The sequence below is a fragment of the Kordiimonas aestuarii genome, from assembly GCF_025574465.1.
In the GTDB taxonomy this organism is placed as follows: Bacteria; Pseudomonadota; Alphaproteobacteria; order Sphingomonadales; family Kordiimonadaceae; genus Kordiimonas; species Kordiimonas aestuarii.
The window spans coordinates 172,033-287,375 of record NZ_JAOBPP010000019.1 but is presented as its reverse complement, the minus strand read 5'-3'; the positions used below and the strand labels follow the sequence as shown (position 1 = coordinate 287,375).

The window sequence follows — 115,343 nt, the reverse complement described above, 5'->3', positions numbered from 1 at the left end:
TCGGCGCACAATTCTGGATCAACGTGCTGTTGACCATCCTCGGGTATTTCCCCGGCATCATCCATGCGATTTATATAATTGCAAAACGTTGACCCCGCACCACGAGTGATACGACAAAAGAAAACCTCCCGGAAATTGCTTCCCGGGAGGTTCTTTTTTTAAAGCATGAGCGTGTGGCTTAGAAGCCCATGCCGCCCATGCCGCCCATGTCAGGCATGCCGCCACCCGCAGGCATGGCTGGCTTGTCGTCCGGGATCTCTGCGACCATCGCTTCGGTCGTGATCATCAGACCAGCGATGGAAGCCGCGTCCTGAAGAGCGGTACGTACCACTTTCGTCGGGTCGATGATGCCTTTGGCAACGAGGTCTGTGTATTCCTCGTTCTGAGCGTCAAAGCCGAAGTCTGCGTTGTCTTGCTCCAGAAGCTTGCCGGCAACAACAGCGCCGTCAACACCCGCGTTTTCAGCGATCTGGCGTACAGGTGCCTGCAGCGCCTTACGGATGATGTTGATGCCTTTGGTCTGGTCGCTGTTCGCACCTTCAACACCTTCGAGGGCTTTGGTAGCGTACAGCAGGGCAGAACCACCACCGGCAACGATGCCTTCTTCAACGGCTGCGCGGGTTGCATGCAGCGCATCGTCAACGCGGTCCTTGCGCTCTTTCACTTCAGTCTCGGTAGCACCGCCAACCTTGATCACGGCAACACCGCCGCTGAGCTTGGCAAGACGCTCCTGAAGCTTCTCTTTGTCGTAATCGGACGTCGTGGCTTCAACCTGCGCCTTGATCTGGTCGCAACGGGCCTTGATGTCTTCCTCGGAACCAACACCGTCAACGATGGTGGTGTCTTCCTTGGTGATAGCAACGCGCTTGGCGGTACCGAGCATGTCGATGCCAACGTTTTCAAGCTTGATGCCAAGGTCTTCGGAGATAACCTGACCACCGGTGAGGATGGCAATATCTTCGAGCATGGCTTTGCGGCGATCACCGAAACCAGGGGCTTTCACGGCAGCGATTTTGAGGCCACCACGCAGTTTGTTCACAACGAGGGTTGCCAGCGCTTCGCCTTCGATGTCTTCCGCAACGATAAGAAGCGGACGACCCGACTGTACAACAGCTTCAAGAAGCGGCAGCATCGGCTGAAGGTTGGAGAGTTTTTTCTCGTGCAGGAGGATGAGCGGGTTGTCGAGTTCAACCGTCATTTTCTCTGCATTGGTGATGAAGTAAGGCGACAGGTAACCGCGGTCGAACTGCATACCCTCAACAACGTCGAGTTCGCTTTCGAGACCTTTGGCTTCCTCAACGGTGATAACACCCTCTTTGCCAACTTTTTCCATCGCTTCAGCGATCATCTTGCCAACAGCTTCTTCGCCGTTTGCGGAGATGGTGCCAACCTGAGCGATCTCACCATTGGTGGTGATGTCTTTGGTGCGGGCCTTGAGGCTTTCAACAACTTTTGCTGTTGCAATGTCGATACCGCGCTTCAGGTCCATCGGGTTCATGCCAGCCGCAACCGACTTCATGCCTTCGCGTACAATGGCTTGAGCCAGAACAGTCGCTGTCGTCGTGCCGTCACCGGCGACGTCGTTGGTGCGCGAAGCTACTTCTTTCACCATTTGCGCGCCCATGTTCTCGAACTTGTCCTTGAGTTCGATCTCTTTGGCAACCGATACACCGTCTTTGGTGATGCGCGGCGCGCCAAAGGATTTTTCGAGAACAACGTTACGGCCTTTTGGACCAAGCGTGGTTTTAACCGCGTTAGCCAGCGTATCCACACCCTTGAGGATTTTGGCACGGGCCTGTTCGTTAAATTTTACTTCTTTAGCAGCCATGGTATGGGGCTCCTGAAATTATGTGTTTGACTAAGGTCTGGACAAAAGGCGTCGAGTGATTACTCGATGATGCCCATGATGTCTTTTTCTTGCATGATCAGCAGGTCTTGACCGTCGATCTTGACTTCGGTGCCGGACCATTTGCCGAACAGCACTTTGTCGCCAACCTTGACGTCCAGCGGCGTTACCTTGCCGTCGTCACCGCGTACGCCGGTGCCAACTGCGAGAATCTCGCCTTCGGATGGTTTTTCTTTAACCGTATCAGGCAGAATGATGCCGCCTGCGGTTTTAGCTTCGCTTTCAATGCGCTTGACCAATACACGGTCGTGAAGCGGACGAAGAGCCATGGTTTGTCTCCTAAATGATAAACCGGAAATATGAACTGTTAGCACTCGCTTCCCGTGAGTGCTAACACAAGACCCTATTTATGCCCTTCGTGTGACAGCTTCAAGGGGAGTTTGAAAAAAATTGTGAATCTTTTTCACACAGGCCTGACACCTGTGATCACTGGTTGGAAAAACACGCCGTCCGTGCGCATGACCTGTGTAAAACCAGCCTGTTCAAACAGCCCCATCATGCGCCTTGGCGACAGCGCATAAAAAGCCGCGCGCATCACATGGGTTTTGAGCTCGTCCGCGCCGTCATCGGCGGTGAAATACATGGCAAAATCATAGATGTCGGAGCCGTCATCGCGCCAGTCCCACACCTGATAAACCGCCCAATTAACGCCCTTATGAGAGCGCACACCGAAGGGGTGGAGCTGGCTGCCACCCTTCTCCACCGCGTCATAGTCACGCATGGTGACAAGACACAGCCCGCCTGGCTTAGTGGCATGATAGAAGGCTTTGAGCGCCGAGAGGATCGACGTGTCCGACAGCAGGTGCGTCACCGCATTATCGGCAGAATAAACCACATCAAAGGCCGCATCATAGCTCTCATGCACCTTGCACATGTCTGCAACATGGAAGTCTATATCCAGCCTGCGCTCCCGCGCCTCCGCTTCCGCCCGCTCAACCGAGGCCGGCGACAAGTCGGATGCTGTCACCCTGTACCCGAGAGCCGAGAGCCCCAGCGCCTGTGTGCCGATGCCACAGGTTACGTCGAGGAGCGACCTGCCCTCGCCTTCGCCCAGCCGGTCGCGGATGATGCCGTCAAGCGCCGCCCCCTGCCGCATAATGCTCGCCTCCCAGTCACCATGCACAAGGTGATAAAAGGGCGCCATCGGATCATAAAACTGGTTGGTCATGGTCTAGTCATCCAAAATCGCCACGGCGCGGGTCCAGCCAGCGCTGGCGCCTTTAATCTTCACTGGGAAACAGGAAACTGTAAAACCGTGATCAGGCAACGCCTCGAGGTTATGCAGTTTCTCAAGGTGGCAATAGCCGATATCCTTGCCCGCCTTATGGCCTTCCCAGATAAGGCTGGCGTCGTTGGTCTCACTATATTTCTGCGCGGTATAGACAAAAGGCGCATCCCATGACCATGCGTCTGTGCCGGTGAGGCGCACGCCGCGTTCCAGCAAATATATGGTGGCCTCATAGCCCATGCCACAGCCGGTGTTGACATAGTCGTCGCTGCCGTAAGCTGCGCCCGCCGCCGTGTTGACCACCACAATATCAAAGGGCTTGAGCGTGTGGCCTATACGTTTCAGCTCGGCCTCAACATCCGCCGCCGTGACCACATAGCCGCTTTCAAAATGGCGAAAGTCCAGCTTCACACCGGGGCGAAAGCACCAGTCCAGCGGCACCTCATCAATGGTGATCGCACGCTCCCCCTTGTTCATGGTGGAATGGAAATGATAGGGCGCATCAAGGTGTGTGCCATTGTGCGTGATCAATTCCACCTTCTCGATGGCCCATGTCTCACCGTCCGGCAGGTCCTCCTTTTTAAGTCCTGGGAAAAAGGGGGCAATCTGCGCGAAGGTAACATCATGGTCCATATAGGTAATTTTGGGACCGAAGGGCACAGGGTCCGAGATCACGTCGTTTTCAAGCGGCATGGAAATATCGATAATTTTGGTCATGACTTGCCCTAGTTATACAAGAATAAAACCGCCGCCCGGCCAGTTTGTGGGTTAACCGGAAGATGCTCTTCAGGTTATTTTACAGATGTTACCCCCTGGCGGACACCAAAAATGACGACCCCAGCCTAATCATAGGTTTACCCCGCGCGCACGCGGTGCCTAATCATAGGTTTACCCCGCGCGCACGCGGTAATAAGCTGCCGCCCGCATATATATTCATATCATTATTTTCTTTTTTTGGGGGCTTTGAATGAACAAACTATTAGTTGGTGGTATCTTGGTGGGCGCCATTGCAGCAGGCGGATATTTTTACGCCGCGCATAGCCTTGAAACCAGCGTTGAGCGCATGGTCGTAGCCTATAACGAGAATGAGGCAAATGGCTTCACAATCAGCTACACCGACCTCGACACCAGCCTGCTGTCCCGCACCGCGACCATAACCGGCATCCATGCCCAAAATCGTGCGACGCCGGAAAACACCGTCAGCGTCGGGACAGCAAGGCTTGATGTCGGTTTTGGCTTCAGCGCGGGAACCCCCAGGCTAAAGTCGGTGCGACTGAACAATACCAAGGCGACAAACACGACCGCGACTGTAAGGGTCGGTTATCTGCATGTGGCGGGGGAAAGCCTTGAGGACCTGAGCATGGCGACCAGCTTCCCGGCATGGAGCGGCAGCCTGCACAAGGTTGAAATCCTCGATGCTGAAGTCCTGTCAATAACGCCGGAAAGCGCGTTTTCCCTCGGGGCCTTTCAATTGGATATTTCAGACGGCGGCAACTGGCTGGACGAATTCCTGATCAAGGATGTCAACATCACCTCCACCTTGCCGGACGGCGCACCGGCACAAGGTAAACTGGACACATTTCAGATCAGAGGCGGTAATGTCGGCGCGCTTCTGCGATTTGTTGAAACGACGCAGGCACAGGCATTGTTCGGTGTGGCCGACCCTGCCCTGTCGCAGCAGATGGCCCATGAGATGGCCAAGGAATCGCTGAATTATTTCGGCTTTGAAGGCTTTGAACTCTCCGGCCTCGCCGCCGAGCTTCCCAACGGCATCACCATAAACCTCGATAACGCATCGGTTACAAATATCAGCCGCCACGCGGGCATTGTCACCGGCGCCAACAGCAAGATTGAAGAGTTTGTCGTCAGCAACCTTGGCAAGGCATCGCCGCAGGCCGCGCAACTGCTCGCCATCGCGGGCCTTGACACCTTCCGGCTAAATGGCACCAGCCGCATCCGCTACGATGACACCAGCAAAAGCCTGCAGGGCCGAAGCAAGATGGTGGTCAGTGATATGTTCGGCATCGACAGCAAGATGGAGCTTTCAGGGGTGGATGTTGAGAAAATGGCCGAGAAGCTTCTGGCTGTTCAGCAGGCTCAGTTCGACTTCATGAGCCAGATGCAGGCGAACCCTGATGAGCAACTGACGCCCGAGGAAATCAACGACCAGATGGTTGAGAGAATGATCGACGCCTACACGGGCTATTATTCCGGCTTTGACCTTGATCTCGCGCTGGCAGACATGGGCGGCACCGCCCGTGTGCTCGACGTATATTCGGCCATGACCGGCGTACCGCCTGAGACCCTGCAAGCGGCCTTTATCGCCGGTGTCAAGAACACGGCCAAGGAGGAACTGGGTGACACAACGCCCGAGAGCCTCATGCCTGCCGTAAACGGCTTTCTTGCCACGCCGTCACAGCCGCTTTACCTCAAGGTTAAAACAAAAAAAACGCCCGATGAGGAAATCCTGCGGGGCCTGACCGCAGAGAACTGGCCTGAACTTCTGGAAGTGTCCTTCCGGGTAGAATGACAACACCGAACAATCAAAAAAAGGGCCTCGCATGAGGCCCTTTTCCTTTCAGTGTTTACCTCCGCCTAAAGCTTTATAAACGGAACGTCCTTGCCGATCCGGCTAGCGCGTTCAAGCAGCGTCTCGGTCATCGCGGCCTCGCCCGAGCGTCCCAGCTTCTGCTGGCTTTCCATCAGGCCGTATAACGACCAGGCGCTGTTGGGGTGCCGTACAAGGCTGGCCTTGAAGGCATCTTCCGCCTCTTCATACCGTCCGGCCGCATAAAGCGCCGCGCCCAAGCTCTGTTCAGTGGCATAATACCAGAAGGGCGGCTCCATATAGGGCATGCTGTCCTGGGCGTCGACGGCGGTCTGAAAAGCATCGATGGCCGCATCATAGTTGCCAAGCGCCTGCTGGTACTTGCCTTCAATGGTGTGTGACGCCAGCTTCAGGATCGTCGCAGCCGGAATGCCGGACGCTTTGATGGCCTCAAGGTCAGCCATGCCATCTATCGCGGTTTTTTCCTCCAGCGCGCGGGCGTCGCCCAGTTCCGCAAAGGCCATCCCCCGGGCATAGCGCCACATGGCTTTCAGATAAGGGACGTCATCGCCCGGGTCAGCCACATCGAGCACTTTGTCCAACGCACCAAACTGGGCATAGACAAAATAGGGTGCCGCCTTGATGGGGGCAATCCATTCAGCCTCTTTCACCACCTGTACGGGGATAAGGGCATCCAGCTTATCAGCATATTCAAGCGCCACGTCTGCGTCACCGGCCATCTGGGCGGAAACCAGCACAAAGTGCACATTGTGCGGATAATAGCCAAAGCGGTAGAGGTTCGAGCCAGAAACTTCTTTCAGATAAGCTTCATCCACCTCAACGGCCTTTACGTTTGTCTCAAGGCTGTCCAGGTAGCGACCAATGCGGAAATAGATATGCCCGGGCATATGCACCAGATGCCCGGCTCCCGGCGCAAGCCCCGCGAGCTTGTCAGCATAAGGCTCCGCCTTTGTCGCCAAACTGCTTGCCTCATAAAGGTGGATATACAGGTGGATAGAGCCGTAGTGATCGGGGTTTTCCGCCAGCACGGCTTCCATCGTGTCGATCGCCCTCCTGATATGGGGTTTTGGCGTGGTGAAGTCCCGCTCCCAATAGTCCCAGGGGCTGGTGTCCATCAGCGCTTCCGCATACATCGTCGCGATATCCTGATCCTTTGGATATTTGGCGTGCAGCGCAGCCATGGCATCGGCAAATTTCCGGTCGAGGTCGCCCCGGTCAGCGCCTGCATCCGCCTTGTAGCGCGTAGCCAGTGCGGCGATCAGGTCCTGTTCGCGCGCGTTGCCGTTTGCGGCCAGCGCCTTGGCTTTCTCAAGTGCGGCAACCGCACTTTTATTTGCGGCTGCGTCCATGGGGGCATTGATATTGGGCCCATAGGCCAAAGCTTCGCCCCAATGGCAGATGGCGCAATCAGGGTCCGCTTCCTGCGCCTTTTTAAAGGCACGGATCGCCTCCCAATGGTTAAACCCATACAGAAGGGCAAAACCCTGCCGGAAATAGGCACGGGCCAGCGCAACCTCGCTCGAAATCGGGAAATCGCGCGCGTCAAGGCCACTGAGAAGCGGTACATCATCTGCAGGCATCGTCTCATCCGCATGGGCGGCGCGGGATATCAGGTGGGCGATATCCGGGCGGAACAACGAGCCACGGTTGGTGCCGACCGGGCCACAGAGATTGCGGCGAATTTCACCGGGATTAAAGGCATATGAGACTTGATCAAGGGCTTTTTCCGGCGCAGGCACAAGGGTATGCACACCAACCACAGCGGCCAGAAACACCACAGGTGTAACAATAGATTTCATCATGACAGATCCTGTCGTTAAGCACGCATATCGCGCAACGTATGCTGTACTCGAAAGTGGCGGCGGGGCGCTTAGTTTAGCAGATACCCGTGAAAGAGCCATAGTTTTTACGCACGCGATCATACACTTGGCCCGGCGTCACTTCCGTGGCATGCTTGGCCCTCAGCAACATGGGAGGGACGCATGGCATCCAACGGCGCGGGCTTACTCAATGTAGCGATCATCGGCGCAGGGCCTGCGGGCTACTATGCCGCCGAAGCGCTCACAACTGGCGAGCACGCGGTACATGTTGATATTATCGACCGTCTGCCAACACCCTTTGGGCTCATCCGCGCGGGCGTGGCCCCTGACCACCAGTCGATCAAAAATGTCTCCCGTCGCTATGAAGCAACCAATACGCGCGAAAACGTGCGCTTTGTTGGCAACCTCGCGCTGGGCCGCGATATCACGCTGGCGGAACTGAAGGACCTCTATGACGCGGTCGTGCTGGCCACGGGCGCGGGCAAGGACCGGCCGCTTGGCATTGAGGGCGAAGACCTTGCGGGTGTTATCGGCTCCGCCGCCTTTGTTGGCTGGTATAACGCCCATCCCGACTTCAAGGACCTGAACCCTGATTTGCGCGTCGCCTCCGTCGCTGTCATCGGCAACGGCAATGTGGCGATTGATGTTGCCCGCGTACTGGCCAAAACCGCGTCAGAAATGGCGAGCTCCGACCTCGCCGACCACGCGGCAAACAACATCCATGGCTCGCCGATCCGCGATATTCACATTCTGGGTCGCCGCGGCCCGCTGGAGGCCAGCTTCACCCCCAAGGAGTTGGGGGAGTTGAACCAGCTTGAAAATTGTGTGGCACTGGTGGACCCGGCGCAGCTACCGGACGCGAGCACTGATGAAAAGCTTTCAGGCGCGCCCAAGAAAAACATGGCCGCCTTGCGGATCATGGCAGCCAACAAGCCGGATTCGAAGCCCGTTCGCCTGCATGTGCAATTCTACCGCCGCCCCATGGCGATCATGGGCGAAAAATGTGTCTGTGGTATCCGGCTTGAAGAAACCCGCGTCGAGGACGGTACATGCATTGGCACGGGGGTGACTGAAGTCTTGCCCGCCGGCCTTGTGGTGCCCTGCATCGGCTACCGCACCAGCCCGATCAGGGATGTGCCTTATAGCGAACGCTATGGCCACTTCGAGAATGAGGACGGCCTAATCTCGGACGGCCTGTACTGTGTCGGCTGGGCAAGGCGCGGCCCCACCGGCACCATAGGCACCAACAAGCCCGACGGGGTCGAAGTCGCCAATAAAATCCTCTCGGAAGTCAGCCCATCCGGCAAGGAGGGCCGTGACGGCCTTGACCGCATCGTACGTGAACGCGACTTGCATATTGTCACCTTCCAGAGCTGGAAGAAGATCGAGGCAATGGAGACATCCAGCGCGCGGGACGGCGCCCCGCGTAAAAAGCTCGTCGATGTCGGCGAAATGGTCCGCATCGCAGAAAGCTGACAGCGAATTGAAGTGTAGGCATACAGGCCGCCCCGGACATACCCCGGCATGCCCACCCCCGCGCCCTCCGACTAAGTGGTTTGCCACAGCATCAAGGCTTCTTCCGCGATTATTTCGGGATATTCCTCCGGGAAAAACAGTTTCGCCCCCGGCACGTCGCGTACACCTTTTGAGTTGCGCAGGATGTCATGCAGATACCCCGGGCTATCGCTGGAGAAAATGGTATCGGCGGAGCCCCAAACGATGCGGACCGGCATATCCAGCCGGCGCAAATGCTGCTCGATACCGGCGAGCGGATTTGGCGTAAGACCCAATGTATAGGCGTTTGTCAGCGCCTTGCGGCGGGCTGAGCTGACAAGTGGCCCCAGATATAACTCCAGCGCGTCATTGCTGGGGTGGCCCGGTTTGCTGTAACAAAGCCCGGCAAGCCCTTCTGGAGAGCGCGCAAGTTCCAGGTTTTCATACCAGGGCACCAACCATTCATCCGGGAAAGTGCCCTTGCGCGCCAGTTCTATCACCGGCTCCAGCGCAGGCGGCGGGCTGTCGGGTTCCACATCGCAATTCGTCAGTAATACTGTCCGCACGCGGGTCGGATATTTCACCATGAAAAGCTGTGCAACAGCACCCCCGCTATCGTTCGCGACAAGGTCAACGCTCTCCACCCCCAGCCGGTCCAGAAAGGCAGCCAGCATTTGCACCTGATCGGCCGGGGCTACACCCTGCCCTTCTGCAACTTCCGTGAAGCCAAGACCAAGGGAATCCGGTGCCAGACAGCGGCGACGCCCGCTGAGCCTTGCGATGGCACCGCGCCATTGATAGCTGCTAAGTGGGAACCCGTGCAGAAACAAGGCGACCGGCCCACCACCCTCGTCGATATAGGCAACCTGCCCCACGTCAAGTGGCAAATATTTGCGCTTGCGCGCCCACGCTGCCGCTGTGGTTTCGCCGGCCTGTGTGGCAACGCCGGGGGTAAACATCCCCGCCACCGCCATCACCCCCAGCGTGCTGCCACTTAATGCTATAAATTGCCTGCGCTTCATGTCGTGATCTCCTTGTGCATTTGGCCAGCCATCCAGCCTTGAGCGGAAAATGCGCCACCCGTGTCAGCCAATCAATGACCTCGGAGGTCATGGTCTTTTGCTGTTTTGCCCGTAGTATCATTGCCAATGTTCGCGGTTTGAAAACCGAACCAGAAAAGGACGACCCGTCATGACCCCCTACACCGAAGCCGGAAAGCTGTTGAAAGACTGGCGCATGGCACGACGACTGAGCCAGATGGAACTGGCCTTCGATGCCAATGTTTCGACCCGCCATTTGAGCTGTGTGGAAACCGGGAAAGCCCAACCGGGTCGCACCCTGCTCTCCCGGCTGTCGGATGCGCTGGATATCCCACTGAGGGAAAGGAACACCCTCTTGGTGGCCGCGGGCTATGCACCCGGCTACAGCCGGATTGATCTCAGCGACGCCGAAATTGCCCCGGTACGAACGGCGATTGAATGTATTTTGAAACAGCAGGAGCCCTATCCCGCCTTTGTCATCAACCGCTACTGGGATGCGCTGATGGTTAATGAAGCGGCCGGACGCTTGTTTGCAGCGCTGCGTGGAGGCGGCGCGAAGCACGGCAATATCCTGCGGCAGGTCTTCGACCCTGAGGACATGAGACCCCACATCGCGAACTGGGAAGACGTGGCAGGTGACCTTATCCGCCACCTGCACAGCGATATCGCCGCAAGCCCCGCAGACGGTCAGGCACAGGCGCTTCTGGCGGAAATACTGGCGTACCCTGATGTGCCTGATGCGTGGCACAAGCGTCAGCCAGATTTGGCGCCCCTACCTCTCCTGACCACGCATTTTCATCATCCGCGCGGCATGCTTGCTTTCTTCTCGACAATCACCACGTTCGGCACTCCGCGTGATATCACGCTTGCCGAAATCAGGATCGAATGCCTTTATCCCGCTGATAATCATACGGCTGAATTTTGCGCCGGGCTTGCGCCCTAGGGCTATTTCCCTTTGATACGCTTTAAGATACCGCTGAAGGTCAGGATTGTGGTGTCGCCGGTGAATATGGTCCCGCGCACGAACAGCAGCGAGCGGGTGGCGCGCACGACCTCGCCTGTTGCTTCAATCAACGCGTCTTTTGGGCCGGCTGAGATAAATTCCGCGTTGAAGCCTGCGGTGACCGCCATGCCGTCCTCAAGTTTGCGCCGGGCAATGGCAAACATGGCAAAATCGGCAAAGGTCATCAGAAGGCCACCATGCAGCATGCCGTGGCCGTTGCAGTGTTTGCGCTCGGAAATGAAGGCGCACTTGATGTCCTCGCCTTCTTCATTGAAATAAAACGGCGCGATCATATCCTCAAACGGGTCTTCGCCGCCCCATGTCCGGTACCCACGGGCTGTCAGGTCTTCGGTCGTAAGCGCCACGCGCTATCCCCCTTAAAATCAATCAATCTCAATAATGGTGCCTTCAATGCCACGAAGGCCACGCTCATCTGCAATATAGTAGGCAATCAGGATTTGACCACTCGGCAGTATCGTCGCCGACGGATACCCGGTGTCGCGACTTAGGCTGTCGTCCCGGATGACAAACTCTTCCGTGTCCGCAATGTCCTGCCCCTCAGCCACCACACGCGCCCGCACACCCATCGGGTCATGGCGGTAACCATACACCAGCAACAGCCTGCCGTCCGGCAAGTTGAGCGGATCATATGGATGGCCCTTCACGTTCACGGTTTCAGCCGGACCAAAATTGCGGCCTTCGTCGGAAGACGCGGCAATCACCAGCCGGTCGTCGTTATGCCCGGTGCGGTGAAACGCCGTGACCTTGCCCGCAGGCCACGCGGCAAGCGCGGGTTCCACCAATGTAACGTCAGCCATAGCGATCATGGTGTCGGGCACCGACCAACTGACACCATCGTCCCGGCTTTCAAAAAAGCGGATAACCGGCAGGTCCTGCCCCTTCACATTTCCGGCATACCCTGCAATCAGCAGGGAGCCGTCACTGCGTTCGATCATCCGCCCCCGGACAGGCGCGCTTTGCGGACGGTATTTCATTGTACGGGGGCCGCTCGTGGGTTCGTCAGGCAACAGGATATGATCCGACCAGCTCTGCCCTTCATCCTCGCTGTAGCGCACATAACTGGCCCAATAGATATATCCCGCGCCCAGATGCTCCTTGGTGACAGGGGCAAAGCCCTGGTCCTTGAGCTTGTCTGCGATTTCGTTTGTTACCGGGTACCACAGGAAACCATATTGCAGCAGTCGGCCCGTGGAGGTGAGGAACAGGTTGGCGTCCTGATCCCCCGCTTCGGCGTAGGTTGGCAGGCCGCGCGCGCCCACGCGTTCCTGCAACCCGCCGTCAAAACGCAGCATCGCGATGTGGGAGCGAAAGTGCCAATGGTCGACACTGTCGCGCTCCACCTCCGCCGCCTCGCCCAGCATCCAGCGGTGGTCGGGCGCCCGGCGAAAGGCCAGCAACACGTCACCCGACGGCAGTGCAAGCACATTGGGGAACGCTGAATAAAATCGTTCATCCCGGTAAAGGGTCTGGTGGCGGATAATACGAAGTCCCATAAGTGCCCCTAGAAGCTGCTGTCGCCGTCCAGCATACGCCCAATGCCGCCAAGGACGGAACCCTCGCCTTTATCCTTGCCGCCATATTGCGGTGCCGCCGCCAGCACCCGCCCGGCAAGACGGCTGAACGGCAGGCTTTGCAGCCACACCTTGCCCGGCCCCTGAAGGCGCGCGAAAAACACGCCTTCGCCGCCAAATATCATGGATTTAATACCACCCACGCGTTCTATATCCATGTCCACGTCGGCGGTCATCGCCGCCACACAGCCCGTGTCCACATGCAGCACTTCACCGGGCTTCAGCTCTTTTTCAACCAGGGTACCGCCCACATGCACAAAGGCCCAGCCGTCGCCGTCAAGACGCTGCATGATAAAACCTTCACCGCCGAACAGCCCGGTCATGATTTTTTTCTGCAAATGGACGCCAATCTGCACACCCCGCGCCGCCGCCAGAAAACTGTCTTTCTGGCAGATAATGCGCCCGCCATAGTCCGACAGTTTGAAAGCAAGGATATTGCCGGGATAGGGTGCGGCGAAGGCCACACGCGCCTTGCCCGCGCCTTCGTGGGTGAAAACCGTGGTAAACAGGCTTTCTCCGGTAATCAGGCGCTTGCCCGCACCGAGAAGCTTGTCCATAAAACCGGCCTGTTGGCCCGCCCCGTCGCCAAAAACAGCGTTCATCGTAATATCGGAAGACTTGAACATCATGGTGCCCGCTTCAGCGACGGCGGATTCGCCTGGGTCCAGTTCAACCTCGACAAATTGCATCTCCGCGCCCTTGATCTCAAAATCGACATCATCTGCAATAGAATTGCTGCGGGTGTGGCGTGAAATTGGAACATGTGGAACGTGGCTGGGCATTGGCTTCCCCTTGTTTGATTTGTTTCTCTCGCTGCACGCAGGTGTTTAAGAATATCGGCATCTCCTCTTGACGGAGAAGCCTGTGCATCGCACCTTCTCTTAATGAAGGCATGTTGCCAACTCTTTTCAAGGTTTGGAGAAAATCGCCATGAAAGGCGTTTGGGTTATTATCAAATCCATTTTTAAGTTCATTCAGGGGCTGGGCACCACCGCGCTCGGGCTTCTTGTTATCCTCTTTTTGTTCGGCGTCTATATGGCCAGCAACCGCGACACGCGCCCAGTAGTGCCGAACGGCGCCGTGATGGTGCTGTGGCCCAACGGCATGATTGTCGAGCAAGCGGAATACCCGGACCCACTGGCGGAGGTGTTCACCGAGTTCAACAGCGTACCGCCGCAGACCAGTGTGCATGATATCCTGCGCTCGCTTGAACGGGCAAAACACGACAACCGCATCAAGGCTGTCGCGGTCCTTACAGACAATATGTTCGGTGCGGCGCCAAGCCATTTGCATGCTATTGCCGATGCCATTCGCGATTTCAGGGAAAGCGGCAAGAAGGTATACGCAATTTCAAGCGCTTACAGCCAGGGCACCTATATGATCGCGGCACAAGCCGACAAGGTCTATATGAACCCGCTCGGCAGCGTGATGCTGACCGGTTTTGGTTCCTACCCGACCTATTTCAAGGACATGCTCGACAAGATCGAAGCCAATGTGAATGTGTTCCGGGTCGGCACCTACAAGGCCGCCGTTGAGCCATTCATTCGCAACGACATGTCACCGGCGGCGAAGGAAGCCAACATGGCCTTCCTCACCAGCCTGTGGGACCAGTACGAGACATCTGTCGTTGAGGCACGGGGGCTTGAGCCAGGGGCGCTGACAGCCGCCATGAACACGGTGAACGCGGACCTGCGTGCGGTGAACGGCGATTTCGCCCAGCTTGCGGTCAACAATGGCCTCATCGACGAACTGGCGCCGCGCGCAGACTGGCGCCACGCCCTGATGGAAGAATATGGCGCCACGCCGGACGGCACCAGCTTCAACCAGATTCATTTCCAGGCTTACCTGGCGGCCACCGATGGCCCCAACCGCAGCCAAAACCAGATTGCGGTCATCACTGCGCAGGGTGAGATTGTGATGGGTGAAGGCCCGATCACCGTAACCGCTGCCGAAACAGTGGTGGGCTACATCCGCGACGCGCGCAACAACCCCAATACCTCGGCAATTGTGCTCCGGGTGGACAGCCCCGGCGGCTCCGCCTTCGCGTCCGAGCTGATCCGTCAGGAACTGGTCGCCGCGCAAAACGACGGCCTCAAAGTCATTGCCTCCTTTGGCCCCGTGGCGGCTTCGGGCGGGTACTGGATATCGGCCACCGCAGATGAAATCTGGGCTGCGCCAAGCACCATCACCGGCTCCATCGGTATCTTTGGAATTGTGCCTACGTTTGAACGCACGCTCGACAAGGTTGGTATTCATACCGACGGGGTCGGTACGTCGCCGCTGGCGGGCGCGTTTAACATCACCCGGCCGATGAGCGACACCGCCAAGGACATCATCCAGCAATCGATCGAGGCAGGCTACCGCCAGTTCCTCACCCTTGTGGCACAGGGCCGCAACATGTCGGTCGAGGATGTGGACAAGGTGGCGCAGGGCCGTGTGTGGGTCGGCTCCAAGGCACATGAACTTGGGCTTGTGGACAACCTGGGTGATTTTGGCGACGCGGTCAAAGCGGCAGCGGCAGCGGCAGGCGTTGACGATTACAACCTTGTCTTCTACCGCGATCAGCCGGACCGGTTTGACCAGATGCTGGCAAGCCTGTTGAATTCCTCGCTGGGGGACAATTTCAAGGGTTTGTCTGGCAACCATATGTCACCGCTGATGAAAACCGCGATGGAAATGAAGACCGAGGCTGAAAAGCTGTTCCGTTTCAATGACCCGGATGCGCGGTATATTGTGTGCTTTGTCTGTAAGGTCAGGGATTGATGTCTGACGACCCAATCAGCAAAAGCGACGAAGAATGGCGCAGTGAACTGACGCCGGAACAATATCAGGTGTGCCGCTGCGGCGGCACCGAAGCGCCTTTTTCCGGCAAATACTGGAACACCAAGACACGCGGCACCTATCTGTGCGCCGCGTGCAAGGCACCGCTTTTTTCCAGCGAGACCAAGTACGACAGCGGCTCAGGCTGGCCCAGCTTCTATGCCGCTGTTGACGACGACGCGGTATCGGAAAAAACAGATACCACACATGGCATGGTGCGCACGGAAATCCTGTGCGCACGGTGTGAAAGCCACCTTGGGCATGTGTTCCCCGATGGCCCGCCGCCGACCGGCCTCAGGTACTGCACCAACTCCGCCTCACTTGAGCTGGAGCCAGACGACTGATCTGTGCGGCCCTGGCGTATTCTGGCCGGCTCCAGATCAATGTTTCATAAAACGCAACGCGGCCTTCGGAAATGCCCACCTACTGTTTCACGATATAGCCCATACATTTTCTTCAACAGCAGCGCACAGCGCCAAGGCTTAAGAGAAGGAATGTATGATGACCATGAACAACAAATCCCACCTGACCGTCCTGCGCGTTGATGCAAGCGCGCGCAAAAGCGGCTCTATCACCCGTGACTTTACCAACCGGTTCATTGAGACACTCAGCGCTGACCGTGATGTGGCCGTATTGAACCACGATGTGGCCGAGGGCTTGCCCTTCATTACAGAGGATTGGGTTGGTGCCAATTTCACCCCCGCGGATGCCCGTACTGAAGAACAAAGGCAGCACTTGGCCATATCTGACAAGCTGATCGAGGATATCAAGGCCTCAGACGTGCTGGCCATTGGTGTGCCGGTCTATAATTTCAGCGTGCCGGCCACTCTCAAGGCCTGGATCGATATGATCGCCCGGGCTGGTGTTACCTTCAAATATACCGAGAACGGACCCGTGGGTTTGCTGACGGGTAAGAAAGCCGTGCTTTTTGTCGCCTCCGGCGGCACGCCTGTGGGAGCCGCATATGACTATGCTACCACCTACATGCGCCATGTTCTGGGGTTTGTAGGCATCACCGATGTCACAATTGTCGCGGCGGATAAAACAGCCGTGGACGCGGAAGCCAGCCTGAAGGCGGCGGAAGAACAGCTCGAAGGCGCTGTCACTGAATTCAGGCAGGCGGCATGAGTAGCAACTAACCACCGCTTGTAACGGGAAACGCACCGCATCCTCGCGCGGTGCGTTTTCTTTATGACGTTTTTCTCTATGACGTTGGCTAGAGGTCACGCAGGCCCATGAGCACGGCACCAAAGATCGCCATCGACATGATGGCGAAATAACTGACCCAGATAAACCCCGCCTTGATAAAGGCGCGAATAAAACCCTGCTCCTGCCCCACCTTCAGCGCGATAATCAGGTAAATCGACGTACCCCACCAGAAAACGCCCAGCCCCATATCGCCCCCGAAGCGCGGCACGACGATAATCAACGCTGTCATCAGCAAAAACAGGAAGCTGTGAAAGTGCAGGGAGAAAACCAGTTGATGCAATAACAGTCGATCTTTCTTCCAATGAAACAGCCTCAGAATAAGGGCAAACACGGGCACCAGTACAAAAAGCGCACGCGGCAGCCATTCGTTGAACAATTTGTTCATCTGCTCAGGCTGCCTCAGCGCGCGCGCCGCCCCCTTGACCACATCTTTCAGAAATTCATCCGTATCCGGGTCGTTCAGGACTTTATCAATATCTTCCTGCCTCAGCCCTTCATGTTCCCCCCCGTCATTGTCGACAAACATATCGACATCGACATCATAAGGAAAATCAGTGTCAGCATCATCAAGGGTTTTCACCTTCAGCGCTTCAGGGTCATCGACCATTTTTTCAAGCGCCTTGCGTGCCTCCTCAGGCATCTCGTCGCCGCGTTTCCCAAGCGCCTTTTCCAGGCTTTCGCGCACCTTGTCGGCTTGAGCCTCGGCCTTTTCCTCCTCTTCATCGTCCCTGAGGTCATCCCTGATCGCTTGCTGGATTTCCGGGATCAACCCGGCGGCGGTTGTGTCGTTGTCACCGGCGGGCACCGGCACGGTGTCAGGCTCGGGCGGCAGCACAAGAGGCTCAAGCCCCTCGGCCTCAAGCCGGCGGTTCACGGCTTCCAGATTCTTCGTGGCTTCCTCTGTCGCAGCCTTGCGTTTTGCCTCAAGCTCCGCCGCCGTCACCTTTGGTCTGACGTCAATGTCGAGGATCAGTACATCGGCGATGGCCACGATGACAAAAAACATGATCGAGACGGTGATATAAAGCCTGAGCGGCGGCACAAATTGTGCCCGCCTGCCCATGGCAAAAGCGCGTGTCAGCCCGCCCGGCACCAGCACGAGCAGGAACAGCGTCTTGAACAGGCGGCTGTCGCTTGAGAACACATTGTCGAGAATTTCGCGCAACAGCGACCAGAAAGGCCGCTTGAAGTCATCATCACGCTGGCCGCATATATGGCAAAACGGGCCGGTGAGCGTGGCGCCGCAATTGTTGCAGTCCAGCCCGGCTTCCCTGACTTCCTGTGCCTTCAGTTCATGCTCGCCGCGCTTGCGGGTTTCGCGCCGAAGCCGCCGACGTTTAAGCTGAACGATCCATTTCCTTGCAAGTCTGCGCATCGCCTGCCCCCCTTAAAAGCCTTATAGCAAAGGGGGTTGGCATGCACCAGTGCGGATTAGCCGTTTGCACTTGCCAGTGCGCGGTCCCCCACGAAGGGGTTTGACTGGCGTTCCGCCCCGAAAGTGGACAAGGGGCCATGCCCCGGCACAAATGTCACGTCATCGCCAAGCGGCCACAGCTTGCTGGTGATGGCATTGATAAGGTCCGCATGATTACCCTTGGGAAAGTCCGTGCGCCCGATCGAGCCCTTGAACAGCACATCGCCCACAAAGGCCACCTTGTGCGTGGGTTCAAAAAACACCACATGGCCGGGGGTATGCCCCGGTGTGTGATACACCTGCATGGTGATGTTACCGATGGTGACCTCGTCACCGTCATTGAGCCATTCGTCCGGCTCCACGCACCTCAGGCCCGGCAGACCATATTGTGCTGCCTGTGCCTCGATGCCTTCAAGCCAGAAATTGTCATCCTTGTGCGGGCCGATCACCGGCAGGCCAAGTTTCTCGCGGATATCCTGCGCGCCGCCCGCATGGTCAAGGTGCCCGTGGGTCAGGAATATTTTCTTCAGCGTCACGCCCAGCTTTTTGGCCACGTCCAGAAGTTTGTCGGCCTCCCCGCCGGGGTCAACAAAAGCACCTTCCATAGTCTCATCGCACCAGATGATGCTGCAATTCTGGGAAAAGCCGGTAACCGGCACGATCTGGGCCTTAAGCATAAACACTCCTCAAACGCTGGGGCGACCATAACGGCAGACGACAATGCCTTCAAGCGCCCTCGCTATAGATAGGACGGAACGGGCGCAAATAAAGGCTTGTGCCCGGGACTCGGCTGATGCATAGGATTCTCAAGCAATAGTGGAGAGTATGATGCGTAAAATTCTAGCCCTGACCGCAATACTGAGCCTGCTTTCGGGCTGCGCGGTGGTTACCATACCCATCAAGGTCGCCGCCAAGACGGTTGAAACGGCCGTGGACGTGATCGACTGATCCCTGTTAGCATCCCCCGCAGCGTTAACACCTGAAAGCGCATTGAAACTTGCGCAAATTCGCGTTAGCATCAATATAGTTTAGACCTAAAATAAATATGCCAACGCCATCCGGCACAAGGGAAGCAGCATCATGGCAAAGGATAAAAGCAACACAGCCCCCGCCGCCCCGGCTACATCCGTTGATGTCGCGGGCGAGGACATCCACTGGAATCAGGACATCTCCTACGGGTCTTACCTGAAGCTGGATGATTTGCTGGCCTGCCAGGCACCCCTGTCGGACAAACACGACGAAATGCTGTTTGTCGTCATCCATCAGGCGTCCGAGTTGTGGATGAAATGCTGCATTCATGAGATCGGTGCGGCGATGGAACATGTGAAGGCCGACAACCTTGGCCCCGTGTTCAAGATGCTGTCCCGCGTGGCACGCATCCAGACCAACCTGAAGCAGTCGTGGGAAATCCTGTCCACCATGACACCGTCTGACTATGCCGCCTTTCGCGATGATCTGGGCCAAAGCTCCGGCTTCCAGAGCTTCCAGTACCGCGAGATTGAATATCGCCTTGGCAATAAGGCCGAACGCATGGCGGAGGCCCACAAGGCCAGCCCCGCGCGCTATGACCGGCTGCAAAAAGTACTGGATGAACCCAGCTTTTATGACCTTTGCCTGCAACTTCTGGCGCGGCGCGGCTTTGATATCCCCGCTGACGTGCTGGAGCGCGACTGGCGCAAACCCTATGTGGCAAACGACAAGGTCGAAGCCGCGTGGCTTGCCATCTATCGCGACACACAGAAATACTGGGATCTTTACGAGTTGGCCGAAAAGCTGGTTGACCTTGAACACCACTTCCACGCCTGGCGCTTTGCCCATATGAAAACGGTGGAACGCATCATCGGCTACAAGCGCGGCACCGGCGGCACCGGTGGGGTATCCTATCTTGTGAAAGCGCTGGACCTCCGCTTCTTCCCGGAACTCTGGACACTGCGCACAAGCCTATAGGGGACACGGCCATGACCCGTATTTACGACATTTCACAAACCATCCGCCCCGGCATCCCGGTATGGCCCGGGGACAGCAAGTTTACGCTTGACCGCACATGGCATATCGAGCCCGGCTGCCCGGTGAATGTTTCCCAAATGACCATGTCGACCCACACCGGCAGCCACGCCGATAGCCGCCTGCACTTTGACGAAAAAGGTGTCGATTGCGCGGAAACCAATCTGGATGCCTATATCGGCTCCGCAACACTGATTGACCTGTCTGACGAGGTGCCAGCAGGCACACTGGTGGGGCCACACCATCTGGAAAACGCCTTGCCCGCCACGGTGGAGCGTGTCTTGATCAAGCTGTTCAAGACTTTCCCGCATGACGGCTGGGACAGTAACTTCCCGGCCATCAGCGCCGATGCCATCCGCCTGCTCGCCACCCGCGGCTGCAAGCTGATCGGCCTTGATGTACCGTCGCTCGACCGGGAGGACAGCAAAACACTCGACGCGCACTTTGCCGTGGACAAGGCAGGCATGGCCATCCTTGAAGGTCTTGTTTTTGATGACGTACCTGTGGGCGACTATGAACTGATCGCCCTCCCGCTTAAAATAAAGGGGGCCGACGGCAGCCCTGTTCGCGCAGTTTTGAGGAGCCTTTCATGATCCCGACATCGCTTGAGTGGTGCCAAAATCAGGACAAAAACGACCCGCTGGGCGACAAACGTGCGGCGTTCGACCTGCCGGACGGTGTGATCTATATGGACGGCAACAGCCTTGGTCCCCTGCCAAAATCCGTAGCCCCGCGCCTTGAAAGCGTGGTCAAGCAGGAATGGCGCACCGATCTGATCAAAAGCTGGAACACGGCAGACTGGATTAACCTGCCCACGCGTGTTGGTGCCCGCATCGCGCCACTTATCGGCGCGAAGGCCGCTGAGGTGGTGATGGCTGACAGCACCAGCGTGAACCTGTTCAAGGTCGCCGCCGCCGCCTGCCGCTTCGCGCGCGAGGCATCCACAAAACGCACCAGGATCATTTCCGAACCCGGTAATTTCCCGACAGACCTCTATATGATGCAGGGCCTTGCCGATTTTCTGGGCGAGGACTATGAGTTGGTAACAGTGGAGCGCAGCGAGATCATCGACGCCGTTGATGATAAAACCGCCGTCGTCTTGCTCACGCATGTGCATTATGTCACCGCCGACATGTTCGACATGAAAGACATCACCGCCGCCGTTCAGGCCAAGGGCGCGATGATGGTGTGGGACCTCAGCCACTCAGCCGGTGCCGTGCCGGTTGACCTGAACGGCGCGAACGCGGATTTCGCCGTAGGCTGCGGTTACAAATACCTGAACGGTGGCCCCGGCGCGCCCGCCTTCCTTTATGTGGCGGAACGACACCTCGCCAGCGCGCGCCAGCCGCTTTCCGGCTGGTTTGGCCACAAAAGCCCGTTTGATTTCAAGGACGACTTTGAACCGGCGGCCGACATCCGCCGCATGCTGGTAGGCACCACCGGTGTGCTGGCCGCCAGCGCGCTTGAAGAAGCGCTCAAAGTATTCGAAGACGTTGACATGCGCGTCATCCGCCAGAAATCGCTGGCGCAGGCGGATCTTTTCATGGCGCTGGTGCGCGAGAAGCTGGTGGGCCATAACCTTGGCATCGTCACACCGGAGAAACACACAGGGCGCGGCAGCCACGTATCGCTATCGTTCGCGGAAGGCTATGCGGTGATGCAGGCGCTCATCGACCACGGCGTCATCGGTGATTTCCGCGCGCCAAATTATATGCGTTTTGGCTTCACACCGCTTTACCTCTCGTTCGAAGACGTTTACCGCGCCGTGGATATTCTCGCCGACATCCTCGACAAGGAAATCTGGCGCGACAGCAAATACCGCACCCGGTCGGATGTGACGTAGACCGGTTCTCAGCTTTTCAGGACCACCCTGCCCTTGGTGTCGCGGCGCCAGTGTGGCTGGCCGGAGGTTATCTCCATGCCGCCGACAAACCGCGCGCCCGGCATATGATCAAGCCAGTCTTCCTCGGTCATCAGGATACGTTCACCAAGGTCTGTGAGGCTCAGGGTCTTGTCGCGCCAGTTGTCGGCGTCTTTTTCCACACGCGCGGCACCGCCTTCAACCAGTCGTTCCAGTTCAAACCAATACATCAGGTCACCCAGATAGGGCAGCGGCTCATAGCGTAACATAAGCTGCCCGAACATCGCCCCGGCGGTGATCCGGTTCTTCTCGGCCAATATGCGTAGGCTCAGGGTTTCTGTCAGGCTCAGGCCGTGGCGGGTGGAGGGCAGTTCATCAAGGTGGCGGTCCAGCGCTTCGCGCATGGTAGGCACCGCTGGCGTGCCTGCCTTCACCAGGTCCGCCAGTGCCTTGGGGCTGTCGGCAGTCAGTGCCTGCCATACCTCGGTGCCGAGGGCCATTTGCTCGGTGCCGACCTCCGTGCGGGTTTCCCATACGCTTGCAAGGTCCTTGGGTCCAAGCTGGCCAAGGCCGGTGAAACGCGGCAGCACCGGGTAATCATGCACGCAGACAAGCTCCACCGGCGGCATGTCGCGGTAGTCGTGCAAATGCTTCAGGAGGTAGGCGAGAATAAGCTGGTCGAAATGGTCATGCTCGAACCACAGGATGATATCATCATACGCCGCCGCCTGCCGCAGCGCGTCATAGCGCGCCTGTTCCCTGGCCTTCACTTCGCCGACGGGCAGGTGGTAGGCGCCCGAGATGAAATTTGCGCGCTCGTCAATAAACTCGCCAAGCGGCAGGTCATGCACCGGACCCTGGCAAAAGGGGTCTGAAAAGTCCAGAAAGTCGCCTTCAAACCCCGCGTCCCTGAGCGCGACCTCAATATCACTGCCGCATCTGATATGAAGGGTATTTTTGCTATCAAGCGCCAAGATGGTCTGCTCCCGAGCGTTGTGTGAACTCAGCTCCAAGGTGCCTGAAAGACGTGGCGGCCTCAAGGCATATCGGCTTGATTTCCAAAAGAAAAAATAAGGGACGGTGGGAGGACCGCCCCTTTCGAGTGTGGGAAGAGGAAAGATAGAGAAACGCTTTAGCGATTCGCTGCAATCTTGTAGACAACCGGCAGGACAAGCTCACCCGCCGTCTGGCCTTCCGGCAGGTTTGGCAGCTTGCCAAGGCGGCCTGCCAGCAAAAGAGCTTCAGCATCCAGCGCTTCATGGCCGGAAGATTGTGCAATTTCCTGACGGGCAACGGTGCCGTCAGCATCAACTGTCAGGCGGACCTTCACGCGGCCCTCAACACCCCCTTCAACGAGGTCAGCCGGGTAGGAAACCGTGTTGGCGACGCGGCGGCGTACGCTGTCACGCCATTTCGCGACCGGGTCCTGTTTCGCGGCTTTTACGCCTTCGTCAGCAAGTCGGAAGCTCAGCGGTACTACAAAACTGTGGGTGTCGCCGGCGATATCAAGCGCTGGCAGACGGTCGAGGTCACGTGCCATACCAAGCGCGGCCTTGTCGAGCAGGTTGGAACCGGACGACTGAACAAGCGCGATGCCTGTTACTTCGCCGGTTTTGTTAACATCAACACGCAGTTTCGCGGTACCTTCGATACCAAGGTCCGCTGCGCGGGCCGGATAGCGGCTGACTTCGGCAAGCTTGGCACGGACCTGTTTGCCCCATACCGCTTCACCGGCAGTTTGCTCGTGAGCGGCTGCCGGGAAAGCGACAGCGGCAAGTGCGAGGGAAAGCGCTGCGGGTTTCAACACTGCGGATTTCAACACTGGGAAAGACATTTCGATAGCTCCTGAAACATAAATTCTGGCGCCTTCCGTGGCGCAGGCCCTTTATGCGCTCGCTCTGTTTCAGGATTATCGCAGCCATGTGAATTAAACACTATTCGGGCCGAGCTGATATGCGAAAAACGCATAGCTCAGACCCAAAATGCCGCCGCACGGAATTCGCACAAAACCCGCACAGGTTTCGCACAGAAATCCGCGTTTTCCGCACAGATATGTCTCGGATTCTTGAAAATGATATTGAGGGGGGAGAGTGGCTGGGGCGGGAGGATTCGAACCTCCGCATGTCGATACCAAAAACCGATGCCTTACCGCTTGGCGACGCCCCAACTGGGTTGTGGCGCGGTTTTAATCAAACTGCCCTTCCCTGTAAAGACCTTTTTTAAAGCTTTTTCGCAATTTTGCCGATGCAGGGCACGCGCCCCCCTGATACGGCCGGTCAGCTAGTCATCTCATCTGCCATAAACCACCATTCCGGCTTGGTTTTTTCCCCCCGCGTCTTTGCAGCTTCCGCCTCGGCCTTATTGTCAAAAAGGGCAAGACATGTGGCACCGCTGCCTGACATCCGCGCCAGTTTCACACCCGGAATGGCGATCAGGTAATCAAGCACGCCCTGAATGTCCGGGCACGCGCTGATCGCTGGCTGCTGCAGCGAATTTTGCGTGTCGTTTTGCAGGCCTTCCACCGTTTGCCAAGGCTTGCTGCCCCCCGCCATCGGGGCATCAAATGGTGTCGCCGCGTCCCGGAATGCATTAAAAACCGCCGGGGTCGACAGCTCCCTGTTCGGGTTCACGAGCAGCATGCCGGCGGTAAATCCAAGATCCACCGGCGTCAATTTTTCGCCAACCCCCTGAACATAAAGTGGTTTATTATAAAGGCATGCGGGGACATCGGCCCCAAGGGACAGCGCTATCGGCGCAAGCTTTTCAAGAGGCCAGTCCAGCCGCCAGAACCGGTTCAATGCCAACAGGGTTGCCGCCGCATCGGCCGAGCCACCGCCAATACCCGCTGCAACCGGCAGGTTTTTCTCAAGCGTTATGGTGGCCTTGGCCTTGATCCCGGCGGCATGGGCCAGCGCCGCCGCGGCCTTCATGACAAGATTGTCACCGCCAGCATCCAGCGCGCCGGAAAACGGCCCTACAAGTGAAAAACTCAAGCTTTCACCATGAGTTACCGTAATGGTGTCGCCATTGTTGGTGAAGACAAAAAGGCTCTCCAGCAAGTGAAGGCCGTCGTCCCGACGACCGGTAATATGCAGAAACAGATTAACCTTGGCCGGTGCGGTCACCCGTACGCTCTGCCCCTCCTGCCGCCTTTTCACGACAGGTCCGGCAGGCCCAGATCCAGCTTTTGCAGAAGCTCGGGCCGCTCCTTCTCACTCGGGTCGTTGTCGAGTGCGTGCCGCCACTGGAAGCGTGCCTCGATCTTACGCCCCACGCGCCAGTAGGCATCTCCCAGATGGTGGTTGATCGTTGGGTCGTTGGGCTCAAGCTTGACCGCTTTTTCAAGCTCAACCACGGCTTCTGAATAGTTGCCTGTCAGGTAATGCACCCAGCCAAGGCTATCGATGACAAAACCGTCGTCTGGCCGCTGCTCCACCGCCTGGCGGATCATATCTTTGGCGCGGTCGACGTTTTTACCACGGTCGATCCAGCTATAACCCAGATAGTTCAACACGCTGGCTTCGCCGGGATTTAGCCTGAGCGCAGTGATAAGGTCTGCCTCTGCCTTATCCCACTTGTCCAAGCGCTCATAACAGACACCCCGTGCAAAGAAAACAAACCAGTCCTGGGTGTTGGGTTGCCGTATCTGGTCAATCGCCTGCCCGTAGCGCACCGCGGCCTCGTCAAACAACTCTTTTTCCCGCAGCATGTCCGCGAGGGTCACAAGGAGGGTGTAATCAGCCGGGTTGTCACGCAGGCCAGCTCGCACCATGGTTTCCGCGGCGGCCATATCGCCGGCGGCGCGCAAGGCACCAATACGCTTGAGGTCCGCAAGTTCGCGCAAGGGGCTGAGCTGCGGCACAGCCGCATAAGCGCTGGCGGCAGCACCCGGCACGTTGAGTTTCTCAAGAAGCCCGCCAAGCATGATATAAGTCTCAGCCACCTCCGGCATCATGTAGGACGCCACACGCAGGTAAACCACCCCGGCCTGCGGGGACTGACCCTGAGCGAACTCGGTACCCAGGCCATAAAACACAGCTCCCGCCGCCCCGCGCGGGGTTGAGGTGTCCTGCGTCGGTTCATAGCCCGATGTAATGCGCATGCCCTCCCGCATCAGGAAGCCGTTTTTATTGAAGCGCTGGGTCTGTTCGCCGAGAAACGCGCGGGCGTCCGCCTTGTACCCGTTTCGGTAAAGCATATATGCGTACGCCACCAAAGGCTGGAATGAGGTGGGACGTTCCGCATTCGCCAGCTTCAGGAACGCGGCCTTGGCATCGTCAAATGCCCCAAGGTGATCAAGGATATAGGCGCGGTGTTCGTCACCGATACCGCTGAGACGCGGGTCGGACAAAAGCGGCTCAAGTGCCGCCATCGCATCCGCGCGGTTACCTTCGGCGGCGTAACTCCATGCCTCAAGAATTGGCGAGACCAGGAAACCAAAACCGGTATTTTTACTAGCCGCCAGCCGCGTGCGAACCCCGGACCAGTCCTGCCGTTTATAGGCCTCCAGCACATACATCATTTGAATGAGATCATCGTCCGGCGCATCTGGCTTTTGCAAAATGTCGACCGCGACACGAGCCGCGTCATCGGTACGGCCTGCATATAAAAGCTGGAAAAAGGCCCGATCAGCCACGAACTGGCTATCCGGGTCGGAATTCAGGGCGTCGAGATAATACCCGGCTGCCTTGGCATAATTGTCATCGTGGTGCGCGAGTGTGGCAGCGACAAAAGGCCCGTAGAAGCTGGAACTTTCGTCGTGCTCTTCAAATTCGCTGTATAAAGGGCTGTTGACAGGTGCAGCCACCTGACGCTCTGGCGCCTCAGCCACGCAGGCCGAGAGCGCCAAAGCCAGAAAAATAGGTGTGATAGGCTTCATTTTTGCCCTTTGGTTAACTCGCTACATATTCGGGTAGTTGGGGCCTCCACCGCCCTCTGGCACCACCCAATTGATATTCTGTGTAATATCCTTGATATCACAGGTTTTACAGTGAACACAGTTCTGCGCGTTGATCTGCAGCTTTTTGTCGCCGCTGTCGCCCTCGATGAACTCGTAAACACCGGCCGGGCAATAACGTTGCTCAGGCCCTGCATAATCCTTGAGGTTGACCTCAACCGGCACCGTCGCATTCTTGAGCGTCAGGTGGATCGGTTGATCTTCCTCATGGTTGGTATTAGAGAGAAAAACCGACGAAAGTTTGTCAAACGTGATCTTTCCGTCCGGTTTTGGATAATTGATCGGTTTGGCGTTCGCGGCTTTTTCCGTCGCTTCGTTATCCTTGTGGCCGTGCTTGAAGGTCCACGGCACAAGAAAGCCAAGGCCGATATTATTGAGCCACATATCAAGCCCGGAATATAGCGTGCCAAGGGTTACACCAAATTTGGACAATGCCGGACGTACGTTACGCACCTTGTGCAGGTCCTTGTAGATCCAGCTGTTTTTGAATGCTTCCGGATAGGATGTCAGCTCGACTTCACCCGCTGAGCCGCCGACAATCGCGTCAAACGCGGCTCCGGCCGCCAGCATGCCGGACTTCATGGCATTGTGGCTGCCTTTGATGCGCGGCACATTCACAAAGCCAGCGGCACAGCCTATCAGCGCACCACCCGGGAAACTGAGCTTCGGCACGGACTGCAAACCACCTTCATTGATCGCCCGCGCGCCATATGAGACACGACGGCCGCCCTCAAGAATTTCCTTGACCGCCGGGTGGTTCTTGAAACGCTGCATTTCATCAAATGGCGAGAGATACGGGTTCTTGTAATCAAGCGTGACCACAAAGCCGATAGCAATCTGATTGTTTTCCTGGTGATAGATAAAACCGCCACCGGCATCCTCCGTGAGCGGCCAGCCCTGGCTGTGGATCACGCGGCCCGGCTTGTGCTTGGCGGGGTCGATGTCCCAAAGCTCCTTGATTCCAATGCCGTAGGTCTGGTGCTGGCTGTCGGCGCGCAGGTCAAACTTCTTCTCTAGCCCTTTGGTCAGGGAACCGCGGCAACCTTCAGCAAACAGGGTGTATTTTGCATGCAGCTCCATACCCGGCTCGTAGCCCGCTTTATGGCTGCCGTCGCGCGCGACGCCCATGTCGCCTGTCGCTACCCCCCTTACACGGCCGTCTTCATGGTATAGCACCTCAGCCCCTGCGAAGCCCGGGTAAATCTCAACCCCCATGGCCTCAGCCTGTTCGGCCAACCAGCGCGTGAGGTTGCCAAGCGACAGGGTATACATACCCTTGTTCGACAACAAGGGTGGCAGCAGGAAGTGCGGGAATTCGGTTTTACTGGTCTCCGACAGGATCCAGTGGTGGTTTTCCGTCACCGGCGTGCTCATCGGCGCGCCTTTTTCCTGCCAGTCAGGGATCAGTTCATTGAGCGCAATCGGGTCAACCACCGCGCCCGAGAGGATATGGGCACCGACCTCAGAGCCCTTCTCGATTACGCAGACCATGAGCTCCTGCTCTTTTTCCTGCGCCAATTGCATCAGCCGGATCGCGGCCGAAAGGCCAGCTGGGCCGCCGCCCACGATCACAACATCAAATTCCATGGATTCGCGTTCCATGCGCCGCTCCTTCAAACTTCCCAATTCCGATTTACCCCATCTGGCTTACCCAGTAAGGCGGGGTCTGTCGGAAACTGGACCGCAGACACCAGATTTCAAGTGTTTATGCCTGTGCGCGGGTAAAACGTCAAACAGTTGCGGGGCTTTATTTTTAGCGGTTCAGCTCAGATGCTTACTCGGAGGCCCGCGTGCCGCGACGTCACCCCCGCACTCAAAACACATCAAAAATTCAATGCAATTTTAAGGTCTGGCCTTGTATAGTGGCGCCATCAACTTGATTCATATGGCGACAATGCAAGACACACCTTTGGACCATAACGACCCCACCGCCCTGCTAGCCTGGCACATTGCCATGGGAGCGGACGAAGCCGTCTGGGACGAATGTGTCGATAAGTTCAGCGCCCCGGCCGCCGCATTGCAGCCAACGACCGGCCCCGCCCAGCCACAAAATACCCGCGTCGCGCAGCCGCCACAGCAACAACCAACGGGACCGCGCCGGGTTGAAGCCAAACCAGTGCAGGCCATCAGTGGCGCAGGACAAGCCGCAGCTGAAAGCATCGCCGCAGGCTGTAACAGCCTTGCGGAGCTGGAGGCCGCGCTGAAAGATTTTGATGGCGGCTTGCTGAAACGGTCCGCGAAAAACACGGTGTTCGCAGATGGCACCCGGGGCGCGCCGCTGATGATTGTTGGCGAAGCGCCCGGCGCGGACGAGGACCGCATGGGCAAACCTTTTGTTGGCGTCTCCGGCCAACTGCTTGACCGCATGCTTGCTGCGGCTGGCATGAGCCGAGAGAAAAACGTCTATATTTCCAATGTGGTGCCATGGCGGCCCTTGGGCAACCGCACGCCCGATCACGCCATCATTGCCATGTGCCTGCCGTTCATCAGGCGCCACATTGAACTGGCGGAACCCAAGGTTGTTTTGATGCTTGGCGGAGTCTCCGCCAAGGCGCTTCTTGGCACGGAAGACGGGATCACCCGGTTGCGTGGCCGGTGGAAGGAACTGGGTATCGGCAGTCAGAAAATTGCCGCATTGCCTGCGTATCACCCTGCCTATCTGCTGCGCCAGCCACACCTCAAGGGGCTTGCGTGGCGTGACCTGCTTGCAGTCAAAAGGAAGCTTCAGTCGTTATGAGTGTCAGAATCCTTCTGGTCAGTATCTGTTTCCTGTTTCTTGCCGTCAGCCCGGCCGCCCACGCCGCTCCGGCAGAGATCCCCACGGTTCTGAACAGCGAAGACATCAACCGCTACAGGCGCATCTTTGAGCTGCAGGAACAGGCAAAGTGGAATCAGGCTGACAAGATGATCATGCAGCTTGAGAACCCGGTCCTGATGGGCCATGTCTGGTTCCAGCGCTATATGCACCCGACCGGCTATCGCAGCAAATATACCGAACTTGCCGGGTGGTTGAAGGCCTATGCCGACCATCCAAACGCCTGGCGTGTCTATAGCCTGGCACGGCGCAGACAGGGCAAGGCCCATGCGCCAAGGCGCCCCAGCGACACCCGGTATCCTGGCGTTACCGGGCAAGCCGCTGATCCCAAGCCGCCGCTGCCCAGCCGCACCCGCGAGGAACGCAGTTCCGTGACAACCTTCATGGCCAATGTGCGGCGCTATGTGCGCGAAGGCGAACCCGAACGCGCCGAAAAACGCTATTGGGCAATGGTTGAGAGAGACTTGCTGGTGCCCTATGAAGAGGCCGAGGCTCTCGAACGCATTGCCTCCAGCTATTATTATAAATCGAACGATTTTAAAGCACTGGTGCTCTCGACCCACGCAGCGGAAATGGCGCGGGAGATTGTGCCGGAAGTCGACTGGATTGCCGGTCTCTCCAACTGGCGTACCGGCGACTATGCCAAGGCCTATGAGCATTTTAGCCATCTGGCCAACTCGGAACGGGCGGGCAGCTGGCTTTTGTCTGCAGGTCAGTTCTGGGCCGGACGTGCTGCCTACAGGCTCGGCGATGTCAGCCGGGGCGCAGAACACCTGAGGGCCGCCAGCAATTATGTCGAGACATTCTACGGTTTAATCGCGAGCCGCCAGCTTGGCATAAAACCCGATATTGACTGGTCGGTACCGGAACTCCGGCCCGACGCGCTTGAAAGGTTGCTGGACCATCCGGCCACCCACCGTGCCATTGCGCTGACCGAAATCGGACGCGATGACATTGCCGACGAAGAGCTTCGCCTTCTGTGGGGACGTGAAGGCACCACGGTGCAGGAAGACCTGCTCGCGCTGGGCGCACGCCTGAACCTGCCCAATATCCAGATACGTCTTGGCCGCGCGGGCGGTATCGGCAAACCAGCGTCAACCGCGGTGCGCTACCCCTTGCCTGACTGGGCACCAGCAGGTGGTTTTTCGGTGGACCGCGCGCTGATTTTTGCCATGGTCCGCAAGGAAAGTGACTTCCGCATCCGCGCCAAAAGCCGCGTGGGTGCTGGCGGCCTGATGCAGGTGATGCCCGCAACAGCAAGCTATATCAGCAAGAACCGCAAGCTGCTCAAGCGTAACCGCAACAGGCTGTTTGAACCTGAATTCAATATGGCACTGGGCCAGCAGTATATTGAATACCTGCTTGATATGGACTATGTGGAAGGCAACCTCTTTATGGCGCTCGCGGCCTACAATGGCGGCCCCGGCAGCCTGATGGGCTGGCACCAGGAGGTTATATACGGTGAAGACCCGCTGTTGTTCATCGAATCCATCGGCTTTTATGAAACCCGCAGCTACATCGAGCGCGTGATGGCCAACTTGTGGCTTTACCGGATGCGGCTGGGCCAGGAGACTCCCAGCCTCGACGCTATTGCCTCCGGCGCTTGGCCGACGCTTGAGCTCCTGGACACCGAGGACACGGCGCTTGCCCATCAGCGCGCGCTTACCCGCATCTATACAGGAACCGCCACCCGTGCCGATGATTGATGAAAGCCGCCCGTTTATCGCCGTGCGAATTGCGGTAATGACCGTTTCAGACACCCGTACAACTGACGATGACCGCTCGGGCGATACACTCGCGACCCGCATTGAAGACGCGGGCCACACGCTGGCAGACCGCGTGATTGTCCGCGACGAAAGCGACGCCATTACATCGCAGCTCTATACGTGGATAGATGACAAGACCATCGACATTATTATCTCCACAGGCGGTACAGGCATCACCGGCCGTGACATCACCCCGGAATGTTTTGAGGCGCTCTACACAAAGCATATCCCCGGGTTTGGCGAACTCTTTCGCATGCTCTCCTATGAGACCATCGGCACCAGCACGATCCAGAGCCGCGCCACCGCCGGCATTGCGGGCACCACGCTCATGTTTGCCCTGCCCGGCTCCACGGGCGCGGTGAAAGACGGCTGGGACAAAATCCTCAAAACCCAGCTCGACAATCGCTATCGCCCCTGCAATTTCATTGAATTGATGCCGCGTTTTGGCGAGCGATAGTGTTTCCCCGTAGAAATCAGCGCCATTGACGCCTTGGCGTTTTCTGCATTAGATACTGTTTCATTAACAATATATTGCGCCGGGGGGAGACGATTATATGCGTACTATTTCTCGCATTATCACAACAGCAATCGTAGTAGGCGTGACCAGCGCAACATGGGCAGACGATACAAATCCCGGCACAGTGTTGCCTGCGTTCGAAGAAGCCTTCAGGCAAAGCCAATGCCAAGCATACAGGTCGGTAGAAAATGTGCTGAAAGTTCGGTTCACAGACCTTGGCTCACGGTTAGGCGCCAAACGCATCCGGCGCAAGATGAAGGCGCTCACACCAACAGAGCTGGATGCACATATCTGGCCGCTACTGCAAATCGGCCAGTTTTATGTCTGCACTGATGCGGAGAAACTTGCACTGCAGCACTATGACACACTCCTGGATACCCTTGATACCCTCCCCGAACAACAAAATGACCTGATTAGGGGGCCGCTCCATCTTTGGGCGGGGCAAGCTGCATATTTGCGTAGCAAAGAAAAACAGGCCACCATGTTTTTGGGTAAGGCTCTCGAGAGCTGCCGTCTGGTCAAAGTACCCGACAGTGCAGTCATCTGTGAAGCCAGCGCGGCGGTGCAACTGGCGCAATTGTAGATCGCAAATGAAAAGTATACCGCGGCCCATACCTCACTGGCGCATGCTGCAGCCTTGAAGCCGGAACAGGGGCCACTTCAAAGTGCCCTCACTAAAATGGCCCATGCTTTGTCCGTTCAGGCATACGAAATGCAGGGAAACACCGAAGCTTCGACGACACGGCTCAAGGCCTTGGCTTCCCACGTGCCCCCACTGGAAAAGGCAGAATATCTACCGGTTTACAAAGCTATGCCAATATGCCAGCGAGCGCTATGGCCTGCCTTAGGCGAAAACAGGGACATGTTCACTTTTGAGTTCACAATTGACGCAAACGGATATGTGAAAAATATTCAAACCGTGTTTTCGGATGGCCACAAAAAGCTAGAACAGCAGGCAATCGAGGCGCTGGGTCAATTCCGGTATACACCCCAAATGAAGGACGGCGTTTTTACTGAAACCAAAGGCACCACTTATACCTTCACATTCAACGACTTCTACAAGCAGAAGGAGGAGGACCGTTGGGGCCATGTGGTTCAAAATCGGTTGCGATATAACTACAACTGACCTAACGGGCTCCAATGGGGAAGCGCGACCACCTACCGCCCCACCAATTTATCCTTTTCTCAGATGGCTGCCTCGCCTAGGTTGTTGAGAAAGTTTCAAAACAACATGAACGATGATTTTATTGGCCTTCTGATGGATAGCAGCAACGTCTTAAGGCATCGTTTAAATGGTGATCGGCCCGTCTGGCGCTGGCTTTAAAGGCCTTTACTATATGGGGGAAACTTTATGAATATATTTGGTATTTCAGCGCTATCGGCTGTCTTGCTCATGACACCGGCAGCACACGGGTTCTCAGCCCCAGATAACCGCGCCAAATTCAGGGAAACATATCAGGCATATGAGGCGGCTATCGCGGATGGAGAACGCTCCGACGCCCGTAAGCACGCAAAGCTAGCCTACGAGCTTGGTAAAACCATTTTCGGTGTCCAAAACAAAAACACTGCAGCACTGGCCTTGAACTATGGTCGTTTGCTGGGCGGGGACGAAGCGGAGAGAGTGCTTCTTGAGGCGCTAAAGCTTCATGAGGACTTATACGGCAATGATGCCTTTGAACTCTTGGACCCCCTGATGGATATCGCTGCAGCGCACACCGGATATGGGCGGTTGGGCAAGGCCCGCCGCTATTATTCCCGCGCACTGAATATCGCGACAAAGCACAAGGGCAAGAACAACCGAGTTGTCGGTATCATCAATATGGAAATTGGCCAGGTTGCGCTTTCCGAGGCACAATCAAAGGAGGCTATTCGCTACCTAAAACACGCTGAGAAAATTTTTGAAACTCTGGAAGGCGAAGATGCCGAAATCCGGCTCGCCCAAACACGCTTCTGGATCGGCAAATATCGCTTGTCAGACAATAGCGAAGAGGCGGCAATCAGATCGCTTCTATCCTCACTGGAGACATTCGCCCGTGTTGCGCCAGATTCACCCATGACGCTGACCAACCACGCTTTTCTTGTGGAGGCCTATGAACGGCAGGGGAAACAAGAGCTGGCCACAAAACATTGCAGGGCAATCGGCGCAGCGAAACCGCTAGACCCGGATCAGGACTACAAACCGGTATTCAAGAAACATCCAAACTATCCACCAAAAGCCGGCGAGGGTTTTGTGATCTTGGCCATGACAGTTGATGAAAATGGATTTGTGCATGATCCCTACCTCGTGGAACACGAAGGCAGCGAAAGACTTGTACGTGCCGCACTTGATGTTGTGACCAGCTATCGCTATGCGCCACGTTTCGAAAATGGCAAGCCCGTGGCGACGAAAGATGTGAAACATCGCTTCACCTTCAGCTACGCAGACTAACCTCGAATAGGTTAAATTGTCCTTTCCTCAGCCAATTGCCTCACCTAGGCTAGCCCCAAGTATAAAATACTCTGGGGAGAGGACGTGATATTGTCCAAATGTAAGTATTGGCTGGCCGTGTCGTTGCTGGCCTTCAGTTCACCCGCCCTCGCGCAAGCTGACAGTGCATCTGATCGCGGCGGTTTCATCGGCTTTCTGGTCGATATCATCAACGGGCTGGACAGCATTGTCTTTATGTCGGTCGACATGTTCGGCGCCGATATCAAACCAATCGTGATCTGGATGGGCGCGCCCATGGTGCTGCTGACCCTCTATTTCGGCTTTGTGAACCTCACGAGCTTTGGCCGGGCGTGGCGGGTGGCGCGCGGCGATTATCATGACCCCGAAGCGGATGGGGAAGTTACCCAGTTTCAGGCTTTGTCCACAGCGCTTTCGGGCACGGTCGGGCTTGGCAATATCGCAGGGGTGGCCGCTGCGATCTCCATCGGCGGGCCGGGTGCAACTTTCTGGATGATCATCATCGGCCTTTGCGCCATGTCGCTCAAGTTCGCGGAATGCACATTGGGGGTAAAGTACCGTGTGGTCCATAACGACGGCACGGTTTCAGGCGGGCCAATGTATTATCTGAAAAACGGGTTGGCCAAGCGCGGCTGGCGGCGTACGGGCCTGATCCTCGGCTGGTCATACGCGCTGCTGGCCCTGCCCGCGCTGTTGCAGGTGGCGAGTGTCAACCAGATCTATGAAGCCATCACGGTAGTAACCCATGCGGACAGCACGCTCTATCAATGGATTTTCGGCGTGATGCTGGCAGCGTTGACCGCGGTGGTGATCATGGGCGGTATTCGCTCCATCGCGAGCGTGACAGCCAAGCTCGTGCCGCTCATGGCCCTTATCTATATTTCCGCAGCGCTGGTGATCATCCTCGGCCACATTGATCAGTTGCCAGCCGCTTTTGCCACCATCATCGCGGGAGCCATGAACCCGGAAGGCATTGCCGGCGGCATGCTGGGCGTCATCGTGATCGGCATGCAACGCGCGGTTTATTCCACCGAAGCCGGCCTTGGCTCCGCCACCATGGCGCACGCCGCCGCCAAAACCAATGAGCCGATGTCAGAGGGCATGGTTGCGCTGATGGAACCCTTCATCGATACCGTGGTTATCTGCACCATGACGGCGCTCGTTATCGTCATCACGGGGGTGTACCAGGGGTCTGAAGGTGTTGAGGGCGTTACGCTGACTGCTTCGGCATTCGGCAGCGTCATCAGTTGGTTCCCTTGGGTGCTCGCTGTCGCCGCCTTCATGTTCGGTTTTTCAACCATCATCAGTTGGGGCTATTACTCGGGCAAGATATGGGAATTCATCTTTGGCGGCAGCAAATCGTCGATGACCACCTATAAAATTGTCTATTGCACGGCAATTATCCCCGGCGCGGTGTTGACCCTCAATGAGGTCTACACCCTCATGAGCAGCCTCTTTTTCCTGATGGCGATCCCGAATATTATCGGTATCTACCTAATGGCACCTGAACTGAAAAGTGACCTTAAAAGCTATCTGTTCCGTCTTCGCACAGGCCAGGTAACCCAAAGAAATCGAGCATAAAATGGAAGGGACAACATGCGGTATCTCATTGCAGTAATTATGCTTTTTTGCGCAAACGCCACCGCGCATGCGACCGACGACGCCGACAAGGTCGCGGCCATATCCGCGACACTCGACAAATTCCATACCGCCGCTTCGACCGCAGACTGGGGCACGTATTTCGGCCTGATGAGCGAAGATGCGATTTTCCTCGGGACAGACGCAGGCGAACGCTGGGATATCCCGACTTTCAAATCATATGCCGAGCCGACAAAAGGCTGGACATATGTCATGCAGGAACGCCACATCAACCTCACGCCCGACGGCCACAGCGCTTGGTTTGACGAGTTGCTCAACAATGAAAAATACGGCACCAGTCGCGGTACCGGAATACTGATTCGCACAAATGACGGCTGGAAAATTTCGCAATACCATCTCACATTCCCGATTCCGAATGACTTGGCCGCGGGAATCACACAACAGATTCAGGTATTTGAGCAGCAGCAAAAAATGGGCCAGAATTAGGACAGCTTTCTTGTCTTGAAAGCATCACGTGTTCCCCGCATCCTTAACCTTGGTTGAGTTCCATTGGCCAACAGGAAGAGGAGGCGCCTGTGCCTATTTCCGGTGTTTTGGAGCAGTTGCTAAACTACTGGCACGAGTTGCCACGCAATCATGGCGCGAATATACCAGCGCGCCATGCCCTGAACCTAGCTGAATTACACGAACTGTTGCCCCGCATCTCATTGTTGAAACGCGTGGACAGGTTTGATGTGCAGGTCTCGATGATTGGTACAAGCGCGCCCGCACTTTGGCACAACCCGGTTACCGGCTTTAATGCATTCGACCTGACCAGCCCCGACCTGTACGAAAATACCGCCAAGCTTTACGACGCGGTACTCGAACAGCCAAGTGGCGCACATATGCTGGAAAAGGTTTATCGTCACAAGGGCCGGGATGCAGACATCGCCTCACTCTATCTGCCGCTGGCAGACAGAGACGGGGCCCCCATCTATATCATCGGCTGTTCTGTCTACCGCAAGCGCCCGGCCTATGGTCGCATTAATGACCGGCTGATACCGGACCACCAGAAAGTGTCGAGCATTGAATTCATTGACCTAGGGTACGGCAAACCGACGGTTTCATTCGAAAAGCCAGCGCGCCGCCCCAGGCCCGAGCCTGAGCTAAGATGGTGGGATCGGTTCATGCCCAGCAAACCCCGCCCAACCAAAGGCACATGGATGGATGCCTGAGTAAAATGTTCACCCGGAAAAACCATGGGTTAGGCGTTGTCGCCTAGCCCATTTTTTCAACCATTCTGAACAGCGTATTGGGGAAAAAGCGCTTTACCCACAAGGCCTTCATTTCCGCCCCCTCCCCGACCGGAATTTCTTTTTTGCCTTTCTCAAGGCCGCGCATGATGGCTTTGGCACATTTGCTGACATCCATGCCACCCGCGATATTTTTGTCCACCTTGCCAAATTCGCTGCCATCCCCCTTGAGCGCATGTGTGGCAATATTGGTGCGGATAAAGCCCGGTGTAATGGTCGTCACCTTAACCCCCTGATTGGCAACCTCCGCGCGCAGGGCGTCAAAGAATCCCATCATGGCATGCTTGGCGGCGCAATAGCCTGTGCGTTGTCTCACACCGATCTTGCCCGCGACGGACGCCGTCACCACCATGTGTCCGCGGCCTTGCTCAAGCATGACCGGCAGCACCGATTTCGTAAGCGCGATCTGGCCAAAGACATCCACTTCAAAAAGTCGGCGATAGGTTGCCATATCAGTATCCACACACAGGGAACGCTGGGAAATACCTGCATTGTTGATCAGCATGTCGATATGGCCCCTGAAGTCTTTTGCCGCCTTGGCTGCAGCCGTGACCTGAGCCTCGTCCGTCACGTCAAGAGGCAAAACAAGTACATCTGCGCCGGGAAGCCCTTTACCCACACAGGCGGCTTTCACGCGTTCCAGCTCAGCCTGCCGCCGCGCTGACAGCACCAGCGAGGCACCAGCCTCGGCAAATTCGTAAGCCAACGCTTCGCCGATACCTGACGACGCACCCGTAATCCAGATTGTTTGTCCCTTAAACACCCGAGCCTCCCTGCATTGAGTATGGATTTGATTTAGGGTAGTTATGGTCAAGTTCAAATCGGCCCCGCAGATCGGTCATTCATCCAAGCTGCGATTATCATCCATCCAAGGCGTACCTGATGCATTTTCAAACACCGACACTTGTTTCCCTGACCGGCGCTGCCTGGCGCGCCTTTCGTAACCGTACGCAGCTTTTTTTCCTACTCGCCATGCTTTCCGGCATTCTTTCCGCGTTTCTCTATCTGCCAGCAACCCAGGTTGTGGCAGAGATTCTCGTCATCCTGAACAGCAACGAGCCTGCAAACGCGGTAGCAGACGACCTTTCCGCGGCAATCAGCGAGGGCGCCCCCACCCTGTTTGTCGGGCATCTGCTTGTTACGGCTGTCACGACCTTTCTCATCGTGCCGTGGGCGCGAGCCGCCGCCCCTGGCAACCTGACACCATCAGCGGGTGGCATCGCGGCCTTCGTCCGGCGTGGCCTGCGTAGCTTCCTGCACATGATCGCGGCAAATGGCCTCACAATCCTGCTGGCGCTCGTTGGCTTGCCCCTTGCTGCCGCGCTGACAGCAAGCTTTGGCGGCCTCGGCAATGCGGTAATGATGACCGCGATCGTGCTGATGATATGGGCTGCGTTTGCCTTTACCTCACTGGCCCATCTCGCCATCGCGGCGGAGGCCCGCGACCGTAAGGACACCATTTTGACAGCGTGGAGCCGTGGTCGTTTTTTCCTGATGCCGATCACCGCGTCGCTTGCGCTGATGTTCCTCCTTGCTTTCGTGGCAGATCTGATCATCGCCCCCATCCTGCTTGCGGTGCTGCCGGAAAGCATGGGCGATATGTTTTCGATGGCATTTTCGGGCATGATCCTGTTCGCGGCATCTGCCCTTCATGTGGCGGCACTCTATATCGTGCCTGACTTCAGGGACCTGCGGCCAAGCTGATCAATCGTTCCAGCGAAAGCCTGCCGGTCGCTTTTCAAGGAAAGCACGCACGCCTTCCACGGCATCTTCCCCTTCATGGGCATCCCGAAACATCGCAGCCGCCTCATTATCATCGTCACACTGTCCATCCAGAATCTTCTGTATCAGGGTTTTGATCCCGCGCACACTGTACTGCGAAACGTCAGCCATTTGCCGCGCCAGGGCTGTGACTTTCGTGCCCAGTTCCTCCGGGATGCACAGCTCGTCAATCAAACCAATCTGCAATGCTTCCTCGGCGTCCAGTATCCGCCCCGTAAACAGCATGCTTTTCGCTTTTGAAGGCCCCACGAGATCCATCAACTGCTTGGTGTCGTTCAAGGGATAGATAAGCCCAAGTTTCGCAGGGGTGATACCAAACCGCGCCCCACGGGCCGCAATGCGCATGTCACAGTGGATGGCGATGCCGCAGCCACCGCCCATGCACGCGCCCGATATCTGCGCGATGGTGGGCTTTTTTGTCCGCGCGAGCGAGCGCTGCGCGTCCCTGATCGCTACGCGATTGCTTTCCTGCCGCGCCCTGTCCTTTGCGATAGCCTCAAGCTCCGCGATATCCGCACCGGCTGAAAAGGCAGCATCCGACGAGGAGCGGACAATAATCACCCGCACGTCGCAGTCATCATCCAGCGCTTGCGCCGCCTTGGGCAGGTCACGCCACATCGCCTCTGACATGGCGTTGCGTTTGTCTGGCCGGTTGAGAACGATGGAACCGGTAACGCCCTCTTTCTCAACATAAATTGCTCTGTTTTTGTCCTCAAAATCTGTCATGAACTGTCCTTAAAACAGGCTTGGTTGTGTTTCTTCCTCGGGCGCGCCCAAACATTCCGGCCCATTGAAGCGCACATTATTGACCCGTGCACTTACCGGCCGCCAGTGGAAGGCCGTCTCCGGCATAAAGTCAAACCCCTCCAGAAACCCGCGCGGCAGCGGGTCATGTGGCGTCAGCCATGCCTCATAATCCCTCGGTTTCACCACAAGCGGGCGTCTGTGGTGCAGGCTGGACATCGGCCCCTCCGTGGCAGCGGTCAGGATTGCCATGGTCTCAAGCCAGAAGTCACCGTTTGGGCCATGCCACACGGACCATATGCCGGCAAACGCCATCGGCTCTTCGCTCACCGGGCTGATGTAGTAGGGTTGCTTGCGGCCCGCCACGCTTTTCCATTCATACCAGCCGGAAAAGGGCACAAGACAGCGCCGTCGCTTGACGCTGGAGCGGAAGGACGGTTTTTCCTTCACTGTCTCAATACGCGCATTGATGAGCGGTTTATCACCCGGTTCTTTTTTCCATTCCGGTATAAGGCCCCACTCCACGGCGGCAACTTCCCGCTCGCCCTTTTCATCCAGCCGGATGATCAGGACGGGCTGTGTCGGCGCCACATTGAAATTTGGCGGGATGGGTGCGTCGGCACGCACATTAAAAAACCGTTCAACCGCATCGTTGGGCGTTGTAAAGACATAACGGCCGCACATAAGTTCCTTGCCTCCGGGCTTTTGAGCCCGCACATTGGGCATTCGATCAACCACCGAAGAAATAGCAAGCCCCTTATGGACGCAAGAGAAAATCCCACACGGCCGGTTATTGGCGTTGGCACGGTGATCATGGAGGGCGGCAACGTGTTGCTAATCAAGCGCGGCAAGCCCCCAAAGGCCGGTGGCTGGAGCCTGCCCGGCGGCGCGCAGGAACTGGGTGAGGCGGTCCTTGAAACCGCCCGACGCGAAGCGTTGGAGGAAACCGGGCTTGAGATCAAAGTGTTGGATTTTCTTGATGTTATCGACCTGATGGAAGAAGACGGCCATAATATCAAATATCACTATACGCTGATCGATTATCTGGCAACACCCACGGGCGGCACGCTTCAGGCCGGGTCAGATGCATCGGATGCATGCTTCTTTAGCCTTGAAGAAGCCCTTGCCCTTCCGCTATGGAGTGAAACCCGCCGCATTCTCGAACTTGCGGCGCAAACTATGGCCGCACGGGAAGGGCAAAAAAATGAATGATAACAAACCAGCCACGCGCAGCCTGTGGGGTATGCTCGCCCTTATTTCTGGCCTGACCGCCTATGCATTTCTTGCGGCAGGCATCGGCAGCATGCTCAGTGAAAGCTCGCTTGTCATACAGACCATCTATTATCTGATTGCCGGTATCCTGTGGATTTTCCCGGCCCGCAAGATCCTTGAATGGATGGGGCGCGGCCACCGCTGAGATCAGCGCTTTTCCTTTCGGGCATGGTAAGTCAACGCCAGGCTAATACAGTGCGTTAGCGGGTCAATTGGCAATGGTTCGTCTGCGCTGAACAATACCGCCCGCTTTCCCTCATAGGTCAGCCGGTCACCGTATATATCTTGGTAATCCGTAATCAGGCTGGTGCCACAATGCACGTAAAACGCTGCGGTGCCTTGCTTTGGCACACCGAGGCGGATGGTCGTGCCACTGCCGCTCTGTACCGTCAGGTAGCTCGGCTGGCGCCACTTCAAGGTTTCTGTCAACTGACCGATAGCTCTGTCGCTTGATGCCACGATAAAAATGAGTGTGCGGATTTTGTGCAGTTGTGCGCGCTCAGAATGCGCGAAAGCGGCAAACGCCGCCTCCACCTGTTTATCTTTGAACTCAGGGTTCATGGTCTTCTTACGCTTCCGGAAAGCTGTAATCCTTGAAGGTTTCCCTGAGCGTTTTCTTGGAGATTTTTCCCGTCGCGGTATGCGGCAGCTCCGTCACAACGGCGAGATCATCCGGCAACCACCATTTGGCGACTTTGTCGGCAAGGAAAGCATTCATCTCCTCGTGAGTGACGCACTGGCCTTCTTCCATCACCACGACCAGAAGCGGACGTTCGTCCCATTTTGGGTGGAAGATACCAATGACAGCAGCCTCAGCCACCTTGGGATGGGCGACAGCAGCATTTTCAAGGTCGATAGAGCTGATCCATTCCCCGCCTGACTTGATGACATCCTTCGCCCGGTCGGTGATCTGCATATAGCCATATTCGTCGATGCAGGCGACATCACCGGTGTCAAACCAGTTACCTTCTTCAAGAAGGTTACCCGCTTCGCCGCGAAAATAGCTTTCCACAACCCAGGGGCCGCGCACCATCAAACGGCCTGATGTTTTTCCGTCGCGAGGCAAGGCGTTGCCTTTGTCATCCTGAATGGACATCTCAACCCCCAGCACGGACCGGCCCTGCTTGCACTGGATATCCAGCTTCTCCTCTTCCGAAAGGCTCTGGATAGCTGCATTTTCGCTGCCCAGCGAACCAAGCGGGCTTGTTTCCGTCATGCCCCATGCGTGGTTGACGCGTACGCCATAGTCACGCTGGAAGGCTTCGATCATGCTGCGGGGCGCAGCCGAACCACCAATCGTCACCGTGGTCAGTTTCGCCATATCCTTGCCGGTTGCCTGCAGGTACTTCAGCATGCCAAGCCAGACGGTAGGCACCGCCGCCGTGACCGTAATGCCCTCTTCCACAATCAGGTTATGCAGGGTGTCCGGGTCATGATGCGGGCCGTTGAGCACCAGCTTGGCACCAGAGCCAGCCGCTGCGAACGGAATACCCCACGCGTTGGCATGAAACATCGGAACCACAGGCAGAATCACGGACGTCGATGTAATCCCCAGCGTATCGCCGGCGAGCGCCAGAAGTGTATGCAGGAAATTCGAGCGGTGCGAATAAAGAACGCCTTTAGGGTTGCCAGTTGTTCCGGATGTGTAACAAAGGCCACATGCCGTGTTTTCGTCAAACTCGGGCCAGCTATAGTTTCCGTCTTCGGCTTCAACCAGTTCCTCATAGGAAAGCGCGCCCTTCAGGCTCGTCTCCGGCATTTTGTCCTTGCCCACCATAATCACATAATGTTCGATGCTGGTGAGATGCCCGGCAATGGCTTCGATCAACGGCACGAAAGTGATGTCCAGCATCAGCACTTTGTCTTCGGCGTGGTTCATGATGTAGACAAGCTGTTCCGGGAACAGGCGCGGGTTCACCGTGTGGGTCACCGCCCCCATACCCGAGGCACCAAACCAGATTTCCATATGGCGGTGACTATTCCACGCCAGCGTGGCAACCCTGTCACCAAACTTAACGCCCAGCTTTTGCAGCGCCTGCGCGCATTTTTTTGCCCGCACCTCGTGCTCAGCATAGGTATAGCGGAATTGCCCACCTTCCGGCAGCATGGAGACAATCTCCCGCTTCGGGTGGTTGATGGCGGCATGCTCAATGAATTTCGAGACCAGCAGCGGCCAGTCTTGCATTTGTCCTAACACGTATTGCTCCCCATAAAATACTCGTGGCGGCTCTTCCCTCGGCACGCCCGGTTCCAGCGTTTCCTTGACTATAGGTCTAGAGGGCGGCTTTTCAATTGATTTGAGCGCGAAAAGCGCACTAAGACACTGTAGCCATTTCCACGCCCTGAAACAGTTGCGGATTCTTGTCGTCAGTACAGAATGCCCTCGTCTCACACTTGTCAGCAACTGCCGCAGTGATCAGCCAGATCCACCCTGCTTCAACCGAACAGGCCTTGTCTGTCTCCGACGGCTCCGCCCGACCGCTCGGATGGCTGTGCCACACGCCAATGACGTCTGCGCCCCCCGCGCGGGCAACTTTATGCAAATCAATATAAAGGCTGGGGTCTATCTCGAAGGCGGAACGCCTGTCACCGCCGGCGGTGTTGGCGCTAAAAGCAATCTCATGAATATGAAAAACGTCACCAAGCCGACGCCCAAGCATGAGGCCGCACGCCTCCTCAGGCAGGCGCGCGCGGGCCTCCTGCTCCAGCCGACTTATGATGCCGGGCGCAACAAGGGCAGAGGCCTTGGCGGCGCTCAGGGAACTTTGACCTGTGTTTGACGCCCGCTGGAACGATCCAGCAAGATAACGAGATCTCCTCCGGCACCATCACGGAAGTGAAAAATCAGCTCTCGGGCGTTACCGGTCACCGACATAAGTTCGCTGCCTTCCGGGCGCATCACGTGATAGTCTCCAGCGGCAAGCGCACCGGCCGCCATATCCGGCACGGCCTCCATAGCAGCAATCGGTGTATCCCCAGCAGGCTTCTCAAGCTCCATCAGGCTCTCAGCCGCCCGGTTTGCTATAGCGTAGACCACAAAAGCAAACAAGGCGACCAGCACAAGCCCCAGGACCAATACGATTGTTTTGAGGCCCCGATGTTGATCCGCCACAGTGCTTAATTCCTCGCCGAGCTGCTGCATGTTGCCGCTTTCATCAAACCCCTGATTTTCAGAAGGGTTAATCTCGGACGTGACTTTTTTGTCTTCCGCCATCATAAGATGTCTCCATGAGCGACATGTTTCAAATAACCGTTGATACCGAACAAGCTGGCTTTCGCCTCGATAAGCTTCTGGCATCTGCCTTGCCTGACCTGTCAAGGTCACGCCTGCAAGCACTGATCAAGGAAGGTCAGGTGGCGCTTGTTGGCACACCGGGCACAATAAAGAGCCCGTCCCGTTCGGTCAAACCAGGTGAAGTGTTTAGCGTAAATATTCCCATGCCGGAAGAGGCGATACCGGCAGCGCAGGATATCCCGCTGGATGTGATCTTCGAGGATGAGCACCTGATCGTCATCAACAAGCCGGCGGGCATGGTCGTGCACCCTGCCCCCGGCAGCCCGGACGGGACGCTTGTAAATGCGCTTTTGCATCACTGCGCTGGCAGCCTGAGCGGCATTGGTGGCGTCAAGCGCCCCGGCATCGTGCACCGTATCGACAAGGAAACCAGCGGCCTCCTGATCATGGCCAAACATGACAAGGCGCACAACGGCCTTGCGGAACAATTCGCCGATCATTCCATTGAGCGGCTCTACAGTGCTGTCTGTAAAGGTCATCCGGTGCCGCCCTCAGGTCGCATTGAGGGCAATATCGCCCGGCATCCGGTAGACCGCAAGCGCATGGCCGTAACGAAGAGCGGCGGCAAATGGGCCGCAACCCACTATCGCACCATCAAACATTACCAACAGGCGGGTACGCCGCTGGCAAGCCTGATTGAATGCCAGCTTGAAACGGGGCGCACCCATCAGGTGCGGGTGCATATGGCCCACATCGGCCACCCCCTTGTTGGCGATCCGGTTTATGCGCGAGCCGGTAGGATTTCTGGTAAAATCAAAGGGCGGGCACGGGACGCCCTCGCAGCGTTTAAACGGCAGGCACTGCATGCCCGCGTGCTTGGTTTTTTGCATCCGATAACCGGTGAGCGGTTTAAATTCGAAAGCGAATTACCATATGACATGAAAGAAATGCTGGAAGCGCTCGACCGGTACGCGGTTTAGTGCAACTGGTATTTCTGCATGTTTGACACAGTGTATTGTTCTATTTTATTATATCAGCACGATATATCAATAAAATCGGGCACAAAGCCCGGGGCGAGGATCGATAATGAGCAATCTCAGTAATCTGCCAACACTTTCGCCAGAAGGTAGTCTTAGCCAGTATCTGCAGGACATCCGCAAATTCCCCATGCTTGAAGCCAATGAGGAATATATGCTGGCCAAAGCCTGGGCCGAACACAAGGACCGCAAGGCAGCCCATAAACTGGTCACCAGCCATTTGCGCCTTGTTGCCAAGATTGCGATGGGTTACCGAGGGTATGGCTTGCCGGTGGCTGACCTCATCGCAGAGGGCAACGTCGGCATGATGCAGGCTGTGAAACGGTTTGACGCAGAAAAAGGCTTCCGCCTTGCCACTTACGCCATGTGGTGGATCAGGGCTGCCATTCAGGAATATATCCTGCGCAGCTGGTCACTGGTGAAAATCGGCACGACCGCGGCCCAGAAAAAACTGTTCTTCAACCTGCGCCGCCTCAAGGGCCAGATCGAGGCGATCGAGGAAGGTGATCTGCTACCAGAGCATGTCACAAAGATTGCAGAAAAGCTGGATGTGCCCGAAACGGATGTCGTGAATATGAACCGCCGTATGTCCGCGATGGATCACTCCCTGAATGCGCCGCTGCGAGCTGATGCCGAGGGTGAATGGCAGGATTGGCTGGTAGACGATGCCCCTGATCAGGAAACACTGGTTGCCGAGAAGGAAGAGCACACCAACCGCCTGACCCTGCTGCAGGATGCCATGGAGGACCTTAACGAACGCGAACGTCATATCCTGAACGAACGCCGCCTGGCAGAACCGCCAAAAACGCTTGAAGAGCTGAGCCAGGAATATGGTGTTAGCCGCGAACGGGTTCGGCAAATTGAAGTGCGCGCATTTGAAAAAGTGCAAAAGGCCATGAAACAGGCCGCTGCCAATATGGCACGGAACTAATACCGCGCATTATTACTGCTAACACATGCGAGGCCGGGCATCAGGTCCGGCCACCACGCTTCCCTTGTGCCCACGCGGGCTCATCGCCCTCACTGCCCGGATCGCCGAGGACCTCGGGGCCCCATAGCTCCAGCAAGGCTTGTCTTTGCTGTGCAATGGTCTTTAGCTTATCCTGCGCCATCACCTGAAGGATTTGTGCGGCCACCATCGGCCCAACATAAATCAGGGCATATCCAATAGCGGCAGAGCCAAACATCGCGACGAGATTGATCGGATCACTAACGATCATGGAGAAATCCCGCGGTCGGCTCCAGACCTGCATCGCAAAGGGGATGATGCCTGCGATGTTGGAGAAGCCTACACACTGTAGCTTTTCTGTTTTGTGCACCCCTTTGCCGGTGACCCCAAGCACCAGTGACGGCGCCAGCCCCACAAGGAACAGAACCGACACCTGCCAGCTAAAGAGTGCAAGGGCGACAAGAGCAATAAACAGTAGCGGCAGGAAACCGTTCATCTCCTGCTGAGGGCGACGACGCCTCATTTTCATTGGTTTTTTCGCCACATCAGCCTCCCGGGAAGAATGTCATGAAACCGATCAACGCCATGGCTGCGAAAGCAACCCAGCGGCTGCCGCGCAACCCTCTGTTGCGGGCATCTGTATCTGTCGGCAGAACCTTACGGCTAAACCTCGTCTTCTCTTTCTCAAGCTTCATGATCGCACTACGCGCCTGTGCAAACTCTCGCGCGTCCTCTGCCTGAATGCGAACCATGTTCACTTCGGAGGTCAACTTGGAAATATCCCCCCCTTTTTTGACTTTTTCCAGCAACTGCTGCACCCGCTCGCGGCGCTTCTTGTTGCGTAATCCCTTCACCGCCGGGGTCAGCCCCTCAACCAGTTTTTCTGTCAAATGCGGTAAGGATTCCAGTTTGAACCGCCGCTGCAACATGCCAAAAAACTCAGCCGACAGACTGTTAAATCGCGCAGGATCATTCTGCGCGGCCGCAAGTTTATTGAATTCGCGCTCAAGATCTGTTCCGTGTGCCGCACAAAATGCCGCCACGTGCCTATCAAGGAGGATGTTTTTGGCTCCACCTGTTGCGGACAGACGATCAAGCGCGCGCATCATCTGCTTGATAGAGCCAATCCACACATTGCTGAAGCGCTGGCTAATACATGGCAGGATGGGGTTCAGGCCATAAAGTACCCGCTCCATCCCGCGGCCGAGTTGCTTGCTGCCTGCCAGCGGAATGAAAGGTCTTACCTCCCTCACCTGTCCGAGGAACTTCGGATTTCGTTCGCTACATATCTCTCCCAAAGCGTTCAGGAAGCGCTCATCCAGAATCTCCAGAATTATCCCAAGAAGGTCGCGGTCATCGCGCGCAAAGGCATCCGTCACCATCGAAGGCAAGCCATCCAGAATTAACGAATATCCTTTGTAGTGGATAGGGCCGGTGGGGTGCATGAACATGCAAACCCGTGTGACCATCTTGTAGTCGTCAGGCCGCGTACCGCCCAAACCGCTATCCGTCGACACTTTCAATACCTGCTCAAGGCGCTCGGTCAAAATCTCGTCGCGGAAGGAGAGCTGAACCCAAGCCGGAAAGTCCAGACTTTTTAGGAAGTTAGCGGCCTCACGAGGGTCTCGCGCAAAAGCGTCGGCAAGCAGGCGCCTGTCAACATAAGCAACGCCTTTAAAATTGGTCGGCCGGTTCATTGACCAGGCCCGCATGCTGGTACGCTTCGGTTTGCCCACGCCTTCAAACCAGTCCAGCACATCCTCAGCCGACCAGCGCTCTTCCAGTTCATCCGCCATCAGGCCGCGCACCAGGGTACCAAGCGCACCGGGAATGTCACGTCCACCGCCCAAGGCCCAGAAAGAGCCCTGATTAATACGTGCCATCAACATGCTGTCACGGTCCCGTCCGCGCCATAGCTGCTCGCCAAAATAGAGGCTCTGCAGGGCAGCGCCTAACTGGTAGAAATCACAACTGGCGTCACCGTTCCCGCGCGCGGTTTCGTGTGCAAGCGCAACCTCAAGCGTCTCCAGTGCGAAGGGCTGTTTGTAGCCGGGCGGCGCGCTGTAGCATTCGCCTAGGCACACTTCCTCGCTATCATTGGAGACAAAATACATATTTGTCGGCAGGATGGAGCGATGGGTAAAACCGCGTTTATGTAAGGCTGCAACGGCCTTGAGTGCCGACAGCACCACGCTTTGACGCAGGCGGTTCGTATTCACACGAGGGTTTACCCGACCGTCCGGCCCAAAAAGAGCCCCTCCAGAAGGGCGTTCAAATATCGTTACCAAACGCTGACGGCGGCCACCTTGATCCACCGTCATCAACCCTCTGTCGACAGGATTAACAACGTTGGAGACCGGGCGCGCTTTCAAGCTACGGTAAATATCATTCCGCATTGGTATGGTCGGATGATGAATCAGCGCATAAATTTCTTTTCCAGGACGCTCCTTATCGGAAGCCTTGAAGGCATCACCACCAAAGGTCGTGAATTCGGTCAGCGGTGCCGAAAAATCAACGACATACCGCTCTCCAAAGGCGCTTTGCCCATCCGGAACTGGTGCGATATCGCCGCTCAAATAACCTTCCCCTTAGTGAATATTCCATGGCCCACCAACCAACCAACGCTGCGAGCCATTTTTATTATTGCCATAGCAATAATGGCTTTTGGTTAACAAATTTGAATCATTCGTGAGAAATTAGCAACCCGAAACAAAAAAAATGCCGCTTCTCCGGGGAGTTAGCGGCATTCTTGCTGCATTTTTGTCACTTCCGCAACGGCGGAAATCATTCGTTAGTCAAGGAATGGGTCGCGAACCAGAATGGTGTCGTTGCGCTCCGGACTTGTGGACAATAGGGCAACCGGCACGCCGATCAATTCCTCGACACGGCGCACATACTTGACGGCAGTCGCTGGAAGGTCCGCCCAGCTTCGCGCGCCAAAAGTGCTTTCCTGCCAACCTTCAAGGGTCTCGTAAACCGGCTCAACAGCGGCCTGATCTTCCATGCCATAGGGCAAGTAGTCAATCGTTTCGCCATTGTGCTTATAGCCGATACAGACCTTGATTTCCTTAAGGCCGTCGAGCACGTCCAGCTTCGTCAGCGCGATACCGTCCACACCGCCAATCGTCAGGCTTTGGCGTACCAGCACCGCATCAAACCAGCCACAACGGCGCGAGCGACCAGTAACGGTGCCAAATTCATGGCCCCGTTCGCCGAGGCGCTTGCCAATTTCATCATTCAGTTCGGTCGGAAAAGGCCCGGAGCCAACACGGGTGGTGTAGGCCTTGGTAATACCAAGCACATAGTTGAGGGCACGGGCACCAAGGCCGGAACCACCTGCCGCCTGCCCCGCGATGGTGTTCGAGGAAGTTACAAACGGGTATGTCCCATGGTCCACATCCAGAAGTGTGCCTTGTGCCCCCTCGAACAGGATGCGCTTGCCCGCTTTTGTCGCCGCATCCAGCGTGCGCCAGACATTGGTCATATACGGCAGGATTTGGGGCGCCAGTTCCATTAACTGATCAGCCACTTCCTTGGCGCTGAACTCCTCATGACCAAGGCCACGGCGTACCGCGTTATGGTGCGTCAGCGCTACGTCAAGACGGGCTTCGATCATCTCGCGCGATTGCAGGTCGCAAACACGCAGCGCACGACGGCCAACCTTGTCTTCGTAGGCCGGGCCGATACCGCGACGGGTCGTGCCGATTTTCACGCCTGTCGTGGCGTCCTCGCGGATGGCGTCAAGCTCGCGGTGATACGGCATGATAAGGGTTGCGTTTGCAGCAATCTGGAAACTGTCAGGCGAGATATCGACACCCTGCCCGCGCAGCTTTTCCATCTCGGACAACAGCGCCCAGGGGTCAATGACAACACCGTTGCCGATGACGCTGGTTTTGCCACCACGTACAATACCCGAAGGCAACAGGGAAAGCTTATAGACAGTGCCGTCGACAACGAGCGTGTGGCCTGCGTTGTGGCCACCCTGGAAGCGCACGACAACATCTGCGCGCTCAGAGAGCCAATCAACGATTTTGCCTTTGCCCTCGTCGCCCCACTGCGAGCCAACAACAACAACGTTGCCCATGCGAAATCCCCTTCTTGGAATCTGTAAAAAACGAGCTTTTAAACGGCCTTGATCTGATCATCAAGGAAGATATGGCTGCAACCCAGACGAACAGCTTCCTCTCTGGCGTCCGGCTCTGCCGCCAAAGCCTGCACCGTGCGCCAGCCTTCGCCCCGTAGCCTCCCCCCCACACTAGCCTCAACCCCATGGGGTAAATAGACTTTTTGAGCTGCTGCCGCCTCAGGCAAAGCCTTCATCAGGCTGTCAAGATAGACCGAAAAGCCGGTCGCTTCTTCCTCATGCCCGTCAGGGTGTGTAACCAGATAGCGCCCGCCACGGCCCAGTTCGCCTTCCCCGCCCTTAGAGAAAAGCGCGAATCCGATCCCTGATTTATACTCAAAGCCATGGCTTTCGCATGGGTCAATTGTAACGGACAGGCTTGGAAACCGTTCCACAATCATATCGAGCAGCCGCCCAAGACGCGCCACCAGTTTACCCGGCGTGCCCTTGAGTTCAAGACCACGCAGCAACTTCACCGCCCGCGCGCCAGGGCCCGTTGCATTCAACAACACTTCAAATTCGTCGCGTGCCGCGCCATCAAGCGCCGCCAGCGCGCCAATGTCCTTGGCGTCAAGCGCCTCGAACACCATCGCGCGCACATCGCCGGTCAACTTATGGGCATCACACATTTGTGCGACAAGCGGTGCAATGGTCAGGTCCAGCGAGATATCAGTAAGGCCAACTGCTTCAAGAGCTTCCACCGCCAGTATGACCACTTCAAGTTCTGCCTCGAGGCTGGGAGCGCCAACAAGCTCCACCCCGGCCTGAACAAACTGACGGTCCGGCCGCATCTGGCTGCCCTTGGTACGCAACACGTTACCGGTGTAGGCAAGGCGCAAGGGACGCGGTGCATCTGTCAGCCGCGTCGCGGCAAGACGGGCCATCTGGATGGTCATGTCTGCGCGAATCGCCATCATGCGCTGGGTGTCCGGATCCATCAGGCGGAAAAGCTGTTTCGCCCGCGAAGCACCCGGCCCCACAAGCAGGCTGTCTTCATATTCCACCAGCGGCGGCGACACCCTGTCGTATCCATGAGAAAGGAAGCTATCCACAAGACCGCGCACCAAAGCGGCTTCCTGCTCAGCCTTTGGGCTCAACTGGTCACGAAATCCTTCCGGCAACAAAGCCTGACGGGCATAAGCTGAGCCCGTCATCTGTTGTCTGGGACCGTTCATGGGTCCGCTCCCTTTCTCTGTTATTTACATCAAACCTTATTTGTCTGCCCGAAAGGACAGCCGTTTTGCCTGACGTACATGGGCGAGCGCGGACACTTGGTCAAGTACAATATCCTTGAGCGGCACGTCCACTGCAACAAGCGCCACCGCTTCCTCGCCTTCGATACGGCGCCCAAGCGCGAACGTCGCGATGTTGACACCATTGTAGCCGAGGAGCGAGCCTAGGGCACCGATGAAACCCGGTTTGTCGTCGTTCACAACATACAGCATATTTGGCGCGAGCTCCGCCTCAAGCCTGACACCGTTAACCTCAACGATCCGTGGCATGCGGTCGGCAAACAAGGTGCCGGATACCGTACGGGTGCGCTTCTCGGTTTCTACCGTCAGCTTGATGCCTGTGTGATAGTCACCCTCGCGGTCATGTTTGACCTCTGTCACCTGCACACCACGTTCTTTGGCGATAACCGGCGCATTGACCATGTTCACGCTATCCATGAGTGGCGACAATAGGCCTTCAAGCACGACGGCTGTCAGCGGCTTGGTGTTGAGGCCCGAGACATGACCTTCATACTCGATCACGATGCGCTTGAGACCATGTTCGGTCAGTTGGCCTGCAAACCCGCCAATCTCTTCGGCAAGCTTCATGTAGGGCTGCAGTTTTGGCGCGTCCTCGGCGCTGACGGATGGCATGTTAAGCGCATTGGTCACAGCGCCTGTCAGCAGATAGTCTGACATCTGCTCCGCCACCTGAAGTGCCACATTTACCTGTGCTTCGGTGGTGGATGCACCAAGGTGCGGCGTACAGATCACATTGTCATGGCCAAAAAGCGGGTTTTCTGTCGCTGGCTCAACCTCAAACACGTCCAGCGCGGCACCGGCGACCTTGCCGCTTTTCAATGCTTCAAGAAGCGCCACCTCATCAACAAGGCCACCACGGGCGCAGTTCACGATACGCACGCCGTCTTTCATCTTCCCGAAGGCGTCCTTACCCACGATACCGCGCGTCTGATCCGTCAGTGGTGTGTGCAAAGTCAGCACATCCGCGCGGGCAAAAACCTCATCAAGTTCGGCCTTTGCCACGCCAAGATCGGCGGCACGCTCTGGCGCGAGAAAGGGATCGAAGGCAACCACTTTCATCTTGAGGCCAAGCGCACGCTCCGCCACGACGGAACCGATGTTGCCGCAGCCGATAAGGCCAAGTGTTTTGCCTGTCAGCTCAACACCCATGAATTTGGATTTTTCCCATTTACCAGCATGTGTGGACGCGTTGGCCTGCGGGATCTGGCGCGCAAGCGCCATCATCATGGCAATGGCGTGTTCGGCCGTTGTGATGGAGTTGCCGAACGGCGTGTTCATCACCACCACACCGGCGTTGGTAGCCGCAGGCACATCAACATTGTCCACCCCGATGCCGGCACGGCCAATAACCTTCAGCTTTTTCGCGGCTTCCAGCACCTTTGGTGTCACCTTGGTGGACGACCGGATAGCAAGACCGTCATAGTCACCGATGATCTTCAGCAATTGGTCCTTGTCGAGGCCGGGCTTATAGTCAACGTCAACGCCAGCGTCCTTGAACGTTTTTTCCGCAAGCGGGCTCATTTTGTCGGAAATCAGCACTTTTGGCATGATCATTCCTTCTCTGTCTTTTGAAATCTGGAATTTGGCGGGGCCGCACGGCGGCGTGCCGGCCCCCCTTTATTCTATCAGGCGTGCGCGGCTTTCACCGACGCATAAGCCCAGTCAAGCCATGCTGTCAGTGCTGACAGGTCATCAGCGTCCACCGTGGCACCCGCCCATATCCTGAGACCCGGAGGGGCGTCGCGATAAGCACCGATGTCATAGGCCACGCCTTCTTCATCCAACAGTGCCGCAAGCTTCTTCGGCACCGCAGCCTGCGCTTCTTCTTCAAGGCCAGCGAACCATGGGTCCACAACCTTCAGGCAGACACTGGTGTTGGACCGTGTTGCCGGGTCAGAGGCCAGAAAGGCGACCCAGTCGGTTTTTTCAACCCAGTCAGCAAGAACCTTAAGGTTGGCTTCGGATTTGGCAATCAACGCCTTAAGGCCACCAAGGCCCTCTGCCCACTCGAGCGCGTCGATATAATCCTCGACACACAGCATGGACGGCGTGTTGATGGTTTCGCCAACAAAGATGCCTTCAATCAGCTTACCGCCTTTGGTGAGACGGAAGATTTTTGGCAGTGGCCATGCCGGCGTGTAACTTTCAAGCCGTTCAACCGCGCGTGGGCTGAGGATCAGCATGCCGTGGGCTGCTTCACCGCCCAGCACCTTCTGCCAGCTATAGGTGACGACATCGAGCTTCTCGAACGGCAGGTCCATTGCAAATGCCGCCGAAGTCGCGTCACAAATGGTCAGGCCCTTGCGGTCATCCGCGATCCAGTCAGCCGCAGGCACCTTCACTCCGGATGTTGTACCATTCCATGTGAAGACAACGTCATGTTCGGGGTCAACAGCATCCAGATCCGGCAAGTCACCATATGGCGCGTTAAAGATGCGGACTTTCTCAAGCTTGAGCTGCTTGGCTACGTCGGTTACCCAACCTGCGCCAAAACTTTCCCAAGCCAGCATGTCCACGGGACGAGCGCCGAGCATGGACCACAAGGCCATCTCAACCGCGCCAGTGTCAGACGCAGGCACGATGCCGATGCGGTAATCATCCGGCACACCAAGAATTTCACGGGTTTTGTCGATAGCGTACTTCAGCTTGGCTTTGCCAGGCTTTGCACGGTGAGAACGCCCAAGAGCGGCATTCTGAAGCGCGTCCACACTCCAACCGGGACGCTTGGCACACGGGCCCGAGCTAAACTCCGGGCGCCGAGGCGCAGTAGTAGGCTTTGTCATGTCTCTATCCTTCCAGATAGCAAGCGCCTCGTTGGGGAGGCGTGTCCCAAAAATGAGTGCCGACCTCACAGACGACTGCTTCCCAGTTGGGGGAAGTACCGGGGACGGAAATTATAGAAAGCGTGGATAGAGTCAATGAAAGATTTGTATCGGTGAAGAGAAGTTTTTGTAACGATCTTGCGGGCGAAACGGGCAGCACCGAAGGGAAAATGCAACGACCGCGTATAATGCCAACAAGCCCCGTCATGACAGCGAGATTTTTAATGCACTTCAAGCCCTCGGCCATCCTTCTGCTATCGACCACGATCATTTTATCGGCCTGTGCCAGCAAACACCCGGGGGAACGACGCGGGGCGCCGGAAGGACCTGAAATGGACCCTGGCCGTATGGAGCAGATGGTCAGCCGCTATATCGAGCGCTGGGACTATAATAATGATGGTGCCGCCACTTGCGACGACATCAATGTCTCCCGTAGCCGCCTTTTCCGCCTTCTGGATGAGGACAAGGATGGCCTGCTAGCAAGCGGCGAATACCGCCACGCAAAGTTTGAAGACAAGTCTTTCCTGTTTTTTGATTTTATCCGGGTCGATGCAAACGGAGACAGCCGTGTTTCTGTCGAAGAGCTTGTGGCGGTTCCCAACAGCCAGTTTTTAGCTGCCGACAAAGACCATGATTGCCGCATTTCTCCGCAGGAAGCTGTTGGAGCGATGCATGATATGCAAATGGGTAAGCGCCCGGCCGACCCAGGGAAAGCGAGCAAGCGAGGTGAGCGTGTAGACCGACGCCCCCGCGACCAATAAGACGCTAGCGGTCAAGCATCCATTCATGGGGGGTGCCGGTAAGTGCCCTGGCAACCTCATTGATATTCTCCACAAACTCGCTCAGGTTACCAGGCCGCAATTTGGTTTGTTGTGTCTCCATGGCTTCCAGCCCCCGCAGGCCAACGTGCGACGCAAAAGCCTTACAGGCTTCCTCCGACAGATGCCGCCCCCGCGCATCAAACAATGTCTCATACGAGAGTGTCAACGCCTCGGGGAACAGACGCATTATATTATCAAGCCGCTTTTCGGTGCCTGCCATATTCCCCAATGCCTGCAGCATTCGCAATGTATCAACATGAAGCTTCGGCAAGGACAATTGATCATCCGTGGTGTGCCAGATACCGCTTTGCTCCGCTGTCAGGCGTGAAAGATAAGCCCGCAACAGATTCCGCCTGCGCAGAAAGATCACGCCACAGCCCATACGGCGCACCATGTCAAAAAGCACAGGCCGTGCATTCAGCCCCCGGTCATGGGCCTCAAAATGGTGAGTCTGGCTTATTTTAACATCGAGGATTACCGTGTCTTCAGGGACCGTCGCGGCGAGGTGACCAAGATAAGCGTGTAACCGTTGCTCAGCATATAGCGGCTGCACCAGCTCCATCCGCGTTTTAAGTATTTCCGGTAGCCAGTTATAATAGTGCCGCGGATGCCGCGCGTAAGCATCGCCAAACACCTCGCCAAGGTAGTTGCACTCTGGATGGGTGTTCAGAAGGCTCGACAGGGCCCCTGTGCCCGACCTTTGCTGAGCAAACAGGAAAACCAGCTTCTTATTGCCAAGACGACCCGGCATTTTATCCCCCTTGCCCGCGTGCTATTTTACCGAGCCGCTTTTGCCCCGGCATCGCGCGCGTCAAATGCCTCGTCCCAGAAACTGACCGACAAACGATCGATCGACCGGGTCTGTGCGTTCATCAGCATTACGAGCCCCAGCCCGAGTTCCTTTGAATAGGAAATGAAGGCACGGTAGCCCCGTACCGCGCCAGAGTGCAGGACGACCTCGTCATCCCCAAAGGAATAGATGCGCCACCCGAGCCCATAATGCGCGTCGGATATATGGCGGCGCCACGCACGGCGGTTCAACTCGCGGGTTGTGCGCACTTCCTTGGACGTCACCGTCTTCAGTAGCTCTGGCGTGATAACCTTCGAGTTATAGCCCATCTGCGCAATAACCCATTTCGCCATATCTTCGATGCTGGCGTTCACGCCAGCCGCAGGTGCTACCCGGTAATAATTAGGCTCGACCAGAACCCGCATCCAACCGTCACTCCGTGTGAAAACATGCGGTTCGGCCCGGTTGGCCGTCGAAAGGAATGCTTCAAGCCCCACTGAGGCATGGTCCATATCAAGTGGTTCCAGCAGACGGTCGTTCACAAGCGCTTTATAGCTTTTGCCTGTGCTTTGCTCGATCACCGGCTGAATGAGGCTGAAAAGAATATTCTGGTAGCCATAACATTCTCCCGGCTTGCACATTGCGCCAATCTGCTCAAAGCGCGGAATAATCTTGTCAAGCCCCCAATCATCTTCAAGCATATTGTCATAAGCATTTGGTGTGATGCCTGCGCTGTGGCTCAAGAGATGCCTTACCTTGATGCTGCTTGCGTGTCCGGAGTCCTTGAATTTAAGGTTAGGCACATAACCAAGCACCCGCGCATCAAGGCTGAACTTTCCTTCAGCGGCCAAAATTGCAGCCAGTTCGGCCGCAAAGGTTTTTGAAACAGATGCCAGACGAAAAACCGTCGCACTATTCACCGGCAGCTCGGCATCCACAGCACGTGTGCCCATCGTTTTCAGGGCAACCACCTTGCCATCCTTAACGATAGCATACGCGGCACCCGGTACCTTGTTCTTGGCCAGTTCCTCGGTAAACTCGGTGTCAAAAGTCTGCACAAGCGTGTTGGGTGCCGCGATCACGCAGCAGGGGAAAAATGAAGCAATCAGAACGGAGAATAATATACGCATGACAACTGAACTGAGCGGCCCTTCTATAACTTGTTGAGCAGAAAACGTTTGATCAGGCGCGCGACAAGGTCTGGCTTTTCTGCATGCAGCCAATGCCCTGTACCCTCCACCGTGCGCACCATTGCATGCGGAAACCGGGCCAAAATATTATCGCGATATTCCGGCTTGATATAGTCCGAAAGGCCACCCCGCAGGAATAGAACAGACGTTTCAACCGCATTCCCCTCGATGTTCCCGACAATATCCGCGTATCCCTTTTCAATGGCATCAAGCTCGATACGCCAACGATTTTTACCATCAGCGCCGCGCCGCCAATTGGTCAGCAGAAAACTGAGCACATCGGGCTCGTCTTCATAGTCGGCAAGTATCGCCTCAGCATCGGCACGGCTCACCGCATCACTTTCAGCAACGGCACGCAAGCCTTTAAGAATAGCGCTATGATGGTTGCCGTACGCGACGGGGGCAATATCCCCAACCACAAGACGCTTGACCCGCTCTGGCGCATGAAGCGTCAACTGCATCGCAGCCTTCCCCCCCATCGAATGACCAAATATATGGCAACTGGCGATGTCTAGCCTGTCCAGCATCTCTATAACATCCGCAGCCATCTCGGGATAACTCATGCCGTCCACATGCGGGCTACGACCATGGTTCCTAAGGTCAGGGCTAATCACCCTGAAATCTGTCTCCAGCTTGCGGGTGATCCCGCCCAGGTTATCCGCCGAGCCAAAAAGCCCGTGCAGCATCAAGAGTGGCTCGCCCTCACCCCTTTCGCGGACCGACAGTTCCATCAATCACGCTCCAGCCGCACCCGTGCATGGCCAAGGGGGCCATGCCCGCCCCCAAAACCCGGGGCTTCCTTGATAGCGTGATGAACAAAAGCATGGCTGCGTTCCAACGCCTCTTCCAATGATTTGCCAACGGAAAGATATGCCGCCATGGCGCTTGCGAGTGTACAACCGGTACCGTGTGTATGCAGGGTGTCGATCCGCCCGCTGGTGACAATACATTCACCCTTGAGACTCACCAGAATATCGCTGACATCGTCACTCTCCAGGTGCCCCCCTTTTATCAAAACCGCCTCAACACCCGTTTCAAGAAGGTCATATGCAGCGACTTTCATATCGTCTGTGTTTTCAATTTTCCGGCCGGTCAGCACCTCGGCCTCAGGAATATTCGGTGTGACGAGACTCGCATGGGCAATCAGCGTTTTCAGAGCGTCCAGGGCATCATCATTGAGAAGGCGGGCACCGGAAGTGGCCACCATCACCGGGTCGACGACCAGATCGCCACCAAAGGCGACGTCGTCGATCACGGCTAAAACCGTTTCAATCAAGGCGGCGTCATGCAACATCCCCGTCTTGATGACGTCAGCACCAATATCGCTGAGAACAGCGCGCATCTGCGCAGCGACCACGCCGGATGATATGGTTTCGATGCCGCTCACCCCTTTGGTGTTCTGGACCGTCACTGCCGTTATTGCCGTCGCGGCATACTGGCCCAGCATCGTCACAGTCTTGATGTCTGCCTGTATGCCAGCGCCGCCGGAGCAGTCCGAACCTGCGACGATGAGAACACGGCCCATTTTTTGATTTGCTGTCATCGGCCAACCGCTTCGATTTCACTGCAGATGGCATCAACCAGGGACGTGATCTTGCTCTCATCATCGCCTTCAGCCATCACGCGGATAACAGGCTCGGTACCCGATTTTCTGATAACAAGGCGGCCCGATCCGTTCAGTTCCTGCTCAGCCGAGGCGATACATGCCTTGACGCGCCCATCACTAAGCGGCTCGCCCCCGCCATAACGTACATTCTTGAGAAGCTGTGGCACCGGCTCGAACTGGCGGCATACCGCAGATGCGCTCTGGCCGGACTGCTGTATTTCCGTCAGCACCTGAAGCGCCGCCACCAGGCCGTCACCTGTGGTGGAAAAATCGCTCAGCACGATATGGCCGGATTGCTCACCACCAATGTTAAAGCCCGTCTGGCGCATGCGCTCCACCACATAGCGATCGCCAACCTTCGTGCGCTCAAGTGTCAGGCCATCGCTTTCAAGCAACCGCTCAAGACCAAGGTTGGACATCACGGTGCTGACAAGGCCGCCGCCCTTCAATACACCTCGCTTGTGCCAATTGCGGGTGATCAACGCCATGATCTGGTCACCGTCCACGATAGTGCCGGTTTCGTCACACAAGATCAGCCGGTCAGCGTCGCCGTCGAGCGCGATGCCGATATCAGCGCCTTCCTGCACAACGCGCGCACACATGCCATCAGGGTGGGTGGAGCCGCATTTGTCATTGATATTAAAGCCGTTCGGCGAAACGCCAATAGGGATCACATCGGCCCCGAGCTCCCACAGCACGGTTGGCGCTACCTTGTAGGCGGCACCATGTGCGCAATCGACCACCACCTTGAGACCATCGAAGGTCAAACCGTTTGGCACCGTTGCCTTGGCAAATTCAACATACCGACCGCTGGCATCTTCAAGGCGTGTCGCCCGGCCAAGTTGTTCGGACGGGACCAAAGCATCCGCCATGCCGCTTTCAACCAGTGCCTCAATCTCGATTTCCTTAGAGTCGGAAAGCTTGAAACCGTCGGGGCCAAAAAACTTGATGCCGTTGTCGTAATGCGGGTTATGGCTGGCGGAGATCATCACGCCGAGGTCTGCACGCAGGGACTTAACGAGCATTGCAATCGCGGGCGTCGGCATCGGGCCAACCATGACGACATCCATGCCTGCCGCCACAAAACCCGCGGCGAGAGCGGGTTCATACATATAGCCCGACCGCCGGGTATCCTTGCCAATCACCACCCGGTGAACATGGTCACCGCGAATAAACGAACGGCCGGCGGCAAGGCCAACGCGCATGGCGATATCAGGCGTCATGAAGCCTTCGTTCACGCGACCCCGCATTCCGTCAGTGCCAAAATACTTGCGGCTCATACGCCCTTCCCCACACGATACTTAAACTTTTCAGGATTGTAGCGGCTTCAAACCAGTCCGTCCATGATTGCAGCATCATGAAAAGCCTGTGTCAGCCGCAAAGCCTGTATTGTCTCCGCGACATCATGAACCCGCACGATCTGCGCTCCCTGCTCGACACATCTGACCGCAGCTGCAACTGAGCCTACCATCCGCTTTTCTGCTAATTCCTCACCTGTGATCGCTCCAATAAAGCGCTTTCGCGACACCCCCAGCAGCACCGGACAACCAAGGGTCAGAAACAGAGGCAACCCGTTGATGAGCGCGAGATTATCCTGCACAACGCGTTTACCAAAGCCGATTCCTGGGTCAAGAATAAGGCGCGCACGCGAAATACCTGCCGCCTCGCATGCTGCAATACGCTGTGCAAGATAATCGTACACATCATACAGCACATGGGCGTAAGACGGCCTGTCCTGCATCGTCTGCGGGGTGCCCTGGGCATGCATCAGGACAACCGGCGCGTTGCAGAATGCCGCGACAGTCATACTTTCACCATCATAGGTAAGCGCGGAAACATCGTTGATGATATGTGCACCGGCCTTGACTGCTTTATCCATTACAAAGGAATGACGTGTGTCGATTGAAAGCGGGATACTCTCCGCTTGCAGGGCTTCTATCACCGGCAATACACGCCCAGCCTCTTCACCTTCCCAAACCGGTTTGGCACCTGGCCGCGTGCTTTCGCCGCCGATGTCGATAATATCGGCGCCCTCGGCAATCATCTGCCGCGCCCGCCTGATTGCGGCGTCGGCATCCAGAAACTTCCCGCCGTCGGAAAAACTGTCCGGCGTTACGTTCAGCACGCCCATGATACGCGGCCGGGTGAAAGAAAGTGGAAGTTCGCGCCCCGGCAGCTCAAGGCCTTGGCTGGGTGAGGCCAGTGCATCGCGTTGCTGCTCCAGTTGCGTGCGGATGCCATCAGGAAGCGCCTTCAGGGCATTATCCAGTTCGTTCGATGAAACCAAGGCATGCGTGAAAATGGCGTCCCCGTCGCGTACAACGATGCGAGCCGCGAGGAAACGCCTGCCGGTTATCGGCGAAACAAGGCCCAAGTCCCCGCCAGAAACGGAACCGACGGGCACGAGATATGCTCTCGCCCCGTCGGAAATATCTTTTAGAGTAGCGCTTGTCACCAGCGGCTAGCCTTCTGGCTGGGGTTCACCATGATCAACCCCGGCCGACGGCACCGCACTAGGCGCGGCAGGCGGCACGGTAGGTGTGTTGTCCGGCTTTTTCGGCGCCACACGGATTGGCTCACCGTTCAGGATCGCTTTGATCTCGCCACCGGAAAGGGTTTCATACTCAAGCAGAGCACCCGCAAGCGTGTGCAGGTCGTCGAGATTATCCTGCAGGATATTTTTCGCCCGGTCATTGGCACCCTCGACAAAGGCTTTCACTTCCTGGTCAATCAGGCGGGCTGTGTCTTCCGACACATTCTGCTGACGCGACACGGAGTGTCCGAGGAAAACCTCCTCCTCGTTAGCTGCATACTGAAGTGGGCCAAGCTTGTCGGACATGCCCCAGCGGGTCACCATGTTGCGCGCAAGATTTGTCGCATACTGAATGTCAGAGGACGCGCCAGATGTGACCTTCTCATGCCCGAAGATGATTTCTTCCGCCACGCGGCCCCCCATGGCAATCGCAAGGTTATCGTGCATTTTCTCGCGGCTTTGGGAATATTCGTCCCGCTCAGGCAGGCGCATTACCATGCCGAGCGCACGACCACGCGGGATGATCGTCGCCTTGTGGATCGGGTCAGATGATTTGCAGTGCAAGCTTACAAGGGCATGGCCACCTTCATGGTATGCCGTCAGCTTCTTCTCGTCTTCCGTCATTACCATGGAACGACGCTCCGACCCCATCATCACCTTGTCTTTAGCGGCCTCAAATTCCGACATAGCGACGATTTTCTTGCCACGGCGAGCCGCCAGAAGTGCCGCTTCGTTCACAAGGTTCATCAGGTCAGCGCCCGAGAAGCCCGGCGTACCCCGCGCGATGGTGTTCACGTCCACATCCGGTGCCAGTGGCACTTTCTTCATGTGAACGCTGAGGATTTTTTCGCGGCCGTTGATATCCGGGTTTGGCACAACAACCTGACGGTCAAAGCGACCTGGGCGCAACAGCGCTGGGTCAAGCACGTCGGGCCGGTTGGTGGCCGCGAGGATAATGATACCTTCATTGGCCTCAAAACCGTCCATCTCGACCAGAAGCTGGTTCAGGGTCTGCTCACGTTCATCGTTGCCGCCGCCAAGGCCTGCGCCCCGATGACGACCGACAGCGTCGATCTCGTCAATAAAGATGATACAAGGCGCATTTTTCTTCGCCTGTTCAAACATGTCCCGCACACGGCTTGCGCCTACGCCGACAAACATCTCAACGAAGTCAGAACCCGAAATGGTGAAAAATGGTACATTGGCCTCACCTGCAATGGCGCGCGCCAGCAAGGTTTTGCCGGTACCGGGAGGACCAACAAGCAACGCGCCTTTGGGGATCTTGCCACCAAGACGCTGGAATTTCTGTGGATCCTTGAGGAAATCAACGATCTCTTCAAGTTCTTCCTTCGCCTCTTCAATGCCTGCAACATCCTCAAATGTTACCCGGCCTTGCTTTTCCGTCAGCAGGCGTGCCCGGCTTTTGCCAAAGCCCATGGCCCCGCCGCCGCCAGAACGACCCTGCATCTGGCGCATGAAGAAAATCCACACACCAATAAGAAGAAGGAAAGGCAACCAGGAGATAAGCGCGCCCATCAGGAAGCCTTCGTCCTGCTTTTTCACCTGATAGGTAACGTTATGTGCCTTGAGCGTGCGTGTCAGTTCATCATCGTAAATTGGCGCAACAACATGGAAGGTCTCTCCACTGGTATATACACCGTTGAGGTCCTGTCCCTGCTTCTCGACACGTTCGACTTTATTTTGCTCAACCGCTTCAATGAATTGGCTGTATGCAAGTTCAGGGGTCTTGCTCGACCCGCCCTGGAACATGTTGAAAAGCGCCACAAGCAGAAGGATGATCAACACCCACACAAGCGCATTCCGCATAAATCCGTTCACTTCTTTGCCTTTCTCAGGTCACGGCCCACACGAGCCATAACCATATTATATGCACTATCCCCTTGGCATGCTTCACCAAGAGATAAGCTCATGCGCCGCCCGTGCAAGAGGTCATTCACTTTCGGCCTCACTTTTTCGACCGAATGAGCGGTTTCCGCGACAGGTGCAACGTGACATCCACGAGGTCACTATATCCCATCACAGGAAGTGCCCGCAATTGCAGTGCCTCAAAAACAGCAGGCTGCGAGAGCCTACCAGCGTGTGGCACAGATGTCTCACGAAGTTCGGGCCATTTTGTGACGGCCTGCCGCCAGCCATCTTCGCCGAGCGCGCCAATTGCGAGGCCTCTAGTATCACCCTTAGCTGAAATTTCAAACCGGTTATCCCATACACGCAAACCCGTTAAAACTTTACGTACATCGCATGCGGCCAGTTCACGGCAAGCATGTATGCGGGCACCATCTCGTTTAAAAAGCACCCCATAAAGGGTTTGACCGCGAAAATTCTCATTGCAAAGCCCGCGATACAAGCGGTCAAGCTTCTCCATACGAGGTGTATGTGCAGTACCGGAGAAATAACGGCAAATACTGGCAAGGCCGCGCAGGACTATCTCCTCGGGTGCGTCAACAAGTGCATCTACAGGCAGCCAAACCTGTCCTGTCTCGCATTCTGTCACCGAGCGTGCAAGCCACTCTGCCTCATAAAACTCAAGCGCGTCCCGAGAACGGCGCAGACGGCGAGCCGTCGCAGCCAAACGGCCTGCGGCATACCCCTCAAGGGGCGGCGAGCTGAGGAACTGCCGCACTTTCACGCGGTCAAAATCCGCGTTTGTATTGCTTGGGTCCTCTATCCACTCGCTGCCCACGTCCTGCAAATACTGTTTCAGCACGGCTTTGGGTACATCAAGCAAAGGCCTCAACAGCGCGACACTGCCGCATCCCGGTACCCCGGAAGCCTCCTGCATTGCCGCAAGACCGTAAACCCCGCTACCCCGGGCCAGACGCAGCATCAATGTTTCCGCCTGATCATCCTGATGGTGCGCCGTCAGCAGATAGGGCACTTCGTTGGCCTGACACCATTCACCCAGCAGGCGGTACCGTGCGGCGCGGGCGGCGGCCTGTATATTGCTGCGCGGTTTGTCCCCTGACCAGACCAATGTATGGTGTGCGATCCCTCGCGCTTTCATCGCATTGGCGACAAAGTCGGCTTCCTGCGCGGCTTCGGGGCGCAGCCCATGGTTAACGGTAAGTGCAGCGAGCAAAGGCCTGTCAGCCATGAGAAACGCCAGCGCCATGCTATCGGCCCCGCCAGAAACAGCGATGGCCACCCGGGTATCCCGGGACACGCCAAGAGCCTGAAGCCGGGCTTCAAGCTCTTGTGTCAGATATGCTTTGGCGTTCGACATTCAGGGTTAGTAGTTGCAACCCGCCGTTTTGGCGGTGCGTTGCGCGCGCGCCTTCAACCTGTCGCTGGCTGCATTCTCGCTACGACGGAATTCCGCCAGCGCGTTGCAGGCATCTGAGGCGCTATCAAGCGCGATCAGCACATCGGCGAGGTCAAGAAGCGCATCCGGGCGTTTTTCATGATTGGGATGTTCTTCGATCAGGGCAAGCAACTGCTGCGCCGCTTGCGGCATGCGTCCCTTCAGCAGGTGTATCCGCCCGAGCCAGAATTTGGCATTACCCACTCGTTCATCCTCGGGGTTTGCCTGAAGAAATAGGTCCATCGCCTTGAAGCCGTTATCCAAGTCATTCTTCTGGATGAAGTTGAAAGCATACCGGTACTGCGTGGCCGCATCCCCTTCAGGCAAGGCCACGGCTGGCTGCACAGGCGCAGGCGATGCTGGCTCCTCAGTTGCCGGGGACGTGCCGTTTGCCGCAGGCGCGTTAATCTGTGCTTTCATTTCTGCCTGAGCCTGCGCAGTTTCCTGCGCCTGAAGAGCCATTTCCCGGCGTATCAGATCAAGCGCCTCATCCAGTTGGCGCTGTTTGAATTCGATCTCTTCGAGGCGACCGTTAAGCCCGCGCATTTGCCGCTCAAGCGATCCAAGCTTGGCAACAAGATCGCTCAGCAACTGGCTATCCCCAGGCGTGGCAACCCCACCGGTCTGTGGCACCGCAGCCTGCCCATTTCGCAGGCGGTTTTCCAGCGCGATCATTTCCCGCTCAAGGCGCTCAACTTTCAAGGCGATCTCCGCCTTGCTTTGAGCTCCCACCGCAGGCGTCAGCATGACCACCATAAAGATGAGACCCGATAATGCTTTGATCATTTGATACACTCCTTCCTTGAAGGTGTTTGTACCATCAAGGCTTACTCAACAAATCCGGTAAAAAAAGGGCCCCGCCCCGGATATCCGGGTACGGGGCCACATGTCCATCATGCGCCGTCAGTATTTACTGAACGACCAAAACCCCGCGGCGGTTCTGGCTCCAGGTGCTTTCACCATTACCAACAACGGCCGGACGCTCTTTACCATAGGAAATGGTTTTGAGACGTGACGCTGGTACACCGCGCGCGATCAGGTAATTTTTTACCGCCGTTGCGCGGCGCTCACCGAGCGCCAGGTTATATTCACGTGTACCGCGCTCGTCACAGTGACCTTCAACAGTCACATCGACGCGCGGGAAATGCTTCAGCCACTCGGCCTGCTTCGCCAGCGTGCCACGAGCTTCGGCAGACAACTCAGAGCTGTCATAAGCGAAGAAGATACGGTCACCGGCATAGTTGGTCAAACCAGACTGGTTCGGCGAACCCATTTTCTGAGCTTCAAGCTCCTCCTGTGTCATCACAGGAGTAGACGGCTTATCCGGACGGCCAGAAGCACCGGAATCTTCCATCTCGGTTGCCGGCGGAGCCTTTTCCTCAACCGCTTTGTCATTATTAGAACATGCTGCCAGCATTAGTGCGACAGCAGAAATTACGGCAATATTCTTGCCCAGGCGCTTGGACGTCATTTTTGCTCCCTCCAACGGAATGGGGTTCCCCCGGCTTACGTACGTGCATGTTACCAGCTTCGTGAAATATCTCGAAACTGACAACGTTTGTTCGCTGCAACTATAGAACGCGAATTTCCGATGATCAAGCAATCAAAATAAGGCAAATATTTGTTCTGTCGTGAATTTTCCGTGAACAAACACCTTATTTTGATGTCATTAAAATTTTAGCCAAAGACTAACAATTGTGCCAATCGCAAAAACGCCGATGATGGCCGCAGAAAAATGGTTAATGAGAACCAGAAATTTATCATTCACCTTGTCACGCAAATATCGCCCAAAACCGGTCAAAACGGCCCACCAGAGACACGAACCAAGAAAGACACCGGCAATAAGCGCAATGGCGTCAGCATGGGCATATCCACTGCCTCGTCCAAGGTCTCCGATTCCGGCGAGCGTATAAAGGCCCAGAAAGCCAAAAAAAACGCCCGGGTTGGTCAAAGTCAAAACAAGGGAGCCAATCATGCCCCGCTTAACCCCGCCTTCCTGAGGCGTCCGGTCGAAATGTGGATGGCTGCGCCAGATATGAATAGCAAAGCCAAACATGATAAGCGCACCAACAATGCGAAGCTCCGTGTCGTAACTGTCGATCACTGAGAGGAACGCCTTCAGGCCAAGCGCGGCCAAGCCCGCATAAAACGCATCCCCCATGGCCGCGCCAGTGCCAATCATGAACCCGTCCCGCGCGCGGCCAAAAAGGCTGCGCCTGAGGCATATGATATTGACGGGACCAATAGGCGCAGACAGGGCAAACCCGAAGGCCAGCCCCCAAAGCAGATATCCAATCTCGTCAATCACCATACGTTCAGCCTCATGGCTTTATTCAGCCTTGTGCCGAATACCGGCAAAGCGCCAGGAAAGCGTTTCCCCCGCATGGAACGGCGCGATGCGTAAGCCAGAGACGTCAAGCACGTCTGGCACGACCGTGTCCTCACGCTCCAAAACCACGTAACGCTCATTAAGGGGCAAGCCGTAAAAATTCGGGCCATTCTCGGACGCGAACGCCTCCAGACGATCAAGCGCACCCTCTTCCTCAAATGTCTTAGCATAGCTTTCAAGCGCGTATGGTGCGTTGAATATGCCTGCGCATCCGCATGCGGCTTCCTTGCGCTCCACAGTATGCGGCGCAGAATCTGTGCCAAGGAAAAACTTTGGTGAGCCGGAGGTTGCCGCGGCACGCAGTGCAAGCCGGTGCTGTTCACGCTTGATAACGGGCAGGCAATAGAAGTGTGGTTTAATGCCGCCCACCAGCATGGCATTTCGGTTATGCACAAGATGCTGCGGCGTGATCGTGGCCCCTACATTTGGCCCGCAGGCGTCAACAAACGCAGCAGCCTCGGCCGTTGTGATATGTTCAAAGACAATCTTCAGCTCAGGAAAATCCGCCACGACCTGCGCCATCGTGCGCTCGATAAACACAGCTTCCCGGTCGAAAATGTCTACATCGTGGTCTGTCACCTCACCGTGCACCAGAAACGGCATACCGATACGCTGCATTGCTTCCAGCACCGGATAGACATTTTTGATGTCACTCACCCCGTACGCCGAATTGGTGGTCGCGTTTGCCGGATAGAGTTTGCACGCGGCAAACACACCTGATGTGAAGCCGCGCTCAACCTCCTCGGCTTCAATCGTATCTGTCAGGTAACATGTCATCAGCGGCGTGAATTCAAGCCCCTGAGGCACTGCTTTCAGGATTCGGTCCCGGTATGCCTTGCCGGCCGCAACGGTTGTGACCGGCGGTGTCAGGTTTGGCATGACAATCGCCCGCGCGAACTGCCGTGCAGTATAGCCCACTACGGCCTCCAGCATCTCATCATCACGCAGATGCACATGCCAGTCATCTGGCTGGCGGATCACAAGACGGTTTGAATTGGCGGCTGTAGGTGTCATTTGGGCAACTCTGTTTTTTTGGACCATAAATTTTATGTCCGCAGTTGTAACGGGCTTGGGGCGCGCTTACAACTTGAAAGCCTTTGATTTATGGTTATCTGTGAGCCATGAGAAAACACGTTTGCAAGGAAGTTTTATGACCGCCCAAGCCCTCAAGCTCGACACCCGTGCTGTTTTGCGCCTTTCCGGCGCTGACACCCGCATCTTCCTTCAGGGGCTTGTCACCAACGACGTCATGAAGGCCGCGGGCAGGCAGGCGGTTTATGCCGCCCTTCTCACCCCGCAAGGCAAATTCATGTATGACATGATCATCGCAGCGGAAGGTGATGACCTGCTGCTGGACGTGGAAGCGACCCGTAAAGATGACCTCCTGCGCCGACTGATGATGTACAAGCTGCGCGCGGATGTGACCATCACGGATGAACCATCACTGTCAGTTTGGGCGATGTGGGAGGCAACCGGCACTGATGGCGTCCTCATAGATGATCCGCGCGACGCCCGTCTTGGCGCGCGCCTGATTGCTGACAAAGCGCCATCCGCAGACAAACTCCCCGCCGAGAAATACGAGGCTAAACGTCTGAGCCTCGGTGTACCGGACAGCAGCCGGGACATGGCTGTCGAAAAATATTTCTGGCTTGAGACGGACGCCGAGAGACTGAACGGCGTCTCGTTCACCAAAGGCTGTTTCATCGGGCAGGAACTAACGGCCCGCATGAAGCATAGGACTGCGCTGAAGAAAAAACTGGTTGCGGTGACCGCTGCGGATGGCACGCTCGAAAGCGGTCAGACAATCACTACAGAAGACGGTAAATCCGCTGGTGAAATCCGCACAACGAACGGCGCCTATGCCATCGCCTATTTCCGGCTTGAATTTATCGATGCTTCGCTTAATGCTGAAGGCGTGCCCGTGCAACTGGCATAATCGGGGGAATGAGATGACCAAATCCAGAAAACAGCGCAAACACGACGCGGATGTAGCACATGAACGATCCAACCTGCTCACGGTCGGCATCGTTGTTGCCGCCATATTGATCACAGTTCTGGTGCTGGCGAGCTAAACTTTCGGCAACACCTTCTGCGGATGAAAGCCACCTGCATGCCCCATGAAGGGTGGATGGATATTGTAGCCGAGCAGTTGCTGCATCACCTCCGGCATAGTGGCGACTGTTTCCTGTGGCACAGACAGGTAGAAGTTCTCCTGCGTGCGCGCCCATGAGGCGCAATATTGCGGAAACAGGCCAAGCCGGGCACTGCCCGAGGTATTACCCCCTGCCCTGTGCCACAGATTTCCGACGAAAATAAGCACCGAGCCACGCGGCATTTCTGCCTTCACGATCTCAGCATTCGCCGGGCAATGCCAACCGTCGGCCTGCCCCGGCTCATGCCGCGTGAAAGCGTCATCGAGGGTTAAGACACCCTCCGGGGTTTGCCCCTCCGCCCACTTGTGGCTATGGGGGATCAACTCCGTCGCACCATTTTCTGTAGTAAAATCATCCATCGCCCATATGGCGCCAACAGAGAAGGCAGGCCGTGGGCGCGGAATGGGGTAAAAGCCGTCATCCACATGGAAAGCCTGGGGCTGTTCGCCCGGCAATACGTTGGCGGCGAGAGCCGCGGTGATCAGGCAGTCGTCCCACAAAAGCGGGCGGATGACCTTCAGCACATCAGGGTGGGAGAAAAACGGCCACAACGCCGGGCCGTATTTGGGCAGGGAATAAATGCGCTGGGTTTTGAACCCCTCGAACTGGTTCCGCCCGGTGCGTTGGGACGCAAAAATCGGGTCAAGGATATCGCGCGCCGCTTGGATGGTTTCATCCGGCAGCAGATTTTCAATGATGAAATAGCCGCGGTCCTGAATGGTGTCGATTATATGCTGATGGTCCATACTCGCCTCCCCGTATACACGTGAGACTAGGGCATCGGCCACAAAAGAAAAGCCCCGCAGCTTGCGGGGCTTCCTGCTTTAGTCTTTCAAGGCTGCCTGCGCAGCAGCAAGACGGGCAATGGGCACCCGGTACGGCGAGCAAGACACATAATCCAGCCCCGTCCGGTGACAGAATTCCACGCTCGCCGGGTCACCACCGTGCTCACCACAAATACCAAGCTTGAGATCAGGCTTCGTTGACCGGCCACGCTCAGCGCCCAGTTTCACCAGTTCACCCACACCTTCCTGGTCGATGGAGACAAACGGATCTTGGGCAAAGATATCCTGCTTCACATACTGGTCGAGGAAGCGGCCTGCATCGTCACGGCTGATACCGATGGTGGTTTGTGTCAGGTCGTTGGTGCCGAAACTGAAAAAGTCAGCCGCGACTGCGATACGGTCGGCGCAGATCGCCGCGCGTGGCAGTTCGATCATCGTACCAACCAGATATTCAACCCGGTGGCCCTTCTCGGTGAACACGTCTTCCGCAACCGTTTCCACATGCGCCCGCAGCAACTCAAGCTCCTTGCGGGTAGCCACCAACGGGATCATGATCTCCGGCACAACCGTATCACCGGTTTTCTGTTCAACGGAAATGGCGGCTTCAAAAATTGCCCGCGCCTGCATCTCGTATATTTCCGGGTAGGTGATGCCCAGGCGACACCCTCGGTGACCCAGCATCGGGTTAAATTCATGCAGTTCCGCCGCGCGGCGCTTGAGATGTTCAACATCCGCCCCGATGGCTTTCGCCACATCGCCAAACTCTTCTTCCTCGCGCGGCAGGAATTCGTGCAGCGGTGGGTCAAGGAGGCGGATAGTCACCGGCAAACCACGCATGATCTTGAAAATCTCTTCAAAGTCGCTGCGCTGCATCGGCAGCAGTTTGGCAAGCGCGGTTTTCCGGCCTTCAAGATCATCCGCAAGGATCATTTCACGCACGGCAATAATGCGTTCGCCTTCAAAGAACATATGCTCTGTCCGGCAAAGGCCGATGCCTTCCGCGCCAAAATCGCGCGCGGTTTGGGTGTCATGCGGCGTATCGGCGTTGGTGCGAACCTTCAGCTTGCGATAGGTATCAGCCCACGCCATCAGCGTACCAAAATCACCTGCAAGCTCAGGCTGCAGGGTTTTCACTTCGCCTACCATTACCTCACCCGACGCGCCGTCAATGGTGATGGTGTCACCTTCCTTCACTTCGCGGCCCGTGGCAGTCATCACACCGGCCTTGACGTCAATGCGCAATTGCCCGGCACCTGATACACAGGGGCGGCCCATGCCGCGCGCGACAACGGCAGCGTGGCTGGTCATGCCGCCACGCGCGGTCAGAATGCCTTTGGCAGCGTGCATGCCGTGAATATCTTCCGGGCTGGTTTCAACCCGGCACAGGATGACAGCCTTGCCTTCCTTCGCCATTTCTTCGGCGGTATCGGCGTCAAACACCACCGTGCCCGACGCAGCGCCAGGTGAGGCTGGCAAGCCACGGGTAAAGATGTCACGCGGCGCATCCGGGTCCAGCGTTGGGTGCAGAAGCTGGTCCAGCGCACCCGGCTCAACCCGCAACACAGCGGTTTTCTCATCGATCAGCCCTTCGGACGCCATATCAACCGCAATTTTAAGGGCAGCCTTGGCAGTGCGCTTGCCCGCACGCGTTTGCAGCATCCAGAGTTTGCCGCGCTGAACGGTAAACTCAATATCCTGCATGTCGTGGTAGTGACGTTCAAGCTTGTCGAACACATCAGAAAGCTGGCCGAAAACTTCCGGCATGCTTTCTTCCATCGACAGCGCGGTCGCACCCGCTTCCTCGCGCGCAATTTTAGTCAGATATTGCGGTGTCCGGATACCTGCCACCACATCTTCGCCCTGCGCGTCGATCAGATATTCACCGTAATATTCCTTGGCGCCCGTGGACGGGTTGCGGGTAAAGGCCACGCCTGTTGCGGACGTATCGCCCATGTTACCGAACACCATGGCCTGCACGTTAACGGCGGTGCCCCAGTCTTCCGGAATGTTGTTGAGCTTGCGGTAAACCTTCGCACGCTCAATATGCCAACTTGAGAATACGGCACCAATCGCGCCCCACAGCTGTTCTTTCACATCCTGCGGGAACGGGTAGCCAAGCTCTTCCTGCGCTTTTGCCTTGAAGGATTCGGCAATTTCCTGCCAGTCTTCGGCGTCAAGCTCAGTATCGAGATCAACACCCTTTTCTTCCTTGTGCAGTTCGATCAGTTCTTCGAAATGATAGTGGTCAACCCCCAGCACCACGTCGGAATACATCTGGATGAACCGGCGGTAGCTGTCCCACGCGAAGCGCGGGTTATCACTTTGCCTGGCAAGGCCCGCGACCGTCTTGTCGTTAAGGCCCAGATTGAGCACCGTGTCCATCATGCCGGGCATGGAGACCCGCGCGCCGGACCGCACAGACACCAGAAGCGGGTTTGCTTCATCGCCGAATTTGGCACCAACGCTTTTCTCGATCGCCGCCACCGCTTGGTTAACTTCGCTTTCCAGCGTGTCGGGGTATGTCCGGCCGTTGGCATAATAATAGGTGCAGACTTCGGTGGTAATTGTCAGCCCCGGTGGCACCGGAAGGCCGAGAGAGGCCATCTCCGCAAGGTTTGCACCCTTGCCACCAAGGAGGTTTTTCATATCGGCACGGCCTTCAGCAGCACCGTCACCAAATCTGTATACCCATTTGCTCATGTTAAGCAGTCCTTTACCGCGCTACCTTTGTCCCCTTGGGGCAGCGCTGAGTTAGGTCTTGAACACCGGGCTGCTTGTGTTTTGTTATGACCCGGTACGTTAAATAATCAGCCCTCAATCAGGCTGAAGTCGGCCACGGTATTCACCGCCGCCCGAATGGAACCCAGAAGCGCCAACCGGTTAGCCCGGAGCGCTGCTTCATCAGCATTGACCGTTACCTTGTCAAAAAAGGCATCAATCGGTGCCCGAAGAGAAGATAGCGCAGCCATCGCCTTTTCAAAATCTTCCACCTGAAGCGCCGCCTCAGCATCATCGGCAGCTTTCCCGAGCGCATCGGCAAGTGCCTTTTCTTCGGCATCAACCAAAACACTGGTATCCACATCCTGATCATAGGCGCGGCCGTCTTTCTTCTCCTCGATACGGAGGATATTGGCGGCACGCTTGTAGCCCGCGAGCAAGTTGCTGCCGTCTTCCGTATCAAGGAAGGCAGACAGTGCAGAAACAAGCGCGAGAACGCGCACAAGGTCGTCATCCCCCTTCGCGAATACCGCGTCAACCAAATCATGGCGGACACCAAGATCGCGCTGCTGCACCTTCAGGCGATCAGCGAAGAAGGGCAGAAGATGATCCTCGATTGTGGCTGTCACGTGACGCAGAATAGCCTCTTCGCGGGCATCCTCCGCCACATCGGCCACCATCAGGCCAAGATACGGTTTCAGCGGTTTTGCCGCCATGACAAGTGTGCCTGCCAGTTCAAGCCGGATATCGTTTTCGGTGATCAGGCGAATGATGCCAAGCGCAGCTCGGCGGAGAGCATATGGGTCTTTCGAGCCGGTCGGCCGTTTGTCGATGGCAAAGAAGCCCACAAGCGTATCAAACTTTTCCGCAAGCGCTACCGCGACAGAAACCGGGGCTTTCGGGCAGTCATCATTCGGGCCTGCCGGGGCATAGTGATCACGGATAGCATCAGCCACCGCGTCGCTTTCGCCTTGAGCCTTGGCATAATAGCGACCCATCACACCCTGAACCTCGGGGAACTCAAATACCATGCCGGAAACAAGGTCGGCTTTCGCAAGCTCTGCCGCGCGGGCTGCTTCGTCTGCGTCACAGCCAGGAATAAACTGCGCCAGATAACGCGCCAGCGCCTTCATGCGCTCCACACGGTCGGCAACACGGCCCAGTTCAATATGGAACACAATGTCACCAAGAGCGGAAAGGTTATCTTCAAGGTTGTGCTTGAGATCCTGTTCCCAGAAGAATTTCGCGTCAGAGAGCCGCGCCGTCAAAACCCGTTCGTTACCCGCCGCGACCAACGCACCGCCATCCGTCGGTTCGATATTCGACACCGTAATGAAATAAGGCGCCAGCTTGCCAGTCTCTTTATCCCGGGTAACAAAATATTTCTGGTCCTTCTTCATGGTCAGGATCAGCACCTCCTCAGGCACCGTCATAAAGGCCGGGTCAAATGAGCCCATGAGCGGCACAGGCCACTCCACCAAGCCAGCCACTTCCGTAAGCAGGCCCTTGTCTTCAACCCATTCGACGCCCTTTCCAGCAGCCAACTCCCTGGCGCGGTCAGCGATCAGCTTGATACGCTGCATTGGCGACAGCATGACCTTGTGGGCTTCCAGTTCGGTGCGGTAGTCTTCGAAACTCGTTACCTCAAAGCTTTCAGGCGCGAGGAAGCGGTGGCCACGTGTCGTGTTGCCAGCCTTGAAGCCATCCACATCCAGGTCAACAACCGTGTCACCCAGAACGCACAGAATGCTTTGTAGGGGGCGAACCCAGCGCAGGCTGCCATCGCCCCAGCGCTGCGACTTGGACCATGGGAAGTTGCGGATCGTTTGTTCAAGCACCTCGGCGACAACTTCCGCCGTCGCGCGGCCCTTTTTCTCTATCACGGCAAAAAGGAAGGTACCCTTTGCCTCTTCCCGCTCTTCACATTCATGGCGCGCAACCTTGGCGCCGCGCAGGAAACCCTCGACAGCTTTCTCGGGCGCATCAACGCGCGGGCCACGGCGTTCTTCACGCACATCAGGCGTTGCGTCCGGCAGGCCAGAAAGTGCAAACACAAGGCGGCGCGGTGTGGCATACGCTTGGGCGATCTCACCCTTGAGGCCTGCATCTTCAAGCCCCTTGACCATCATAGACTGAAGGTCCTCGGATGCTTTTTTCTGCATGCCTGCCGGAATTTCTTCGGAAAAAAGTTCGATGAGAAGATCAGCCATGACTTATACCTCCCACCCGTTTTTCCTGATCCAGGCGGTGCAGCATCCTTTGGCAAGATCACGCACTCGCCCGATATAAGCCTGTCGTTCCGTCACCGAAATTACACCGCGCGCGTCAAGAAGATTAAAGGTATGGCTTGCCTTGATACATTGCTCGTAAGCTGGCAGCGGCAGTTCAGCCTCAAGGAGACTAGCGCATTCGTCCTGCGCCTTTTTGAAATCATCAAACAGCTTGTCGGTGTTGGCGACCTCAAAATTATAGGCGGATTGCTCTCGTTCGTTTTCAAGGTAGACATCACCGTATGTGGCACCGGCACCGTTGAAGTCGAGGTCATACACATTATCGACGCCCTGCACGAACATGGCGAGGCGCTCAAGCCCGTAGGTCAGCTCACCTGCGACCGGGCGGCAGTCATAGCCACCAACCTGTTGAAAATACGTGTATTGGCTGACTTCCATGCCGTCGCACCAGACTTCCCAGCCAAGCCCCCAAGCGCCAAGCGTCGGGCTTTCCCAGTCGTCTTCCACAAACCGGATGTCATGTAGCTTGCTGTCAATGCCAATGGCGTTGAGGCTGCCGAGATAAAGTTCCTGCATCTCCGCCGGGCTGGGTTTCAGGATGACCTGAAACTGGTAATAATGCTGCAACCGGTTGGGGTTTTCACCATAGCGGCCATCTGTCGGGCGGCGGCAGGGCTGCACATAAGCGGCTTTCCAGTGGTCCGGCCCCAAAGCGCGTAGAGTGGTCGCCGGGTGGAATGTACCCGCACCCATTTCCATATCATAGGGCTGTAGAATCACACAGCCCTGATCTGCCCAGTAGTTCTGGAGGGTCAGAATGATTTTCTGGAACGGCATCGCGCCGGTTTTTGGGGATGACATTATTGTTGACCAACTCTTAAAAAGGCGAATCTGATACTTAAAAATATTGCGCTGCAACCTAACCGGCAGGTCCCCAGCGGTCAAGCAAGAGAATGCTTGCTAAGCCGTTAGAACAATTGGCGCGCCCTTGGTTACCACAAACGTGTGCTCAAACTGCGCGCCGAAGCCCCCATTGGCAAGGCGAAGTGTCCAGCCATCCATGTCTTCCACGTAGGTCCGGCTGCGGGTCGCGAGGAACGGCTCGATGGTCATCACTTGCCCCTCCTTGAGTTTTTGCCGGTCGCTTGGATGATAGATATTGGACACCGTCGGCTCTTCATGAATCCAGCCCCCTACGCCATGTCCGTTGAGGCCCTCAATGATGTTGTAGCCGTATTTCCGCGCTTCTTTCTCAACGGCCTTACCGATAGCATTGAGTGGCTGGCCCGCGCGCGCCGCAAACATAGCCTTGCGCTGCGCGGCTTTAGTTGCCTCCAGAAGCTGCAAGAGCTCAGAAGCGACTTTACCAACAGGAAAACTTGCACCCGTATCACCAAAAAAGCCGTCTCTCTCGGCGGAGACGTCGATATTGACCAACTCCCCCTCCTTGAGCGGCTCATCACCGGGGATGCCGTGCGCGATCGCCGTGCCAACGGAGATGCAGGTATAGCCGGGGAAATTATAAGCCAGCATGGGAGCGGATTTGGCACCACGCTCCGTCAGCATCCTGCCGCCCAGCTCGTCCAGTTCACGTGGGGTAATGCCGGGCTTTACCGCCGCGCCCATGGCGTGTAGTACGTCGCGACAGATCGCACCAATTTCTTTCAGCTTTTCAAGCTCATCCGGGCCATCAATGGTCATAGCTCACCTTTTTCGCGAATGCGTTCGTGGTGCTGAATTACCTCCCGAATGACAAACTGCAAGAATTTTTCGCTAAACTCAGGATCAAGATTAGCTGACTTCGCCAGGCAACGCAGCCGCTCGATCTGCGCTTTCTCCCGGCCCGGGTCTGCGGGCGGCAGGTCATGTTCTTTTTTATAGAAGCCGACAGCCTTGGTGATTTTGAAACGTTCCGCCAGCATAAACACCAGCGAAGCGTCGATATTATCGATACTCTCACGGTAAGCGGTCAGCTGGGCTTCATGGTTCGGCGTGTTTGCCACATATTCCTCCGTCATACCTATAGACCAAACCGGTCCCAGAAAAGCCGTTCCTCGATCGCAGAGAGAATACCGCCCGGCAGGTCGGCCACGCCGCCGCTCGGGCTTTCTTCCATACCGCGCCTGAGGCCTAGAAGCGCCCCAAACCGGGGTTTCTTTTCGCCGACAAGGCGCGTACGCACCTTTTTGCCGAACCGGTCTCGAAGCACGCTCCGCATGTCGCCAATGCTGTCAATGAGTCCCTGCTTCACCGCATCGGTACCCGTGAATACGTCGCCCGAGAAAATATGCGTCCGCAGCCCTTTGAGACGCTTGCCCCTGCGCTCCCGCACCAGCGACTTGAAATGCTCATGGATGTCGCCCTGGATGGCCTTGAGACGCTCCACATCCTCCGCCTTCTCTTCCGAGAAGGCATCAAGCATTGCCTTGCTTTCGCCCGCTGTATACAGCCGACGTTCAATACCCAGTTTCCTGATTGCCTCGGTAAAACCAAACCCGCTTGAGACCACACCGATACTGCCAATAATCGAGCTTTCATTGGCAAAAATTTCATCACCCGCCAGCGCAAGCATATAGCCGCCCGACGCGGCAACGTCCTCGGCAAATGTCAGCACCGGTACATGTTTTTCGCGCGCAAGGTCGCGGATGCGTTTGGTAATCAGCGCGGATTGCACCGGCGAGCCACCCGGCGAGTTGATCTGCAGCGCGACTGCCGCGAGTCCCGGCATGGAGAACGCACGCTCAAGCTGGGGAGCCACGGACGCGAGATTAAGGCTGGCGCGAAAGCGTTTGCCGGGCGAGATCACACCATACAGCCGCACAACCGCCACTGTGGGGGGTGGGTCGCCGAAGACTGCACACCTGATAGAATGCAGGAATTTTGAAATCGTCTGTCGCATGACCGCCGCTTTGTTTTTGATCCGCTTTCAATAACGGCTTTAACGCGTACGCGCAAAGCCTTTCAGGTCCAGCGCGGCACCATCGCGCAAAATCGCCTCGGCCTCGCGGGTGTAGCGCTCCACCTCACCATGAAGCGCGAGACCTGGTAAAATACTGGCCGTCCCGTGCACACCCTTGCGCCCCTGGATGATCACCCGCTTGGCCGGGGCCCCAAAGCGTGGCCACAGCGGCATAATCTTTAGTTCCCCCACACGGCGATATAGCTGGGCAATCACTTCATCTACCCGGTCGGCGCGATAGATGATTGAGACCGTGCCCCGGTTTTTGACCTTATAAATGCAGAACCGCACCCAGTCCTTGAGCGCGGCGCTTGAATCCATATGAGCAAGCCCCTTGTTGGTGACTGGCGGCCGAATGGCTTTGCCGTTTGCGAGGTAGGGTGGGTTGACCATTACATGGTCATATGTTGCCTCAGGTCCAGAGAGGTCAGTGATGCAGCCCTTGGAGACCGTCACCTGACCGCCTAGCTGATTGTAGGCAATATTACGCTCGGCAAACGCCAGCATATCGTCCTGAATATCAATGCCGTGCACATGTGTACCGGGAACCCGCTTGGCCAAGCACAACGCTGCACCCGCAGACCCGACGCCACCTTCGATGATGCGATCACCCGCCTTGGCCGGCACACTAGCGGCCAGCATGACCGTATCCATGGAAACTCGGTAGCCATCGCGCGGCTGTATCAGCTTGATGGCCCCGCCAAGGAAATCATCAACACTAACCGCCTCGTCAGCTTGTGGCTCAAGAGTTTCCGCGTCGGTTACCGGCATGTCATTCAGAACTGTCTGTTCGGTCATTGGCGCCCGCCATCCCTGCGCTCTTCAGCACGCGTTTACCATTTATTCATTTTTATATCGTGATTGTACGTGGATTTTGTCTGCGGTCAAATAGCGCACGCCATCCCGCATCTTGCCAATACAACTTCAGGGCGGTATTGTCCGCGCACAAAAACAACAGCACGAACAGCAACAGGGTCACCATGTCATCGAATGTCGTCTCCATCCACGGGCGCCGCAATGCGGACGCTGCCAATAACCCGATCAAAACGCTGCAGACACTTGTCTCAGACGATATGAATCTTGTGAATGAGCTGATTCTCGACCGCATGCAAAGCCCTGTGTCCCTGATTCCCGAGCTGGCCGGGCACCTGATCTCATCCGGCGGCAAACGCCTGCGGCCCATGCTGACCTTGGCCTCTGCTCAATTGCTCGGCTATGAAGGCAAGCGACACATCGGCCTAGCCACCGCAGTTGAATTTATTCACACAGCGACGCTTCTGCATGACGATGTGGTGGATGAAAGCAACATGCGCCGCGGCAAAAAAACCGCCAACCTGATCTGGGGCAACCAGCCCACTGTGCTCGTCGGGGATTTCCTTTTCAGCCGCGCGTTTGAGCTGATGGTTGAAAGCGACTCGCTCCGCGTTCTGAAAATCCTGTCCAGCACATCGGCTATCATCACCGAAGGCGAGGTACTGCAACTAACCACCGCGAACGACCTTTCGACACCGGAAGAAAAATACCTTGAGGTGATCGCCGCCAAAACCGCTGTGTTGTTTGCGGCCGCCTGTGAAGTTGCGGGTGTGGTCTCTGAGCAAGGTCGCGAAGTCGAAGAAGCGCTGGACGCCTACGGCAAATATCTGGGGATCGCTTTCCAACTCGTCGACGACGCGCTGGATTATTCCGCCAAGCAGGCAACCTTGGGTAAAGAGATCGGCGACGATTTCCGTGAAGGCAAAGTGACCCTGCCCGTTATCCTCGCCTACCGTCGCGGCACTGAAGACGAAAAGAAATTCTGGAAACGTACCGTGGAGCGCCGCAAGCAGGAAGATGGCGACCTTGAAGAAGCCATCCGTGTCATGAGCAAACACGGCACCCTGAGCGATACGGTGGAACGCGCGCGCCACTATGGCGCCATGGCAAAGGATGCTTTGGCAATTTTCAAAGATAGCCCTGCCAAAACAGCTCTCAGCGATATTGTCGATTTTTGTATCGAGCGGGCCTACTAAATCCCTTGAAGGCCTGTCTGGCACTCATTATATAATCGCGCAGAATTGGCCCCTCCCGGTATTCCTGTCGGGGAATAGCTCAGCCTGGTAGAGCACCACGTTCGGGACGTGGGGGCCGGAGGTTCGAATCCTCTTTCCCCGACCAATAGAAAGGCCGCCCCAGAAGGATGGCTTTTATCCTTCACCGCTAACCACCCTCGCGACAGCGCGCCGCAATCTGGGCAAAATCTCTGCCTCAAACCAGGGGTTCTTACTGAGCCAGATATTGTTGCGCGGGCTTGGGTGTGGCAGCAGGAATGTACCGCCAGTGCCGTTCTCCTCTGTACGTACAGCGCCCGTTAACGTCTTGCCTTTCAACTCACGCAAATGCCAGTCGCGGGCATAGCTGCCAATAACCAATGTCAATTCAATACTGTCAGCCATAGCCAGAAGCTTGTGCCGCCATGCTGGCGCACACTCTGGCCGGGGCGGCAGATCGCCGGACTTGCCTGTACCCGGATAACAAAACCCCATCGGCAGGATAGCAACGCGGCGCGCATCGTAAAAGGCATCTCGGTCGATGCCCATCCACTCCCGCAGACGGTCACCGCTGGCATCATCAAACGGAACACCACTTTCGTGAACCTTGCGCCCGGGCGCCTGCCCGACAATCAGGGTACGCGCCTCGCTGGAAAACTGCACGACGGGGCGTGGGCCAAAAGGCAGTACGTCGGCACAGATAGCGCAACGCCTGATCTCAGCCAGCAGTGCGTGTTCGGTTGATGGCATCTACGGTGCCGCGGGTTTCCGCCTGTGACAGGCGGCAGGCACCGCTTCGCGAATGCGGCGCGCGCTATCCAGAAGGCATACTTCTGTTTTTGCTAGCGGCCCATAAGTAAAACTTGACGACGCCATGCCGTCCTGCACGCGGTTGATGATGGCGGTATCTTCCGCGTTCACTTCGCGGTTGATACGCCAGTTCAGGTACCGCGCCGCTTTCATCTCCCGTCGCTCATCCGGCAGCACATAGGCGATCTCTCTAATAAGAGTCTCGTTTTTTGACACCGGGATAAACTGCATGAAGTCAATCTGATCAGGGTAGATATCGAACGCCACATTGGGCCAAAATCGGTAGTAAACCCAGTGGCGTTGTTTGTCCTCCGGCAGGTGACTGACCTTGGGCAGATGCTTTTTATAGGCACGGGTGGACCAACTGTCCTTGCGCGTCTCCATCACATCGCCCCACATTTTATGGATGTCACCCTTCACTTCCATGCCGTAGGTATTGCCAACAAGGCCGGAAAGGCCGGGATGCGCTGTTGGTATATGCAGCGCATCAACATAGTTGTCGGCAATCTGCTTCCAGTTCACCGCGCGCGGGCGCAGGGTAATGCGCCCCAGCGGCCTCATGTCTTCAAACCGGTAGGGCTTAATCTCATCAAGGTATGGCGCGAATTGCTCCGCCACGGTTGGCACGCTGGTTGAACTATCAAGCCTTACCCAGATAAAACCGAGGAACAATTCCATCTGCACCGGTGCAAGACCGTGATCGCCCCTGTCAAAATTTTCAAAATCCCGCTCATACGGCACATTTATAAGGCTGCCCTCAAGGTTCCACGTCCAGGCATGATAGGGGCAGCGAATACGCCCCGGACACTCACCCTGCGAACCTTCAAGCAGGCGAGAGCCTCTATGGCGACACACGTTGTGAAAGGTCCGCACGACACCGTCCTTGCCTCGTACGGCAATAATGCGCTCATTCAGGATATCCAGCGCGGTATAGTCACCTACGTTCGGGATGTCGTTTTCATGGCAAACAAGCTGCCACGACGGCCGAACGACCGCATCCATCTCCGCGTTGAAGAAATCGCTGTCATTATACGTCCATGCTGGCAGGCTTTCATAAGCGCCAACCGGTAACACCCTGTCATCCATGCCTCACCCCCATAGCTGTCATCCTCGTACAAGTGGCCGTGTCAGGCAGGTCGGACCGCCCTCACCTTTACGGCTGATTTCATCACCCTTGTAAGTCTGCACCCTGCACCCCGCGGCTTCAAGTCGCTCTTTCGTGAGCGGCAGACGGTCCAGCATCACAACGTCGCGCGGCCCGATGGCCAGCACGTTACAGCCCATGGGGATAAATTCCTCCTCCGGCACGTCAACAAATGAGATACCATGACCAGTCAACCAACTCAGAAAACTGTCCGGCATTAACGGCCGATAGATCAGCGCCAGGTTCCGGTCCAGGGGGCTGATCATCGACATCAAATGAAATACATCGTCCGGATGGTCTGGCGTTGGAAGCGGCACAACATGCACGTCTACATCATCCCCGACAAGTGCCTGCAACTGGCTGATACCTGCAGCGTTGGTGCGCGGGCCCTCCCCCACCGCAAGCGACGTGGCGTCAAGCCATATCAAGTCACCGCCTTCGATCGTGCCCGGTGCCTCAACCCGGCCCAGCAGAGGGAACCCGTGTTTATTGAGGAAATGGGCGTTGATCTCCGGCTCACTGTTACGGCTGGCGCGACCCATATTGCACAGGATCAGCCCCCTGGGACTGACAAGAAGTGCATCGCGTGCATAGATACTGTCCAAGGTTAGCTGACCCTCAGACGGCAAGGTGATAACCTCAACACCTTCGCGCCTGAGCATGCCAACAAAGGTTTCATGTTCCTCATTTGCCGTCGTCAGCTTTGGTGCTTCATGAAAACGAAGGGTCCGCCACTCGGTTTCAATTTTATCCGCTGACTGGTAGGCTGCAGTTGCAGTGCGGACCGCCACAGATTTCAACCGACCATATTCGTTAAAACCCTCGAGCTTCATTGCTTGCCTTCCCTTTCTGCCTGTACTTTCATCCACACATAAACGGGCACACCGGCGAGCAGCAACAGGAAGCCCCAATAGACGGTATCCCGGCCGGACCCTGCGATGGCCCAGATCGTGTAAATAAAGCCGACGATTGAGGCGATTGTATCACGGATACGCCGGAATTTTGACGGGCTCGGTGTCTGCATAGAGAAAAGCCACGCCGCCGCTGTCGAGAAGGTGATGGGCACAAGCGCCGTGAGTGTTGATACCAAAATAAGAAACTCAAAGGCAGCGACAAGGCCATCAACATAGTTCAGCATAAGCATGATGGACGACAACACACCGCCGACCACAAAACCGAACGCTGGCGTATCATTCTTGTTCAAGCGGGCGAAACGGGCAGGAAACAACCCATCAAGCGCAGCGGCGAGCGGCATATGCCCCGAGACCAAGACACTGGCATTCGCGCCGCTTATGGTGGCCACAATCGCCACGACCGAAATAATCAAGGCTCCCGCCGGGCCAACGAGCCGGGTTGCGGCATCCGCAAGGGGTGCCGTGGAGATGACAAGTTCTTCCGCTGGCACAAGGCCAAATACGGCAACCGAAACTGCGAGATAAAGCACGACCACGACCGCCACGGCCGCAATCGTGGCGCGCGGTATGGTTTTTGCCGGGTCCTTAATGTTCCCTGCAGGGATGGTTGCTACCTCGAAACCAATAAAGGCCCACATTGCAAGTACACTGGCTGCAGCAAGGGCCCCGATCGGTTCCTGCTCCGGTGTCATCATTGTCTCGAAGTTACTGCTTTCAACACCAAACAAGCCAAAGGTCGCGAGGAACAGAAGCGGCAAGAGCTTGGCCAAGCTGGTCACGAGTTGGAAGACGCTGCTGTCCTTGATGCTGCGGCAATTGAGGTAGACAAGCCCCCAGATGATAGCAAGCCCCATGCCTACCGCCAGATTGGGGGACGTCTTCAGTACCGGTATAAAAACAGCAAGGTATCCAAGGCAGGCAACCGTCACTGCCGCGATGGCGGTCCAAAGCGATATCCAGTATCCCCACGCCATCAGGAAACCTGCAAACCCGCCGAAACCGGCACGCGAATAGGCGTATGGTCCGCCTTCTTTGGGCACACGCCGCGCCATAAAGGCCAGCGCGAGCGCCATGGCTATGGTGCCAGTGCCGGTGATAACCCAACTGGCGAGCCCCAACGCACCAAAAGGCGCGAGTACGGTCGGCAGCATAAAAACGCCGGAGCCGACCATCATGCCGATGGATAATCCCCACGTACGCCAGAACCCCATGACGCGCTTTTCATTGTTTTCCATCAGCTATTTCTCCCCCACTGATCGGAGGGAGCGTAGCCCAGCGGCGGAGAAACACACAATGCATATTTCATCCGCGCCGCTTTACCGGGAAGCAGGCGCCATGTAACAATGGCTTTGATTGGACCCAGAGGATTTACTCAGTGATCTTGCTTCGCGACCTTCTGCTCGTTTGTTTTCTACTCGGCATTTCGACCCCGCCAACAATCGCGGACGACGAGGCGGTAACAGTTTTTGCAGCCGCAAGCCTGACAAATGCCCTGCCCGAACTCGCACAGTCATGGGCCGACGCCACTGGCTATGCCGCCCCGCGTATTTCATTTGGCCCGAGCGCCATGATGGCCCGGCAGGTCGCTGCCGGTGCGCCTGCCCATATTATGCTGTCCGCCAACCCAGACTGGGTCGCGTTCCTGCAAGCCCGTGGTTTATTGGCCAGCAGTCCGAAAAACGTGGTGCAAAACAGGCTGGTCCTGGTGCAACCCGGCAGTGGCGCAATGGCTGATACCGCCCTTACAACGGCCCAGTTGGAGCAGGTAATTGGAAGCGCGCGGTTTGCGATTGCCGACCCTACAATCGCCCCGGCTGGTGCTTATGCGCGTTCATACCTCGAACATCTGAACCTGTGGGAAAAACTGAAGCCACAGGCGGCCATGGGCACAAGCGTTCGGCAAACCCTGGTTCTGGTTGAACGGGGTGGCATGCCGGGCTTTGTGTATGCCTCCGATGCGCGGCTCAGCAGCCGCGTTGATGTTGTCGGCGTGGTACCCGGCGATAATATCCCACCTATCCTCTATGCCGCGGGTCGAACAAAAAAGGCCGGGCGGGCAGCCGATTCCCTTTTTATCTTTCTTGTCAGCGAACAAGCTGCCCAGGTCTGGAAAAAATACGGCTTCGCCCCAATTGTACCAAAATGATACATTTATAGATGTTTCAAAATGAACCATGCGCGTCCCTCAATGATACAGGTAATTTTAGAAAAACAATAAGCCTTTGATTTTAAATGATTTATAAACTGGCACACGAGTTGCGATACTGATTACGAACCCGGTGCTCCGGCTGCCACCTGATCCCGGGTTTCCAAGTTTAAGGATCGCATCCAGCTGCCACTGCCTGTGATCCGAAGAAATCGAAGTCCGACTGCACCTCAATGCCCCACCTCAATCCGCTGGTGCAGTCGGCTTCGACCCATTTTGCTTTTCTCTCCCTTTGATACAGTTTAGGCCTAAGACAGATTGTCTCTGCGTCTGGCGAGAGGAAGCATATGGGCCCGCACTTTATTCAGGACTTCACCGCCCCCTATGGCGAGGCTGAAAAACTCAGCCCGCTGATTACCCGCGTCCTGTGCAAAAACCCCAGCCCTTTCACCTACACCGGAACCGGCACCTATCTCATAGGTCATCGCCGCAGCCTCGCCGTCATCGACCCCGGCCCGATAATGCCCGAACATGGCGACGCCATCCTGAAAGCGGCGGGTGACCGTGAGATCAGCCATATCCTCGTGACTCATACGCATATCGACCATTCCCCGCTATCAAGCTGGCTTTCGCAACGCACAGGCGCGCCGATATATGCTTTCGGCCAGCACGGCGCTGGACGCAAGGGCGGCCTGGAAGGCGAAGATGTGGAAGCGGGGGCCGACTGGGACTTCAGGCAAGACCATAGCATTGCGGATGGCGCTGTGATCGCTGGCGACGACTGGACGCTGACCGCGTATCACACCCCCGGCCATACCGCCAATCACCTCTGTTTTCTATTGAAGGAAGAAAATGCACTTTTTGTCGGGGACCACATCATGGGCTGGGCCACCACCGTGATTGCCCCGCCTGACGGCGATTTACGCGATTACCTGAAAAGCCTGCAACGCGTCAGCAATCTGCAACCAGATCGGTTATATCCCACGCATGGGCCATCCGTCGCCAACCCGGAAGCCTTTGTGCAAAGCATTATCGCGCACCGCCGCATGCGCGAAGCCCAGATCCTCAAGCACCTTGAAGAGGGGCCAATGAATATCGATATGATGGTCAACCGCATGTATCAGCATGTGGACAGGCGCCTGCACCCAGCTGCGGCGCGGTCTGTATTGGGGCATCTTATTGCCTTGGTTGACGAAAAGCGGGTGAAGTGCAAAGGCCAGCCCAGTTTGACCACACAGTATGAACTTGGGCGAGCGGGCAGAAATCCTTGATTGCCTTTACGGCGCCGGGTCGGTATTTATGCCGCTGAATGATGTTATTGAGTAGCGCGCAGGAGACAAATATGAACCTAGTATCGCATCCGGCTGTGGACCCCACCCTTGACTTGGTGGCGGAAATCAAGCGCCTGCGCGAAGAGAAAAACGCTGTAATTCTCGCGCACTATTACCAAGCCGGTGAAATTCAGGACATCGCAGATTTCGTTGGCGACAGCCTGGACCTTTCCCGCAAGGCAGCCGAAACCGACGCCGACATGATCGTCTTCTGCGGCGTGCGCTTCATGGCCGAAGTTGCCAAGATTTTGAGCCCCGGGAAAAAGGTAGTGCTGCCTGACCTCGCTGCTGGTTGCAGCCTTGAGGACAGTTGCCCGCCGGACGAGTTTGAAAAATTCGTCAAAGCACACCCGGACCATATGGTCCTGAGTTACATCAATTGTTCAGCGGCCGTGAAAGCGCATACCGACATCATTGTCACAAGCTCCAACGCCGAGCATATCGTGCGCCAGATCCCGGAAAACCAGAAGATCATCTTCGCACCTGACCGGCATCTAGGCGGCTTCCTGTCACGCAAGCTTGGCCGCAACATGCTTTTGTGGCAGGGCACGTGCATCGTGCACGAACTGTTCAGCGAAAAGGAGCTGGTCAAGCTCAAGGCCAAGCACCCGGATGCGCCGGTCGCCGCCCACCCGGAGTGCCCCGACAATATCGTGCAGCATGCAGACCACGTCGGCTCCACAAGCTCAATTTTGAAGTTCGCGACGGAGAGTGATGCCGACACGATCATCGTGGCAACCGAGCCCGGCATTATCCACCAGATGGAAAAGGCCGCACCGCATAAAACCTTCATCGGCGCGCCAGGAGCTGACGGCAACTGCAGTTGCAACACCTGCCCCTTCATGGCGCTGAATACTATGGAAAAGCTGTACCTGTGTCTGCGGGATGAAGGCCCGGAAATCGAACTGGATGAGGAAACCCGCATTGCCGCGGAAAAACCGCTCAGGAAAATGCTTGAAATGAGCCCGGCAGTTGGTCCCGCCAAAGATGTCTCCGCCATCGGCGCCTGACAACAAAGACAAAGGGAAAACCCTTATGAGTTTGTTTCCCCTGAGTGGTGAGGAAGTCGACACATTCATTGATATCGCCTTCGCGGAGGATATCGGCGACGGCGATATCACCTGCGCAACCGTTATCCCGGCCGAGGCACGCCTGACAGCAATAATGAACGCACGCGAGACCATGGTGATTGCAGGCGTGCCCCTAGTGGGGCCTATCTTCCGCCGCCTTGACCCTGAGTGCAAAATTGTATGTCACGTCAGGGACGGCGACAAGGTCACCCCGGGGACAGAGATTGTCACCATCAAGGGCAAGGCCCGCGCGCTGCTGACCGCCGAGCGCACGGCGCTCAACATCGTGCAGCATCTTTCCGGCATTGCCACCCTCACCCGGCAATATGTCGACAGGATTGACGGCACGGGCGCTACCCTCCTTGATACCCGCAAGACCATTCCGGGGTTGAGGAAGCTTGGTAAATACGCCACCAATATGGGCGGTGCCAAAAATCATCGTATGGGCCTTTTTGATGCCGTCATGATCAAGGATAATCATATCGCGGTTGCGGGTTCTGTCGCGGCTGCTGTGGCGGGTGCCCAGGCTGCGGGACGCCAAGATGTGCAGGTGGAATGTGATACACTGGAACAGGTTCGTGAGGCCCTGAAGGCAGGTGCGGACAGCCTGCTTCTCGACAACATGCCCCCTGGCACGCTTCGGGAGGCGCTGACCATTGTGAACGGTAAGGTTCCCTGTGAAGCATCGGGCGGCGTCAGTCTGAACACCATTCGTGCAATTGCTGAAAGCGGTGTGGACTATATCTCTGTCGGGCGGCTTACTCAGTCCGCGCCAGCGGTCGACATTGGCCTCGACTTCTCGGCATGAGCCAATATGGCTCCGTGGTGCGCGCGTATGCCCGGTAACACCTCTGCTAGCTGCGACCATGTATGTTCGTGCAGTGCGTTCTTCCAAACGCATGAAAGTGCAACACAGAAGTTTGAATTCTCCCGTGCGGCCTCAATCAACAGACCCAGCACCTCGTCTCCGTGGAAATTGAGCAGGTCCTCAAGAGGGCCGGTCCCAAGGAACGACAAGGCCTTATTGTTGTCGGCTTCAATCATGTTTACGATGACCCAGATCATACGAAATGCAATTTTCGCATCCTCGCGGCATAGTCGCCACATGGTTTCAACAGCACGGAATTCGGTGGCATCAATTGCACCGTCATTCAGAAAGTAGGCAAGGTAGTTTTTTGCCAGTTGTTGGATCTCGTGTTCCGTCATTTTAGCACCCCTGTCACATAAAAGTGTGACGCCCCAAAAGCTTACCCCGTCGATAGGGTTGCCTCAATTTGGGACAAAGCGCAATTGATGCCCGGGATTTATCTAAAATTTTACCGAGCTTTATACTCGGATAGGTAGGTACTCATCTTGCTCTCCAGTCGCTGGATGCGCTTGTCGTCAGTGGGGTGCGTCGACAGAAATGCAGGTTGACCGCCGCCCTCTTTCATGGCCCTCATCTTCTTCCACAACCGAACAGCGGCCCGCGGGTCATAGCCCGCCCGCGCCATGTAAAGTGTGCCAACGTCATCGGCCTCAAGCTCCATCGCGCGGCTGTGCGGCAACTGCACAAAGCCTTGCGCTGCAAGCGCACCAAGGGTTACAGCCATTTGTGCCATCTGCCCGTCTTCGGTTGTTGCCCCAACCGCCGCGCCCACACCGGCAATAGCAAGGTTCTGTGCTTGTGCGCGGCTCATCTGCTCAGCGCCGTGCCGCAGGATCGCATGGGCAATCTCGTGCCCGATTACAGCAGCCAGCTCTTCATCCGTTTCGAAACTATCGACCATTTTCTGATAGACTGCGATTTTGCCGCCGGGCAGGGCCCAAGCGTTCAGAACGTCCTCGTCAATAACAACGAACTCCCACGGCAGGTTGGGGTTATCGGAAATTGCGGCGATTCGGCGACCGATGCGTTGAACACGCTTCGCGTCAGGGCTGTCGGTCTCGACATCTGTGGTTTTCTTGACCTCGTTCATGGCCTCGAGGCCAAGGGCTGCGTCCTGGCTCGGCGGAATCGTAATGAACTGGGAGCGGCCGGTAACCTCGTTGGTGGTTACGCACGCGGTTAATGTCAGTGCTGCAATGAAAGCTGTAAGGTGGCGTACACGCATCATCCTGTCCCCATTCTTGTATTCCGAGATTACAAGCATACCAGACAAGATGGCACAGAGAAGGCGAAACCGCACAAAGAAAAACCGGCCTCTCATAAAGAGGCCGGTTTTTCTTTGTTTCGGAAGACGGAAGCGTAAGGCTTAATAATCGCCTTTTGGCTCCAGAACCTGCTTACCACGGTACATGCCTGTCTTCAGGTCAATGTGGTGACGCAGCTTGAATTCGCCTGTGTGCGAGTCTTCTTGATAGTTTACGGCCTTCAGGGCATCGTGCGAACGACGCATACCACGGCGAGAGCCAGTTACTTTTCTCTTAGGTACTGCCATTTTTCTAACCTTTTCGCTCGCCGGGGTCCGCCAAAGGCGCCACCGGGCAACACTTCAGGGCCCGCAAACGCGCGAACCCCTTGATTCGAGGCGCGCACCATAAGGGGAGGCCTCACAAATTGCAAGGAAAACTGTCACATCTGTGTGCAGCCATCCGTTCGGCCGCACAGATAATTGATTCTGAGCAGCTTTTCAAGCAGACATTTCGCAAAAGCGCCCTATCTTCCTGAGCCACGCAAAACCACAAACCGGGGGAACATCATGACACGCATCCTGTTCTATCTTGAAGATTACAGCCACGACATCTGGCGTGAAGCGGTCAGGCGCGTAGACCCCAGCGTGGAATTCCGCAGCCACCCCGACTGGGGCAGTCCCGACGACGGACCAGCCTATGCCTTTGTGTGGGAGCCCGAACCCGGCCTGCTTGCGCGTTATTCCAACATTAAGGCGATTTTCTCACTGGGCGCTGGCGTCGACCACCTGACACGAGATCCAGACCTGCCGAAAGACGTACCTATCATCCGTATGGGCGATGACGGCCTGAAAGAAGGCATGGCGGAGTTTGTCACCATGAGCGTGCTGATGCATCAGCGCGGCATGCCCGCGCTTCTAGCCAAACAGCGCTCAAAAGATTGGGGTCGTTTTTTCGCCCGTGCCGCCAAAGACACCCGTGTTGGCATTCTGGGCTTCGGTGCACTGGGGCAGGTCTCGGCACAGGCCCTGCTTCCATTCGGTTATGATATCGCGGCATGGTCGCGCACCGAAAAGCCCGAATATCAAGGCATCAGCCTATATCACGGCGCAGACAGCCTGAATACCTTCCTCGCCCGAACCGACATACTGGTCGGCCTTCTACCCAGCACGCCAGAGACGTCGGGCCTGATGAATTTTGACCGACTGTCGCACCTGCCGGAGGGCGCAAGCATCGTCAATGCAGGCCGCGGCAGCCTTATCGTACTTGACGACCTGATGTCCCTTTTGACCAGCGGCTATCTGAGTGGCGCCACTCTTGATGTCTTCCCCGAAGAGCCCTTGGCAAAAGATCATGCGCTTTGGGGGCTAGACAATGTGATCATCACACCCCATATCGCAGCGATAACGCGCCCAGACACCGCGGCTGAATATGTCCTGCGGAATATAGAAAAACTCGAGCGCGGCGAGACAGCGGAAAACCAGTTGGATATGAAGCGCGGCTACTGACTTTGCTTTTCGCGTCCTCAATCCCTATATAAGCGTCAAGAGGCACTTGGGGCCCGAAGTATAACAAGGACACGATCACCATATGGCATACATTCAAGTTGTCGCCGGAATAGTATTGTTAGTTGTTGCCGGTGACTATCTGGTCCGTGGGTCAGTCTCGCTTGCCATGCGAGCCGGTCTCTCGAAACTTGTTATCGGCCTGACCATTGTCGCGTTCGGCACCTCAGCTCCTGAGATGCTTGTCGGAGTTGATGCCGTTCTCAAGGGTGCCCCTACTCTGGCGCTGGGTAATGTCGTTGGCTCTAATATCGCAAATGCGCTTCTGGTCGTGGGTGTACCTGCCATTCTCGCACCCGTAGCATGCTGCGCGCCCAAGGTAGGCCGTAACCTTGCCATGATGCTGGCGGCAAGTTTCCTGTTCATCAGCCTTTCCTATGACGGTAAATTCGGCTGGGTCGAAGGAATGATCCTGCTTGCTGGTCTCTTCAGCTTCCTGTTCTACTCAATCATGGCTCGCAAGGCGTGCCCGGTTGAGGCCGCGGCTCAAATGGCGGAAATGGAAGAACTCGATCGCAAGCCAGACAGCTACAGCTTCGCCTTGCTGTGCCTGGCCGGCGGCCTCGTTGGCCTTGCAATAGGCGCCGACCTGCTTGTGATCGGCTCGGTTGAAATTGCGCGCGAATTTGGTCTCTCGGAGGCTGTGATTGGCCTGACCCTTGTCGCCCTCGGTACCAGCTTGCCTGAACTGGTAACCGGCGTCATGGCCGCGGTACGCGGCCACAGCGAGGTAGCCATCGGCAATGTAATAGGGTCCAACATCTTTAACCTGCTTGCCATCATGGGGATTGCGCCGCTTTTTGGCACCATTCCAGTCCCGGACAGTTTCCTGCGGGTTGATCTGTGGGTCATGCTTGGCTCTTCGCTGTTGCTGATCCCGTTTGTGAAAATGCGCAAGCAGGTAGGCCGCATGAGCGGTGTTGCCATGATCATGCTTTACCTTGGTTACATGGTCTATCTGGCGCATTCAGCTGAAAGCGCTGCAGTCATGGGCCTGCCCTTATGAGCCGTCCCCCAAGAACAGCGCTGGTAACGGGGAGCGCACGACGCATTGGCCGGGCAATCGCCCAAGACCTTGCAGCCGAGGGCTGGCACGTTGTTGTGCACTATCATGGCTCATCGGACGAAGCCGATATGGTCATTGAGGAAATCGAGGCCTTTGACGGCTGTGCGGTCGCTGTGCAGGCTGACCTAAGCAACCCGGATGAAGCCTTGGCACTCGTGCCTGCAGCAGCCGATGCCCTGGGCGCGCCGTTGACTGCGCTGATCAACAATGCCTCTGTCTTTGAAGATGACCGTATTGAGGATTTCAGCGTCGCCGACTGGCAGCGCAGCATCACCGTGAACCTGCTGGCGCCAGCCCTTCTGACACAGCAGTTTGCGGCACAGCTTCCAGAGGACATGAACGGTGCGATCATCAACATGATCGACCAGCGCGTTTTGAAGCTCAATCCACAATATTTTTCCTATACCACATCAAAATCGGCCCTCCATACGCTCACCCGCACCACGGCACAGGCACTTGCGCCGCGTATCCGCGTCAATGCAATCGGCCCGGGGCCTACGCTTGCTAACCATATGCAAGACAACGATATGTTCGCGCGCGAGGCTTCTTCCGTGCCGCTGGGGCATGGTCCGAACCTGACGGAAATATGCTCCGCCGTGCGTTTTCTGCTTGAGACTCGGTCGCTGACGGGGCAAATGATGGCCTTGGACGGTGGTCAGCATCTTGCCTGGCGAACCGCCGATATTCTGGAGGACTAGGCCATGGCCCATGACGACGCGACGATAAAATCAAACATCCTGCATATGCCTTATGCGGATGCCACGCGTTCTGTGCGCCATGTTTTTGTGCGGGACTATGAGACCGTCGCCAGAATTGGTGTATGGGATCATGAAAAGGACACCCGCCAGAAAATCCGCATCAGTGTCGACCTGTCCGTTCTGGAGGGCAGCGAGCACCACGAGGATCAACTCGCCAAGGTTGTCTGCTACAACGATGTTGTGATCGGCATTCAAAAAATTCTCAGCGAAGGGCATATAAACCTTGTCGAGACCCTTGCCGAAAGAATCGCCCAGATGACCCTCGAAGACGTTCGCGTCATCGGGACACGGGTGAAGGTTGAGAAACTGGAAGCCGTCGACGGCGCCGCCAGTGTCGGCGTTGAAATCGAACGCCACAGGCACCCTTAACCAATTAGTAACAATTGGCTTTTTCCTGCTTGTCTCCGTCATATTTGACGGCGAGTTGTGCACATCGAATCAACGCCTGCCATAATGGCTTTCATTAGACAAGGCGGCAAAGAAGAGCCTAAAAAAAATATCGCCTTGACTGATAACAATGCCATATAAGTCAATGACTTAACGATATTGCACAAAAATTGGGCAATCCGCAAAAAACCTAGTGTTACAGCGATGTTGCAATGACAACACCGAACTTACCCACAAGGTTATCCACAGGATTCGTGGAAATCTTTTTCTCGAATCAAAAGTTAAAAGTCGCGCATTGATTCTGCTGTCCCAATCCGGCACAACTTGTCTTGAAATGATAGAGGAATAAGCCCGTGACTGAGGCGTCGTTAGATACCGGCATCGATATTATCAAGACGCACGTCAAGACCGCACCCACTGCGCCCGGCGTCTATCGCATGCTCAGCAAGCATGGCGACGTGCTGTATGTTGGCAAAGCCAAGAGCATTAAAAAGCGTATTGTTTCCTATACCCAACCTAAACGATTACCCAACAGGCTTTTGCGTATGGTTGCCGCAACGGCATCCATGGTGTTTGTCACCACACGTACCGAAGCAGAGGCCCTGCTGCTGGAAGCATCACTCATCAAACGCTTCCGGCCGACTTACAATGTGCTGCTGAAAGACGATAAATCCTTTCCATATATTCTGCTCCGTGAGGATCACGAGTGGGCCCAGATTACCAAACACCGCGGCGCGCGGCGGCACAAAGGCCAATATTATGGTCCGTTCGCTAGCGTCTCCGCGGTTAACCGCACGCTCAACACCCTGCAGAAAATATTCCAGCTGCGCTCCTGCTCCGACAGCACGCTTGAAACCCGCACGCGCGCCTGTCTGTTGTATCAGATCAAGCGTTGCTCAGGCCCGTGCGTAAACCATATATCAAAGTCCGATTATACCGACATGGTGGCCGAAACCCGCGCTTTTCTCGAGGGACGTACGTCAGGCATCCAGAAAAAGCTGGCTGAGTCCATGCAGCAGGCCAGCGACGAACTTGAGTTTGAGGTCGCTGCCGTCTTTCGCGACAGGCTGAACGCCCTCACCCACATCCAGAGCCACCAGACAATGGTCAATGCCATGGTCGATGAAGCTGACGTGATTGCAGCGGCAGAGGTGGGTGGGCAGGTTGGCGTCCAGGTGTTTTTCTTTCGTGCCGGGCAAAACTGGGGTCACCGTGCCTATTTCCCCAAGCACGATAAGGAGGATAGCCTTGAGGACGTGCTGGGTGCCTTCATCAGTCAATTTTACGATAACAAGCCCGCGCCCAAACTGGTGCTGCTGTCCCACAGCATTCCGGAACAAAACCTGCTGGGGGACGCGCTGTCGGAGCGCATGGGGCGCAGGGTCATTATTTCGGTACCCGAGCGTGGGAAAAAGGCGGATGTCGTCAAGGAAGCCGCCCGCAACGCCAAGGAAGCCATAGAACGCCGTCTCGCCGAAAGCGCCAGCCAGACCAAACTGCTTGAAGGTGTTGCCAAGGCGTTTCATCTGGCCGAGCCACCCAAACGGATTGAGGTCTATGACAACAGCCACATCCAGGGCACCAATGCCGTCGGCGGCATGATTGTGGCCGGGCCTGAGGGCTTCATGAAAAATGCTTACCGCAAATTCAACATCAAATCTGAAGACCTAACGCCGGGTGACGACTTCGGTATGATGAAGGAAGTGCTGGAACGCCGTTTCAAGCGCCTTCTCAAGGAAGATGCCGACCGCGAACGCGGCCATTGGCCAGACCTGCTGTTGATCGACGGCGGGAAAGGCCAACTATCGAGCGTGATGGAAATCATGCGTGACCTTGGTGTCACCGATGTGAAGGTTGTGGGCATTTCCAAAGGCCCCGACCGTCACGCCGGTCGCGAACAGTTTCACATGAACGGGCATGAAAGCTTTATGCTGCCGCTGACCGACCCGGTGCTGTATTATCTACAGCGCCTGCGCGATGAAGCCCACCGTTTTGCCATCGGCACACACCGCAGCAAACGGTCAAGCGATATCAAAAAATCACCGCTCGACGGCGTTTCGGGCATTGGACCAAAACGGAAAAAAGCGCTACTGCACCATTTTGGCTCCGCCAAGGCCGTTGCCGACGCGGACGTACGTGATCTTGAAGGCGTTGACGGCATTTCACGCGCGATGGCACAACACATTTATGACCATTTCCGCGGGTAGGCTCCGTACAAGTGTTGTGGAGTGATTGACGCCCCCTCCAATTCCGCTATGGTGGCGGCACAAGCTCGACGAGGGTTCTATCATGTGGACAATACCAAACATCCTGACGCTATCCCGGATTCTCGTAATTCCGGTATTGGTCGCATCTTTCTTCCTTGAGCAACCGCTCGGCAGCCACATCGCTTTCATCACCTTCGCTCTGGCCGGTATCACCGACTTTTTTGACGGTTATCTGGCACGCGCGACGGGTTCCGTTTCCAAGATCGGTGTATTTCTGGACCCTATCGCTGACAAGCTGATGGTAGCCGCCGTGATTGTCATGGTGGTGTTTGCGCAATGGGTCCACGGGGTACATGTTATTGCCGCTGTTATCATCATGTGCCGGGAACTTCTGGTCTCGGGCCTCAGGGAGTTCCTCGCCGGTGCACAGGTTAGCGTCCCCGTCACGGTGCTCGCGAAATGGAAAACCACAGTGCAGATGATCGCGCTGGGCATGCTTGTATGGTCCCGCGGCGCTGTGGAGTTCGGCCTGCCCGCGCAGGAAGTTGGAATCGCCGCCCTCTGGATCGCTGCGGTGCTGACACTCTACACCGGCTATGACTATCTTCGCGCTGGCCTCAAACACATGGTGTAACCATGCTGCAGCTTCTCTATTTTTCTTGGGTACGCGAACGGACCGGTACATCGGAGGAGCAGATCACGCTTCCTGATGGCATTGCCACTGTCTCAACTCTTGTCGGCCACCTCAGAGCAAAAAATGACCGGTATGCCGCCGCATTCGAGGACATGAAGCAAATCCGTATCGCGGTAAACCAGCGCTATGTTGACCCTGATGCCGCTATTAAGGATGGCGATGAAATTGCCTTTTTCCCCCCGGTTACAGGAGGCTGAATATGCCCGCCGTATCCGTTCAGAAACAAGACTTCGACATCGCCGCCGAAATCGCCAACCTCAAGCAGGGACGCCTGGATATTGGTGCCATTGTTACCTTCACCGGTACGGTCCGGGACATGGACGGTAGCCTCAAGTCCATGACCCTTGAGCATTACGCCGGCATGACAGATAACGAACTGGACGCCATCATTGCCGAAGCATATGGACGATGGCCTCTCCAGGCTTGTCGCATTATCCACCGCTACGGGCGCCTCAAGCCCGGCGATAACATCGTGCTGGTTATCACCATGAGTGCGCATCGTCAGGCGGCCTTTCAGGCGGCAGACTTTTTGATGGATTTCTTGAAGTCCCGCGCCCCCTTCTGGAAAAGTGAAGAAACCGATGCGGGCGCAAACTGGATTGACGCCAGGGAAAGCGACGCCGAAGCGCTCAACCGCTGGCAGGATTGAGCCTGTTGCCTAACCCTTTATCACTCTATATCTGAAATAGGGACATTTCGACCCGACCATTAGGACCCAGCAATGAATGATGACCAAGTCATTTCACAACTCAGCGCCCTGGCCCAGGCGACGCGTTTTGGCGTTTTCAAACTGCTGATACGCCAAGGAGAGGCCGGCATGCCGGCGGGTGCCATCGCCGAGGCGCTGGGAGTGCCGCAAAACACCCTCTCCACCCACCTGAACATCCTTTCCAATGCAGGGCTCGTGTCGTCACGGCGAGAAGGTAGAAGCCTGATATATTCAGTTGCCATCAACGAGACCCGTAGCTTCCTGAACTATCTTGTCAATGACTGCTGCGAGGGACACCCTGAGCTTTGTGACCTGTCAGTAGAGAGCACCAAGCCCTGCTGAAACAATTGTCACATTTCTTTTCTTCAATATATCTATAATTCCAGATATATTGAAATAATAGATAAAGAAAGGAAGTGACATGTATAGGAAAGGTTCGACCGGCGCAATTATCGCAAGCATGATGGTGTTTTCCGGCACCCCGGTCATGTCTGCAAATGAAATTGGGACGGTTTCCATCAAATTCGCTGGGGAAAAAGACTGGGCAGCAGAATGTACATTTCACAAGGCTAGCGGGAAAGCACGTGATGTGCGCAGGACCGGTCGGGGTTTCAACTCCATCAAATCCATCGCCATGCGCAGTGTCATGAGTGGTAAATGTTCGTTGAATGTACCCGATGAGACAACTCTCAAAGTGACATTCTCCGCTACGGGTCCGATCGACTGCCCGTTCGAAGACAAAGAAAATTGCACTGCAATCTTCGCCTCCTCGGGCAAAATCATGTTTAGCTTTTAGGTAGCAAGAAAAAGCCGGACGCAAGGCCCGGCTTCAGTCTTGATATGCGTCAGTTCTAATTTTGCTGGCGCTTCAGAAAACTTGGAATTTCAAGCTGGTCTTTGCTTGGTGCGACGGCTGGCCGCTCCTCAGGGGTGACCCCCCCAAGGGTTGGTTCCTTCTTCACCGCTCCGGAGTCGTTTGACGGCGTCTGCCGCACAACCGGCGCTTCAGTCTCGCCGCTCCTCAGGCCTGCCGTCATCAGTTGAAAGAGACTGCGTTTCTGAGGCTGAGCGTCTGCGTGGTCACCCTCACCATGGGCTGTCTCAGCCTGCTTTTCGGGCGACCCGCTCGCATACGCTGCTTCCTGAAACGGGTTGGCTTCATTCAGCGGTGTCTGGTTTGCCTTTGGCGTCATCGGAGCATCAGCTATGAAACTGTCACCGCCCTTTGCCGCCACGGCCCGGGCTTCAAGGTCATCTTCTGCGGTTTCAACCGGAGCAGTCTTCGTGCTTTCTTCCTCGAACGCGTCAGCCTGTTCTGGCTCTGTCTGATCCTCGTCAGGTGTTCCGATGGCATCCTGAAGCGCCGCCATCGCCGTCATCAGATCCTCGGCTTTATCGGTATGCTCGTCATCAGACATCTCCGCATCAGCCCCCGCATCGGTACCTTCAGCAATATCTGCCGCCGCCGCGAGAGGAACCTCAAACTTTGGCTCTTCCTTCTGCGCACGCTTCTCCGAGACGGAAGGCGTCTCAATCTTCTCCCGACGCGGCATCGGCATCTGCACGTTTCCCGCGCCACCTTCGATCCCTGTCGCGACAACAGAAACCCGAAGCCTACCTTCCAGGTCCTGATTAAACGCAGAACCGAATACGATCAACGCATCCGGGTCAACCTGATCACGTACCATGTTTACGGCTTCATCAACTTCATAGAGCGTCATATCCATGCCGCCGGTCACGTTGATAATCACGCCCTTCGCCCCTTTGAGCGATGCTTCCTCAAGGAGAGGATTGGAGATCGCTGCCGCCGCGGCGTCCCGTGCCCGGGTTTCACCCTCAGCTTCGCCCGTGCCCATCATCGCCTTGCCCATTTCGGACATCACTGTCCGCACATCTGCGAAGTCAAGGTTGATAAGCCCCGGCATTACCATCAGGTCGGTAATGCCGCGCACGCCAGAGTGCAGCACTTCATCGGCCATATTAAAGGCATCGGCAAACGTGGTGCGCTCGTTCGCGACCCGGAACAGGTTCTGGTTCGGAATAATGATCAGCGTATCAACATGGCTGGCCAGTTCCTGAATCCCGGCTTCCGCGATTTTCATGCGGCGACCGCCCTCAAACTGGAACGGCTTGGTGACAACACCAACCGTCAGGATACCTTTTTCACGTGCCCGGCGCGCGATCACAGGTGCTGCGCCGGTGCCCGTTCCGCCGCCCATGCCTGCTGTGATAAACGCCATATGGCATCCGTTCAGGATGTTGTCGATGGTATCGACGGCTTCTTCTGCTGCCGCTTCACCAATTTTTGGTTGTGCGCCCGCGCCCAGCCCTTGCGTAATTTCCACGCCCAGTTGGATGCGATTGTCGGCTGCCGCGTTGGCCAGCGCCTGCGCGTCAGTGTTCGCCACCACAAAGTCGACGCCCTGCAATTGCGCCGCGATCATGTTATTGACGGCGTTACAGCCCGCACCGCCAACACCTATTACCGAAATTTTCGGTGTCAGTTCAGTCAGTTCCGTGTTTCCAAAGTCGATAGACATTGCCCAATACCTCCGTTTGATCCCTTGTATCTCGCCCGGCACGCCAATTCCAGCGCGTCGGGTCCGCCCGTTAAAAGTTTTCCCGTACCCAGCGCGACAGACGGCTCAGCGCGCTTGCTGGGGGTGGGGTTCGTTTATTCTTTCCTTTACTGTGTACTGTGTCTTCCACTGGCCGCTTGGCGGCATAAATCAGCAAGCCGACAGCCGCTGCAAATGTGGGGGCCTGCGCGGCCTGCGGCAGCCCGTTCACCAGTTCAGGTCGGCCAATACGGACCTGCCGTCCCATCATGCGGGTCGCCAGATCACGCACGCCCTCGGCTTGCGCCACACCACCTGTCAGCACCACACGGCGCCCGGCGACACCCGCAAAACCGCAAGCTTCAAACCGTTCGCTGATGGTGGTGAACAGAAGCTCCAGTTCTTTCTGGATAACACCGGTTAGCGCGCTGCGCGGCATCCGCACAACCGCATCGTCCTTATCCTCGCCCAGTTGCGGCACTTCGATTTCCAGCCGTTCATCGAGGGAGTCCATCATCGCGGCGCCATTGAATGTTTTCAGGCGCTCGGCATGTTCAAAAGGTGTCAACAAGCTGCGCGCCACCTGTTCTGTGATCTGCCCGCCGCCGATTGGCAGCACTTCAGCATGCACCAGCGCTCCTTGCGCGAACACCGCGATGGAGGTGGTGCCGGCACCAATATCAATGCAGGCGGCCCCCATCTTGGCCTCATCTTCCACAAGGGTAGACAACCCGGCAGCAAATGGCGTCACGACAGCTGCCGCAACATTCAAATGGGCACGGCGAACACAAGCCTGCAGGTTTTGCAGCGGCCCGGCGGAACAGGTCACGACATGCAGCGCAACGCTCAGCTTCTTGCCATACATGCCAAGGGGCGCCTTGACGCCAAAATTGCCGTCCACTGCATAGGCTGCAGGGAACGCATGCAATAGGCCGTCTTCGGCGAAATCCACCTGCTCCTTGGCAAGCGTTACCGCCTTGTCGAGGTCAGCCTGACTTACCGCGTGACCCGCGATATCCACATTCACTTCAACAATACGGCTCTTTGGCTCCCCGCCAGAGAAGGTCAGATAGACATCGCTGACCGTGGCGCCCGCCATCTTTTCCGCTTGGTCAACCGAAGCACGGATGGCTTTTTCCGTTGCTTCCATATCTACGATCGCGCCGCCGGAAACGCCGCCTTCACACGTGCGGTTGCCCACACCCTTCACCCGGATATTTCCGTCGGCTTCGATTTCGGCAATAAGGCACGCCACTTTCGCCGACCCTACGTCGAGCGCCGCGATCAATCCTTCTGGTGTGCCATTCACTGTTTTCATCTGGTTAACTCAATACTTTCCTACGTTGCCCAACCTTTGCCATCCATCAGGCGATGGCCCTCCGGTGATACCCTCAGAATCATTCTGTCTGGCAGGCGCATATCAATGACACTCACCTCACGCTCTAGCAAGCGATACTGGGTCTGAAGTGCGGCAAATTTTTGCCACGCGGCCTCTGCGTCGTAGGCCGCTGGCGCCGCCTCCGGCAACTTCACCCGCACACCATTATCGAAAATCAGATCCCAACGCCGCTCACCCACATGCACCGCTGTTTTTACGCGGCCTGCAAGGGTCGGGAATTCCTCAAGAAGCGCATAAAGATGGGAGGCCTTTGCTTCGGCCCCGTGGCCCACCACCATGAGCAGGTGTGCGAAATTCGAGAGGCCCCGGCCGGTAATGACATGCCCGGTCTCATCGATCAGCCGTACCTGTCCGTTTTCCTGCCAAAGGGCAAAAGGCTCGCGCTCCTTGAGCTTGACCTTCAGCTTGCCTGGCAGAATGCGTGTGACTTCAGCCTTCTTGACCCAGGGGAGCAACTCAAGTTGTGCGCGGATGCGTTCAAGATCAATAGACAGGAGCGGCACACCTTTATCAACATCAAGCGCGGCCAGCACGTCGCTGCGGTTGGCGCGCACAATGCCGTCAAGTTCAAGGTCATTGAGCACAAAGCCTGCGTCGCGTGATCGCTCGACAAACCAGCTGTCAACGATGGGCGCCAGCCATGTGCCATACGCCACGCCACTGGCTATCAGGCCAAGCGACAGCAGCAGGCTGCGTTTATACCGGAGAACGCCGAGCATCAGGCATCGCCCCCTTCATCCCTGTTGCGGCCAATAATCGCGAGCTCCCACTCAAGGGTCACGCCGGTTGCTTCCTTTACCCGTTCGCGCACGGTCTCTCCCAGAGTTTCGATGTCCTCTGCGGTTGCCGCACCGTGGTTGATCAGGAAGTTGCAGTGCTTTTCCGATACCTGTGCATCGCCCACCCGAAGGCCACGACAACCCGCTGCATCGATCAGCTCCCACGCCTTTTTTCCATCCGGGTTTTTAAAGGTGCTGCCGCCTGTTCGGGTGCCAATCGGCTGGCTTTCCTGCCGCTCAGTGGATATCTCGCTCATGCGGGCGCGGATCGCGGCTTCATCGCCTGTCTTGGCCTGAAAAGAGGCACGCAGAAAGATCAGGTCTTTAGCGGCCCTTGAAGAGCGATAACCAAAATCAAAATCATTCGGGCGCAGTTCATGCACGTGGCCGTAGCGGTCAACGGCATGGGCATGGATAAGTACGTCCTTGATCTCACGGCCGTAAGCGCCCGCGTTCATGCGCAAGGCACCCCCGACGGTGCCCGGCACCCCCACCATAAACTCGAGGCCGGACAGGCCCCCTTTTGCAGCTTCGCGGGCAACATGCACATCCATCGCAGCGGCCCCCGCCTTGACAACATCCGCGCGTATCTTGATCTCTGAAAAAGCCCGGCCAAGGCGGATCACAACACCCTCAACACCGCCGTCCCGCACCAGGAGATTCGAGCCAACGCCAATGATGGTCAGTGGAATATCACTTGGCACACGGCGGAGGAAGGCGACGAGGTCATCTTCGTCAGCCGGTTCAAAAAGCACATCTGCGGGGCCGCCAGTCTTGAACCAACTGAGCCGTGATAATGGAGCATCCTCAACCAGCCGCCCTTTCACATGCGGCAAACGGTCGATAAAAGCATAGTGTTTTGTTGCTACCATCATCATGATTAACTCTCCATCGCCTCCAGGGCTGCGGGTAGGTCATTGGCCCACTTACTGATTGATCCGGCGCCAAGACAGACAACAACATCGCCTGGCCTGGCATGCCGGTGAACGGCCTCTGCGAGGTCCGTTTCGCCAAAGATTACGTCGACCTGCCGATGCCCGTGGTCTTTCAGTCCCGCAACAAGGCTGTCACGGTCCGCGCCGTCAATCGGGCTTTCCCCCGCTTCATAAACCGGGGTAACAATGACGGTATCCGCGTCATTGAAGCAGGTACAAAATTCTTCAAACAGGCTTTTGAGCCGGGTATAGCGATGCGGCTGCACCACAGCGATCACGCGGCGGTCAAAACTTTCACGTGCTGCCTTCAAAACGGCAGCAATCTCCACCGGATGATGGCCATAGTCGTCGATGATCGTGATGTCATTGACGACACCCGTTTTGGTAAAGCGGCGCTTGACCCCGCCAAAGTTGGCGAACGCCGCCTTCAGCGTGGCGTCATCAACCTTCATCTCAAGCCCGACTGCGATAGCAGCCAGCGCGTTCTGCACATTGTGCATACCGGGCATAGGCAAGCTTACACCTTCAATCACGTGGTCCTTGCCTGCCACACGCGCCCGCACCGCCACGTCAAAGGTCACGGTGCCCTGCTTCGACGCCATGTTGATCGCCCGTACATCGGCCTGCGCCGACATGCCGTAGGTGATGAACTTGCGGCCTTGCACATGGGTGATAAGTCCCTGCACCTCCGGATGGTCGATGCACAGGATGGCCGCACCATAGAACGGGATGCGGTCCAGAAACGCCTTGAAGGCTTCCTTCTCCGCCTCGAAGGTACCGTAGAAATCCAGATGTTCGGCATCCATGTTGGTCACAACAGCGATGGTCGCTGGCAGTTTGACGAAAGTACCGTCGCTTTCATCCGCTTCAACCACCATCCAGTCGCCTTCACCAAGGCGAGCGTTAGTGCCATAACTGTTGATGATGCCGCCGTTGATAACGGTCGGGTCGATGTGCGCGGCTTCAAGAACCGCAGCTACCATGGATGTTGTTGTAGTTTTGCCATGTGTGCCGGCCACCGACACACACCATTTCAGGCGCATCAGTTCTGCCAGCATTTCCGCACGGCGCACGACCGGGATCAATTTCTCCCGCGCGGCAACAACCTCAGGATTGTCTTTTTTGATTGCTGAAGACACGACAAGCACCTGACTGTCGCCAAGATTATCAGCCCGCTGTCCGATTTTGACATCAATACCCATATCTTGCAGGCGTAAAACATTAGCGTTCTCGGTCATGTCCGAGCCCTGGATCTTATAGCCAAGGTTGTGCATCACTTCCGCAATGCCGGACATGCCAATGCCGCCGATCCCGACAAAATGCACGGTGCCAATATCAAACGGGATTCCCTTCATCGAGCGCCCTCCTCTACAGCAATACTCTCAACAATGGATGCCAAGCGCTCAGCCGCATCAAGGCAGGCCACTTCACGCATGGCGTCTGACGCATCCCTCAGCATTGAGGGGTCCGTCAGCAACAACTGCAGCTTTTCCGCCAGCGCATCAGCCTTAAAATCTTTTTCTTTCATGACCCAACCGCCGCCGGCGCGTTCAATCACACCGGCGTTGGCGCTTTGATGGTCATCCGCGGCAATGGCCAGCGGCACCATAATGGCCGGGCGCCCCATCGCGGACAGCTCCGCCACCGTCGACGCGCCGGAGCGACAAATCACCAACTGACAGCGCAGCAGCAGCGCACCAACGTCATCAAAATAGGATTGCACCGTATGTTTGATACTCGCCGCGGCGTAAGCCTTCTGGACACGCTCAACATCTTCCGCCCTGGCCTGGTGGGTAATTTCCACCCGGGACCTCAAGTCATCCGACAACGCGGCGAGCGCCGCGGGCACCACGTCGGAGAGAATACGTGCGCCCTGGCTGCCGCCAATGACCAACAGGCGAATGTCGCCAAAGCCAAAGGGCACCGAATAGGCGATATTGGAAAGCTTTGAGATCAGGTGCCTGACCGGGTTACCTGTAACTTCAGTATAGGCCGCCTTGGGGACACGCTGGCTGTTTTCCAACGACAGCGCAACAACCTTGGCGCCTTCCGCCATCAGCCGATTTACCCGGCCGAGCACGGCGTTCTGTTCGTGCAACACGTAAGGCACCCCCTGGCTGCGAGCCGCCAGAACCGCCGGTAACGACGGATACCCGCCAAAGCCGACCACAACGGACGGACGCCGACGCTTGAATTGCCCGCGAACCTGCAACGTGCTTCTGATGATGGAGACAACGGACCGTACCTTGCCGCCAAGGCCGCCACCCATATGGCTTGATGTCTTGAGCACATACCGGTTGGCATCAACCATCGCATTGCGAATGGCATCGCCACGGGCGTCGGTCACCAACAGCACATCGTAGCCGTGCCGGTTAAGCACATCGGAAACTGCCTCGGCAGGCATCATATGCCCGCCGGTGCCCCCGGCTGCCAAAACGATATAGGGCGCGGTATTCATTCAGCAGCCCTCCATCCAAGCGGGTCGATCCCGCGCCTGATGAAGCGGTTGCGCCGTGTCAGTGCCAGCACCATTCCCATACCAATCGCCAGCGCCAACATGGAAGACCCACCGTAGGAAATGAATGGCAGGGTCATGCCCTTGGATGGCAGCAGTGCCAGGTTCACGCCAACGTTGATCAACGTTTGCAGGCCAAACTGCATGATCAAGCCTGAAGCCGCCAACAGACGGAAAGGGTTTTCCTCTTCCAGAAGGTGAGCAAGGCTGCGCACGACAAGGCCCGCAAACAGAATCAGCAGCATTACACAGGCGATAGCGCCAAACTCTTCGCCAACAACCGCGAAGATATAATCTGTGTGCGCATCCGGCAGATGCAGCTTCACGGCCCCTTCTCCGGGGCCTTTACCCAGCAGACCACCGCTTTCAAAAGCCTGCATGGCCTTGTCCATCTGGTAGGTGTCGCCACTTTCGGGGTTGATGAAGCGGTCGATCCGGCTGGAAACATGCGGCAGCAGGGCGTAACCAAGGCCAAGACCAAGGATGCCAACAACACCGGCTAGCGTAAGCCACATCAGCGGCAGGCCCGCCAGCGCCATCTGCGCCATCCAGACCGCGCTGATCAGGATTGTCTGGCCAAAATCCGGCTGCAGCACCAGAAGTGCCGTCACCAATAGATACAAGCCAAACGCCACACGTTTCGCGGGGATTTTTTCATCGGTGAAATGGGATGAAAGCACCCAGGCAGTTGTGACGATAAAGAAAGGCTTCAAAAACTCGCTTGGCTGCAGGGTATAGCTGCCGATCTGCAGCCACCGTGTCGCACCTTTGATCTCCGGGCCAATCAGCAGGGTCAGTACCGTAAGCCCCAGCATAACCGGAAAGCCCAAGACCGCCATACGGCGTACCAGCGATGTGGACATCATGGAAATGCCCAGCACCGTGCACAGGGCCATTGTCAAGAAAAACGCCTGACGCTTGACGAAATGCAGCGCATCAAGACCAAGGCGCTCGGCAACGGCCGGGCTCGCAGTCAGGGTCAGCCAGATGCCAACAGTGATAAGCACCAGCACAAGCGCCAGCATCCAGCGATCAACCGTCCACCACCAGCGGGAGAGAACCGAATTATCGCTGCGTGAGAAGGCGATCATACCGTACTCTCCTCTATTGCTTTGACAAGGGTTCGGAAGGCTTCACCGCGGGCTTCAAAATCCCGGAACTGATCAAACGCTGTGCAGGCAGGCGACAACAGGATCACATCCCCGTCGACCGCATTGGCAAAAGCAAGTTCAAGCGCATGCTCAAGGTCACGACAATCGGTCACCCCGACAGCGGCACCTACGTCATGGGCAATCGCGTCAGCGGCCTCGCCAATCAGATAAGCTTGTTTCACGTCGCCCATCAGCGGCAGCAGCGCGGAGAAATTTTTCTCCTTGGGCCTGCCTCCGGCGATCCAGTGGATGTTTTCGAAAGCCTTCAGTGCACGCGACGCTGCGTCCACGTTGGTAGCCTTGCTGTCGTTGACAAGGCGAACGCCGCGAATGAACGCCAATGTTTCCTGCCGGTGGGCAAGACCCGGGAAACTGCCAAAAGCTTTGAGGATATTGGCGCCGGTGAGGCCCAGAATACGCCCAGCCGCATACGCGGCGGCCATATTCTGCCAGTTATGGCCACCAAGCAGCATGGGTGCGTGGGCCAGAAGGTCGCCACAGGAGATCGCCTTGCCGTCAAGATCATCGAACAGTTCGCCGTTCAAAACATAAACACCGCCGGGCACTGCCGCCTCAACGGAGATAGGCACGGTACGCCCGCGAACGGACGAAGCCATCGCCGCACCGTGATCATCATCCACGCTGATGATGGCGACACTGGAGGCGGCTTGCATGTCAAACAGGCGTTTTTTTGCACGCACATATCCGGCCACGTCGCCGTGGCGGTCCAGGTGATCCGGCGTGATATTGAGGAGGATGGCAATATCCGCGTTGAAATCCTTGGTCAGGTCAAGCTGGAAGGATGACATTTCCAGCACGTACACACCGTCGTCCGCGAGCGGTTCCAGAGCCAGAATGCCGGTACCGATGTTGCCGCCAATCGCGGCTGGCCGACCACATGCCGCGACCATGTGGCCAATCAGCGCCGTTGTGGTGGATTTACCATTGGTGCCGGTGATTGCCACAACCTTATGCAGTGCAAGGTCATTGCGCGCTGCTTCAAACACGTCAAAATCACTGATGATCGGCGTGCCTGTTGCTGTGCATTTCTTCACGAGCGCGTGGGGTTCCGGATGTGTCAGTGGCACGCCGGGCGCCAGCATGACAGCATCAAGCTCGCTGAAGTCAGCGTCATAAAGATTGTGCAGCGACGACGGCACAGCTGCGCGGCGCTCGTCAGCATCATCCCATGCCTGAACGTCAGCACCAGAGGCTTCAAGCGCGCGCACAGCGGCCACGCCTGTGCGCGCGAGGCCGAAAACGCCGATCTTTTTGCCTTTATATGCCGATGCGGTAATCACAATCCGGCCTACCTCAACTTCAGGGTTGCAAGGCCAACAAGCGCAAGGATCACGGCAATGATCCAGAAGCGGATCACAATCGTGGGCTCGGCCCAGCCTTTTTGTTCATAGTGGTGATGCAGGGGTGCCATGCGGAACACACGCTTGCCTGTCAGCTTGAAGGACAGCACCTGCACGATCACGGAAATGGTTTCAAGCCAGAACAGGCCGCCGATGATCGCCAGCGCCACCTCATGTTTTGTAACAATAGCCATTGTACCCAGCGCGCCACCAAGGGCCAGCGAACCAGTATCACCCATGAACACCATGGCAGGCGGCGCGTTGAACCAGAGGAAACCCAGCCCGGCACCAATGATGGCACCCGCGAGGACCGCAAGCTCGCCCGCACCCGCAACATAGGTCACGCCCAGATAACCACTGTAAACCGTACTGCCGACGAGGTAAGCGATAAAACCAAAAGCACCCGCTGCAATAATAACCGGCACCGTGGCGAGTCCATCAAGACCGTCCGTCAGGTTCACTGCATTGCCGCACCACACCACAACGAGCATGGCGAACGGAATATAGAGATAGCCAAGGTCAATCAGCAGGTTTTTGGCAAATGGCAAGGCAAGGGTCGGGCTTTCAAGATCAGCCACCAGCCATGCCGCGCCACCCGCAAGCGCAAACTCAAGCAATAGCCTGATCTTACCCGATACACCATCGGACGTTCGCTTGGTAACCTTCAGGTAATCATCCACAAAACCAATTGCGCCAAACCCAAGGGTCACGGCCATCACCGCCCAGACATAAGGGTTCGATAAGTCAGCCCAGAGGAATGTTGAAATACCAAGGCCGAGCAAAATCATGAACCCGCCCATTGTGGGGGTGCCCGCCTTGCTGACGATGTGGCTTTGTGGGCCGTCTTCCCGGATAGGCTGCCCCATCTTCTGTTTTGCCTTGAGCCACCGAATGATCATGGGGCCGAAGATGAAGCAGATAATCAGCGAGGTCAGAACCGCTCCGCCGGTTCGAAAAGTCAGATATCGAAACAGGTTAAAGATGCTGTACTGGTCCGCGAGCGGGGCCAAAAGATTATAAAGCATGGCGTACTCCTAACATTCTCCCGGCACTATCGTCGGCTGCTTCACGGTCTCCAATATCAAGCAGACTTTCAACGAGCGCGCCGAGGCCGGCACTATTCGCCCCTTTTACCATGACAGCGTCGCCATCGCGCAGCATTTCCGCAAGATTTCTTGCCGCATGTTTATCCATTTCCCAGCGTTCGGTGTTGATTTCCGCCGCGCGGCCAAGTTTTGCCATGCGCGGACCAAAAGCGATGAGCTTGTCCACCCCGAAACGCTTGAGGTCCCGGGCCATTTTCAGGTGAATTTCCTCACTGCGCTCACCAAGCTCGCGCATATCGGCAAGCACTGCGATCCGGCGCCCGAAACCCTTGGTCGGTGCGAGCGACAAGCGCCTGAGCGCGGCTTTCATGCTCAAGGGGTTGGCGTTATAGCTGTCGTCAATCAGGGTACAGCGCGCATGACCAAGCTGAAGGCTGCATATACGCCCCCGGCCCGGCTCTGCCTGCAGCCGCGCGAGCGCGAGCGCTGCATGCCCGAGGTCACCGTCCACCGCCTTCACCGCTGCCAGCACCAGCAGGCTGTTAAGCACCCACTCGCGGCCGGGCTGGCCAACCTTGTAGGTGATGGTTGTCCCGGCGATATCTGCGGTCAAACAGGTGCAGTTGCCATGCTCCGTGATACGAAGCGGTCGCACGTCAGCGTCACCCGTCACCGACACCGTCATGTGGTCATAGCCACCTGCCCTGGCTTCCGATATCAGAATGTCGGCCCAGTCGTGATCAACACCCAGAATAGCGAGCCCACCGCCTCTAAGGCCTTCAAAAATCTCGGCCTTTGAGCGGGCGATATCTGAAAATTTCTTGAATTTCGCCACATGGGCTGCGCCAACCGCTGTGACAACAGCAACATCGGGGGACACCAGCCTGGCCGATTTTGCTATCTCACCCGGCGCATTCATACCAAGTTCGAACACGCCATAGCGGCTCTGGCGCGGCATGCGGGCAAGCGACAATGGCACACCTATGTGATTATTGAAGCTTTTCACGCTGGAGTGGGTCACTTCGGTACGCTCAAGCGCTTGACGTAGTGCCTGAACCACGCTGGTTTTACCGGCGCTGCCTGTTACTGCGATAATGCGCGCGGGTGCGCGGCCACGCGCCTGCGACGCCATCAGCTGCAGCGCCTGCATTGTGTTCGCGACATGGACAAGGCGAAGAGCCTGGACATCTGCCCCGCCCACATCTTCGCTCACGATTGCAGCCACAGCGCCCCGCGAAAAAGCCTCCGCCACATAATCATGGCCGTTTTGCTGTGCACCTTTGAGGGCAATAAACAGATCCCCCGGCAACACGTCGCGACTATCGGTTTGCACACCGTCCGCATACCATGGCTGGGCGCCTGCGCCGCCGCAGGTCGCCAACAGTTCCGCCGATGTCCATAATGGTTCGTTGAATTCCACGCCTCAGCCCCCGTTCGCCCCGTTTTGGCTGCCTAGAATTTCCCGGACAGTCCCAATATCCGAAAATGGCAGCACTTTATCCCCTATCGTCTGACCTTCTTCATGGCCCTTCCCCGACACAATCAGCATGTCGCCTTCGCGTAGCGCCGCCATGGCCACCTCAATAGCTTCCCGACGATCGCCCACTTCCCGCGCAGCCGGGCAGGCTTGCATGATGTCCCTGCGGATCGCGGCGGCGTCCTCGCTGCGTGGGTTATCGTCTGTCACGTAGACATGATCTGCCAGTGACGCGGCGATGTCCCCCATCTGCGGGCGCTTGCCGGCATCCCGATCGCCGCCGCAACCAAACACCACATGCAGGCTGCTTGGTTTATGCGTGCGAGCGGCTTTGAGAACAGTTCTCAGACCGTCAGGCGTATGGGCATAATCCACAAAAACGGCACCACCTGCCCTTGTGGCACCCACAAATTCCATCCGCCCAGGCACACCTTGAAGGCCTTCAAGTGCCCTCAGAACAGCGTCCGGATCGCCGCCTGTCGCGACAACAAGCCCAGTGGCCATCAGCGCATTATGCGCCTGAAACTCTCCAACAAGTGGCAGATCAATCTCGTATTTTGTTCCGCAGAAGGAGACTTCGAGCGTTTGCCCCTTTGGTGCCACCGTCTGGCTGATCAGGCGCAGGGTGGCATTTTCGTGTCGTCCAACCGTGATCAGAGACAAGCCACGGGCCCAGGCGATATCTTCCAGAATGCAGCCCCAGGGGTCATCCACGTTGATGATTGCGGTACCGGTAGGGCCAAGGAGATCACCAAACAGCCGGGCTTTGGCATAAAAATACCCCTGCTCGGTTTTATGATAATCCATATGGTCGCGGGTCAGGTTGGTGAACGCCGCCGCCTGCAGGCGCATGCCATCCAGCCGAAACTGGTCCAGACCATGGCTCGACGCTTCAACCGCCACATTGGCAACTCCCTTAATCGCCAACATGTTGAGTGCTTTATGCAGCATCATCGGGTCCGGCGTGGTAAGCCCGCCCGGTTCTTCGTACCGGTCGGATTTCACGCCAAGCGTTCCCACGCTTGCCGCGGGCACGCCCGTCGCCTGCCAAAGCTGCCGAGTGAAATCGGCGACCGATGTTTTTCCGTTGGTGCCGGTCACCGCCACCTGTGTCTCAGGCTGCGCACCACAGAAGCGGGCGGCCAACTGAGCATAGCGGCGGCGCGGATTTATATCTTCGATAAACGGCACGCCGTCGCCCGCCCGGCGATAACCTTCCGTGGTCAGGACTGCGGATGCGCCAGCCTTGACGGCGTCAGCAATGAACAGGCGCCCATCAAGTTTGCTGCCCGGCAGCGCCACGAACAGGTCACCTTTTTTAACGGCGCGGCTGTCAACCGTCATACCGGAGATCACGACGTCCCCCGTGCCGGTTGTTCCACCCAGAAGCTGTGCCAGTGTCACCGCCATTTAAACCGTCCGGTCCCTTCTTCAATCTTTCTCTATCATCATGGCAACCTGATGATAGAGGCCGTCATCTTCACGCTTCGGCGCAACTCCGAGAAGCGGCGCCGTGCGAAGCACAACATTTTTCACCACGGGTGCTGCAACCCAGCCACCAGCCCGGAAACCAAAGGTCTCTTTCGTGCCACGTGGCTCATCCAGAAGGGCGAACACCACATAGCGCGGGTCGTCCATCGGATAGACGCCAACAAAGGAGGAAATCAGCGCTCGGGTGTCATAGCCTCCCGCAACCGCTTTCTCTGCCGTGCCTGTCTTGCCCCCGATCCGGTAACCGACCGCGTCAGCCCGACCGCCCGTGCCCTTGGTGACCGCGAGACGTAGGAGCTGGCGGATCTTGCGGCTGGTAGATTGGGAAATCACCTGCTTTCCTGTCCGCCAAGCATCAGGATTCTCAACAACTGTGGCTGCATTAAGTCGACCGCCGTTCACCATTGCGGAAATTCCGCTGGCGAGCTGCAGTGGGCTGACAGCAATACCGTGACCGTAGGAAATTGTCATGGTTGACACCTTGCGCCATGTCTGCGGATACAGCGGCGCCCCCACTTCAGGCAGCTCGATGGTCGAAGGTTGCAAAAGGCCAATCTCGCTCAGGAACTCTTGCTGGCGCTCGGTACCCAGATCAAGCGCCATCTGTGCGGTGCCAATATTCGATGAATAGGCGAAAATCTCGGGCAGGCTCATATAGCGGGCCTTCGGGTGGTCATCGCGGATGGTGAAACGCGCGATATGCAGCGGCTTGGTGGCGTCGTAACCATCGTTCAGTGTCGCCACGCCTTTGTCGAGCGCTGCGGCAAAGGTAAAGGTCTTGAAGGTAGAGCCAAGCTCATACACACCCTGGGTAACCCGGTTAAAGCGCTCCTTGCCGGCGCTACCGCCAATACTGTTCGGGTCAAAGTCCGGCAGCGAGACCATCGCAATCACTTCGCCGGTATTCACATCCATCACAAGGCCTGCGGCACCTATTGCCTGATGCGCGCTCATCGCAGCCTCAAGCTCATCGGTCAGCGCATATTGTACGCGGGTATCAAGCGACAGACGGATCGGCTGATCTGTCATTGTCTTATCAGCAAGTCGGTCATTGAAGTACCGCTCGACGCCACCAAGGCCATTGCCGTCAACATCGACAAAACCAAGGGCGTGCGCAGCAAGGCGCCCATGCGGGTAGACCCGCTCTTCCTCACGCTGAAAATAAAACGCCGGAATACCAAGCGCATTAACCTGCCATTTTTCGCGCGGCGAGAGCTTACGCTTGAGCCAGACAAAGTGACGGCCGGAACTTAATTTAGCTTCCACATCAGCGAGCGAAAGATCCTGCAACACGGACACAAGCTTAACGGCCGCTTCATGCGGGTCCTTGATCTCTTGCGGGTTGGCGTAAAGCGATGCGCTTTCAAGGTTGGTGGCCAGCACTTCGCCATTTCGGTCACGTATATCGGCGCGGGAGAAGGTCACCGGCGGCACCACAATATGCCGGGCCGCGACCTGTGTTTCCTCAGGTGTGGACAAGCCAAGTTCAACCGTGCGCACCATCATCACCGCAAACGCGGCAAAAAACAGCAAGACCGCAACCATCAACCGGTTGCGGGCTACCTCAAGCGCGCTTTTTTGCTGTCCTTCAAATGACAGCCCTGCATATGACGGTGCCGACCTCACAGGCTTGTTCCCTTCTCTCTTTTCGGCTTCAGGTTCTTTTCTTCGCGGTCCTTGGCAGGCAACAGCACACCTGGGTCCTCTTCCGCTTCAACGCCGCGCGGGCGGAACGGAATGGTTGTGGGCTCCTCAAGGATCTGTTCTGCGGTCGGCGGCATCAGGGCCAGAAAGCGGATCGACTTGTCCTGCAGAGAGCGCGGCGTGGTGAGGTACGCCCATTCGGCCTCGAGCACCCGGATCGCTTCACGATCCGCATGTATCTTATTGGCCAGCGCCTTGACCTCATCAGCTCTTTCCTGCACCGCAAGTTTGAGCTGAAGCACCGCCGCACCAGCCAGGATCGCCGTGATGGCGGCAAGGATTGTAAACAAGCGCCGCATCAGCCCTTCCCCTTGCCGCTGCCCACCCAGGCGGGCGCATCCGTACGCACTGCAGTGCGAAGCCGGGAAGAACGAGAACGCGGATTACGTCCCATCTCCTCCTCACCCGGCTTCACTGCTCCCTTGGTCTTCAAAAGAAAGGACGGCTTGGGCCCGACATCGACCGGCCCCGGCAAATGGCGGCTACTCCCAGCGGCACGGCCGCTGCGTTCCACCATGAAATTCTTGACGATACGGTCTTCAAGCGAATGGAAGCTGACAACCACAAGCCGCCCTTCCGGCTTAAGGATGGCTTCCGCCCCCATCAGACCGCGCTTGAGTTCACCCAGTTCGTCGTTCACATGAATGCGCAGCGCCTGAAAGGTGCGTGTCGCCGGATGCACGGCGCGCTGGCCCTTCTTCATCGGCGGGCGGCCCAGAATGCGTTCAATCAGGCCCGCGAGATCTTTGGTGCGCTCAAACGGCTTGTCGGTACGATCCTTGACAACCGCAGCCGCGATGCGGCGCGACTTGCGCTCCTCACCATATTCATAAATGATGTTGGCAAGCGCCTCTTCACCGTATGTGTTGACGACATCGGCTGCGCTCTCACCCGACCGCGCCATACGCATATCCAGCGGGCCATCCGACTGGAACGAGAAGCCGCGCTCGGCCTCGTCGATCTGGAAGGAAGAAACACCGATATCCAGCATAACACCATCAACAGCGTCATGGCCCGCATGCGACAGCAAGGCAGCCATATCGCCAAAGCAACCTTCAAGAATGGTAAAACGGTCACCAAAGTCACGCTTCAACGGCTCGGCACGCCTGATGGCATCCGGGTCACGGTCAATGGCGATGACATGGCAGTCAGCGGCTTCCAGCACGGCGCGGGTATAACCGCCCGCACCAAAAGTGCCATCCACATAGACCTCGCCAGCCTTCGGCGCCAGCGCGCTTACAACTTCATCCAGCAGGACGGGGATATGGATACCAGCTTCTTCATGGTTGGGCGCGGCAATCATGCCTGCCCCCCGCCGCCGAATGGCGGCAGCTTGGGCGCGGCCTCTGCCGCGTGCGCCAACTGATCCTGGCGGTGCGCAGCATAGGCGTCCGCGCCCCAAATCTGAAATTTGCGGCCAAGGCCGACAAAGGTAGCGTGGCTGTCAACCCCGGCGAACTCACGAAGCTCACCCGGCAGCATGACGCGGCCTTCAGGATCGAAGCTGAGCTGGCTGGCACCAGCAAGGATGGCGGTGGCGACGGACATCTGGTCGGGGTTGAACGGTCCAAAATCGCCGTAAAGCCGGTCGGAAAGCTGCTCAAGAAAGGTCATGTCCGCGCCTTCGATGCACGGAAGATTGAAGGGGCGGTAAACAACAATGCCGGGGAAATGGCTAGAAGACACAGCAGAACGAAAGGACGCCGGCACAGAGACACGGCCCTTCTTGTCTACCTTGTTTGTGAATGTGGACAGGAAAAATGCCATTGCCCAACAGTCCCCCGAGTTTGCTACCCGCTCCAGCCGCCAAGCAAGGCGCGGTCATCCAGAACGTCTTCTGAACTAATTTGGGATACCATGGTTTTTTATAGTTGGTCAATGGGAGTTCATGGGAAAGGATGCATTAGTATGGGCACCGAAA

At 56.7% G+C, this 115,343-nt stretch carries 113 protein-coding genes and 2 tRNA genes (1 of these 115 running past the window's edge); 43 read left to right on the top strand and 72 right to left on the bottom strand.

The features are described from left to right. Positions 1–92, top strand: partial view of a YqaE/Pmp3 family membrane protein gene (locus OEU85_RS08780; RefSeq protein WP_262691102.1) — the 3' portion only. The gene continues 67 nt to the left of window position 1, outside the view; 92 of the gene's 159 nt are visible here — the last part of the coding sequence; the start codon falls outside the window, past its left edge; it ends in the stop codon at positions 90–92. 86 nt (positions 93–178) lie between these two features. On the opposite strand, the gene groL is transcribed toward OEU85_RS08780, so the two are convergent. The 4 genes from groL to OEU85_RS08760 all read right to left on the bottom strand — a co-directional run bounded on the left by groL (position 179) and on the right by OEU85_RS08760 (position 3,851). After that, entirely contained in the window at positions 179–1,828 is a 1,650-nt protein-coding gene (gene groL / locus OEU85_RS08775; RefSeq protein WP_262691101.1) for a chaperonin GroEL, read from the bottom strand. A gap of 59 nt (positions 1,829–1,887) precedes the next feature. Then, complete coding sequence (groES, locus tag OEU85_RS08770) at positions 1,888–2,175, bottom strand: co-chaperone GroES (protein ID WP_262691100.1); 288 nt, start codon at positions 2,173–2,175, stop codon at positions 1,888–1,890. A gap of 134 nt (positions 2,176–2,309) precedes the next feature. After that, positions 2,310–3,074, bottom strand: a complete 765-nt coding sequence (locus OEU85_RS08765; RefSeq protein WP_262691099.1) for a class I SAM-dependent methyltransferase — start codon at positions 3,072–3,074, stop codon at positions 2,310–2,312. A gap of 3 nt (positions 3,075–3,077) precedes the next feature. Further along, on the bottom strand, positions 3,078–3,851 hold the full coding sequence (locus OEU85_RS08760) for a cyclase family protein (RefSeq protein ID WP_262691098.1): 774 nt from the start codon (positions 3,849–3,851) through the stop codon (positions 3,078–3,080). A 250-nt stretch (positions 3,852–4,101) separates the two neighbouring features. Here OEU85_RS08760 and OEU85_RS08755 point away from each other — a divergent pair, with 250 nt between their 5' ends. Further along, complete coding sequence (locus OEU85_RS08755) at positions 4,102–5,664, top strand: hypothetical protein (RefSeq protein ID WP_262691097.1); 1,563 nt, start codon at positions 4,102–4,104, stop codon at positions 5,662–5,664. Positions 5,665–5,729: 65 nt separating this feature from the next. Here the strand turns inward: OEU85_RS08755 and OEU85_RS08750 are convergent, their stop codons facing one another. Continuing rightward, on the bottom strand, positions 5,730–7,505 hold the full coding sequence (locus OEU85_RS08750; RefSeq protein WP_262691096.1) for a tetratricopeptide repeat protein: 1,776 nt from the start codon (positions 7,503–7,505) through the stop codon (positions 5,730–5,732). Positions 7,506–7,685: 180 nt separating this feature from the next. On the opposite strand from OEU85_RS08750, the gene OEU85_RS08745 reads away from it, so the two are divergent. Further along, positions 7,686–8,999: an FAD-dependent oxidoreductase gene (locus OEU85_RS08745; RefSeq protein WP_262691095.1), complete on the top strand. Its 1,314-nt coding sequence runs from the start codon at positions 7,686–7,688 to the stop codon at positions 8,997–8,999. A 71-nt stretch (positions 9,000–9,070) separates the two neighbouring features. Here OEU85_RS08745 and OEU85_RS08740 read toward each other — a convergent pair whose 3' ends face one another. After that, positions 9,071–10,039: an alpha/beta fold hydrolase gene (locus tag OEU85_RS08740; RefSeq protein ID WP_262691094.1), complete on the bottom strand. Its 969-nt coding sequence runs from the start codon at positions 10,037–10,039 to the stop codon at positions 9,071–9,073. 169 nt (positions 10,040–10,208) lie between these two features. Between OEU85_RS08740 and OEU85_RS08735 the strand changes: the two genes are divergently transcribed. Then, positions 10,209–11,000 (top strand): helix-turn-helix domain-containing protein, encoded by a 792-nt coding sequence (locus OEU85_RS08735; RefSeq protein ID WP_262691093.1) that lies wholly within the window; start codon positions 10,209–10,211, stop codon positions 10,998–11,000. A gap of 2 nt (positions 11,001–11,002) precedes the next feature. Here the strand turns inward: OEU85_RS08735 and OEU85_RS08730 are convergent, their stop codons facing one another. Genes OEU85_RS08730 through OEU85_RS08720 form a run of 3 tightly spaced genes read right to left on the bottom strand, consistent with a single transcriptional unit; the run spans position 11,003 to position 13,434 of the window. Further along, the gene (locus OEU85_RS08730; RefSeq protein ID WP_262691092.1) at positions 11,003–11,425 is read right to left on the bottom strand and encodes a PaaI family thioesterase; all 423 of its coding nucleotides are present in this window, start codon (positions 11,423–11,425) and stop codon (positions 11,003–11,005) included. Positions 11,426–11,443: 18 nt separating this feature from the next. After that, positions 11,444–12,574, bottom strand: coding sequence for a sialidase family protein (locus OEU85_RS08725; protein WP_262691091.1), 1,131 nt, complete (start codon positions 12,572–12,574; stop codon positions 11,444–11,446). Between the two features lie 8 nt (positions 12,575–12,582). Continuing rightward, complete coding sequence (locus OEU85_RS08720) at positions 12,583–13,434, bottom strand: TIGR00266 family protein (RefSeq protein WP_262691090.1); 852 nt, start codon at positions 13,432–13,434, stop codon at positions 12,583–12,585. A 148-nt stretch (positions 13,435–13,582) separates the two neighbouring features. Between OEU85_RS08720 and sppA the strand changes: the two genes are divergently transcribed. The 3 genes from sppA to OEU85_RS08705 all read left to right on the top strand — a co-directional run bounded on the left by sppA (position 13,583) and on the right by OEU85_RS08705 (position 16,600). After that, a complete protein-coding gene (sppA, locus tag OEU85_RS08715; protein ID WP_262691089.1) occupies positions 13,583–15,415 on the top strand; it encodes a signal peptide peptidase SppA in 1,833 nt (610 codons plus the stop codon). Further along, positions 15,415–15,816 carry a peptide-methionine (R)-S-oxide reductase MsrB gene (msrB, locus tag OEU85_RS08710; protein ID WP_262691088.1) on the top strand — a complete coding sequence of 134 codons (402 nt, stop codon included), beginning with the start codon at positions 15,415–15,417 and terminating at the stop codon, positions 15,814–15,816. Before sppA ends, msrB begins: the two co-directional genes overlap by 1 nt. A 157-nt stretch (positions 15,817–15,973) precedes the next feature. Then, complete coding sequence (locus tag OEU85_RS08705) at positions 15,974–16,600, top strand: FMN-dependent NADH-azoreductase (protein ID WP_394805403.1); 627 nt, start codon at positions 15,974–15,976, stop codon at positions 16,598–16,600. Between the two features lie 88 nt (positions 16,601–16,688). On the opposite strand, the gene OEU85_RS08700 is transcribed toward OEU85_RS08705, so the two are convergent. Both OEU85_RS08700 and OEU85_RS08695 read right to left on the bottom strand, forming a co-directional pair. Next, positions 16,689–18,056 carry a DUF3667 domain-containing protein gene (locus OEU85_RS08700; protein WP_262691087.1) on the bottom strand — a complete coding sequence of 456 codons (1,368 nt, stop codon included), beginning with the start codon at positions 18,054–18,056 and terminating at the stop codon, positions 16,689–16,691. 56 nt (positions 18,057–18,112) lie between these two features. Then, positions 18,113–18,772, bottom strand: a complete 660-nt coding sequence (locus tag OEU85_RS08695) for an MBL fold metallo-hydrolase (protein WP_262691086.1) — start codon at positions 18,770–18,772, stop codon at positions 18,113–18,115. Between the two features lie 403 nt (positions 18,773–19,175). On the opposite strand from OEU85_RS08695, the gene kynA reads away from it, so the two are divergent. From kynA to kynU, 3 genes are read left to right on the top strand one after another with little or no spacing between them, the layout of a single operon-like run. Next, a complete protein-coding gene (gene kynA / locus OEU85_RS08690) occupies positions 19,176–20,042 on the top strand; it encodes a tryptophan 2,3-dioxygenase (protein ID WP_262691085.1) in 867 nt (288 codons plus the stop codon). A gap of 11 nt (positions 20,043–20,053) precedes the next feature. Then, positions 20,054–20,692, top strand: a complete 639-nt coding sequence (gene kynB / locus OEU85_RS08685) for an arylformamidase (protein WP_262691084.1) — start codon at positions 20,054–20,056, stop codon at positions 20,690–20,692. Beyond that, positions 20,689–21,942, top strand: coding sequence for a kynureninase (gene kynU, locus OEU85_RS08680; RefSeq protein WP_262691083.1), 1,254 nt, complete (start codon positions 20,689–20,691; stop codon positions 21,940–21,942). Before kynB ends, kynU begins: the two co-directional genes overlap by 4 nt. An 8-nt stretch (positions 21,943–21,950) precedes the next feature. Here kynU and OEU85_RS08675 read toward each other — a convergent pair whose 3' ends face one another. The 6 genes from OEU85_RS08675 to OEU85_RS08650 form a co-directional block, all read right to left on the bottom strand. After that, positions 21,951–22,934, bottom strand: coding sequence for a DUF1835 domain-containing protein (locus OEU85_RS08675; RefSeq protein ID WP_262691082.1), 984 nt, complete (start codon positions 22,932–22,934; stop codon positions 21,951–21,953). A 158-nt stretch (positions 22,935–23,092) separates the two neighbouring features. Beyond that, a complete protein-coding gene (locus tag OEU85_RS08670) occupies positions 23,093–23,794 on the bottom strand; it encodes a TonB family protein (RefSeq protein WP_262691081.1) in 702 nt (233 codons plus the stop codon). Between the two features lie 257 nt (positions 23,795–24,051). After that, positions 24,052–24,126, bottom strand: a tRNA-Gln gene (locus OEU85_RS08665). 110 nt (positions 24,127–24,236) lie between these two features. Continuing rightward, positions 24,237–25,118 (bottom strand): 4-(cytidine 5'-diphospho)-2-C-methyl-D-erythritol kinase, encoded by an 882-nt coding sequence (locus OEU85_RS08660; protein ID WP_262691080.1) that lies wholly within the window; start codon positions 25,116–25,118, stop codon positions 24,237–24,239. Then, entirely contained in the window at positions 25,115–26,839 is a 1,725-nt protein-coding gene (locus OEU85_RS08655; protein WP_262691079.1) for a tetratricopeptide repeat protein, read from the bottom strand. The genes OEU85_RS08660 and OEU85_RS08655 overlap by 4 nt, the downstream gene beginning before the upstream one ends. 21 nt (positions 26,840–26,860) lie before the next feature. After that, entirely contained in the window at positions 26,861–28,519 is a 1,659-nt protein-coding gene (locus OEU85_RS08650; protein ID WP_262691078.1) for an electron transfer flavoprotein-ubiquinone oxidoreductase, read from the bottom strand. Between the two features lie 307 nt (positions 28,520–28,826). On the opposite strand from OEU85_RS08650, the gene OEU85_RS08645 reads away from it, so the two are divergent. The 9 genes from OEU85_RS08645 (at position 28,827) to OEU85_RS08605 (ending at position 37,274) form a co-directional block, all read left to right on the top strand. Further along, positions 28,827–29,654 carry a uracil-DNA glycosylase gene (locus OEU85_RS08645; protein ID WP_262691077.1) on the top strand — a complete coding sequence of 276 codons (828 nt, stop codon included), beginning with the start codon at positions 28,827–28,829 and terminating at the stop codon, positions 29,652–29,654. Then, positions 29,651–31,438, top strand: a complete 1,788-nt coding sequence (locus OEU85_RS08640) for a lytic transglycosylase domain-containing protein (protein WP_262691076.1) — start codon at positions 29,651–29,653, stop codon at positions 31,436–31,438. The genes OEU85_RS08645 and OEU85_RS08640 overlap by 4 nt, the downstream gene beginning before the upstream one ends. Further along, complete coding sequence (moaB, locus tag OEU85_RS08635) at positions 31,431–31,955, top strand: molybdenum cofactor biosynthesis protein B (RefSeq protein WP_262691191.1); 525 nt, start codon at positions 31,431–31,433, stop codon at positions 31,953–31,955. The genes OEU85_RS08640 and moaB overlap by 8 nt, the downstream gene beginning before the upstream one ends. 97 nt (positions 31,956–32,052) lie before the next feature. Further along, positions 32,053–32,598 (top strand): hypothetical protein, encoded by a 546-nt coding sequence (locus tag OEU85_RS08630; RefSeq protein WP_262691075.1) that lies wholly within the window; start codon positions 32,053–32,055, stop codon positions 32,596–32,598. A 54-nt stretch (positions 32,599–32,652) separates the two neighbouring features. Next, positions 32,653–33,141: an energy transducer TonB gene (locus OEU85_RS08625; protein WP_262691074.1), complete on the top strand. Its 489-nt coding sequence runs from the start codon at positions 32,653–32,655 to the stop codon at positions 33,139–33,141. A gap of 225 nt (positions 33,142–33,366) precedes the next feature. Beyond that, positions 33,367–34,443: an energy transducer TonB gene (locus OEU85_RS08620; protein ID WP_262691073.1), complete on the top strand. Its 1,077-nt coding sequence runs from the start codon at positions 33,367–33,369 to the stop codon at positions 34,441–34,443. Between the two features lie 90 nt (positions 34,444–34,533). Then, positions 34,534–36,042 (top strand): alanine/glycine:cation symporter family protein, encoded by a 1,509-nt coding sequence (locus tag OEU85_RS08615; RefSeq protein ID WP_262691072.1) that lies wholly within the window; start codon positions 34,534–34,536, stop codon positions 36,040–36,042. A 15-nt stretch (positions 36,043–36,057) separates the two neighbouring features. Then, on the top strand, positions 36,058–36,546 hold the full coding sequence (locus tag OEU85_RS08610) for a nuclear transport factor 2 family protein (RefSeq protein ID WP_262691071.1): 489 nt from the start codon (positions 36,058–36,060) through the stop codon (positions 36,544–36,546). A gap of 89 nt (positions 36,547–36,635) precedes the next feature. Further along, positions 36,636–37,274 carry a PAS domain-containing protein gene (locus tag OEU85_RS08605; protein ID WP_262691070.1) on the top strand — a complete coding sequence of 213 codons (639 nt, stop codon included), beginning with the start codon at positions 36,636–36,638 and terminating at the stop codon, positions 37,272–37,274. 43 nt (positions 37,275–37,317) lie between these two features. On the opposite strand, the gene OEU85_RS08600 is transcribed toward OEU85_RS08605, so the two are convergent. Then, on the bottom strand, positions 37,318–38,115 hold the full coding sequence (locus OEU85_RS08600) for an SDR family oxidoreductase (protein WP_262691069.1): 798 nt from the start codon (positions 38,113–38,115) through the stop codon (positions 37,318–37,320). A gap of 119 nt (positions 38,116–38,234) precedes the next feature. Between OEU85_RS08600 and OEU85_RS08595 the strand changes: the two genes are divergently transcribed. Further along, the gene (locus OEU85_RS08595; RefSeq protein ID WP_262691068.1) at positions 38,235–39,056 is read left to right on the top strand and encodes a hypothetical protein; all 822 of its coding nucleotides are present in this window, start codon (positions 38,235–38,237) and stop codon (positions 39,054–39,056) included. Here OEU85_RS08595 and OEU85_RS08590 read toward each other — a convergent pair whose 3' ends face one another. Then, a complete protein-coding gene (locus OEU85_RS08590; protein ID WP_262691067.1) occupies positions 39,057–39,860 on the bottom strand; it encodes an enoyl-CoA hydratase/isomerase family protein in 804 nt (267 codons plus the stop codon). A 9-nt stretch (positions 39,861–39,869) separates the two neighbouring features. After that, the gene (locus tag OEU85_RS08585; RefSeq protein WP_262691066.1) at positions 39,870–40,562 is read right to left on the bottom strand and encodes an SOS response-associated peptidase; all 693 of its coding nucleotides are present in this window, start codon (positions 40,560–40,562) and stop codon (positions 39,870–39,872) included. 75 nt (positions 40,563–40,637) lie between these two features. On the opposite strand from OEU85_RS08585, the gene OEU85_RS08580 reads away from it, so the two are divergent. Both OEU85_RS08580 and OEU85_RS08575 read left to right on the top strand, forming a co-directional pair. Continuing rightward, positions 40,638–41,090, top strand: a complete 453-nt coding sequence (locus OEU85_RS08580) for an NUDIX hydrolase (protein WP_262691065.1) — start codon at positions 40,638–40,640, stop codon at positions 41,088–41,090. After that, positions 41,083–41,295 (top strand): DUF2842 domain-containing protein, encoded by a 213-nt coding sequence (locus OEU85_RS08575; RefSeq protein ID WP_262691064.1) that lies wholly within the window; start codon positions 41,083–41,085, stop codon positions 41,293–41,295. Before OEU85_RS08580 ends, OEU85_RS08575 begins: the two co-directional genes overlap by 8 nt. Before the next feature lie 2 nt (positions 41,296–41,297). Here the strand turns inward: OEU85_RS08575 and OEU85_RS08570 are convergent, their stop codons facing one another. The 4 genes from OEU85_RS08570 to OEU85_RS08555 all read right to left on the bottom strand — a co-directional run bounded on the left by OEU85_RS08570 (position 41,298) and on the right by OEU85_RS08555 (position 44,367). Then, positions 41,298–41,711: a DUF1801 domain-containing protein gene (locus OEU85_RS08570; RefSeq protein WP_262691063.1), complete on the bottom strand. Its 414-nt coding sequence runs from the start codon at positions 41,709–41,711 to the stop codon at positions 41,298–41,300. Positions 41,712–41,718: 7 nt separating this feature from the next. Next, complete coding sequence (locus OEU85_RS08565) at positions 41,719–43,347, bottom strand: long-chain fatty acid--CoA ligase (protein ID WP_262691062.1); 1,629 nt, start codon at positions 43,345–43,347, stop codon at positions 41,719–41,721. A gap of 118 nt (positions 43,348–43,465) precedes the next feature. Further along, positions 43,466–43,858 (bottom strand): M67 family metallopeptidase, encoded by a 393-nt coding sequence (locus OEU85_RS08560; protein ID WP_262691190.1) that lies wholly within the window; start codon positions 43,856–43,858, stop codon positions 43,466–43,468. 47 nt (positions 43,859–43,905) lie between these two features. Further along, entirely contained in the window at positions 43,906–44,367 is a 462-nt protein-coding gene (locus tag OEU85_RS08555) for a hypothetical protein (protein WP_262691061.1), read from the bottom strand. An 11-nt stretch (positions 44,368–44,378) separates the two neighbouring features. Between OEU85_RS08555 and OEU85_RS08550 the strand changes: the two genes are divergently transcribed. Both OEU85_RS08550 and rpoH read left to right on the top strand, forming a co-directional pair. Further along, on the top strand, positions 44,379–45,365 hold the full coding sequence (locus OEU85_RS08550; protein WP_262691060.1) for an RluA family pseudouridine synthase: 987 nt from the start codon (positions 44,379–44,381) through the stop codon (positions 45,363–45,365). Positions 45,366–45,471: 106 nt separating this feature from the next. Continuing rightward, entirely contained in the window at positions 45,472–46,353 is an 882-nt protein-coding gene (rpoH, locus tag OEU85_RS08545) for an RNA polymerase sigma factor RpoH (RefSeq protein ID WP_262691059.1), read from the top strand. Between the two features lie 40 nt (positions 46,354–46,393). On the opposite strand, the gene OEU85_RS08540 is transcribed toward rpoH, so the two are convergent. From OEU85_RS08540 to OEU85_RS08515, 6 genes are all read right to left on the bottom strand, one after another. After that, positions 46,394–46,915: a hypothetical protein gene (locus OEU85_RS08540; RefSeq protein ID WP_262691058.1), complete on the bottom strand. Its 522-nt coding sequence runs from the start codon at positions 46,913–46,915 to the stop codon at positions 46,394–46,396. A gap of 1 nt (position 46,916) precedes the next feature. Further along, the gene (locus tag OEU85_RS08535; RefSeq protein WP_262691057.1) at positions 46,917–48,947 is read right to left on the bottom strand and encodes a protein kinase family protein; all 2,031 of its coding nucleotides are present in this window, start codon (positions 48,945–48,947) and stop codon (positions 46,917–46,919) included. A gap of 215 nt (positions 48,948–49,162) precedes the next feature. After that, positions 49,163–50,455, bottom strand: a complete 1,293-nt coding sequence (locus tag OEU85_RS08530) for an adenylosuccinate synthase (protein ID WP_262691056.1) — start codon at positions 50,453–50,455, stop codon at positions 49,163–49,165. A gap of 38 nt (positions 50,456–50,493) precedes the next feature. Then, positions 50,494–51,669, bottom strand: a complete 1,176-nt coding sequence (locus OEU85_RS08525; RefSeq protein WP_262691055.1) for an ATP phosphoribosyltransferase regulatory subunit — start codon at positions 51,667–51,669, stop codon at positions 50,494–50,496. A 36-nt stretch (positions 51,670–51,705) separates the two neighbouring features. Continuing rightward, the gene (serA, locus tag OEU85_RS08520) at positions 51,706–53,295 is read right to left on the bottom strand and encodes a phosphoglycerate dehydrogenase (RefSeq protein ID WP_262691054.1); all 1,590 of its coding nucleotides are present in this window, start codon (positions 53,293–53,295) and stop codon (positions 51,706–51,708) included. 77 nt (positions 53,296–53,372) lie between these two features. After that, positions 53,373–54,530: a phosphoserine transaminase gene (locus OEU85_RS08515; protein WP_262691053.1), complete on the bottom strand. Its 1,158-nt coding sequence runs from the start codon at positions 54,528–54,530 to the stop codon at positions 53,373–53,375. A gap of 263 nt (positions 54,531–54,793) precedes the next feature. Here OEU85_RS08515 and OEU85_RS08510 point away from each other — a divergent pair, with 263 nt between their 5' ends. Further along, positions 54,794–55,330 carry an EF-hand domain-containing protein gene (locus tag OEU85_RS08510; protein WP_262691052.1) on the top strand — a complete coding sequence of 179 codons (537 nt, stop codon included), beginning with the start codon at positions 54,794–54,796 and terminating at the stop codon, positions 55,328–55,330. A 4-nt stretch (positions 55,331–55,334) separates the two neighbouring features. Here the strand turns inward: OEU85_RS08510 and OEU85_RS08505 are convergent, their stop codons facing one another. The 12 genes from OEU85_RS08505 to pyrC all read right to left on the bottom strand — a co-directional run bounded on the left by OEU85_RS08505 (position 55,335) and on the right by pyrC (position 68,234). Further along, positions 55,335–56,141 carry a hypothetical protein gene (locus OEU85_RS08505; RefSeq protein WP_262691051.1) on the bottom strand — a complete coding sequence of 269 codons (807 nt, stop codon included), beginning with the start codon at positions 56,139–56,141 and terminating at the stop codon, positions 55,335–55,337. Between the two features lie 26 nt (positions 56,142–56,167). Then, entirely contained in the window at positions 56,168–57,310 is a 1,143-nt protein-coding gene (locus OEU85_RS08500; RefSeq protein ID WP_262691050.1) for a serine hydrolase domain-containing protein, read from the bottom strand. A 23-nt stretch (positions 57,311–57,333) separates the two neighbouring features. After that, on the bottom strand, positions 57,334–58,101 hold the full coding sequence (locus tag OEU85_RS08495) for an alpha/beta fold hydrolase (protein WP_262691049.1): 768 nt from the start codon (positions 58,099–58,101) through the stop codon (positions 57,334–57,336). Then, entirely contained in the window at positions 58,101–58,913 is an 813-nt protein-coding gene (thiD, locus tag OEU85_RS08490; RefSeq protein WP_262691048.1) for a bifunctional hydroxymethylpyrimidine kinase/phosphomethylpyrimidine kinase, read from the bottom strand. The genes OEU85_RS08495 and thiD overlap by 1 nt, the downstream gene beginning before the upstream one ends. Further along, a complete protein-coding gene (gene glmM / locus OEU85_RS08485) occupies positions 58,910–60,256 on the bottom strand; it encodes a phosphoglucosamine mutase (RefSeq protein ID WP_262691047.1) in 1,347 nt (448 codons plus the stop codon). Before glmM ends, thiD begins: the two co-directional genes overlap by 4 nt. 47 nt (positions 60,257–60,303) lie before the next feature. After that, positions 60,304–61,380, bottom strand: coding sequence for a dihydropteroate synthase (folP, locus tag OEU85_RS08480; protein ID WP_262691046.1), 1,077 nt, complete (start codon positions 61,378–61,380; stop codon positions 60,304–60,306). Between the two features lie 57 nt (positions 61,381–61,437). Beyond that, positions 61,438–63,348, bottom strand: a complete 1,911-nt coding sequence (gene ftsH, locus OEU85_RS08475; protein WP_317277418.1) for an ATP-dependent zinc metalloprotease FtsH — start codon at positions 63,346–63,348, stop codon at positions 61,438–61,440. Positions 63,349–63,475: 127 nt separating this feature from the next. Continuing rightward, a complete protein-coding gene (gene tilS / locus OEU85_RS08470) occupies positions 63,476–64,753 on the bottom strand; it encodes a tRNA lysidine(34) synthetase TilS (RefSeq protein WP_262691045.1) in 1,278 nt (425 codons plus the stop codon). 6 nt (positions 64,754–64,759) lie between these two features. Beyond that, positions 64,760–65,617 carry a tol-pal system YbgF family protein gene (locus OEU85_RS08465; RefSeq protein ID WP_262691044.1) on the bottom strand — a complete coding sequence of 286 codons (858 nt, stop codon included), beginning with the start codon at positions 65,615–65,617 and terminating at the stop codon, positions 64,760–64,762. Positions 65,618–65,741: 124 nt separating this feature from the next. Continuing rightward, positions 65,742–66,302 (bottom strand): peptidoglycan-associated lipoprotein Pal, encoded by a 561-nt coding sequence (gene pal / locus OEU85_RS08460; protein WP_262691043.1) that lies wholly within the window; start codon positions 66,300–66,302, stop codon positions 65,742–65,744. A 198-nt stretch (positions 66,303–66,500) separates the two neighbouring features. After that, positions 66,501–67,142: a LysE/ArgO family amino acid transporter gene (locus tag OEU85_RS08455; RefSeq protein ID WP_262691042.1), complete on the bottom strand. Its 642-nt coding sequence runs from the start codon at positions 67,140–67,142 to the stop codon at positions 66,501–66,503. 18 nt (positions 67,143–67,160) lie between these two features. Further along, positions 67,161–68,234 carry a dihydroorotase gene (gene pyrC, locus OEU85_RS08450; protein ID WP_262691041.1) on the bottom strand — a complete coding sequence of 358 codons (1,074 nt, stop codon included), beginning with the start codon at positions 68,232–68,234 and terminating at the stop codon, positions 67,161–67,163. Positions 68,235–68,370: 136 nt separating this feature from the next. Between pyrC and ygfZ the strand changes: the two genes are divergently transcribed. Both ygfZ and OEU85_RS08440 read left to right on the top strand, forming a co-directional pair. After that, positions 68,371–69,156, top strand: a complete 786-nt coding sequence (gene ygfZ / locus OEU85_RS08445; RefSeq protein WP_262691040.1) for a CAF17-like 4Fe-4S cluster assembly/insertion protein YgfZ — start codon at positions 68,371–68,373, stop codon at positions 69,154–69,156. 13 nt (positions 69,157–69,169) lie between these two features. Continuing rightward, positions 69,170–69,292: a hypothetical protein gene (locus OEU85_RS08440; protein WP_262691039.1), complete on the top strand. Its 123-nt coding sequence runs from the start codon at positions 69,170–69,172 to the stop codon at positions 69,290–69,292. On the opposite strand, the gene OEU85_RS08435 is transcribed toward OEU85_RS08440, so the two are convergent. From OEU85_RS08435 to OEU85_RS08400, 8 genes are all read right to left on the bottom strand, one after another. Beyond that, positions 69,289–70,119, bottom strand: a complete 831-nt coding sequence (locus tag OEU85_RS08435; RefSeq protein WP_262691038.1) for a phytanoyl-CoA dioxygenase family protein — start codon at positions 70,117–70,119, stop codon at positions 69,289–69,291. The genes OEU85_RS08440 and OEU85_RS08435 overlap by 4 nt on opposite strands. 78 nt (positions 70,120–70,197) lie before the next feature. Further along, positions 70,198–72,858, bottom strand: a complete 2,661-nt coding sequence (ppdK, locus tag OEU85_RS08430) for a pyruvate, phosphate dikinase (protein WP_262691037.1) — start codon at positions 72,856–72,858, stop codon at positions 70,198–70,200. 107 nt (positions 72,859–72,965) lie between these two features. Then, entirely contained in the window at positions 72,966–75,086 is a 2,121-nt protein-coding gene (glyS, locus tag OEU85_RS08425; RefSeq protein WP_262691036.1) for a glycine--tRNA ligase subunit beta, read from the bottom strand. Between the two features lie 3 nt (positions 75,087–75,089). Beyond that, on the bottom strand, positions 75,090–75,968 hold the full coding sequence (locus OEU85_RS08420) for a glycine--tRNA ligase subunit alpha (RefSeq protein WP_262691035.1): 879 nt from the start codon (positions 75,966–75,968) through the stop codon (positions 75,090–75,092). 99 nt (positions 75,969–76,067) lie between these two features. After that, positions 76,068–76,808, bottom strand: a complete 741-nt coding sequence (gene map, locus OEU85_RS08415; protein ID WP_262691033.1) for a type I methionyl aminopeptidase — start codon at positions 76,806–76,808, stop codon at positions 76,068–76,070. Next, positions 76,805–77,125 carry a chorismate mutase gene (locus tag OEU85_RS08410; RefSeq protein ID WP_394805395.1) on the bottom strand — a complete coding sequence of 107 codons (321 nt, stop codon included), beginning with the start codon at positions 77,123–77,125 and terminating at the stop codon, positions 76,805–76,807. Before OEU85_RS08410 ends, map begins: the two co-directional genes overlap by 4 nt. A gap of 2 nt (positions 77,126–77,127) precedes the next feature. Further along, positions 77,128–78,006 (bottom strand): S49 family peptidase, encoded by an 879-nt coding sequence (locus OEU85_RS08405; protein ID WP_262691031.1) that lies wholly within the window; start codon positions 78,004–78,006, stop codon positions 77,128–77,130. 39 nt (positions 78,007–78,045) lie between these two features. Continuing rightward, positions 78,046–78,864: a tRNA1(Val) (adenine(37)-N6)-methyltransferase gene (locus OEU85_RS08400; protein ID WP_262691030.1), complete on the bottom strand. Its 819-nt coding sequence runs from the start codon at positions 78,862–78,864 to the stop codon at positions 78,046–78,048. A 182-nt stretch (positions 78,865–79,046) separates the two neighbouring features. Here OEU85_RS08400 and OEU85_RS08395 point away from each other — a divergent pair, with 182 nt between their 5' ends. Then, positions 79,047–80,075 carry a polyprenyl synthetase family protein gene (locus tag OEU85_RS08395; protein ID WP_262691029.1) on the top strand — a complete coding sequence of 343 codons (1,029 nt, stop codon included), beginning with the start codon at positions 79,047–79,049 and terminating at the stop codon, positions 80,073–80,075. Between the two features lie 68 nt (positions 80,076–80,143). Beyond that, positions 80,144–80,220 (top strand) — tRNA-Pro (locus OEU85_RS08390). A gap of 29 nt (positions 80,221–80,249) precedes the next feature. On the opposite strand, the gene OEU85_RS08385 is transcribed toward OEU85_RS08390, so the two are convergent. From OEU85_RS08385 to OEU85_RS08370, 4 genes are read right to left on the bottom strand one after another with little or no spacing between them, the layout of a single operon-like run. Continuing rightward, entirely contained in the window at positions 80,250–80,843 is a 594-nt protein-coding gene (locus tag OEU85_RS08385) for a uracil-DNA glycosylase family protein (protein WP_262691028.1), read from the bottom strand. After that, positions 80,844–81,989: an aromatic ring-hydroxylating oxygenase subunit alpha gene (locus tag OEU85_RS08380; protein ID WP_262691027.1), complete on the bottom strand. Its 1,146-nt coding sequence runs from the start codon at positions 81,987–81,989 to the stop codon at positions 80,844–80,846. It abuts the gene before it with no gap. Between the two features lie 18 nt (positions 81,990–82,007). Beyond that, positions 82,008–82,880 (bottom strand): dimethylarginine dimethylaminohydrolase family protein, encoded by an 873-nt coding sequence (locus OEU85_RS08375; RefSeq protein ID WP_262691026.1) that lies wholly within the window; start codon positions 82,878–82,880, stop codon positions 82,008–82,010. Continuing rightward, a complete protein-coding gene (locus OEU85_RS08370) occupies positions 82,877–84,196 on the bottom strand; it encodes an APC family permease (protein ID WP_262691025.1) in 1,320 nt (439 codons plus the stop codon). The genes OEU85_RS08375 and OEU85_RS08370 overlap by 4 nt, the downstream gene beginning before the upstream one ends. 140 nt (positions 84,197–84,336) lie before the next feature. Here OEU85_RS08370 and modA point away from each other — a divergent pair, with 140 nt between their 5' ends. The 4 genes from modA (at position 84,337) to nadC (ending at position 88,316) form a co-directional block, all read left to right on the top strand. Next, the gene (gene modA, locus OEU85_RS08365) at positions 84,337–85,107 is read left to right on the top strand and encodes a molybdate ABC transporter substrate-binding protein (RefSeq protein WP_262691023.1); all 771 of its coding nucleotides are present in this window, start codon (positions 84,337–84,339) and stop codon (positions 85,105–85,107) included. Positions 85,108–85,454: 347 nt separating this feature from the next. Further along, positions 85,455–86,378, top strand: coding sequence for an MBL fold metallo-hydrolase (locus tag OEU85_RS08360; protein ID WP_262691022.1), 924 nt, complete (start codon positions 85,455–85,457; stop codon positions 86,376–86,378). A gap of 71 nt (positions 86,379–86,449) precedes the next feature. Beyond that, the gene (nadA, locus tag OEU85_RS08355) at positions 86,450–87,448 is read left to right on the top strand and encodes a quinolinate synthase NadA (protein WP_262691021.1); all 999 of its coding nucleotides are present in this window, start codon (positions 86,450–86,452) and stop codon (positions 87,446–87,448) included. A 25-nt stretch (positions 87,449–87,473) separates the two neighbouring features. Beyond that, positions 87,474–88,316, top strand: coding sequence for a carboxylating nicotinate-nucleotide diphosphorylase (gene nadC / locus OEU85_RS08350; protein ID WP_262691020.1), 843 nt, complete (start codon positions 87,474–87,476; stop codon positions 88,314–88,316). Here nadC and OEU85_RS08345 read toward each other — a convergent pair. From OEU85_RS08345 to rpmF, 3 genes are all read right to left on the bottom strand, one after another. After that, the gene (locus OEU85_RS08345) at positions 88,271–88,714 is read right to left on the bottom strand and encodes a DUF6869 domain-containing protein (protein ID WP_262691019.1); all 444 of its coding nucleotides are present in this window, start codon (positions 88,712–88,714) and stop codon (positions 88,271–88,273) included. The two genes, nadC and OEU85_RS08345, sit on opposite strands and share 46 nt — an antisense overlap. A gap of 110 nt (positions 88,715–88,824) precedes the next feature. After that, the gene (locus tag OEU85_RS08340) at positions 88,825–89,604 is read right to left on the bottom strand and encodes a M48 family metallopeptidase (protein WP_262691018.1); all 780 of its coding nucleotides are present in this window, start codon (positions 89,602–89,604) and stop codon (positions 88,825–88,827) included. Positions 89,605–89,742: 138 nt separating this feature from the next. Beyond that, entirely contained in the window at positions 89,743–89,928 is a 186-nt protein-coding gene (gene rpmF / locus OEU85_RS08335; protein ID WP_262691017.1) for a 50S ribosomal protein L32, read from the bottom strand. A gap of 261 nt (positions 89,929–90,189) precedes the next feature. Between rpmF and OEU85_RS08330 the strand changes: the two genes are divergently transcribed. From OEU85_RS08330 to OEU85_RS08285, 10 genes are all read left to right on the top strand, one after another. Beyond that, positions 90,190–91,128 (top strand): 2-hydroxyacid dehydrogenase, encoded by a 939-nt coding sequence (locus OEU85_RS08330; RefSeq protein WP_262691016.1) that lies wholly within the window; start codon positions 90,190–90,192, stop codon positions 91,126–91,128. Positions 91,129–91,210: 82 nt separating this feature from the next. Further along, the gene (locus OEU85_RS08325) at positions 91,211–92,191 is read left to right on the top strand and encodes a calcium/sodium antiporter (RefSeq protein WP_262691015.1); all 981 of its coding nucleotides are present in this window, start codon (positions 91,211–91,213) and stop codon (positions 92,189–92,191) included. Further along, the gene (locus OEU85_RS08320; RefSeq protein WP_262691014.1) at positions 92,188–92,949 is read left to right on the top strand and encodes an SDR family oxidoreductase; all 762 of its coding nucleotides are present in this window, start codon (positions 92,188–92,190) and stop codon (positions 92,947–92,949) included. The genes OEU85_RS08325 and OEU85_RS08320 overlap by 4 nt, the downstream gene beginning before the upstream one ends. 3 nt (positions 92,950–92,952) lie before the next feature. Next, positions 92,953–93,378, top strand: a complete 426-nt coding sequence (gene folB / locus OEU85_RS08315; protein ID WP_262691013.1) for a dihydroneopterin aldolase — start codon at positions 92,953–92,955, stop codon at positions 93,376–93,378. A gap of 371 nt (positions 93,379–93,749) precedes the next feature. Next, positions 93,750–95,603: an excinuclease ABC subunit UvrC gene (gene uvrC, locus OEU85_RS08310; RefSeq protein ID WP_262691011.1), complete on the top strand. Its 1,854-nt coding sequence runs from the start codon at positions 93,750–93,752 to the stop codon at positions 95,601–95,603. A gap of 82 nt (positions 95,604–95,685) precedes the next feature. After that, the gene (gene pgsA, locus OEU85_RS08305; RefSeq protein ID WP_262691010.1) at positions 95,686–96,237 is read left to right on the top strand and encodes a CDP-diacylglycerol--glycerol-3-phosphate 3-phosphatidyltransferase; all 552 of its coding nucleotides are present in this window, start codon (positions 95,686–95,688) and stop codon (positions 96,235–96,237) included. 2 nt (positions 96,238–96,239) lie between these two features. Continuing rightward, positions 96,240–96,494 carry a molybdopterin converting factor subunit 1 gene (gene moaD / locus OEU85_RS08300; RefSeq protein ID WP_262691009.1) on the top strand — a complete coding sequence of 85 codons (255 nt, stop codon included), beginning with the start codon at positions 96,240–96,242 and terminating at the stop codon, positions 96,492–96,494. A gap of 2 nt (positions 96,495–96,496) precedes the next feature. Further along, on the top strand, positions 96,497–96,946 hold the full coding sequence (locus OEU85_RS08295; RefSeq protein WP_262691008.1) for a molybdenum cofactor biosynthesis protein MoaE: 450 nt from the start codon (positions 96,497–96,499) through the stop codon (positions 96,944–96,946). Between the two features lie 72 nt (positions 96,947–97,018). After that, positions 97,019–97,348 carry an ArsR/SmtB family transcription factor gene (locus tag OEU85_RS08290; protein WP_262691007.1) on the top strand — a complete coding sequence of 110 codons (330 nt, stop codon included), beginning with the start codon at positions 97,019–97,021 and terminating at the stop codon, positions 97,346–97,348. 79 nt (positions 97,349–97,427) lie between these two features. Then, the gene (locus tag OEU85_RS08285; protein ID WP_262691006.1) at positions 97,428–97,802 is read left to right on the top strand and encodes a hypothetical protein; all 375 of its coding nucleotides are present in this window, start codon (positions 97,428–97,430) and stop codon (positions 97,800–97,802) included. Positions 97,803–97,857: 55 nt separating this feature from the next. Here the strand turns inward: OEU85_RS08285 and ftsZ are convergent, their stop codons facing one another. The 15 genes from ftsZ to OEU85_RS08210 form a co-directional block, all read right to left on the bottom strand. Next, the gene (gene ftsZ / locus OEU85_RS08280; RefSeq protein WP_262691005.1) at positions 97,858–99,546 is read right to left on the bottom strand and encodes a cell division protein FtsZ; all 1,689 of its coding nucleotides are present in this window, start codon (positions 99,544–99,546) and stop codon (positions 97,858–97,860) included. A 70-nt stretch (positions 99,547–99,616) separates the two neighbouring features. After that, positions 99,617–100,882 carry a cell division protein FtsA gene (gene ftsA / locus OEU85_RS08275; RefSeq protein ID WP_262691004.1) on the bottom strand — a complete coding sequence of 422 codons (1,266 nt, stop codon included), beginning with the start codon at positions 100,880–100,882 and terminating at the stop codon, positions 99,617–99,619. Between the two features lie 20 nt (positions 100,883–100,902). Further along, complete coding sequence (locus OEU85_RS08270; RefSeq protein ID WP_262691003.1) at positions 100,903–101,682, bottom strand: cell division protein FtsQ/DivIB; 780 nt, start codon at positions 101,680–101,682, stop codon at positions 100,903–100,905. Beyond that, a complete protein-coding gene (murB, locus tag OEU85_RS08265) occupies positions 101,682–102,617 on the bottom strand; it encodes a UDP-N-acetylmuramate dehydrogenase (RefSeq protein WP_394805402.1) in 936 nt (311 codons plus the stop codon). The genes OEU85_RS08270 and murB overlap by 1 nt, the downstream gene beginning before the upstream one ends. A 5-nt stretch (positions 102,618–102,622) precedes the next feature. Then, entirely contained in the window at positions 102,623–104,032 is a 1,410-nt protein-coding gene (murC, locus tag OEU85_RS08260) for a UDP-N-acetylmuramate--L-alanine ligase (RefSeq protein WP_262691001.1), read from the bottom strand. Beyond that, positions 104,029–105,135, bottom strand: a complete 1,107-nt coding sequence (gene murG, locus OEU85_RS08255; protein ID WP_262691000.1) for an undecaprenyldiphospho-muramoylpentapeptide beta-N-acetylglucosaminyltransferase — start codon at positions 105,133–105,135, stop codon at positions 104,029–104,031. The genes murC and murG overlap by 4 nt, the downstream gene beginning before the upstream one ends. Then, a complete protein-coding gene (gene ftsW / locus OEU85_RS08250; protein WP_262690999.1) occupies positions 105,132–106,283 on the bottom strand; it encodes a putative lipid II flippase FtsW in 1,152 nt (383 codons plus the stop codon). The genes murG and ftsW overlap by 4 nt, the downstream gene beginning before the upstream one ends. Further along, positions 106,280–107,644 (bottom strand): UDP-N-acetylmuramoyl-L-alanine--D-glutamate ligase, encoded by a 1,365-nt coding sequence (murD, locus tag OEU85_RS08245; protein ID WP_262690998.1) that lies wholly within the window; start codon positions 107,642–107,644, stop codon positions 106,280–106,282. The genes ftsW and murD overlap by 4 nt, the downstream gene beginning before the upstream one ends. A gap of 8 nt (positions 107,645–107,652) precedes the next feature. Beyond that, a complete protein-coding gene (gene mraY, locus OEU85_RS08240; RefSeq protein ID WP_262690997.1) occupies positions 107,653–108,729 on the bottom strand; it encodes a phospho-N-acetylmuramoyl-pentapeptide-transferase in 1,077 nt (358 codons plus the stop codon). Beyond that, a complete protein-coding gene (locus OEU85_RS08235; RefSeq protein WP_262690996.1) occupies positions 108,719–110,170 on the bottom strand; it encodes a UDP-N-acetylmuramoyl-tripeptide--D-alanyl-D-alanine ligase in 1,452 nt (483 codons plus the stop codon). Before OEU85_RS08235 ends, mraY begins: the two co-directional genes overlap by 11 nt. 3 nt (positions 110,171–110,173) lie before the next feature. Next, on the bottom strand, positions 110,174–111,637 hold the full coding sequence (locus tag OEU85_RS08230; protein WP_262690995.1) for a UDP-N-acetylmuramoyl-L-alanyl-D-glutamate--2,6-diaminopimelate ligase: 1,464 nt from the start codon (positions 111,635–111,637) through the stop codon (positions 110,174–110,176). A gap of 21 nt (positions 111,638–111,658) precedes the next feature. Beyond that, complete coding sequence (locus tag OEU85_RS08225) at positions 111,659–113,344, bottom strand: peptidoglycan D,D-transpeptidase FtsI family protein (RefSeq protein ID WP_262690994.1); 1,686 nt, start codon at positions 113,342–113,344, stop codon at positions 111,659–111,661. Beyond that, positions 113,341–113,721 carry a cell division protein FtsL gene (ftsL, locus tag OEU85_RS08220; RefSeq protein ID WP_262690993.1) on the bottom strand — a complete coding sequence of 127 codons (381 nt, stop codon included), beginning with the start codon at positions 113,719–113,721 and terminating at the stop codon, positions 113,341–113,343. Before ftsL ends, OEU85_RS08225 begins: the two co-directional genes overlap by 4 nt. Then, on the bottom strand, positions 113,721–114,725 hold the full coding sequence (gene rsmH, locus OEU85_RS08215) for a 16S rRNA (cytosine(1402)-N(4))-methyltransferase RsmH (protein ID WP_262690992.1): 1,005 nt from the start codon (positions 114,723–114,725) through the stop codon (positions 113,721–113,723). Before rsmH ends, ftsL begins: the two co-directional genes overlap by 1 nt. Then, positions 114,722–115,189, bottom strand: a complete 468-nt coding sequence (locus OEU85_RS08210; RefSeq protein ID WP_262690991.1) for a division/cell wall cluster transcriptional repressor MraZ — start codon at positions 115,187–115,189, stop codon at positions 114,722–114,724. The genes rsmH and OEU85_RS08210 overlap by 4 nt, the downstream gene beginning before the upstream one ends. Positions 115,190–115,343: the final 154 nt, after the last annotated feature.

Coding starts and splice junctions, on each gene's coding strand:
- OEU85_RS08575 (WP_262691064.1), top strand. CDS start 41,083: ATGAATGATAACAAACCAGCCACGCGCAGCCTGTGGGGTATGCTCGCC.
- thiD (WP_262691048.1), bottom strand. CDS start 58,913: ATGACAGCAAATCAAAAAATGGGCCGTGTTCTCATCGTCGCAGGTTCG.
- pal (WP_262691043.1), bottom strand. CDS start 66,302: ATGACGTCCAAGCGCCTGGGCAAGAATATTGCCGTAATTTCTGCTGTC.
- rpmF (WP_262691017.1), bottom strand. CDS start 89,928: ATGGCAGTACCTAAGAGAAAAGTAACTGGCTCTCGCCGTGGTATGCGT.
- OEU85_RS08380 (WP_262691027.1), bottom strand. CDS start 81,989: ATGGATGACAGGGTGTTACCGGTTGGCGCTTATGAAAGCCTGCCAGCA.
- OEU85_RS08570 (WP_262691063.1), bottom strand. CDS start 41,711: ATGAACCCTGAGTTCAAAGATAAACAGGTGGAGGCGGCGTTTGCCGCT.
- OEU85_RS08290 (WP_262691007.1), top strand. CDS start 97,019: ATGAATGATGACCAAGTCATTTCACAACTCAGCGCCCTGGCCCAGGCG.
- OEU85_RS08670 (WP_262691081.1), bottom strand. CDS start 23,794: ATGTCTTTCCCAGTGTTGAAATCCGCAGTGTTGAAACCCGCAGCGCTT.
- ftsW (WP_262690999.1), bottom strand. CDS start 106,283: ATGATCGCCTTCTCACGCAGCGATAATTCGGTTCTCTCCCGCTGGTGG.
- OEU85_RS08580 (WP_262691065.1), top strand. CDS start 40,638: ATGGACGCAAGAGAAAATCCCACACGGCCGGTTATTGGCGTTGGCACG.
- OEU85_RS08395 (WP_262691029.1), top strand. CDS start 79,047: ATGTCATCGAATGTCGTCTCCATCCACGGGCGCCGCAATGCGGACGCT.
- OEU85_RS08385 (WP_262691028.1), bottom strand. CDS start 80,843: ATGCCATCAACCGAACACGCACTGCTGGCTGAGATCAGGCGTTGCGCT.
- OEU85_RS08405 (WP_262691031.1), bottom strand. CDS start 78,006: ATGCGACAGACGATTTCAAAATTCCTGCATTCTATCAGGTGTGCAGTC.
- moaD (WP_262691009.1), top strand. CDS start 96,240: ATGCTGCAGCTTCTCTATTTTTCTTGGGTACGCGAACGGACCGGTACA.
- OEU85_RS08705 (WP_394805403.1), top strand. CDS start 15,974: ATGACCATGAACAACAAATCCCACCTGACCGTCCTGCGCGTTGATGCA.
- glyS (WP_262691036.1), bottom strand. CDS start 75,086: ATGGCTGATCTTCTCATCGAACTTTTTTCCGAAGAAATTCCGGCAGGC.
- murC (WP_262691001.1), bottom strand. CDS start 104,032: ATGAAGGGAATCCCGTTTGATATTGGCACCGTGCATTTTGTCGGGATC.
- OEU85_RS08530 (WP_262691056.1), bottom strand. CDS start 50,455: ATGGGCAACGTTGTTGTTGTTGGCTCGCAGTGGGGCGACGAGGGCAAA.
- OEU85_RS08285 (WP_262691006.1), top strand. CDS start 97,428: ATGTATAGGAAAGGTTCGACCGGCGCAATTATCGCAAGCATGATGGTG.
- OEU85_RS08550 (WP_262691060.1), top strand. CDS start 44,379: ATGAGCGACATGTTTCAAATAACCGTTGATACCGAACAAGCTGGCTTT.
- folB (WP_262691013.1), top strand. CDS start 92,953: ATGGCCCATGACGACGCGACGATAAAATCAAACATCCTGCATATGCCT.
- mraY (WP_262690997.1), bottom strand. CDS start 108,729: ATGCTTTATAATCTTTTGGCCCCGCTCGCGGACCAGTACAGCATCTTT.
- OEU85_RS08435 (WP_262691038.1), bottom strand. CDS start 70,119: ATGGACCATCAGCATATAATCGACACCATTCAGGACCGCGGCTATTTC.
- OEU85_RS08455 (WP_262691042.1), bottom strand. CDS start 67,142: ATGGTGATTGACGAGATTGGATATCTGCTTTGGGGGCTGGCCTTCGGG.
- ppdK (WP_262691037.1), bottom strand. CDS start 72,858: ATGAGCAAATGGGTATACAGATTTGGTGACGGTGCTGCTGAAGGCCGT.
- OEU85_RS08595 (WP_262691068.1), top strand. CDS start 38,235: ATGCATTTTCAAACACCGACACTTGTTTCCCTGACCGGCGCTGCCTGG.
- murB (WP_394805402.1), bottom strand. CDS start 102,617: ATGATGGTAGCAACAAAACACTATGCTTTTATCGACCGTTTGCCGCAT.
- OEU85_RS08345 (WP_262691019.1), bottom strand. CDS start 88,714: ATGACGGAACACGAGATCCAACAACTGGCAAAAAACTACCTTGCCTAC.
- OEU85_RS08505 (WP_262691051.1), bottom strand. CDS start 56,141: ATGCCGGGTCGTCTTGGCAATAAGAAGCTGGTTTTCCTGTTTGCTCAG.
- moaB (WP_262691191.1), top strand. CDS start 31,431: ATGATTGATGAAAGCCGCCCGTTTATCGCCGTGCGAATTGCGGTAATG.
- OEU85_RS08720 (WP_262691090.1), bottom strand. CDS start 13,434: ATGCCCAGCCACGTTCCACATGTTCCAATTTCACGCCACACCCGCAGC.
- OEU85_RS08510 (WP_262691052.1), top strand. CDS start 54,794: ATGCACTTCAAGCCCTCGGCCATCCTTCTGCTATCGACCACGATCATT.
- OEU85_RS08590 (WP_262691067.1), bottom strand. CDS start 39,860: ATGACAGATTTTGAGGACAAAAACAGAGCAATTTATGTTGAGAAAGAG.
- OEU85_RS08210 (WP_262690991.1), bottom strand. CDS start 115,189: ATGGCATTTTTCCTGTCCACATTCACAAACAAGGTAGACAAGAAGGGC.
- groES (WP_262691100.1), bottom strand. CDS start 2,175: ATGGCTCTTCGTCCGCTTCACGACCGTGTATTGGTCAAGCGCATTGAA.
- OEU85_RS08360 (WP_262691022.1), top strand. CDS start 85,455: ATGGGCCCGCACTTTATTCAGGACTTCACCGCCCCCTATGGCGAGGCT.
- ftsA (WP_262691004.1), bottom strand. CDS start 100,882: ATGAAAACAGTGAATGGCACACCAGAAGGATTGATCGCGGCGCTCGAC.
- OEU85_RS08740 (WP_262691094.1), bottom strand. CDS start 10,039: ATGAAGCGCAGGCAATTTATAGCATTAAGTGGCAGCACGCTGGGGGTG.
- glmM (WP_262691047.1), bottom strand. CDS start 60,256: ATGAGCCGCAAGTATTTTGGCACTGACGGAATGCGGGGTCGCGTGAAC.
- rpoH (WP_262691059.1), top strand. CDS start 45,472: ATGAGCAATCTCAGTAATCTGCCAACACTTTCGCCAGAAGGTAGTCTT.
- OEU85_RS08585 (WP_262691066.1), bottom strand. CDS start 40,562: ATGTGCGGCCGTTATGTCTTTACAACGCCCAACGATGCGGTTGAACGG.
- OEU85_RS08760 (WP_262691098.1), bottom strand. CDS start 3,851: ATGACCAAAATTATCGATATTTCCATGCCGCTTGAAAACGACGTGATC.
- OEU85_RS08465 (WP_262691044.1), bottom strand. CDS start 65,617: ATGATCAAAGCATTATCGGGTCTCATCTTTATGGTGGTCATGCTGACG.
- murG (WP_262691000.1), bottom strand. CDS start 105,135: ATGAATACCGCGCCCTATATCGTTTTGGCAGCCGGGGGCACCGGCGGG.
- OEU85_RS08495 (WP_262691049.1), bottom strand. CDS start 58,101: ATGGAACTGTCGGTCCGCGAAAGGGGTGAGGGCGAGCCACTCTTGATG.
- kynU (WP_262691083.1), top strand. CDS start 20,689: ATGATCCCGACATCGCTTGAGTGGTGCCAAAATCAGGACAAAAACGAC.
- OEU85_RS08375 (WP_262691026.1), bottom strand. CDS start 82,880: ATGAAGCTCGAGGGTTTTAACGAATATGGTCGGTTGAAATCTGTGGCG.
- sppA (WP_262691089.1), top strand. CDS start 13,583: ATGAAAGGCGTTTGGGTTATTATCAAATCCATTTTTAAGTTCATTCAG.
- OEU85_RS08555 (WP_262691061.1), bottom strand. CDS start 44,367: ATGATGGCGGAAGACAAAAAAGTCACGTCCGAGATTAACCCTTCTGAA.
- groL (WP_262691101.1), bottom strand. CDS start 1,828: ATGGCTGCTAAAGAAGTAAAATTTAACGAACAGGCCCGTGCCAAAATC.
- OEU85_RS08655 (WP_262691079.1), bottom strand. CDS start 26,839: ATGAAGCCTATCACACCTATTTTTCTGGCTTTGGCGCTCTCGGCCTGC.
- nadA (WP_262691021.1), top strand. CDS start 86,450: ATGAACCTAGTATCGCATCCGGCTGTGGACCCCACCCTTGACTTGGTG.
- OEU85_RS08420 (WP_262691035.1), bottom strand. CDS start 75,968: ATGTCATCCCCAAAAACCGGCGCGATGCCGTTCCAGAAAATCATTCTG.
- OEU85_RS08410 (WP_394805395.1), bottom strand. CDS start 77,125: ATGACGGAGGAATATGTGGCAAACACGCCGAACCATGAAGCCCAGCTG.
- rsmH (WP_262690992.1), bottom strand. CDS start 114,725: ATGATTGCCGCGCCCAACCATGAAGAAGCTGGTATCCATATCCCCGTC.
- OEU85_RS08500 (WP_262691050.1), bottom strand. CDS start 57,310: ATGCGTATATTATTCTCCGTTCTGATTGCTTCATTTTTCCCCTGCTGC.
- OEU85_RS08270 (WP_262691003.1), bottom strand. CDS start 101,682: ATGCTCGGCGTTCTCCGGTATAAACGCAGCCTGCTGCTGTCGCTTGGC.
- OEU85_RS08735 (WP_262691093.1), top strand. CDS start 10,209: ATGACCCCCTACACCGAAGCCGGAAAGCTGTTGAAAGACTGGCGCATG.
- pyrC (WP_262691041.1), bottom strand. CDS start 68,234: ATGACACCTACAGCCGCCAATTCAAACCGTCTTGTGATCCGCCAGCCA.
- OEU85_RS08515 (WP_262691053.1), bottom strand. CDS start 54,530: ATGACAAAGCCTACTACTGCGCCTCGGCGCCCGGAGTTTAGCTCGGGC.
- OEU85_RS08640 (WP_262691076.1), top strand. CDS start 29,651: ATGAGTGTCAGAATCCTTCTGGTCAGTATCTGTTTCCTGTTTCTTGCC.
- map (WP_262691033.1), bottom strand. CDS start 76,808: ATGACCATTGATGGCCCGGATGAGCTTGAAAAGCTGAAAGAAATTGGT.
- OEU85_RS08650 (WP_262691078.1), bottom strand. CDS start 28,519: ATGGAACGCGAATCCATGGAATTTGATGTTGTGATCGTGGGCGGCGGC.
- OEU85_RS08525 (WP_262691055.1), bottom strand. CDS start 51,669: ATGAACGGTCCCAGACAACAGATGACGGGCTCAGCTTATGCCCGTCAG.
- OEU85_RS08630 (WP_262691075.1), top strand. CDS start 32,053: ATGCGTACTATTTCTCGCATTATCACAACAGCAATCGTAGTAGGCGTG.
- OEU85_RS08725 (WP_262691091.1), bottom strand. CDS start 12,574: ATGGGACTTCGTATTATCCGCCACCAGACCCTTTACCGGGATGAACGA.
- OEU85_RS08325 (WP_262691015.1), top strand. CDS start 91,211: ATGGCATACATTCAAGTTGTCGCCGGAATAGTATTGTTAGTTGTTGCC.
- OEU85_RS08340 (WP_262691018.1), bottom strand. CDS start 89,604: ATGATGCGTGTACGCCACCTTACAGCTTTCATTGCAGCACTGACATTA.
- OEU85_RS08745 (WP_262691095.1), top strand. CDS start 7,686: ATGGCATCCAACGGCGCGGGCTTACTCAATGTAGCGATCATCGGCGCA.
- pgsA (WP_262691010.1), top strand. CDS start 95,686: ATGTGGACAATACCAAACATCCTGACGCTATCCCGGATTCTCGTAATT.
- serA (WP_262691054.1), bottom strand. CDS start 53,295: ATGCCAAAAGTGCTGATTTCCGACAAAATGAGCCCGCTTGCGGAAAAA.
- tilS (WP_262691045.1), bottom strand. CDS start 64,753: ATGTCGAACGCCAAAGCATATCTGACACAAGAGCTTGAAGCCCGGCTT.
- OEU85_RS08400 (WP_262691030.1), bottom strand. CDS start 78,864: ATGACCGAACAGACAGTTCTGAATGACATGCCGGTAACCGACGCGGAA.
- nadC (WP_262691020.1), top strand. CDS start 87,474: ATGAGTTTGTTTCCCCTGAGTGGTGAGGAAGTCGACACATTCATTGAT.
- msrB (WP_262691088.1), top strand. CDS start 15,415: ATGTCTGACGACCCAATCAGCAAAAGCGACGAAGAATGGCGCAGTGAA.
- ygfZ (WP_262691040.1), top strand. CDS start 68,371: ATGACCGCCCAAGCCCTCAAGCTCGACACCCGTGCTGTTTTGCGCCTT.
- OEU85_RS08695 (WP_262691086.1), bottom strand. CDS start 18,772: ATGCTTAAGGCCCAGATCGTGCCGGTTACCGGCTTTTCCCAGAATTGC.
- kynA (WP_262691085.1), top strand. CDS start 19,176: ATGGCAAAGGATAAAAGCAACACAGCCCCCGCCGCCCCGGCTACATCC.
- OEU85_RS08700 (WP_262691087.1), bottom strand. CDS start 18,056: ATGCGCAGACTTGCAAGGAAATGGATCGTTCAGCTTAAACGTCGGCGG.
- ftsL (WP_262690993.1), bottom strand. CDS start 113,721: ATGCGGCGCTTGTTTACAATCCTTGCCGCCATCACGGCGATCCTGGCT.
- OEU85_RS08620 (WP_262691073.1), top strand. CDS start 33,367: ATGAATATATTTGGTATTTCAGCGCTATCGGCTGTCTTGCTCATGACA.
- kynB (WP_262691084.1), top strand. CDS start 20,054: ATGACCCGTATTTACGACATTTCACAAACCATCCGCCCCGGCATCCCG.
- OEU85_RS08750 (WP_262691096.1), bottom strand. CDS start 7,505: ATGATGAAATCTATTGTTACACCTGTGGTGTTTCTGGCCGCTGTGGTT.
- OEU85_RS08295 (WP_262691008.1), top strand. CDS start 96,497: ATGCCCGCCGTATCCGTTCAGAAACAAGACTTCGACATCGCCGCCGAA.
- OEU85_RS08370 (WP_262691025.1), bottom strand. CDS start 84,196: ATGGAAAACAATGAAAAGCGCGTCATGGGGTTCTGGCGTACGTGGGGA.
- OEU85_RS08755 (WP_262691097.1), top strand. CDS start 4,102: ATGAACAAACTATTAGTTGGTGGTATCTTGGTGGGCGCCATTGCAGCA.
- OEU85_RS08610 (WP_262691071.1), top strand. CDS start 36,058: ATGCGGTATCTCATTGCAGTAATTATGCTTTTTTGCGCAAACGCCACC.
- OEU85_RS08320 (WP_262691014.1), top strand. CDS start 92,188: ATGAGCCGTCCCCCAAGAACAGCGCTGGTAACGGGGAGCGCACGACGC.
- ftsZ (WP_262691005.1), bottom strand. CDS start 99,546: ATGTCTATCGACTTTGGAAACACGGAACTGACTGAACTGACACCGAAA.
- OEU85_RS08330 (WP_262691016.1), top strand. CDS start 90,190: ATGACACGCATCCTGTTCTATCTTGAAGATTACAGCCACGACATCTGG.
- OEU85_RS08765 (WP_262691099.1), bottom strand. CDS start 3,074: ATGACCAACCAGTTTTATGATCCGATGGCGCCCTTTTATCACCTTGTG.
- OEU85_RS08440 (WP_262691039.1), top strand. CDS start 69,170: ATGACCAAATCCAGAAAACAGCGCAAACACGACGCGGATGTAGCACAT.
- OEU85_RS08230 (WP_262690995.1), bottom strand. CDS start 111,637: ATGGCGGTGACACTGGCACAGCTTCTGGGTGGAACAACCGGCACGGGG.